Source organism: Micromonospora sp. NPDC049900 (assembly GCF_044461025.1).
In the GTDB taxonomy this organism is placed as follows: domain Bacteria; phylum Actinomycetota; class Actinomycetes; order Mycobacteriales; family Micromonosporaceae; genus Micromonospora.
The window spans coordinates 668,246-779,936 of the sequence record NZ_JBITKM010000001.1; the positions used below are offsets into that span (position 1 = coordinate 668,246).

A 111,691-nucleotide genomic window follows, 5' to 3' on the forward strand; every position below is an offset into this window, starting at 1 on the left:
GCACGTCGAGATCGGCAAGATCCGGGAGGGTGCCGCCACGCTGCACCGCTGGCTCGCCTCGGTCTGACCCGGCGTACCTCCGCGTCCGGTCGGGCGGGTGGCGGTGCGGCGACGTCCCGCCCGACCGGACGCGCGGCGATCAGGGCGCGGGGAGCGGCGACGACCTGCTCAGGCGCGGGTGAGCGCCGCGTCCGGAGCGGGCTCGACGGGGGGTTCGGGCGGGTCTTCGAGCAGTCGGGTACGGCGGCGCTCGGCCACCACGTCGCGGATGCGGCGCTGCATCTGCCGCCTCATCCGGATCCGTTCGTTGCTACTGATCACGCTGTCTCCTCCCCCGAAGCCTGCGCGCCGGGCATACCCGGTATGTGAATAGTAAGACGTACGGGAAAGCGAATTGGTTGCACAAGATCACGAAGTGTTTGCCGGGCACCCCGGCTGAACTCCACTACGGTTGCTCCCATGACTCAGAGCAACCGCCGCGAACCAGGACGGGAGCGGCACCGCGGCGCCGTCACACTGCGCCGCCAGGCGATCACCACCAGCACAGCGGACCAGGGTCTGCTGGACTCGCGGACCCGCGCGGACTGGAAGACCAAGGACGCTTGGCGGGCGCTACGGATACTCTCCGAATTCGTCGAAGGCTTCGACACCCTCGCCGACCTGCCGCCCGCGGTCAGCGTCTTCGGTAGCGCCCGGAGCAAACCGGACAGCCCGGAGTGCCAGCTCGCCGAGGCGCTCGGCGCGGCCCTGGCGCGCGCCGGCTACGCGGTGATCACCGGCGGTGGACCCGGCGTGATGGAGGCGGCCAACCGGGGCGCCAGCGAGGCCGGGGGACACTCCGTCGGCCTCGGCATCGAACTCCCCTTCGAGCAGGGCATCAACGAGTGGGTCGACCTGGCCATCGACTTCCGCTACTTCTTCGCCCGCAAGACCATGTTCGTCAAGTACGCCCAGGCGTTCGTCGTGCTGCCGGGCGGCTTCGGCACCATGGACGAGTTGTTCGAGGCGCTCACCCTGGTGCAGACCGGCAAGGTGACCCGGTTCCCGGTGGTGCTGATGGGCACCGAGTACTGGCAGGGGCTGCTCGACTGGCTGCGCGACACGATGGCCGCCGAGGGCAAGATCGGACCGGTCGACCTGGAGTTGATCTGCGTCACCGACGACGTCGCCGCGGCGGTCCGGCACATCGTGGAGGCCGAGGCCGCGCTCAACACCGAGCAGGAGGCGGTACGCGCGGACGCGGTGGCCCGGACCGCGGCGGACCAGCAGGCGGCGGCCGAGTCGGCGGAGCAGGCCGAGCAGGCGGAGCGCTGAGGTGGCCGCGATCTGCGTGTTCTGCGCCTCGTCCCGCACCCTCGACCAACGCTGGCTCGACCTGGCCGCGGCCACCGGCGCGGAACTCGCCCGACGAGGGCACACGCTGGTCAGCGGCGGTGGTTGCGTCGGCATGATGGGCGCGCTCGTCGAGGGGGCCCGCGCGGCCGGCGGCCGGACCGTCGGGATCATCCCGCAGGTGCTGGTCGACCTGGAGGTCGCCGACGTGGCCTCGGACGAACTGGTGATCACCGACTCGATGGCCAGTCGCAAGGTCCTCATGGTCGAGAAGTCGGACGCGTTCCTCACGCTGCCCGGCGGGTTGGGCACCCTCGACGAACTCTTCGAGGTCTGGACCACCGCCACCCTGGCCCTGCACCGCAAGCCGACCGTGGTGGTGGACACCGACGGCTTCTACACCCCGCTGCTGGACTGGTTGCGCGCGGTCACCGACCAGAACTTCCTCAAGCCCGCCGGCTTCGACCTCGTGCAGGTCGCCGACACCGTCCCCACCGCCCTCGACGTCATCGAGGCGGCCCTCACCTGATCGCCGCCGCTCGCCCGCGCTGCGGACGGTGTGCGTCGAGACGCCGGTGTGCGCCGGTCCCCGGCGGGTGTGGCGCGTCGGGGAGTGTCGCAGGGCCGTGATGGGATGGCGGGATGCAGGCGTACCGGTTGGTGCGTCGGTCCGCCGGGCCGACCCAGGGCACAGCTCCGCCCGCCGGGCCGTCGGAGAGCACGGTTCGGCACGCTGGCCTGCCTGAGGACGCGGATCAGGCCGAGGTCGTCGCGCACACCGACGGGCCGATGCTCGTCCTCGGTGGACCGGGCACCGGGAAGACCCGCACCCTCGCCGAGGCGGTGGCCGCCCGGGTCGAGGAGGGGGTCGACCCGGAGCGGGTCCTGGTGCTCACCTTCAGCCGCCGGGGCGCCGCCGACCTGCGGCACCGGATCGAGGCGCGGATCGCCGCGAACGGCCGACGGGTGGTGCGTGAGCCGCTGGTGCGTACCTTCCCGGGGTACGCGTTCGGGCTGTTGCGGCGGGCCGCCGCCGAGCGGGGCGAGCCGTCGCCACGGCTGCTCACCGGTCCCGAACAGGATCTGATCATCCGCGAGTTGCTGGACGTGGTCGGCGAGGAGCCCGGCGACGAACCGGTCGGCTGGCCGGAGGAGCTGCGGCCGGCACTACGTACCCGCGCGTTCGCCGCCCAGCTCCGTGACCTGCTGATGCGCGCGGCGGAGCGGGGCGTCGGCCCGGTCGAGCTGGCCCGGCTCGGCGAGCGGCTGGGCCGCGCCGACTGGCCGGCCGCGGCCCGCTTCCTGCGCGAGTACGTCGCGGTGCTGGCGCTGCGGGACGTCGCCAACCGGGGCTCGGTCGCGTACGACCCGGCGGAGCTGGTCCGGGCGGCCACCGGCCTGCTGCGCGACGACGCCGAGGTGCTGGCGTCCGAGCGACGTCGCCTGGCGTACGTCTACGTCGACGAGCTGGCCGACACCGATCCCGCCCAGCTCGACCTGCTGGACACGGTCGCCGGGGGAGGTACGCCGCTGGTCGCCTTCGCCGACCCGGACTCCTCCACGTACGCCTTCCGGGGTGCCGACCCGGGTGGCGTGACGACGTTCCCGCACCGGTTCCGCACCGCCTCCGGCGCGCCGGCCGCGCAGGTGCTGCTCACCACCAGCTACCGCGCGGGGGAGCGGCTGCTCGCCGCTGTGTCCCGGCTCGGTCGGCGGCTGCGTGGACCGGCGGCACACCGGCGGCTGCATCCGTTGCCCGACACACCACCGGGCACCGTCGAGGTCCGCACCTTCCGCTCGGCCACCAGCGAGGCGGCCTGGCTGGCGCACGCGCTGCGGGAGGCGCACCTGCTCGACGGCGTGCCCTGGGCCCGGATGGCGGTGCTGGTCCGCTCGACCGGTCGGCAACTGCCCGGGTTGCGTCGGGCGTTGCACGCCGCCGGCGTACCCACCGTGGTGCACGGTGAGGACCTGCCGTTGCACCTGCAACCGGCGGTCGCGCCGTTGCTGCTGCTGTTGCGCTGCGCGTTGGAGCCGGAGCGGCTGGACGAGGAAGCCGCCGTCGCGCTGCTGCACTCCCCGCTCGGCGGTGCCGACCCGCTGGCGGAGCGGCGGCTGCGGCAGGGCCTGCGCGCGCTCGCGCTGGCCGGCGGTGACCGGCGGCCCTCCGGTGAACTGATCGTCGAGGCGCTGCGCGACCCGGCCGAGCTGGCCGGGGTGGAGCGGCGCTGGGCCGAGCCGGCGCAGACGGTGGCCGGGCTGCTGGCCGTGGCCCGCGAGACGGCCGGTCGGCCGGGCGCAGGCGTCGAGGACGTGCTCTGGGCGGTCTGGCAGGCCAGCGGACTGGCCGAGCTGTGGTCCGCCGCGCTGGCCCGGGGCCCGGCCGTGGCCGGGGAGGGGGACCTGGCCCGACGGCGTCGGGCCGAGGCAGCCGACCGGGACCTGGACGCGGTGCTGGTGCTCTTCGACGCCGCCGCCCGGTTCACCGACCGGTTGCCGGGTGCACGGACCGAGGTCTTCCTCGACCACGTGCTCGGCCAGGAGCTACCCGCCGACACGCTCGCCTCCTCCGCCGACCGGGGCGACGCCGTACGGCTGCTCACCGCCCACGCCGCCAAGGGCCTGGAATGGGATCTGGTCGCCGTCGCCGGGGTGCAGGAGGGCGTCTGGCCGGACCTGCGGTTGCGCGGCAGCCTGCTGGGCTCGGAACGGCTGGTCGACGTGATGACCGGTCGGGCGGACGGTGCCGGTGAGGTCGCCACGCTGGTCGGGCAGACCTCCGCGCTGCTCGACGAGGAACGGCGGCTGTTCCACGTCGCGGTGACCCGGGCCCGACGGCGACTGCTGGTCAGCGCGGTCGCGTCGGCCGCCGTCGGCGGCGACGACCACGAGGAGCAGCCCAGCCGGTTCCTCTACGAACTCGGTCCCGCCCACCCACCGGGCCCGGAGGTCGACGACCGCGACGACGCGCAGGGCAGAGACGACGCGCAGAGCAATGACGATGCGCAGAGCAATGACGAGGCGCAGGGCCGGGGCGACGGTGCCGGGGCGCGGGCGTTGCCGCTGAGTCGGCCGCCCCGGGCGTTGACCCTGCCGGCGCTGGTGGCGGAGCTGCGTACCGCGGTGGCCGACCCGGCGGCGACGACCGCCCGGCGGCACGCGGCGGCGACCGAACTGGCCCGACTGGCCGCCGCGGGGGTCGCGGGCGCGCACCCGGACGACTGGTGGGGGCTGCGCCCGCTCTCCGACGACCGGCCCCTGGTGGACGAGGGGGAGCCGGTCCGGGTCACCCCGTCGGCGATGGAGAGCGCGCTGCGGTGCAGCCTGCGCTGGCTGCTGGAACGGCACGGCGGAAGCCCACCGGCCAGTGCCGCCCAGGGCGTCGGCAACCTGGTGCACGCGGCGGCGATGCTCGCCGAGGACGCCAGCGCCGACCGGGGCGCGCTGCTGGACTACGTGGCCGCCCGGTTCGACGCGATCGAGCTGGCCGCGCGGTGGATGGTCGGGCCGGAACGGACCCGCGCCGAGGCGATGGTGGACAAGCTGCTGCGCTGGCTGGCGGCCAATCCGCGTCGGCTGCTCGCCATCGAGCACGAGTTCGCGGTCCGCCTGGACGATCCGCACCGGCCGATCGAGCTGGTCGGACGGGTGGACCGGCTGGAGGTCGACGAGGACGGCCGGCTGGTGGTGGTGGACCTCAAGACCGGCAAGTCCACCGCCGTGACCGAGCGGGACCTGGCCGAGCATCCGCAGCTCGGCGCGTACCAGGCGGCGGTGGAGGCGGGGGCGTTCGCCGAGTACGGCGACGAGCCCGGCGGTGCGGCCCTGGTGCAGCTCGGTACCGGCGCGCGGGACGCCCGGGAGCAGGCCCAGGCCGCCTCGACCGACGGGCCCGAGGCCGGCTGGGCGACAGCGCTGGTCCGGCGGACCGCCGATACGATGGCCGCCGCCACCTTCGCCGCGGTCGCCAACTCGAAGTGCCGGGTCTGCCCGGTACGGACCAGTTGCCCGGTCTCCGGGCAGGGACGTCAGGTGGTCGAGCCACCGACCGTCCGGCGACCGGAGCACCAGGAGTGAGCGTGTCAGCTCCGAAGAGGGCCGCATGACCCAGCCCGCACTGTTCAACCCCGCGGCACCGGCACCCCGGGCGGCGGCCGTCGGTCCCCGGTACACGCCGCTGGAGCTGGCCAAGCTGCTCAAGCTTCCGGCACCGACCCGGGAACAGGCGGCGATCATCGCAGCCCCGGTGGAGCCGCTGCTGGTGGTCGCGGGCGCCGGTTCGGGCAAGACCGAGACGATGGCCGCCCGGGTGGTCTGGTTGGTGGCCAACTCGTACGTCCGGCCCGAGCAGGTGCTCGGTCTCACCTTCACCCGCAAGGCCGCCGGTGAGCTGGCGCACCGGGTGCGTACCCGGCTCGACCAGTTGGTGCGCCGGCTGGGGCGGCGCGGACGGGACCCGCTCGACGACCCGTTCGCGGGCGAACCGACGGTGGCCACCTACCACTCGTACGCCGGACGGATCGTCACCGAGCACGGCCTGCGGGCCGGGTACGAGCCCTCCACCCGGCTGCTGACCGAGGCGTCCCGTTGGCAGCTCGTGGACCTGATCGTGCGCAACTACGACGGGGACATGTCCGAGGTCGACCGGATGCCCAGCACGGTCACCGACGCGGTGCTGGCGCTCTCCGGCGAACTGGACGAACACCTGGTCGACCCGGACGCGCTCGCCGCCTGGACCGGCCGGTTCTTCGCCGAGGTGCAGTCCCTCCCCGGACGCGTCTACGCCGACGTGCGCAAGGCGCTCGCGCTCCAGCAGACCCGTCTGAAGCTGCTGCCGCTGGTGCGCGCGTACGCCCGGCGCAAGGACGACTTCGAGGCGATGGACTTCGCCGACCAGCTCGCCCGGGCCGCCCGGGTGGCCCGGGACCATCCCGGCGTCGGCGAGATCGAGCGTGGGCGCTACCGGGTGGTGCTGCTCGACGAGTACCAGGACACCAGTCACGCCCAGGTGGTGCTGCTCGGCGCGTTGTTCGGCGGTGGGCACCCGGTGACCGCCGTGGGTGACCCCTGCCAGTCCATCTACGGCTGGCGCGGGGCCAGCGCCGGCACCCTGGACCGCTTTCCGACCGAGTTCGCCCGCACCGACGGGGAGCCGGCCCAGGTGCTCGGGCTGACCACGAGCTGGCGGAACCGGCCGGAGATCCTCGCCGTGGCGAACGCGCTGTCCACCCCGTTGCGGGCAGCCGGTGCGCAGGTGCCGGAGCTGCACGCCGCGCTCAGCGTCCGCGACCCGATCCCGCACCGCAGCGCACGCGGTGTCGCCGCCGGCACGGTGCACTGCGCGTTGCTCCCGACGTACGCCGACGAGGCCGACTGGATCGCCGACAGCGTGCTGGCCGCCTGGCGGGGTGCGGCCCGGATGCCGGGGGCGCTGCCCGAGCAGATCCCGGTGACCCTGCGCCCGACCACGGCGGTGCTGGTCCGGCTGCGCAGCCAGATCCCGGCGATCGCGGCGGCGTTGCGGGAGCGCGGCCTGCCGGTCGAGGTGGTGGGGCTGGGCGGGCTGCTGGACACCCCGGAGATCCGCGACGTGGTGTGCACGCTGCGGGTGCTGGCCGACCCGACCGACGGTGCCGCCCTGTTGCGCCTGCTGACCGGTGCCCGGTGGCGGATCGGGCCACGGGACCTGGTCGCACTGCACCGCCGGGCCAAGGCCATCGCGGCGGCCCGTCGCCAGCTCGCCGACGACGGGACGGCCGAGATCACACCGGACCGCCTCGACGAGGCGACGCTGGTCGAGGCGCTGGCCGACCTCGGCCCCGCGCAGGCGTACTCGGCCGAGGGCTATCTGCGGCTGCGCGCGTACGCCCGGGAGCTGGGTCTGCTGCGCTACCGGCTGGACCAGTCGCTGCCGGAGCTGATCGCGGACGTGGAGCGGACCACCGGCCTGGACGTGGAGGTGGCGGTGCGGGCCGGTGGCGAGGGCGCCGGTGACGCCGGCCTGGCCCGCAGTCACCTGGACGCGTTGGGCGACGTCGCGGCGCGGTTCAGCGGGGAGACACCGGGGGCCACGCTCGCCGGGTTCCTGGCCTACCTGGCCGCCGCCGAGGACGAGGAGCGCGGCCTGGCGCCGGGCGAGGTGGAGGTGGTCGAGGGGGCGGTGCAGATCCTCACCGCACACGCGGCCAAGGGGCTGGAGTGGGACGTCGTCTCGGTGGCCGGGCTGAGCCGGGGGGTTTGGCCGGGGCCGGTCCGCAGCTCCGACCACTGGCTGGGCGGGCTGGGGGTGCTGCCGTTCCCGTTGCGCGGCGACGCCGACGGGCTGCCCGACCTGGCCCTGGCCGATCTGGACGACCAGCGGGGCGTGGCCCGGGCGATGGAGGACTTCACAGACGCCTGGCGGGCGCACGACGAGCGGGAGGAGCGCCGGCTGGCGTACGTCGCGGTGACCCGCCCGCGTCGTCTGCTGCTCTGTTCCGGGCACTGGTGGGGTGAGGGCACCAAACGTCCGCGCGGCCCGTCCGGGCTGCTGCGCGAGGTGCACGACGCCTGCCTGGACGCCGGGGCCGGTCACCTGGTCGACGAGTGGGCGCCCGAGCCGTCGCCGGATGCCGTTAACCCGACCACCGAGGTGGTGGTCCGCGCCGAGTGGCCGGCCGACCCGCTGGGCGTACGCCGCTCCACGCTGACCGAGGCGGCGGCGCTGGTCCGACGTCACCTGACCGACGACGCTCCGGACGCCCCGGACGACGGGCCTCCGGATCCGGAGGTGGCCCGGTGGCGGCGGGAGGCCGATCTGCTGCTCGCCGAGCGGGCGGAGCTGACCCGACTGTCCGGCCCGGTCGAGGTGACGCTGCCCGAGCACCTCTCGGTCACCCAACTGGTCGCGTTGCGTCGGGATCCGGCGACACTGGCCCGGTCGCTGCGCCGGCCGTTGCCGACCGCACCGAACCCGTACGCCCGTCGGGGCACCGCCTTCCACGCCTGGCTGGAGCAGCGCTTCGGCGCGGACCGGCTGCTCGACACCGACGAGTTGCCCGGTGCGGCGGACGCCGACGCCGCACCCGACGAGGCGCTGGCCGAGCTGCAACGGCGGTTCCTGAGCAGCGAGTGGGCGGACCGTACGCCGGTCGAGGTGGAGGTGCCGTTCGCCACGGTGATCGGCGGCGTGGTGGTACGCGGCCGGATGGACGCCGTGTTCCGTCGTCCCGGCGACCGCTTCGACGTGGTGGACTGGAAGACCGGTGCCCAGCCCATGGGCGCGGGGGCCGAGGTGGCCTCGGTGCAACTGGCGGTCTACCGGTTGGCCTGGGCCGAGCTGGCCGGTGTTCCGGTCGACCGGGTGGGCGCGGCATTCCACTACGTGCGGGACGGGGTGACCGTCCGTCCGGCGGACCTGCTCGACGTCGACGGACTGACCGCCCTGATCACGTCGCTACCGGAAATCGGGCAGGACGGGTAGCGCGGGCCCGAATTCGTGGTACTGTGCCCGCGTTGCAGTTTTGGTTCCAGCTCTGTTTGCGCCTGGCGGATTGTGGCCCCAGGCGCTCTTTGTTATGTCCGGACCTCTCCGGGCGGGGCGACCAGCAGCGACAGAAGTTCCGGGAACCGCCCGGAGCTCTCCACTCTTTCGAACTCGCAGCAGGTGCGGGTTCGACGTTCCGTCAAGGAGACGAAACAAGCATGGCTATTGGCACCGTCAAGTGGTTCAACGCTGACAAGGGCTTCGGCTTCATCACCCCGGACGGCGGCGGCGCCGACGTCTTCGCCCACTTCTCGGCCATCCAGAGCTCCGGCTACCGCAGCCTGGACGAGAACCAGCGTGTCGAGTTCGAGGTCGTTCAGGGCCAGAAGGGCCCGCAGGCGGAGAACATCCGCCCGCTCTGATCTACCGGGTTCGCCCGCGACGGCCGGGCCGCCTCCGCCACCCACTGGGACCGGAGGCGGTCCGGCCGTCCGCATCTCGGACGGCCGGTTTGGTGGAACCCTGAGTCGGTAATCAGCCGTCCTACCGTCGGGTGGGCGACTGTCACCACCACCCGGCTGGGGAACGCTGGGTGCGGGGGGATGAGCCGGGGGGATCGGCTCAGCTCGGGGAGGAACGACCATGGTGGGTTCGGCGGCGGTGCGGGAACTACTCCTGGTGGTCGCGGTGGCGGCTGTCGGGCTGCTGCTGGCCACGGCGGTGGCGTTCGCTCCCTGGCCTGTCACGCCGGGCGGGGCTGCCCCGTCCGGCCTGGTCGACCTGCACGGACCGGCCGCCACCGCGCGGCCGGGCAGCGCCGCCGGGTGACGCCGGCTGCGCCCGGTGAAAGGAAGGGCACCTTCCTAACGCCTCGGGTATAGCAGGGGTCCCCGGCTAACAGCTCCCGGTCACCACGACCCTTACCCACCTCCCCGGCTCGATGGAGGCGTTAGGGTCGGTTCCGTGCCGACGCGCAGAGCGAGAATCCCAGCCGCGAAGTACCCCGTCGAGCGGTTCACCCTCGACAACGGGCTACGGGTGGTCCTGACTCCCGACCGCAGTGCCCCGGTGATCGGCGTGGCGGTGGTCTACGACGTGGGCATACGGTCCGAGCCCGAGGGCCGTACCGGCTTCGCGCACCTCTTCGAGCACCTGATGTTCCAGGGCTCGGAGAACCTGGAGAAGCTCGCCCACTTCCGGCACGTCCAGGGGGCCGGCGGCACCTTCAACGGCTCCACCCATCTGGACTACACCGACTACTACGAGACGCTGCCGAGCAACGCCCTGGAACGGGCGCTGTTCCTGGAGGCCGACCGGATGCGCGGCCCTCGGCTGACCGAGGAGAACCTGCGCAACCAGGTGGACGTGGTCAAGGAAGAGATCCGGGTCAACGTGCTCAACCGGCCGTACGGCGGGTTCCCCTGGTTGACCCTGCCGCCGGTCATGTTCGACACCTTCCCGAACGCGCACGACGGGTACGGGTCCTTCGACGACCTGGAGTCCGCCACCGTCGCCGACGCGGCCGACTTCTTCCGGCGCTACTACGCCAGCGGCAACGCCGTGCTCGCGGTCAGCGGCGACATCGACACCGCCGAGGCCGTCGAGCTGATCGAACGGCACTTCGGCGACGTACCGGCCCGCCCGGCGCCGGACCGGCCGGACTTCGCCGAGCCGGAGCCGACCGCGGAGCGGCGCACCGCGTACGACGACAAGCTGGCCCCGCTGCCGGCGGTGGCCTCCGGCTGGCGGGTGCCCGACCCGATCGGGAACTTCGCCGACTACCTGCCCTTCGTGGTGCTGGCCGAGGTGCTCACCGACGGCGACGCCTCGCGGCTGGTCGAGCGGCTGGTGCACCGCGACCGCACGGTCACCAGCATCGGGGGTTACCTGGGCTTCATGGGTGATCCGTTCGACGTCCGCGACCCGACCGCCATGCTGATCCAGTCCCATCTGCCACCCGGCGGCGACGTCGACAAGGTGCTGCGCACCGTCGACGAGGAGTTGGACCGGGTCGCCACGGACGGACTCACCGAGGGTGAGCTGGCCCGTACCCAGGCTCGGATGGCCACCCACCTGCTGCGCGACACCGACGCGGTGCTGGCCCGCGCGTTGCGGATGGCGGTGCTGGAGCAGCAGCGCGGCGAGCCCGGCCTGCTCGGCGAGCTGCCCCGGCTGGTCGGTGAGGTCACCGACGAGCAGGTCCGCGCCGCCGCGGCCACCCTGCGGCCGGAGCGCCGCGCGTCCGTCGAGGTGATCGCGAAAGGTGGCCGCTCATGAGTACCCCCACGCGAACGCTTCCGCCGCTCGGCCCGACCCGCCGGCTCAAGCTGCCCCGGCAGGCCGAACGCACGCTCGACAACGGGCTCACCGTGATCGTGGTACGCCGACCGGCGGTGCCGCTGGTGGAACTGCGTCTGTGGATGCCGTTCGTCCGTGCCCACCTGGCGCGGGGGCACCTGCTGGCGCAGACCCTGCTCTCCGGCACCGAGACGATGAGCAGCGTGCAGATCGCCGCCGAACTCCAGCGGATCGGCGGCGGGCTCTCCGCCGGGCTCGACCCGGACCGGCTGATGCTCTCCGGCACCGCGCTGGCCACCGGGCTGGACCGGATGCTGGAGATCCTGGCCGACGTGGTCACCGGTGCCAACTACCCGGCCGGGTGGGTCGGCGTCGAGCGGGATCGGCTGGTCGACGGGATCCAGGTGGCCCGGAGCCAGCCCGCCCATCTGGCCCGGACCGCGCTGTTGCGGCGGATCTTCGGCCGACACCCGTACGCGGTCCAGACGCCGGAGCCCGAGCAGGTCCGGGCGGTCCGTCCGGCCGCCCTGCGTACGCTGCACGCCCAGCGGGTCCGACCCGCCGGCGCGGTGCTGGTGCTGGTCGGTGACGTACACCCGGAGCGGGCGCTGGACGCCGCCGAGAAGACGCTCTCCGGTTGGCAGGGGGGTGAGCACGCGGCCGAGGTGCCGCCGGTCCCGCCGCTGGAAACCGGCCCGCTGCTGCTGGTCGACCGGCCCGGTTCGGTGCAGTCGTCGATGCGGATGGCGTTGCCGGCGGTGCCGCGCACCCATCCGGACCACGCCGCGCTGCAACTGGCCAACCTGATCTTCGGCGGCTACTTCTCCTCGCGCTGGGTGGAGAACATCCGCGAGGACAAGGGCTACACGTACGGCCCGCACTCGATGGTCGAGCACTCGGTGGGTGGTTCGGTGCTGCTGGCCGCCGCCGAGGTGGCCACCGAGGTGACCGCACCGGCGCTGCTGGAGACCACGTACGAGTTGGGCCGGCTGGCCACCGTGCCGCCGAGCCAGGAGGAACTGGACCAGGCCCGGCAGTACGCCCTCGGCACGCTCCAGCTCGGCATCGCCACCCAGGCGGGCCTGGCGTCGTTCGTCAGCGCGTACGCCGGGAGCGGGTTGCGGCTGGACTTCCTGTCCGAGCATGCGGCCCGGCTGGCGAAGGCGAGCGTCGACGACGTCACCGAGGCGGCGGCCCGCTACCTCGCCCCGTCCCGCGCGGTCACCGTCGTGCTCGGAGACGCCGAGCGGATCGCGCCCTCGCTGTCCACGCTGACCCCGGTCCAGACCACACCGGCGACACCGTGAGCGGCCCCAGCGGTAGCAGCCAGTCGGACGGCTGGGGACAGCCGGTCGACTGGGTGCTACAGGGGGAGGCGGCCCCGCCGTTGGCCCGCGCCACGTTGGACCGGGCGGCGCATCGGCGTACCGATCCGCAGTGGCTGGCGGCGGCCTGGTCGGGCGCCCGGGTGCTCGTGCTCGACGTCGAGGCCGGCGGTCGGGCGCTGGTGCGGACCGACACCCCCGTGCCGGAGCTGGTCCTGGAGTCGGCGGACGACCTGCCGTCGACGCTGGCCGACGACGCGGTGTTCCTCGGGGTGGAGCCGGACGGCGTGCCGGTCTTCTGCGTGCACACCGCGCTGACGGTGCGTCCGGACACCCGGTCGGCGCATCTGCGGGGTGTCGGGCACCTGCTCAGCGACCGGGACGCGGGACTGTTCACCACGGCGCTGGCGCTGACCAACTGGCACCTGCGGCACCTCTACCATCCGGTCACCGGCGCGCCGACCCGCACCGACGAGGCGGGATGGTCCCGGGTCGACGAGTCCGGTGAACGGGTGTGGCCGCGTACCGACCCGGCCATGATCGTGCTGGTGCACGACGGTGTCGACGGTGTCGACGGGCGCTGCCTGCTGGGCAACAACGCCGCCTGGCCCAGCCCGGAGGGGCAGCGCCGGTTCTCCTGCCTGGCCGGGTACGTCGAGCCGGGAGAGTCGGCCGAGGCCACCGTGCTGCGGGAGGTACGCGAGGAGGTCGGCGTGCCGGTCCGCGAGATCACGTACGCGGGCAGCCAGGCGTGGCCGTTCCCCGGCTCGCTGATGCTCGGCTTCCTGGCCACCGCCGACCCGGAGCACCCGGTCCGGCCCGATCCGGCCGAGATCGCGCAGGCCCGTTGGTTCACCCGGCAGGAGATCGGTGCCGCGCTCGCCGGTCGGCACGTGGATGCCGGCGGCGACCGCCTGCTGCTGCCCCCGCCGTCGTCGATCGCGCTCTTCCTGATCCATCGCTGGTTCGACGGGCACTGCTGAGATGTAAGGAAGGGTCCCCTGCTATCGCCCAGGCGATAGCAGGGGACCCTTCCTTACATTCACGCCGAGCACTGCGCCCGGTGCGGCGCGGGTCTGCGTGCGGGGGAGTGCGGCCCCGACCCGTGGCCGTCGTTGCCGCGGCGGCCACGGGCCGGGGACACGGGCCGTCGTGGTCGGCTGGGTGAGGAACACGGCGGGGGAGCCGGTCGACCACGACGGACGTGGGAGGTCAGGTGCCGGGCGGTCCCGGGCGGGACCGCCGGCGCCTCGGATCGTCGAGCGGCAGCACCTTGACCCGTTGCCTGCCGGAGCGTACGGCGCCGACGGTGGCGATGGCCCGGGCGAGGTGCAGGGCGGCGTCGCGGTCCTCGGCGTGCACGACCTGGCGACGCGGCTCGGGCCGGGTGGTCTCGTCCCGCAGCCGACGACCGCCGACCCAGGCGGCCGTGATGTCGGTGTCGGCGACGGCGCGAATGTCGGTGCGAACGATCAGGAACCGCATGTGGGTCTCCGATGTGCCGCGACGGGCGGAACCGTGGAAGTTCCATGTCACTACCCGGCCATCGTACGCCCGGTCGGCGTCTCAGCAAGTGAAACTCGGCGATTGTTTCCAGCCCCGTCCGATCATCCGATGCCTGCTCACCGGGGTGGTCGGCGCGGACGACGACGGGGCCGCCGGTGACGTACCGGCGGCCCCGCGAGACGTGCCTGGACTAGTTCAGGTCGAACTGCCCGTTCTTCGTGCCGGAGATGAAGCCCAGCCATCCGGCCCGGTTGAACAGCAGGACCGGGCCACCCCGGTCCTTGCTGTCGCGCAGCGCCACCGCGGCGGGACCGGTGCCCAGCGGTGCGACCTCCACGCAGTTGGAGGTCTGGCTGCGCGTGCTGGTACGCCAGGGCGCGTGCGCGAGCTGGGCGAGGACGGACGGCGTGGTGCGGATGTCGTTCATGGTTGTGCTCCTGACGTGGACCGATGGATCGGGTGGGGACGCACGTGTCGGGCGCGGCCCCTCCTCGGTCACCGCTCCGTCAGGCTCCCGGAGGAACCACGGCGCTGGGCCGGCGCCGTTGCCGATCCATTGACCACAGTGGACTGTGCTCCCGTACCGGTCAGCCGTTCCGACGCCTTGACCAGCCAGGAGTGGGTGTCCGTTGCGGAAAGTGCCGCCGTACGTAGCCACTCGAACACCACTTTATAGTGATTTAGGGTGATTACGTCGGTCGACATGACGTCGGTGAAGCCACCTTCGATGGCGAGCGTCTCCGGATCGAGTGGATCGGCGAACCGATAGACCGAGAACGCGGTCGGCGGCAGGTACCACTGCCCGATCGGCGTCTCCCTGGGCAGCACGTGCAGCGTGACGTTGGGGAGCATGGCCAGCTCGCAGAGCTGGGCCAACTGCTCCAGGAGCACGTCGGGCGGCCCGGCCCGGTGCCCGAGCGCCGCCTCTTCCAGCACCGCCGTGTACCGGGGCGCGTCGTGCTCCCGGGTGAGCAGTCGCTGCCGGGCCTGCCGGGCCCTGACCTGCGTTTCGGTCTCCTCCTCGGTCTCCGGGTCGCCCGCCTCCCGGCCGACCTGGTAGGCCGAGGAGAGCCGGACGCGGGCGTACCCCGGCGTCTGCAACAACCCCGGCACCAGCACCGGGTTGTACTCGGAGATCTCGACGCAGCCCGCCTCCAGCTCGGCGAAGCCGCGTTGCTGCTGCGTCATCGCCGGATAGTTCTTGAGCCAGCCGCGCATGTCGCCGGCCTCCTCGGTGATGCCGAGCAGTTCCGCCCGACGTGCCTCGTCGGCGCGGTAGAGGTCGAGCAGGTCCCGGACGTCCTGCGGGTCGGGCCGGCTGCGGCCGTTCTCCAGCCGGGACAATTTCGACGCGGAGGCCCAGCCGACACGCTCGATGACCTGGTCGCCGGTGAGCCCGGCGGCTTCGCGCAACTGGCGCAGTTCGCGGCCGAGCCGCTGCCGACGCAGGATCGGACTGGGTGCGGCAGGAGGCACGGTGTCCTCTTTTCCGTCGACCGCCGCAGACGCGACGGTAACTGTATGAAATTCGCCCCCCACGGCCAGTATGGACGTCGCGACCGGCGCCGGAGGTACCGGCGGGGGCGTGTCATGAGAAATACGGACACCCGACACACCGGAACGAGACCGCCGTCATCTGCGTCCCCGCCCCGGACGGGTTTCCGACCGCGCCCGAGTCGCGCCACCCCCGGAGGGATCAATGCGAACCGTCCTGAGTCGCCCGGACTTCCGCCTGCTGTTCGGCGGACTGTTGGCCAGCATGAGCGCGGAGTCGATCCTGCTGCTGGCACTCGCCATCTGGGTGAAGGACCTGACCGGATCGGACGGCCTCGCCGGTGCCACCATCTTCGTCATCCTCGCGCCGAGGACCCTCGCGCCGCTGGTCGGCTGGTTCGTCGACCGGTACCCCCGGAAGCCCTTCTTCGTGGTCACCAACCTCGCCATGGCGGTGCTGCTCACCCCGCTGTTCGCGGTCCGGGACGCGGGCGACATGTGGATCATCTATGCGGTGGCCGCGCTCTACGGCCTGTCGAACCTCACCGTCGGCGCGGTGCTCAGTCGGCTGATCCAGGAGCTGGTCCCGTCCGACCTGCTCGGTGAGGCCAACGCCGCGTTGCAGACCGTGCGGCAGGGTATGCGGCTGGTCGGTCCGCTGGCCGGCGCCGGCCTGTACGCGGTGCTCGGCGGCTGGGTGCTGGCCGCGGTCGGGATGGCCGGCTTCCTGGTCGCCGCCGCCGTGGTCGGCACGCTCCGGGTGGCCGAGTCCTCCGCCGCGTCGGCCGATCGGCCCGCGGTCCGTCCGGCCGACGGCGTCACCCGGGTACGGCGTCTGTCGTCCGAGCTGGTCGCCGGGCTGCGGCACCTCGCCGGTGAGCCGGCGTTGCGGCGGGCACTGGTCGGCTACGGTCTCGGCTCGCTGGTGATGGGCTTCACCGAGTCGCTGATCTTCGCGTACGTCGACTCGGGGCTCGGTCGGGACGCCGCGTTCGTCGGCGTGCTGGTCACCGTGCAGGGCGTCGGCGGGCTGGTCGGCGGTCTGTGCTCCGCAGCCGTGCTGCGTCGACTCGGTGAGCTGGGCACCCTCGCCGCCGGAGTGGCGTTCTTCGGCCCGGCGGCACTGGCGCTGGCGTACCCGAACCTGTGGCTCGGCTTCACCGCGGTGCTGCTGGCCGGCCTCTCCCTGCCGCTGACCCTGGTCGGTCTGCACACGCTGATCCAGCGGCGGACCCCGCCGGAGCTGATCGGCCGGGTCGCGGCGGCCTCGGAGGCGGTGGTCCGGTGCCCGCAGGCGGTCTCCGTCGGAGTGGGCGCACTGATCGTCGGGGTGCTCGACTACCGGGTGGTCTTCGTGGCGATCGGTCTGGCCACCCTGCTCGCGGGCGGCTACCTGTGGCGCGGGCGCCGGCTGAGCCCGCCCGCCGGACCGGCGGCGCATCCCCGGGTGCCGGCACCGCGCCCGGCCGCCGAGGACCGGGACCCGGCCCCGGTCGGGACGCTGACCGGCCAAGGCGGTCGCTGACCACGACGCGGCGGCCGGTCCCCGATCCGACCGGCCGCCGCGGTACGTCCGTGGTCAGACGGTGATGCTCGCCAGGTGCTGCTTGACCTGGTTGATCGACGGGTTCGTCAGCGCGCTGTCGTCGGCGAAGCGCAGGGTCGGCACGGTCTGGTTGCCACCGTTGACCCCCATCACGAACTCCGCCGCCGCCGGATCCTGCTCGATGTCGACCACCCGGTAGGCGATCCCCTCCCGGTCGAGCTGCGACTTCAGCCGGTGGCAGTAGCCGCACCAGGGAGTGGAGTACATGGTCAGCATGGTGAGATCCTCCAACGTCATGCGCGCCTGCTCGCGCAGATCAGCACAGGCTAACCGCTGCAACGTCCGACCGAGCTGCGACAATTCCCCGCTGTGGTGGTTAACTCCGGGTCCGAACGCGTGCTGACCGGGCTCGACCCGGAACAACGCTCGGCCGTGACCGCCGTGGCCGGCCCGGTCTGCGTACTCGCCGGGGCGGGCACCGGCAAGACCCGCGCGGTCACCTCGCGGATCGCGCACCGGGCGTTGACCGGGGAGATCTCCGCCCGGCACGTGCTCGCCGTCACCTTCACCGCCCGCGCCGCCGCCGAGCTGCGCCACCGGCTCGCCGCGCTCGGGGTGGCCGGTGTCCAGGCCCGGACGTTCCACGCGGCCGCACTGCGCCAGGTGCGCTACTTCGCGCCCCGGCTGCTGGCCGGGCGGGCCATGCCCGAGCTGCTGGACAGCAAGGTGCGCCTGGTCACCCTCGCCGCGGCCCGGGCCGGCCTGCGGACCGACCGGACCGCCGCGAGGGACCTCGCCGGTGAGATCGAGTGGGCCAAGTCCTCGCTGGTCGAGCCGGGGGAGTACGTGGTGGCGGCGGCCAAGGCGCTGCGCGAGACGCCGCACGAACCGGCCAAGGTCGCCGAGGTCTTCGCCGCGTACGAGAAGCTCAAGCGCACCGGTGGGGTGATCGACTTCGAGGACGTGCTCCGCGCCGCGGTCTGGGGGATCGAGGAGCACCCGGACGTCGCCGAGCAGGTGCGCAACCAGTACCGACATCTGGTCGTCGACGAGTACCAGGACGTCAACCCGTTGCAGCAGCGGCTGCTGGACGCCTGGCTCGGCGGCCGGGACGACGTGACCGTGGTCGGCGACGCCAGCCAGACGATCTACTCGTTCACCGGGGCGACGTCGTCGTACCTGGTCGACTTCCCGCGTCGCTACCGGGGCGCCACGGTGGTCCGGCTGGTCCGTGACTACCGGTCCACCCCGCAGGTGGTGGGGCTGGCCAACGCGGTCATCTCGCAGGCTCGGGGCACCGAGGCGCGGCTGCGCCTGGAACTGGTGGGCCAGCGTCCGCCCGGCCCGGAGCCGGAGCGGCGGATCTTCACCGACGAGCCGGCCGAGGCCGCCGCGGTCGCCGCCCGCTGCCGTGCGCTGGTCGACGCCGGCACCCCGGCACGCGAGATCGCCGTGCTGTTCCGCACCAACGCGCAGTCCGAGGCGTACGAGAAGGCGCTGGCCGAGGTGGGCGTGCCGTACCTGGTCCAGGGGGCCGAGCGGTTCTTCGAACGGGCCGAGGTGCGGCAGGCGATGGTGGCGCTGCGCGCGGCCACCCGGTCGATACCCGGCGAGACACCGCTGCCGGTGGCGGTGGTCGAGGCGCTCGCCGCCGTCGGGTGGGCCCCCGACGCGCCCCCGCCCGGTGGGGCCGCCCGCGAGCGGTGGGAGGCGCTGGCCGCGCTGGTCCAGCTCGCCGAGGAGTACGCGGCCACGCCCGATCTGATGCCGCTGGGGGTGGCCGCCACGGTCGAGCGCCCGGTCACCCTCGCCGACTTCGCCGACGAACTGGCCCGACGGGCGGCCCAGCAGCACGTACCCACGGTGGACGGGGTGACCCTGGCCTCGCTGCACTCCGCGAAGGGCCTGGAGTGGGACGCGGTCTTCCTGGTCGGGCTCGCCGAGGGCACGTTGCCCACCACGTACGCGCGCACCACCGAGCAGGTCGAGGAGGAGCGCCGGCTGCTGTACGTCGGTATCACCCGGGCCCGCCAGTGGCTCTGGCTGTCGTACGCCTCGGCGCGTTCCCCAGGCGGGCGGGCCCGGCGGCCGTGCCGCTTCCTGCCCCAACTGGCCCCGGGCGGGACCGAGCGGGCGACCGCGGGCGGACCGGCGCGTGGCCCGCAGCGGCGGGCGGCCACCCGGATCGTCTCCTGCCGGATCTGCGGCACCACCCTGTTCGCCGGGCCGGACCGCAAGCTGGGGCGCTGCGCCACCTGCCCGTCCGACATCGACGACGAGCTGCACGAGCGGCTGCGTGAGTGGCGTTCCCGGGTGGCCGGGGCCCAGCGGGTCCCCGCCTATGTGGTCTTCACCGACGCGACGCTCGTCGCGCTCGCCGAGCGGCGGCCGGCCCGGTCCGAGGAACTGGTCGCGATCGCCGGCATCGGCCCGCGCAAACTCGGCCTGTACGGCGAGGCCGTGCTGGCGCTGGTCGGGGGCGCGGCGGTCGACGAGATCTGCCCTCAGAAAAGTTTCTGAATCTGACCGTTAATTCGTTTGCCCTCGCCCCACCGACCGTCATAGCCTCAGGGCACACCTCGCGAGGGGGCCCTGTTCGGGCTGCTCACGGGGCATCTGTTCCGAGTCGATCGTCGAGTGATGGTGAGGAGGTGGCACCGATGGAGAGCTACGTCAACCAGCGTCCGACGGCGCTGCCCGTTGCCGTCGCTCCGCTGTCGGCTGCCCTGATCTCCGTCGTTTCGGCGACGGACGTTCGGGCGACCGTCGTCGCCACCCGACCGTGGGCTCCGCAGGCGCACCGGGTCGAGGTTCAGGCCGAGCTGATCCTCGCACCGAAGCCGACCGGGATCCAGGGGACCAGTGGCTTCACGGGCAAGGGCGTCGATGGCGCCACCAAGCGGATGGACGTCCGCGGTGTTCCACCTCGAGGTAGACCGGTCTGACCAACAGACCACCGGCTCACCTCGAGGCCGCGGAACCCGCACACCGGGATCCGCGGCCTCAGTTTTTTTGCACCGCCGAAGTACGTCGGAACAGCGATCCACGAGATCGAAGTGTGAGAGAGAGGTGACCGGGCGATGAGTCTGGCGTTGGCCCCGCTCGACCTGAGCGTCGAGATGGAGGCGAACCTGCCCTGCCGGAAGTTCGACCCCGACCTGTGGTTCTCCGACTCGCCCACCGAGCTGGAACTGGCCAAGTCGCTCTGCGGGGACTGCCCGCTGCGCGTCGAGTGCCTGGCCGGTGCGGTCGAGCGGGCCGAGCCCTGGGGCGTCTGGGGCGGCGAGATCTTCGAGCGTGGCGCGGTCGTCCCGCGCAAGCGGCCCCGTGGTCGCCCGCGCAAGGAGGACATCGCCCGCGACGCCGCCCTGCGGGTCGAGGCCGAGGCGCGACTGGCCGCCGACGGGCTCGCCCCGTCGCGCAACGCGGTCCGGCTGGCTGCCTGACATGTTCCCGAACCGGACCAACCCCGCCGGCCGCATGCCGGCCGAGAGAGAGCTGACCACGATGTTGTACCTGCCGAACGGAACCACCGACATGTACCTACTCCACGAAGCGCTGTCGAAGGTGCGAATGTTGCGGCCTCAGGCCGGTCGCACCACCACGAGCACTGAGGCAACCCGATCCGCCCGTACCGTCGCCATGACCGGCCGTGCCCGGTCGGCTCGCGAGTTGGGCGTCCTGTAGGACCGACACCGCAAACGGCGGGGGGGGGGCCCCGGGGGCCCCCCCCCCCCCCCGGGGGGGGGGGGGCGGGGGGGCCCCCCCCCGGGGGCGGGGCATTCCCCCACCCCCCCCCCCCCTCCCGGCCCCCTGCCCGGCCGGGCCCGGGGGGGCGGGGGGGGGGGCGGCCCCTCCCCCCCCCCCCCCCCCCGGGGGGGGGGGCCCCCGCCCCCCCCCCCCGCCGTCGTCGTCTCGTGGGCCGCTGGCTCAGCCGACCGGGGCGAAGCCGGGCAGCCAGCGCTCCAGGATGCCCCGGTAGGGCGCCTTGGCCTCCAACTGGCAGAGCACCCCGATCGAGCCGAGCGTCACCCGGTGGATGAGCAGGTACGACGGCGGCAGGTTGAGGTGTCGGCTGAACTGGTAGGCGGGGGAGCGCGGGTTGGCCAGTCGGGTCGCCTCGGCACGCAGCCAGGCCCGGGAGAACCGGAACTCCTCGGCGGCGATCGGTTCCAGCATCGGCCGCAGGAACTCCAGCAGCGCGCTCGCGTCGATCGGGTCGTCGGTGCTGAGGAAGCCCTCCGAGCGTAGGCCGGCCTCCACGCCGTCGGCGTCGCCCCGCAGCGCCAGTGCGGCGATGCGACCGATCGGCTCCGGCGTACCCTCCGGCATCCGGGCCACCGCACCGAAGTCGATCACCCCGAGCCGGCCGTCCGGCAACAGCCGGAAGTTGCCCGGGTGCGGGTCGGCGTGCAGCAGCCCGGCCCGCGCCGGTGCGGACAGGTGCAGCGTGGCCATCAGCAGACCGGCCCGGTCACGTTGCTCCTCGCTGCCCTCCCGGATGATGTCGGACAGCGGCGTGCCCTCCACCCACTCGGTGACCAGCACCCGGGGCGAGGCGGAGAAGACCGAGGGGACGTAGATCTCCGGATCGTCCTCGTACGCGGCGGCGAAGGCACGCTGCGACTCCGCCTCCAACTCGTAGTCCAACTCCTCGGTGATGCGTTCGCGCAGCTCGGCGAGGAGCGGCTTGACGTCCAGCCCGGGCTGGATGGCCCGGAACATGGCGCTCAGCCGGGAGAGCTGCTTGAGGTCGGCGAGCAGGGCGTCACCGGCACCCGGATACTGGATCTTGACGGCCGCGTCCCGGCCGGTGCCGTCCGGCATCCGCCACACGGCCCGGTGCACCTGCCCGATGCTGGCCGCGGCGGCGGGGGAGTCGTCGAAGGTGACGAAGCGCTCACGCCAGGCCGGACCCAACTGCTCGGCGAGGACCTTGTGCACGCTGGCGGCGGGCAGCGGCGGCGCGGCCTCCTGGAGCTTGGTCAGGGCCTGCCGGTACGGCGCGGCGACCTCCTCGGGCAGGGCCGCCTCGAAGACCGACAACGCCTGGCCGAACTTCATCGCACCGCCCTTGAGCTGGCCCAGGACGCTGAAGAGCTGCTCGGCGGTGCGTTGCTGGATCTCGGCGGAGATCACGTCGGAGGCGAGCCCGGTGACACGCTTTCCCATGCCGAGGACGGTCCGCCCGGCGAAGCCGAGCGGCAGTGCGGCGAGCTTGGCGGTGCGGGACACGGCCCGGCGCGGGATGTCGGTCACGAGGTCATTGTTACCGACTCGGCGGGCCCGCTGCTGCTCTGCGCCCGGGCTGGCGTTCATCTTCGGGGTACGCGCCGCACCGACAGCGGGGGTGTGGTGGCCAGTGTCGGCGGCGGACGACGCCCGCCGGACCGATCTCCACCGCACCGCCGAGCGTCTCCGGCGCCCCGCCGTCGAGCTGCGCCAGCGCCTCGGCGACCGCGTAGGCGGTCGCTGCCAGGAGCGTGCCGGTGGCACACGCTGCGGCGACAGGCGTGTGGGCGATCTGGGCGGCGAGGGCCGGCCAGTCCGGGTCCCGGTCGGCCCGATGCAGGTCGAGGCAGCGCAGGCAGGGGCCGGTCGGCGGCCGGACCAGCGGCCCGATGACCGGGACGCCCTCCCGCACGTCGACGAGCAGGTGCGGTTGTCGGCGCTGGGCGTGGACGGCGGCCATCAGGGCGGCCGGTCGGTCGAGGCCGAGCTGGATGACCAGGTCGGGCCGGGTCCGACGCAGTGCGTCGGTGGCGGTGCCGGGTGCGGCGCGCGCCACGGTCGCCCGTACGGCCGCGTCCAGCGGGTGCCCGAGGTCACCGGCGGCGATGCCGCTGCCGACCAGGTCGACGGGGCGTACCGGGCCGGTGAGGTCGGGTTGGACGTGCCCGACGCCGGCCTGCGCCAGGGCCAGGGCGACGGCGGCACCGAGCGGCCCGGGGCCGGTGACCGCCACCCGGGCGGCCAGGCGACGGCGGAGCACCTGCGCGGGCGTGCCGGGCAGGCGGGCGGCGGCCAGGGCCAGCGCACCGGCCTCCGCGGCGAGCCGGCTCCGGCGGGGCTCGGCGAGATCCCGGGGCACCAGCGTGTGCGCCGGCACCACCAGGCCGGCCGCACGCAGCGCGTCGAGCAGGGCGCGGGCGTGCTCGGGACGGCCACCCGTGCCGACCAGCACCTGCCGTTCGCTGCGCGTGCCGTCGAGCAGGTCGAGCAGCCGCACCGCCCCGGGGTCGGCGAACTCGACCAGGACGGCACGCTCCGGCGTCAGCCCGAGCTGGAGCGTGTGCCGGTCACGCCAGAGCCGGTTGAGGCCGGGCAGCAGGGTGGGGCGGGGCGACGGCGGGTGGTCCGTGATCGGCGGCATGGATACGAACAGTGACCGATTCCCTGCTGTCCGTCGATCGTTGTCCACAGGTGGCCACTCGTAGATCCAGGGCTGTCCACAGGATTCGGCGAGTTTTCCACAACTCGCCGGTAACCCTGTCGGTGGCCCGACAGTGAGCGGAACGCCGCGAGGGGGTGGCCGGGCGGCCACCCCCTCGCGCGGACGCGTACGTCAGACCTTCGCCTTGCCCAGGATGCGGTTCACTGTTGTGCCACACACCGGACACTTGCCCTTGGCCATGTTCATGCCGGTCTTCGAGACCTCGACGCGGCCCTCGAAATCCCGCTTCTCCTTGCACTTGACGCAGTAACCGTTGTAGGTCTGGGCCTGGTCGGCCACGGTGTGCCTCCTCGTCTCGTCCGCCGGGTCGATGCCGGTCCGGCGGTTCTCCCGGCGGCGGTCGCCTAAGACGTCCGACACCGGGTCTTCTCCGTGGTCATCCACATGACCACCGGTTGGCGGACCCTACCCAGGTGCGGGCGGTTCCATGTCAGGTGCGCGTTGCCACTGTGAGCAAGGCGACGTCGAGAGTGTGCACGCCGAATTGGGTCAGATCAGTCCTTTCGGCGGGGACACGCCGACCGGAGGTCGCTAAATCCGCTGGTAGGGCCCGCGTGACCGAAGATCGGGACCCGACTGGCGGGGCCGGACGATGATCACTTACGGTGGAGCGTGTCGGTGCTGTGACACCTCACCGGCCATCACGAAGGGTGATCGTGACGCCTCACGGGGCTCCGGCAAGAATTTTTTCGGGACTCCTGGCGACCAATCCCCATTTTCCGGGCGCGTGTCGGGGGGTTGACCCTTGCGGACCCCTGGTCACAACGCATTAGCTTGCCAACGTGACAGCAAACCGAGGCTGCGCGGTCCACTGATGGCGGGGGCGCGGAAGCCTGTCGTCGAAGTGCGGCGCAGCCAGCGTCGGCGACGTACGGTGTCCGCCTACCGCGACGGTGAGCGGGTCGTCGTCCTCATCCCCGACCAGTTCTCCCGGGCCGAGGAGAGCGAGTGGGTCGACCGGATGCTCGCCCGGCTCGCCGCCCGCGAGGGTCGCCTGACCCGCTCGGACGCCGAGCTGCTGGAGCGGGCCGGCCGGCTGATCAAGCTGTACCTGACCGAGTACGGCGACCAGGCGGTGCCGGCCAGCGTCCGGTGGGTGAGCAACCAGAACGGCCGGTGGGGCTCCTGCACCCCGGCGGACCGCTCCATCCGGCTCTCCCACCGGCTCCAGGAGATGCCGGAGTGGGTGATCGACTACGTGCTGCTGCACGAACTGGTCCACCTCATCGTGCCCAGCCACAACGCGCAGTTCTGGGCGCTGGTCGGCCGATACCCGAAGACCGAACGGGCCCGGGGCTACCTGGAGGGTGTCGCGGCGGTGGGCGGCACGCCCTGAGCGGTGCTCCGCCCGGCGGTAGGGTCGGAGGATGGCTCGACGTGTGGTGGTGGCGCTGCTCGCCCCGGTCACCTGGACGCCGCCCGGCATCGACCCGGCGCAGTGGCGGCGCGCGCTCGCCGAGGACGTGGTCGACCTGCTCGCCATGCTCAACGAGGTGGACACGGCGGTGGCGGCCACCGCGGCGGACCGCCGGCTGGCCGACGAGGTGATCTGGCCCGGCACCACCGTGTACGAGGTGTCCGAACCGACCCCCAACGCCGTTTTCGCCGCCCTCGCCGCCTCGGGCGACGGCTACGAGCAGGCGGCGGTGGTCGCCGGGGACGCACCCGACCTGCCCGGACTCACCGTCGGCAAGCTCCTGCGTCCGCTGACCAGCCGACCGGTGGCGCTGGCCCCGGTCGAGGGCGGTGTGCCGGGACTGCTCGGCGCGGCGGTCCGGCTGCCCGTACCCTCCTGGCTGCCGGTGCTGGACCTGGACAGCGCCGTGCCCGCAGCCGTGCGCGCGGCGGCGCCCGAGCCGGGCGACCTCGCGGTCACCCCGTCCTGGCACCGGCTACGCGGCCCCGCCGACCTGGCCCGCCTCGATCTGGCGCTGGACGGCTGGGAGAACACCCGCGCCCTGCTCACCGGCGCCGACCGGTCCGGCTGACCGGAGAGGATCGACGCGCACCCGGCCCACGACGTCCGCCCGCCTCAGCCGACCGGGCCGGTCCGGCTGACGCCGGACCGGCGGGTGCGTGGGCGGGTTCAGGAGCGGCGGTCGTCGCCGTCGGTGTCGTCGGGACGCTCCGGGCCCTTGCCTTTGCCCTCGGCCTCGCCCGGGATCTTCTCCTCCGGGCCGCCCGGTGCGGAGAAGTCGAAGTTCTCCAGCTCGGTCATCAGGTCCACGTCGGCCATGGCGAAGGCCACCGGGTCGGCGAAGTCGTCGTCGGAGGGCAGCAGGTCGGGGTGACCCCAGAGGGCGTCCCGTCCGGCGATGCCGCGGTGCTCGGTGAGCGCCGCCCAGAGCGCGGCGGCCTCGCGCAGCCGACGAGGACGCAGCTCCAGCCCGACCAGGGCGGCGAACGTCTGCTCGGCCGGTCCACCGGCCGCCCGGCGGCGACGGAACGCCTCGCCGAGCGCGACCACGTTCGGCAGCCGACCGTCGGCGGCACCGTCCACCACGTGGCAGACCCAGCCCTCGACCAGGGCGAGCGCGGTCTCCAGGCGAGCCAGCGACGCCTTCTGCGCCGGGCTGTCCTCCGGCGTGAAGATGCCCTCCAGGGCGATCGCCTGCATCGACTCCGGGTCGGTCGGGTCGACCCGGCCCATCGCCTCCTCGATCGCCTCCCGGTTGACCCGGATCCCGGCCGCGTACGTCTCGACGGCGGTCAGCACGTGCCCGCGCAGCCACGGCACATGCTCGAAGAGGCGCTGGTGGGCCGCCTCGCGCAGTGCGACGTAGAGGCGTACCTCGTCCTCGGGCAGCTCCAGGCCCTCGCCGTAGCCCCGGATGTTGGCCGGGATCAGCGCGGCGGTCCCGGCCGGGCCGAGTGGCAGGCCGATGTCACCGGCGGAGAGCACCTCCGCGGCCAGCGACCCGAGCGCCTGGCCGAGTTGACCGCCGAACAGGGCGCCGCCGAGCGTGGCCACCATCGACTGCATCGGGCCGAGCTGGGCGCGCGCCTCGGGCGGCACCAGGTCGCCCATCGCGCCGACCATCCGGCTGGCCACCGGGTCGCACAGCTTCCGCCAGACGTCCAGCGTCTTGAAGATCCACTCGTTGCGGTTCCAGGCCACCGTGGTCTTGATGCCGGAGGGCAGCGCCGAGGCCGGTTCCAACCAGAGGTCGGCGATGCGCAGGGCTTCCTCTACCGCATTGCGCTCGTACGGCGAGACCGCCGGGTCGCCCGCCGCCGCGAGCTGACTGGCCGCCACCTGACGGGCCAGATCCCAGTTGACCGGCCCGCTGCCCGGCGCGGAGAGCAGGTGCTGCAACTGCGACATGAACTGCTGCATCTGCGCGGGGTCGTTGGGGTCGGGCGGCTGCCCACCCGGGAGCGCGAAACCGAACGGAATATCAGGCACGAGCTCTACGGTACGCGCGCCGTGCCCCAGGTCGCCGTCACCGCGGTTGCGCTGAGGGCGAAGTCCCGTCGTGCCGCCCGGAGGCCGGGAACCGGCTCGGTACGCTCTGCCGCATGAGACGACGTGGCGTGACCGTCCTCCTCGGTGCTCTGCTCACCGCTCTGCTCAGCATCGGGGTGCTCGGCGCGCCCGTTCCCTATGTCGTGCTCGGTCCCGGTCCGACCGTGGACACGCTCGGGCAGGAGGACGGCAAGGAGGTGATCCAGGTCACCGGTGGTGAGACCTCCACCTCCGCGGGGCAACTGCGGCTGACCACGGTGGGTGTGCAGCCCACCGTGAAGTTGCGCTCGGCCATCCAGGGCTGGCTCTCCGACGACCAGGCGGTGGTGCCGCGCGAGCTGGTCTACCCGCCCGGCGAGACCCGCGAGGAGGTCGAGCAGCGCAACGCCGAGGACTTCCAGGTCTCGCAGACCAGCGCGGAGACCGCCGCGCTGCGGGAGTTGGGGTACGAGGTGCAGGTCGTGGTCAAGACCGTCGCCGAGGACGGCCCGGCCGCCGGGGTGCTGCGCCCCGGTGACGTGGTGACCTCGGTCGACGGGGAGCCGGTGCCGCTGGCCGGCCGGCTGACCGAGCTGGTCCGGGCGAAGCCGGCCGGCACCGCGCTGCGCATCGGCTACACCCGCGACGGTGCCGCGCGTACCGACACCATCACCACCCAGGAGTCGGACGGTCGCCCGCGCATCGGCGTCGAGATCGAGCAGCAGCAGCCGCACCCGTTCACGCTCTCCTTCGACCTCCAGGACATCGGCGGGCCGAGCGCCGGGCTGATGTTCGCCCTGGGGATCATCGACAAGCTGACCCCGGAGGACCTGACCGGTGGCCGGGTCATCGCGGGCACCGGCACCATCGACGACGCGGGCGAGGTCGGGCCGATCGGTGGCATCCCGCAGAAGCTGGTCGGCGCGAAGCGGGCCGGCGCCACGGTGTTCCTGGTGCCGGCGGCCAACTGCGCCGAGGCGGTGTCCAACCGGCAGCCGGAGCTGCCGCTGGTCCGGGTGGGTTCGCTCGACGAGGCGCTCACCGCGTTGGAGACGCTGCGTTCCGGGGGCGAGCCGACGCTCTGCTGACCGCCGGGGGCGACTCGGCATCCGGCCCGCACCACGCCCGCTGACCTGGGACTGCTGCCGGTGGGTGCGACCGCGGGCCGGCCCGGTGCCGGCTGCGCGGCGCGACCTTGCCACAACGCATTCAGGAACACCCCGTACTCTGGGTGCCTGGTCGGAGCCGATCATAACGAGCGTGCGGAGCCAACAGTGGTCATGCGTAGCAGCAGCCCCCTGCCGAGGATGAGCCGACGCGGACGCGTCACGATCGGGGTGTTGATCGGGGTGTTCGTCCTGTTCACCCTGCTCGGCTGGGGGGTGCAGGCCTGGACCGACTGGCTGTGGTTCTCCGAGGTCGACTACACCTCCGTCTTCCGTGGCGTGATCGTCACCCGGTTGCTGTTGTTCCTGGCCGCCGCTGTCGCGATGGGCCTGATCGTCGGCGGCAACCTCTGGCTGGCGCAGCGGTTGCGGCCCCGGATGCGTCCGCACTCGCCGGAGCAGGCGACGCTGGAGCGCTACCGGATGCTGCTCGGCCCCCGGCTCGGGCTCTGGATCGCCGCCGCCGCCGTGGTGGTGGGTCTCTTCGCCGGCCTGTCCGCGCAGAGCCGCTGGAACCAGTGGCTGCTCTTCCTGCACGGCGGTGACTTCGGCGTACAGGACCCGGAGTTCGGCGTGGACGTCGGCTTCTACGTCTTCCAGTTGCCGTTCTGGCGGTTCCTGCTCGGGCTGGGTTTCACCGCGGTGGTGCTGGCGCTGATCGGATCGCTGGCCGTGCACTACCTCTTCGGCGGGGTACGCCTACAGGGCGTCGGCGACCGGATGAGCGGTGCGGCACGGGCCCACCTGAGCTCGCTGGTCGCGGTCTTCGTGCTGCTCAAGGCCGTTGCGTACGTGCTGGACCGGCGGTCGATGCTGCTGGAGTACAACGACGGCGTGGGCGTCTACGGCGCCGGGTACGCCGACATCAATGCGTTGCTGCCGGCCAAGGAGATCCTCGCCTACATCTCCGTGGTGGTGGCGATCGCGATCATCGTGTTCTCCAACGCCTGGATGCGGAACCTGGTCTGGCCGGGCATCTCGCTGGCGCTGCTCGGCGTCTCGGCGGTGGCGATCGGCGGCATCTACCCCTGGGCGGTGCAGACCTTCGAGGTCAAGCCGAGCGCCCGGGACAAGGAGGCGCCGTACATCCAGCGCAGCATCGACGCCACCCGCGCCTCGTACGGGCTGAACATCGCGGAGAACTCGGCGTACTCGGCGAGCAACCTGACCCCGACGGAGAGCCTGGCCACCGACACCGCGGTGGTGCCGAACGCCCGACTGCTCGACCCGCAGTTGGTCAGCGAGACCTACACCCAGCTCCAGCAGGTCCGTGGTTTCTACGACTTCGGCCCCAAGCTCGACATCGACCGGTACACGGTCGACGGCCGGACCCAGGACTACGTGGTCGGCGTACGTGAGATCAACTACGGCGAGCTGACCGCCCAGCAGAGCAACTGGATCAACCGCCACACCGTCTACACCCACGGGTACGGCGTGGTGGCCGCCCCCGCCAACCGGGTCGTCTGCGGTGGCCAGCCGTTCTTCGTCTCGGGCTTCCTCGGCGAGCGGTCGCAGGAGTCCTGCTCCTCGCCGACCGACCTGATCCCGGCCAGCCAGCCCCGGATCTACTACGGCGAGCGGATGCAGGACGGTGACTACGCCATCGTCGGCAAGCCGAGCGAGGACGCCAACCCGGCGGAGTTCGACCGTCCGGCGGGCGAGAGCGGCGAGGGCCGCGAGTCGTACTACACCTACACCGGCGAGGGCGGCGTCGATGTCGGGTCGTTCTCCCGGCGGCTGCTCTACGCCATCAAGGAGCAGGAGCCGAACTTCCTGCTCTCCGAGGCGGTCAACGACAACTCCAAGCTTCTCTACGTGCGCAACCCCCGGGACCGGGTGGAGAAGGTCGCGCCGTTCCTGACGCTCGACGGCGACCCGTACCCCGCCGTGGTGGACGGCCGGGTGCAGTGGATCGTGGACGGCTACACCACCTCGGCCACCTACCCGTACGCCGAGCGGGTCAACCTCCAGCAGGAGACCACCGACGAGCTGACCGGCCGGGGCACCATCCAGTTGGCCCGGGAGAACGTCAACTACATCCGCAACTCGGTCAAGGCGACCGTGGACGCGTACGACGGCACGGTCACGCTCTACGAGTTCGACGAGAACGACCCGGTGCTCAAGGCGTGGAACAAGGCCTTCGGCGGTGACCTGATCAAGCCGCGCGAGGAGATCCCGCAGGCGCTGGCCGACCACTTCCGCTACCCGGCCGACCTGTTCAAGGTGCAGCGCAACCTGCTGACCCGGTTCCACGTCACGAACCCCGGCGACTTTTACTCCGGCCAGGACTTCTGGCAGGTGCCGAACGTGCCGGACGCGCCGGACAGCGGGGTCAAGCAGCCGCCGTACTACCTCTACACGCAGATGCCCGGGCAGGAGGAGCCGACCTTCCAGCTCACCAGCGCGGTCACCCCGAACGGCCGGCAGAACCTGGCCGCGTTGATCTCGGCGTCGTACCAGGACGGGCGGCCCAGGTTGCAGGTGCTGGAGCTGCCCGACCAGACCCGGGTCTCCGGCCCGGTGCAGGTGCACCAGCAGATGACCAACAACGCCAACATCCGGCAGCAGTTGAACCTGCTCTCCTCGAACCAGGCACAGGTGCAGTACGGCAACCTGCTCTCGCTGCCGTTCGGCAACGGCATGCTCTACGTCGAGCCGGTCTACGTGAAGAGCAACCAGACCGACGCGTACCCGCTGTTGCAGAAGGTGCTGCTCTCGTACGGCGACGGCGGTTCGTTCGTGGTGCTGGCCGACAACCCGGCCGACGGCATCAAGCAGCTCGTGGAGCAGGGCAAGCGGGCGGCGGCCGGCAACCCGCCGCCGGCCACGGAGGAGCCGCCCGCAGGCGAGGAGCCACCGGGCGGCGAGGAGCCGACGCCTTCGCCGACGTCGACCGAGGCGCCGCCGCTCACCGGGGACCTGGGGGCCGCCGCCGACCGGGTACGTGCGGCGATCACCGAGGTGCGTGACGCGCAGGCGTCCGGTGACTTCGAGCGGTACGGCCGGGCGCTCAAGACGCTGGACGAGGCGCTGACCGCGTTCCAGCAGGCACAGCAGGCAGCCGGGACGAACGGTCCGGCACCGACCGGCAGTCCGTCGCCGACCGGCTGACGGAGCACGTTCCGACAGGGCCCGTGGACCGGCGATCCGTCGCCGCCCACGGGCCCTTCGGTGTCCGGGCCCACCGGTCGTCCACGGCGTTCTGTGAGTCGTTTTGCGGCGGGACGGGGTGGTGCGCTACGGTGGATCTACCGACGCGGGGTGGAGCAGCTCGGTAGCTCGCTGGGCTCATAACCCAGAGGTCGCAGGTTCAAATCCTGTCCCCGCTACTGCACGAGAAAGGCCCCGGACATCCGGGGCCTTTCTCGTTGTCCGGAGTGCGGTGCCCCCTCCCACGGCTGCCGGGAACACCTTGTTCGGGTACCTGTGGGGTGGTCGGTGGGGCTCGTGACGGATGGGGTAGGGTTGTCACATACCGACGCGGGGTGGAGCAGCTCGGTAGCTCGCTGGGCTCATAACCCAGAGGTCGCAGGTTCAAATCCTGTCCCCGCTACTGCACGACGAAGGCCCCGGACATCCGGGGCCTTCGTCGTTTCCGTCGACATCGCGACCGGTGGCCCATCTCGCCAGCGCGTTCGGCGGTCAGGGGTTGCGGGCCTCGGCGAGGATGGGGCCATGTCTTCAATCGGCAAGTGGTGGGGGCGGCTCGGCACGCTCCTGGGAACGGTGGTGCTGGCGGTGTTCGTGCCGGTCGCCGCGTGGGCCTCGACCGGCACCGGGGAACTGGTCGTGGAGGCCGCCCGGCGACGCGGGCGCGGTGGTGGCGTCTTCGGCTTCCTGGGCCTGCTCTGCTGCCTGGCGGTGGTGGCCGTGGTGGTCCTGCTGCTGGTCCGGCTCACCCGTAACCGGCGGCGCTGAGGGGGTTCCGCAGCGCCGCCCGCGCGCTGCGGTCCCGACACGGTGGCGCGCTCGGCGCGTGGTCTACTTGTCCGCGTGGAACTTCTGCACTCGGGCAAAGTGAGGGACGTCTACTCGGACGGTGACGACCTGATCCTGGTCGCCTCGGACCGCGTCTCCGTCTACGACGTGGTGCTGCCGACGCCGATCCCGGACAAGGGCAAGCTGCTCACCGCGTTGTCACTCTGGTGGTTCGAGCAGCTCGCCGACCTGGTGCCGCACCACGTCATCTCCGCCACCGACGTGCCGGCGGAGTTCGCCGGGCGGGCGATCCGGTGTCGCCGCTTGCGGATGGTCCCGGTGGAGTGCGTCGCCCGTGGGTTCCTCACCGGCGGCGGCCTCAAGGAGTACCAGAGCACCGGTGCGGTGTCCGGCGTCGTGCTGCCGCGTGGCCTGGGTGAGGCGTCCATCCTGCCCGAGCCGATCTTCACCCCGTCGACCAAGGCGCCGATGGGGGAGCACGACGAGCCGATGACCTTCGCCGAGGTGGTCGACGAGGTCGGCGCGGAGACCGCCGAGCGGCTGCGGAAGCTGACCATCGACGTCTACTGCCGGGGTGCCGAGCTGGCCGCCGAGCGGGGCATCCTGGTCGCCGACACCAAGATCGAGCTGGGCTGGGCGGCGGACGGCACCCTGGTCCTGGCCGACGAGGTGCTCACTCCGGACTCGTCCCGCTTCTGGCCGGCCGAGTCGTACCAGCCGGGCCGTACGCAGTTCTCCTACGACAAACAGTACGTGCGGGACTGGGCGGCCGGCAGCGGGTGGGACAAGAGCGAACCGGCGCCCGAGGTGCCGGACGAGGTGGTCGAGGCCACCCGGGCCCGCTACGTGGACGTCTACGAGAAGATCACCGGCAACCGCTGGGAGTGATCCCGGGATTCTGGCGTCACTCGCTGCGGTGCCGGCCGATGTGCTGCTCGGTGGGGGCGGTCGCGGAGGTGATCCGGACCGTGGTGCCGGCCGGGCCGGTCGTGACGTCCATCGCGTCGGTCAGCTCGCGGGCCAGCCAGAGTCCCCAGCCTCCGGCGGTCTCCGGCGCCGGCCGGCTGCGGTCGTCGAGGCGTTGCACGCTGATCCCCTGGCCGTGGTCGGAGACCTCGCACATCACCAGGTCGGCCTCCGTCCAGAGGCGTAGCCAGCCCTGCCCTCCGCCGTGCCGGACCGCGTTGGTGATCAGCTCGTTGACCGCGAGCACGAAGTCGTCCAGGCGGTCGTCGCGCAGCCCCGCGGCGCGCACACAGGAGGTGACCGAGTGTCGCAACTCGGTCACCTGGGCCTGGTCGAAGGCGTCAGCGATCAGGAGGGTGTGTTCGATGGGCACCACCGTACGCGGTGTGCGGGGTTCTGCGTTCGTCATGGCCCCGTCCCGACAGGAGATCGCAGAGCTTTACGCGGCTTTTTCCACCGTACGTCAGGGTTCGTAGCGCCGCATCGCCGAGGACCCCCCGAACGGGCTGTGGCATGGTGACGGGCGTGTCCGCCCCCGGTGGTTTCGAACTCCCCCTCTGGCGGGCCGTCGCGGTCTTCCGGGTGGCCTCGCTGGCGTACGTCTGCGTCGTCGTGCTGCGCGACGCGGACCGCTACGCCCACCCGCTGCTCGCCGGTGTGCTGGTGCTGGTGATGGCGGCCTGGACCGCCGTCACCGCGATCGGCTACGCCACTCCGGCCCGGCGCGGCTGGCCGCTGCTGCTGGCCGATCTCGGCGTCGTGGTGGCGATCCTCCTGGCCACCCCGTGGGTGATGGGCCGCGCCGCACTGGACGCGGGCCTGCCGACCATGGCGGTGGCCTGGTTGAGCGGTCCGGTGCTGGCCTGGGCGGTCTGCGGCGGACGGCGACGCGGGGCGCTGGCCGCCGTGGTCGTCGGCGCCACCGACCTGGCCACCCGGGGAATGGCCACCCCGACCGCGATCAACGGCGCGATCCTGATGCTGCTCGCCGGAGTGGTCGTCGGGCACGTCGCCCGGCTCACCGTGACCGCCGGGGAGCGGTTGCAGCGGGCGGTCGAGATCGAGGCCGCCAACCGGGAACGGGAACGGCTGGCCCGGGACATCCACGACTCGGTGCTCCAGGTGCTCGCCCTGGTGCAGCGGCGCGGCGAACGGCTCGACGGCGAGGCCGGCGAACTGGCCCGCCTCGCCGGTGAGCAGGAGGCGGCGTTGCGGATGCTGATCTCCGGCACCGGTCCGTTGTCCGGCGACGACGTGGACGCACCGGTGGACCTGAACGCCCTGCTCGGCCGGTACGCCTCGGGCAGCGTGTCGCTGTCCGCGCCGGCCACCCCGGTGCCGCTGCCACCGGCGGTGGCCCGCGAACTGGCCGCCGCGACCGGGGCCGCGCTCGACAACGTCGCCCGACACGGCGGCGGACGCGCCTGGGTGCTGGTCGAGGACGAGGGGACGGCGGTGACCGTGTCGATCCGCGACGAGGGGGCCGGTTTCGCCCCGGAACGACTGGCCGAGGCCGCCGCCCAGGGTCGGCTCGGCGTGACCCACGCGATCCAGGGACGACTCGCCGACCTCGGCGGGACCGCCCGGATCAGCTCCACCCCGGGCGCCGGCACCGAGGTCGAGCTCACCGTGCCGAGGAGGGGATCGTGAACGGCGTACGCGTGATGGTGGTCGACGACCACCCGATGTGGCGGGAAGGGGTGGCCCGCGATCTCACCGAGGCCGGCCACGAGGTGGTGGCCAGTTGCGGCGAGGGCCGACAGGCGGTCCGGGTCATCGGCGCGGCCCGTCCCGACCTGGTGGTGCTCGACCTGCAACTGCCGGACATCTCCGGGGTGCAGGTGATCCGGGGACTGCGGGCGGAACGGCCCGACGTGCGGGTGCTGATGCTCTCGGCCAGCGGCGAGCAGCAGGGGGTGCTGGACGCGGTGAAGGCCGGCGCCACCGGTTACCTGCTGAAGTCCGCCGGGCTGGCGGAGTTCCTGGACGCGGTCCGGCGGACCGCCGCCGGAGAGCCGGTCTTCACGCCCGGCCTGGCCGGGCTGGTGCTGGGCGAGTACCGCCGGTTGGCCGCCGTACGGGAACAGGCCCCGGACGGTACGCAGGACAGCGCACCCCGGCTCACCGAACGGGAGACCGAGGTGCTGCGCCTGGTGGCCAAGGGGATGTCCTACAAGCAGATCGCCGAGCGGCTCGGACTGTCCCACCGGACGGTGCAGAACCACGTGCAGAACACGCTCGGCAAGCTGCAACTGCACAACCGGGTGGAGCTCACCCGGTACGCGATCGAGCGCGGCCTGGACGAGTGACGCCGTGAGCGGGACTCAGACCGAGTGCGGCGGTCGGGTCTCGTGTACGGCCAACTCCTCGGCGCTGGCCCCGCCACCGGCCGCTCCCGCGTCGTACGCGATGGAGTCGGTCTCCTGGTCGGTGTGCGTGCCCTCGTCCGGTTCGACGAGTCGGCCCACGGTGGCGTCGGCGACGGTGCCCAGCCGGTCGTGGTCGTAGAGCGACACCGGGGAGTTCGGGTCGGAGGTCGGGCCCGGGTCGATCACGTCGGCGTCGAGCTGCGCCTGTGCCGCCTGCTCCCGACTGTCCGCCTCGGCCGCGATGTCCGGGTCGACCGGACCGGCCAGCGGATCGTCGACCGGCAGCTCGAACTGCTCCCGGCCGAGCTTGTAGTCCAGCGACTCGCCGTCGAGCTGCTCCTCGGCGGTGGTGCCGAACTCGTCCACGGCCACCGGGGTCCGGTCACCGGGCAACTGGGCCGGCGCCGGGCCGTCCGCCTCCCGACCGGTCAGCACGTCGTCACCGGCCGTCGAGTCGTCGTCGGCGGTGTCCGGCAGGCCGTCGGCCTCAGGGTCGGACAGGGGGGTCGGGTACTCGTCGTCGCGCATGACTGACCACTACCCGTTGCCCTCCGGCCGTAACCGGTCCCGCCCGCGCCGTTGCGGCAGCCGCCGCTGGTGGGCCACCGCCGCGACCGTGCCGGCGGCGGCCAGGCCGACCGCGGCGGTCATCCGGACGAGCTGTCGGCGTCGCCCGTGCCAGCCGCCCTCCGGCAGCGCCTCGGCGTCCGGCCGGAACACGTTCCCGGTGCCCTCGGGGCGGGGCGCGGGCCCGAACTGGGTGCGCTGCACGTACCAGCCGAGGAGGCGCTCGGCGGCGGCCGGGGCGAGTCGCCAGGGCAGGCCGATCAACCGGGCGGCCCCACCCGCGTACGCCTCGCGGCGCGGCCTGCGCAGCAGCCGGACGATCGTCTCGGCGACCACCTCCGGCGGGTAGACCGGCGGTGGGGGTGTCAGCTCCCGGCCGCTGTGGTTGGCGGCGTGCCGGAAGAACGGTGTGTCGATGGTGGCCGGAAGCACGGTGCAGACCGAGATCGCACCGCGCCCGGTGAGCCGCAGCTCCTGGCGGACCGTGTCGGCCAGCCCTCGGATGCCGTGTTTGGCGGCGTTGTACGGCGACTGGTACGGCATCGCCACCTCGGCCAGGATCGAGGCGTTGTTGACCACCACACCGCCGCCGGCGGCCGACAGGTGGGGCAGCGCGGCCCGGATGCCGTTGGCGCTGCCGAGCAGGCTCACGTCCAGCACCCGGCGGAACTCCGCCTCCGGGATCTCGTCGAAGAGTCCGACCGCCCCGACCGCCGCGTTGTTGATCCAGGCGTCGATCCGGCCGAACTCGCTCGCCGCCACGTACGCCAGCCGGCGCACCGCGTCCGGGTCGGTGACGTCGGTCGGCACCACCAGCGCCCGACCGCCCAGCTCACGACAGTGCCCGGCGACCCGTTCCAGGGCCGGTGCGGGGCGGGCGGCCAGCACCACGGCACAGCCACGACGGGCCAGCGCGTAGGCGGTCGCCGCACCGATGCCGCTGGAACCGCCGGTGATCACCACGACCGCGTCGGCGAGCTTTCGGGCGAGGGGCATTCCTCATCGGTACCCCCTGGTGTCCGGGTCATGCGCGCCGGACAGCGCCGGATCTGCCATGTTTCGGCTCGTCGGAGCCCGGTTAATGGGACGCTCTGACCTGAGACCACCGCCCCATCCGCATGGAGGTGACCCATGCGCGTCGGCCTCGTCTGCGCCCACGCCGCTTCGCCGCCGTCCGGCGACGGTACCGTCGTCGGCACCTACCAGCACATCGCACGGGTCGCCGCCGAACTGGCGGGGAGAGGTCACGACGTACGGGTCTACACCCGACGGGACGATCCGGAGGCGGTCGAGAGCGACCTCGTCGACGGCTACCGGGTGGAGCGTGCGCCGGTCGGCCCGATCACCCCGATCCCCACCGCCGAGCTGGTGCCGTACGTGCCGGCGTTCGGCCAGTGGCTGGCCGACCGATGGTCCGGCGACTGGACCCCGGACGTGGTGCACGGGCACTACTGGGTCGGTGGACTGGCCGCCGCGCAGGCGGTCCGGGAGACCGACATCCCGGTGGTGCAGACGTTCCACTCCCTCGGCATGGAGCAACTCCGCCACCTCGGTTCGCAGTACGACGGGCCGGGCACCCGCATCCCGCTGGAACGGGCACTGACCCGGGCGGTGGACATGGCGGTGGCCCAGTGCAACGACGAGGTGGACGAGCTGACCCGGATGGGTCTGCAACGCAGCTCGGTGGCGATGGTCCCGACCGGAGTGGACATCGACCGGTTCCACCCGGACGGCGAGGCGGCCCCCCGGGAGCAGCGGTCCCGGATCCTCTCCGTCGGCGGGCTCTCCCGAGGCCACGGGCAGGACGACCTGATCCGCGCGATGCGTCTGGTCGGCGACGCGGAACTGGTGATCGCCGGTGGTCCGCCCGCGGAGGGGCTGGCCCGGCACGCCGAGGCCCGCCGGCTGCGGGAACTGGCCGAGCGGATCGGGGTGGGGGAGCAGGTGCACCTGGTGGGCGCCGTGCCGCACGAGCAGATGGCCACCTGGTACCGCTCGGCCGACGTGGTCGCCTGCACACCGCGCTACTCCTCGGCGGGGCGGGTGTCGCTGGAGGCGATGGCCTGCGGGGTTCCGGTGGTCGGCTACGCCATGGGCGGTATCGCCGACGCGGTGGTGGACGAGGTGACCGGCAAGCTGGTGCCGCCGGGTGACGTCCGGACCCTGGGGATGACGTTGCGCCGCCTGCTCACCGACAACGCGGGCCGGTTCGCCTACGGGCACGCCGCGGTGGACCGGGTCCGGTGCAGCTACACCTGGGAGCGAACAGCCTCCGCCCTGGAACGGCTCTACGAGCGGGTGGTCGGTCGGCGTAAGCCCGTCGAGGCGGCCTGAGACAGCCCGGAGGCGGCCGGGGAGAGTTGGTCGGCCGGATGCGCGACCGGGCCGACCGTGTCGCCCCGTCGCGGCCCGCTGGGCTGCGGTCCGATCAGCGGCTTGCCGGCGACGACCGCCCGCGAGGTCTCCTGGGCGACGGCGTGGTGGTGCTGGGGCTCGGCGTACCGGGTCAGGCCGATCACCGAGGCGAGGGTGACCAGGAAGCCGACCGCCGCGAGCCACTCCCGGCCGGGCCAGATCTTGTCGTTGAGCAGCAGCAACCCGACGATCGCGGCGGGCACCGCCCCGGCGGCGTCCATCGCGGCGACCGCCGCCGTGGTGGAGCCGCGCTGCATGGCCAGGCCGAGCAGCAACTGACCGACCACGGAGTGACCGACCAGCACGTAGAGCAGCGGGTCGGCGAGGAACGCGTCCCAGGTCGGTGCGGAGGCCAGCGGGCGGGCGGCCACCGCGGCGGCGGAGAAGGCCAGCCCGGCCAGCGATCCGAGCGCCACCGAGCCGGGGGCTCCGCGCAACCGGACCGCGAAGAAGCCGAGCACCGCGATCACGCCGAGCGTCACCAGCAAGGCGATCATGCCGGCGGTGCCGAGCGGCTTGGACTGCGCCGGCCGGGCGGAGAGCACCAGCGCGGTGATCCCGGCGAAGAGCAGGAGCAGCAGCACCACCTCGGCGACCGGCAGCCGCCATTTCAGCACCAGCACACCGAGGATCGCGGTGACCCCGAGCCCGGCCGCCACGCTCGCCTGCACCAGGAACAACGGCAGGTCCCGGCGGGCCAGGAAGGCGAGCACGAAACCACCCACCTGGCAGACCAGACCGACCAGGTAGGCGCGGTGTCCGGCCAGGCGCAGCAGCAGACCGGGATCGAAGGTGTGCTGCACCGTGGTGCGGGCCGCGGCGACCGACTGCAACAGGTTGGCAACGCCGTACGCGACGATCATCGCCGCGAGGAAACACCAACCCGAGGTAGCCACCTGGCGAGGATAGAGGTAACCCGACGTCAGTGCGCGGCGGGCCGACCGAGCCTGTCGAGGATGTCGGGGTGCAGTGCCCCGTTGCTGGCCACCGCGCTGTTGTCGCCTCCGGCGGGGGCCGGTCTACCGGCCAGATCGGTGAACGCGCCACCCGCCTCGGTGACGATGGGTACCAATGCGGCCACGTCCCAGAGCGACAACTCGGGTTCGACCATGACGTCCAGTGCGCCCTCGGCCAGCAGCATGTAACCGTAGAAGTCGCCGTAGGCGCGACTGCGCCAGGTGTCGCGCATCAGTTGGAGCATCGGCTCCAGCCGACCGGCCTCCTCCCAGCCGCCGAGCGAGGAGTAGCAGAAGCTCGCGTCGGCCAGCTCCGTCACGGCGGAGACCCGGATCGGCTCGCCCGAGGCGGCGTCCGGGCCCGCGTACGCCCCGGTGTCCTTCGCCGCCCACCAGCGGCGGCCCAGGGCCGGTGCGGAGACCAGCCCGGCGACCGGCCGGCCGTCCTCCAGCAGCGCGATCAGGGTGGCCCAGACGGGCACTCCCCGGACGAAGTTCTTGGTGCCGTCGATCGGGTCCACCACCCACTGCCGGGTGCCGGCGGCCGGCGACGCGCCGTACTCCTCGCCGAGCAGCCCGTCGTCCGGCCGGTGCTCGGTCAGCAGCGCGCGGATCGCGCGCTCCACGGCGGTGTCCGCGTCGGAGACGGGGGTGAGGTCGGGCTTCGCCTCCACCCGCAGGTCGAGCGCGCGGAACCGGGCCGCCGAGATGGCGTCGGCGGCGTCGGCGAGCCGGTGGGCGAGAGCGAGGTCGTCGGCGTACCCGGTCATGTCGGACACCGTAGCGACGCCGGGCGCGGCCGGTCCCGCCGGGCCGCCGTGGGCCCCGGCGCGGCTCAGGGATGCCCGCGCGGCTCGGTCTCGCCGCGCGGCTCCAGGTCACCGGCCCGGGAGGCCAGCAACCGGCGGTACGAGGCCAACCGGCGGGAATCCGCCCGCCCCTGCGCCACCCAGGCGTCCAGCGCGCAGTCGGCCTCGTCGGCGGTGTGCGGACAGTTGGCCGAGCAGTCGACGGTCGCCTCGACCAGGTCGGGGAAGCCGTGCAGCAGGCTCTCGGCCGAGACGTGCGCCAGCCCGAAGCTGCGGACGCCGGGGGTGTCCACGATCCAGCCCGGGTCCTCCGCGCCGCCCGGCAAGGCGGGCAGCCGCAACGCCACCGCGCTGGTCGAGGTGTGTCGCCCCCGGCCGATCGCGCTGACCACGCCGACGGCCCGGTCGGCCTCCGGGACCAGCCGGTTGACCAGCGTCGACTTGCCGACCCCGGAGTGCCCTACGAGCACCGACACCCGGCCGGCGAGCAGGCCGCGCAGCGCGTCCAGCGGCGAGTCCGGCCGGATCAGCACGTACCGCAGTTCCAGCTCGGTGTAGTAGTCGAGCACCGCCTCGGGGCCGGCCAGGTCGGCCTTGGTCAGGCAGAGCAGCGGTTCGATGTCCGCGTCGTACGCGGCAACCAGGCAGCGGTCGATGAACCCGGTACGCGGCGGCGGGTCGGCCAGCGCGCTGACGATCACGAGCTGGTCGGCGTTGGCGACGACCACCCGTTCCAGCCGACCCTCGGCGGTGCTGGCGTCGTCCTCGGCGGTCCGCCGCAGCACGGAGTGGCGGGGCGCGATCCGGACGATACGGGCCAGCGCCCCGTCCGCGCCGGAGACGTCCCCGACCAGGGCCACCCGATCACCGACCACCACCGACTTGCGGCCCAGCTCGCGGGCGCGCATCGCGGTGACGGTGGGGTCGTCGGGCCCGTCCCCGGTCAGCACGCAGGTGTAGCGCCCCCGGTCCACCGCGATGACGAAACCGTCCCGGGCGTCGGCGTGTCGGGGGCGGGTACGGGTGCGTGGACGCGAGGACTTCCCGGGTCGGACCCGGACGTCGTCCTCGTCGTACTCGCGTCGCCTGGTCGCCAGGTCCGCCCCTCCGTCGTCGGTCAGCTCTTGCCGGTCACCATCGCCGACCATAGTGCCGGAAACTCGGGCATGGTCTTCGAGGTGCACGCCACGTCGTTCAACTCGACGCCGGGAACGGCCAGACCGGCGATCGCCCCGGCGTGCGCCATCCGGTGGTCGTCGTAGGTGTGGAACACCCCGCCCCGCAGCGGCCGGGGGCGGATCTCCAGGCCGTCGGCCGCCTCCGTGACGTCGGCGCCCAGCGCGGTGAACTCCCGGGCCAGCGCGGCCAGCCGGTCGGTCTCGTGCCCCCGGATGTGCTCGACACCGGTGAACACCGACGGGGAGTCGGCGAGCATCGCCAGCGCGGTCAGGGCCGGGGTCAGCTCGCTGACGTCGGAGAGGTCGGCGCGCAGCCCGTGCACCGTCCCGGTGCCGCGCACGGTGAGCCCGTCGGTGGTGAGCGCGACCTCCGCGCCCATCTGCTGCAACAACGAGCGGAGCCGGTCCACCGGCTGCACGCTGCTGCCCGGCCAGCCCTGTAGCGTCACCTCGCCGCCGGTGACCAGCGCGGCGGCGAAGAACGGCACCGCGCCGGAGAGGTCGGGCTCGATCTGCCAGCCGCGCCCGGTCAGCGGGCCCGGCTCGACCACCCAGACGTCCGCCGTGCTGTCGTCCACCGCCGCCCCGGCCGAGCGCAGCATCTGCACGGTCATCCGCAGGTGGGGCGCGGAGGGCACCGGCGGGCCGACGTGGCGTACCACCAGGCCCCGGTCGAAGCGCGGGGCCGCCAGCAGCAGGCCGGAGACGAGTTGGCTGGAGGCGGAGGCGTCGATGACGACCTCGCCGCCGGTCACCCGGCCGGTGCCCAGGACCGCCAGCGGCAGGCTGCCCGGACCGGTGGTGTCGATGCGGACGCCGAGCGAGCGCAGCGCCTCGATCAGCGGACCCAGCGGCCGGGTGCGGGCGTGCGGGTCGCCGTCGAAGGTGACCCGTCCGTCGGCCAGCCCGGCGACCGGCGGTACGAACCGCATGATCGTGCCGGCCAGGCCGACGTCGACGTGGGCCGGACCGGCCAACGGGTGCGGCCGGACCAGCCAGCGCTCGTCGTCGGCGATCGACACGTGCGCGCCCATCGCCCGCAGCCCACCGGCCATCAACTCGGTGTCCCGGGCGCGCAGCGGCGCGGCCAGGGTCGAGGGGCCGGTGGCCAGCGCGCTGAGCACCAGGGCACGGTTGGTCATCGACTTGGACCCGGGCAGGCGCAGCGACGCCGACACCGGATCGCTGGCCGTCGGGGCGGTCCACGGCTGTAGCGGCCGGGTCGCGGTCAGGTTCCCCACGGTTCCATTCTGCCGTGTGCCGGGCGTCGGCGGACCGCACCGGTTCCCACTCCCGATGATCGGGACAGCCGGGTGGGCCGGTGGCGCGCTAGCGTGTCCGGCATGTGTGGGAGGTACGCCACGACCCGGAGCTCCGGTGACCTGAGCGGGCTGTTCGAGTCCGCCGACGAGACCGGCGGCGCCCTGGCGGTCGACTACAACGTGGCACCCACCGACCCGGTGCCGTTGGTGCGGATCACCTCCGAGGGGCACCGGGCGCTCTGTCTGGCCCGCTGGGGCCTGGTGCCGCCGTGGTCCCGCTCACCCGCCGGCGCCGCGCGCATGATCAACGCGCGGGCCGAGACGGTCGCGACCAGCCGGGCGTACGCGCCGTCCTTCGCCCGCCGCCGCGCCCTGGTCCCGGCCGACGGCTGGTACGAGTGGGTCCGTCGGGCGGACGGCACGAAGCAGGCGTTCTATCTGACCCCGCGCGACGGGTCGGTGCTCGCCTTCGCCGGCATCTGGTCGGTCTGGGGCGGGCCCGATCACCCGCTGCTGACCTGCAGCGTGGTGACCACCAGCGCGTTGGGTGAGCTGGCCGAGGTGCACGACCGGATGCCGTTGCTGCTGCCGCCGGAGCGCTGGGCGACCTGGCTGGGCGGGGGAGGCGAGCCGGCGGAGCTGCTCGTCCCGCCGGCACCGGAGTGGCTGGCCGGGCTGGAGGTACGTCCGGTGGGTCCGGCGGTCGGTGACGTCCGCAACGACGGTCCCCGGTTGACCGCCCGGGTGCCTCTCGCGGCCCCGTCCGGGCCGGAAGACGCGACCCTGTTCTGATTGCGCCCCGCATATTGTCGGGAGTGATTTGCCGCAGTTGCGGGTGAAAGGTGGAGGGCTCTTTCTGCCAACTTCCCGGCAGACTCTTGTCCCCGCGTCGCTAAATGCGATAGAACACAGCGCCGGTGGTGGGTGTCGTTCACGTCGGGTGAACGATGCTCATCGATATCGCTGGTCCCACGGGGGAGGTGGGTGGATGACACGGGCGCGTATGCCCCGTCCGCACGAGGTGGCCGCCGCACGGCGTGATCCACGACTGTTGAGAGCGCTGCGTGAGCGGCGACAGGACGAAGCCTGGCGTACCCGGGGGACATGCCAGAACGTCGACCCGGAGACGTTCTTTCCGGCGCCGAACGAGCCGGCCGACGCGGCGGTGGCACTCTGCAATAGCTGCGACGTGCAGGGTTCCTGTCTGGCCTGGGCGCTGGAGGTGGGCGACTGCCACGGCGTGTGGGGTGGCACCACACCCCGCGAGCGGCGGGCGATGCTGGTGGCCTGGCGTGACGAGGTCCAACCGGACCCGGACGCGGCCAGCGAGGCCGGTCCGCCGGTCCGCGACCGGCTGCTCACGCTGGTGCCGTTGAGCTGATCGGAGACGCCGGTCCGGGGCCGGACGGAACGTCGTCGACGTGGTCGTCCCGCCCCGGTGCCGGCATTCGCGCCATCTCACGCAGCACTGCGACTGCGGCCGACGCGACATCTCCACGGCCCGTGCAGTCGGCGGCGTGGACGGCGATGCGGGCCGCCGCCGGCCGGGCCGTCGGCGGCCCGCAGAATGGTGCCGTGCCGCACGACGACCTGATCGAGACCCCGCACGGCCCGGCGCGGGTGGACACCGACCACCCGACCGGCCCGTGCGGCGCGCTGCTGCTGCTCGGGCACGGGGCGGGCGGCGGGGTCGACGCCCCCGATCTGCTCGCGCTGCGCGACGCGGCGGTGGACGCCGGGCTGGTCGTGGTCCGGGTGACGCAGCCCTACCGGGTGGCCGGTCGGCGTGCCCCGGCCCCGGCCGGACAGCTCGACACCGCGTGGACCGCCGTGTCGACCGTGCTCCGCGCGCGTCACCCGGGCTTACCGGTGCTGGTGGGGGGTCGCTCCAGTGGCGCGCGGGTGGCCTGCCGGACGGCGCGCGGCGTGGGCGCGGTCGGGGTGGTCGCGCTGGCCTTTCCGCTGCATCCGCCCGGCCGCCCGGAGCGCAGCCGGGCCGCCGAGTTGGCCACCGGCGTGCCGACGCTGGTGGTCAACGGCGACCGGGACCCGTTCGGGGTGCCCGAGCCGGGGCCGGACGTCCGCGTGGTGATCCGGCCGGGCCAGCGTCACGACCTGCGTGGCGACCCGCCCGGGACGGCGGCGCTGGTGATCGACTGGATGCGCGAGCACGGCTGGGTGCGGTCCTGATCGTCTGCCGTCCGGTCGACTCCGAGGCGGCAGTCGACGGCGCCTGCCGGGTCCGCGCCGTTTCCGGGGGCCGCGCCGGGTCGTTGCATCCGATGGTGTCGCCCGCCCGTTGCGGGTGGTGACACCGGGCTCCCAGGCCCTTCCTGGTCCCAGCCGTGTGATCCGCGCGGCCGGGACCAGGATCGGGAGTCGGATCCGGAATGCCCTGGCCTGCGGTGGGTGTTGAACCCCTCGGATGACCACTGTGCGAGGGGGTGACCGGTGCCGACCGAGATCCGGAACCGGGAACGCGACGAGCGGGACGCGCGGCAGCTACGGAAGTTGCTGGCGGGCCCGGACTGGCCGGCGACGGTGTCACCGGCCGAGGTGGCGACGGGCACACCCGTCGGAACCGAATCTTCCGGCAGGTCCGTGCGCGTATCCTCGGCGGGGAAGCATCCGACCCGAGGGGATGTGCGGTTGACCACCGAGAAGACGGACGAGCGCAGGGCCCGGTTCGAGCGGGACGCGATGCCATTCGTCGATCAGCTGTACGCGGCCGGCCTGCGAATGACGCGTAACCCGGCGGATGCCGAGGACCTGGTCCAGGAGACCTATCTGAAGGCGTATGCGGCCTTCCACCAGTTCGAACAGGGCACGAACCTGAAGGCCTGGCTGTACCGGATCCTGACCAACACCTACATCAACTCCTACCGGAAGCGGCAGCGGCAGCCGGTCCAGGCGCCCACCGACGAGATCACCGACTGGCAGCTCGCCGAGGCCGAGTCGCACACCTCCAGCGGGTTGCGCTCCGCCGAGACGGAGGCGCTCGACCGGTTGCCTGACAGCGACGTCAAGGAGGCCCTCCAGCAGTTGCCGGAGGAGTTCCGGCTGGCGGTGTACCTGACCGACGTCGAGGGGTTCTCCTACAAGGAGGTCGCCGACATCATGGGTACGCCGATCGGCACCGTGATGTCGCGGTTGCACCGGGGTCGTCGTAATCTGCGCAAGCTGCTTGAGGGCTACGCCGCGGAGCGCGGCTTCTCCGCCGCGCCGTCGTCGGCCCGGAGTTCCGCTGCCACCGGCCGGGAGGTGTGACGTGAGCTGTGGAGACCCGCACGAGACGGACTGCCGCGAGGTCCTCGCCGAGGTCTACCTCTACCTCGATCTTGAGTGCGCCCAGGAACGGCGTTCCCGGATCCGTCACCACCTCGACGAGTGCGGGCCCTGCCTGCGCGAGTACGGCATCGAGCAGGAGGTGAAGGCGCTGGTGGCCCGGTGCTGCGGCAACGAGTCCGCGCCGGACGAACTGCGCGAGCGGCTACGGGTACGGCTCAGCGAGATCGTGGTGTTCGAGAGCACCGAGTCCCGCGAACTGGCCGACTGAACCGGTCGACGCGCCGGAGACGACGACGCCGGTGGCCCGCAGGGGCCACCGGCGTCTCGCTGTCCGGTCCGGCGGGACCGGAGCGTCGTCGTCAGGAGTTGGGGCGCTTGCCGTGGTTGGCGGCGCTCTTCTTCCGGGCCTTCTTCTTGCGGGCCTTCTTCGCCATACTGACCTCCTCGTGATGATCGCCTGCGCACGACCTCGACTCCGGGGCACGCGACCGGCCCGCCGGAGCCGGGGTCCGACCCGTTGATGCTAGTGCGGTCGGCGTCGGCGCATCCTCGCCGGGGGCTGCTGCTCGCCGCCCGGAGGCGACCGTCACATGATTGGATGTGGCGCAGGCAGTCGCGAGAGAAGGGGCCGGGAGATGGCCGAGGAGATCCGCGCCGAGATGGTGGCGAACGTCTGGAAGGTCGTCGCGTCGACCGGTGACACCGTGTCCGAGGGGGACACCCTGGTGATCCTGGAGTCGATGAAGATGGAGATCCCGGTGATCGCCGAGTCCGACGGCGTCGTCGAGCAGCTCGCGGTCAACGAGGGCGACGTGGTGCAGGACGGTGACCTGATCGCGGTGATCGGTTGACCGGCGTCCTGGTCCGACCGGCCGAGCCGGCCGACTTCACCGCCGTGGCCCGGCTGACCGTCGCGGCGTACGAGGCCGACGGCCAGCTCAAGGGCGAACACGGCTACGCCGAGGTGCTGGCCGACGTCAGCGGTCGGGCGGCGCACGGCCGGATCCTGGTCGCCGTCGACTCGGCCACCGGTCAGGTGCTCGGCACGGTCACCTTCGTCCTGCCCGGCAGCCGGTACGCCGAGATGTGTCGGCCGGACGAGGCGGAGTTCCGGATGCTGGCGGTCGATCCGGCCGCCCAGGGGCGTGGTGTCGGTGCCGCCCTGGTCGAGGCGTGCGTGGCGGAGGCGACCGGGCGGGGCTGCACCGCGCTGGCCATCTGCGTACGCGCCGGCCACGCCGAGTCGGCACACCGGCTCTACCGGCGGCGGGGCTTCGTCCGCGTACCGGCGCAGGACTGGTCGCCGTTGCCCGGTGTCGACCTGCTCGCGCTGCGCCTGCCGCTGGCTCCGACCGGCTGAGCGGTCACGCCCCGACGGCTGTCGGCGGCCGGGCGGTCACGTCTGGGCGGGTGCGGTCGGCAGCGCGATCGCGGCCAGCAGCTCGTAGGCGACCTCCAACGCCACCCGCTTGCGCTCGACGTCGGTGATGTCCGGCGTACGGACGGCGAACCAACTGCTGTGCACGGCGAACAGGGCCAGCACGGCGCGTAGCTGGGCACCGGCGCTGTCGTCGCCCCGGCAGAGCACGGAGGACAGCCGGAACATCCGCTCGCGCATCTCCCGCCCGGCGGAGAGGTTCTTCAGGGCGGTCTGGTTCTGTTCGAAGAACCGCATCACCGAGGGCTGCTCGCCGCCGAACATCGCGTCGGCGTACCGCTCGATCAGCGCCCGGCGGGTGGCGAGCGTGTCCGGTTGGGCCTCGCCCCAGGAGATCAGCGAGTCCATCCGGCCCAGCCGGTCCTCGACCACGCTGGTGACGATCTCGTCCTTGCTCTTGAAGTGGTAGTAGAGGGCGGCCTTGGTGACGCCGAGTCGTTCGGCGACCTCGCGCAGCGAGGTCCCCTCATAACCCTGCTCGGTGAAGAGTTCCAGCGCGACGGCCTTGATCCGTTCCCGGGTGCCGCCTGTGCTCTGGCTCACCTGCACCACCTAATCCAGTTGACCGGTATCTGCTGTCCAACTTACCGTCCGGCTAGTAAGGTAGCTAGCCGGTCGGCAAGTAAGTGCGCCACATTCTCGGGGGGAGAGCTTACCTATGGCCCCACAACAGCAGGTCGCCGCGCGACCCAACATCCGACTCGTCCTGTTCGGGCTGATGATCGCCATGATGCTGGCGATGCTCGACAATATGATCGTCAGCACCGCGCTACCCCGCATCGTCGGCGAGTTCGGTGGGCTCAACCACTTCACCTGGGTGGTGACCGCGTACGTGCTGGGCACCACCGTCTCGACCCCGATCTGGGGCAAGCTCGGCGACCTGTACGGCCGCAAGAACGTCTTCCTCACCGCCGTGGTGATCTTCCTGGTCGGCTCCGCGCTCTGCGGCATGTCCGGCTCGGCGATGCTCGGCGGGCCCGACGACGGGATGGTCCAGCTCATCGCCTTCCGCGCGGTGCAGGGCCTCGGCGCCGGTGGCCTGATGGTCGGCGTGATGGCGATCATCGGCGACCTGGTCCCGCCCCGCGAGCGCGGCCGGTACCAGGGCATGATCGCCGGGATCATGGCCATCGCCATGGTGGCCGGTCCGCTGGTCGGCGGTTTCATCACCGACCACCTCTCCTGGCGTTGGGCGTTCTACGTCAACCTGCCGCTCGGCGGTGTGGCGCTGGTGCTGCTGATCGCCACCCTGCGTCTGCCCCGGTACCGCACCGAGCACCGGATCGACTGGCTCGGCGCCGCGCTGCTGTCGGTCGGCATCACCGCGATCGTGCTGATCACCACGTGGGGCGGCAACGAGTACGCCTGGCGCTCCCCGCAGATCCTCGGCCTCGCCGCCCTGGCGCTCGCCGCGCTGGTGGCCTTCGGGTTCGTCGAGCGGTACGCCCCCGAGCCGATCCTGCCGCTCGGCCTGTTCGCCAACCGGAACTTCGCCCTGATCTCCACGATCGGCTTCCTGCTCGGCTTCGCGATGTTCGGCGCGATGAACTTCCTGCCGCTCTATCAGCAGACCGTGCAGGGCGCCTCGGCCACCAACTCGGGCCTGCTCCTGCTGCCGCTGATGTTCGGCATGCTGGTGGTCTCGCTGCTCGTCGGCCGGGCCATCACCCGGACCGGTCGCTACCGGATCTATCCGATCGCCGGCGGCGCGGTGATGGCCGTCGGGCTCGCCCTGCTGAGCCTGTTGGACGTGCACACCAGCAAGGTCCAGTCGTCGCTCTACATGATCGTGCTCGGTGTCGGCATGGGCTTCCTGATGCAGACGTCGATGCTGATCGCGCAGAACAGCGTGGAGCAGAAGGACCTCGGCGCGGCCAGCGGCGCGGCCACCTTCTTCCGCTCCATCGGCGGCTCGTTCGGCATCTCGCTGTTCGGCGCGATCTTCGCCAACCGGCTGGCCGGCACCGCCGCCGGTGGCGCCTTCAGCGGCGGCGGTGAGGCCGGGGCGGCGATGAACATCGACCAGCTCCGGGAACTGCCGGCACAGGCCCGCGAGGCGGTGCTCGGTGGGCTGGCCGACGCGATCTCGCACGTGTTCCTGTGGGCGGTGCTCTTCGCCGTGCTGGTGCCGGTGCTGGCCTGGTTCATCCGGGAGATCCCACTGCGCACCAGCAACGAACCGACCGGCACCCCGGAGGAACAGGCCGAGACCGCTCTCGCCCGCAACCCGGCGTAAGGATCGGTGAAAGGAGGGGTCCCCTGCTAACGCCTCGTGCATAGCAGGGGACCCCTCCTTGCATCCGTGAGCGAGGTGCGACGGATCAGGGTGGGCCCGGCAGGCGGGTGCGGAACGGGCGCAGCAGCCGGCTCAGCAGGACGCGGAGCGCAGAGCGGTGCCGACCGCCGGGTGCGCCGGCCAGGGAACGCGCCAGGGCCACGCTGTCCGGGTCGAGATCCGGGGTGGTCAACGCCAGGTGAGCCACGGAGGCGGCCATCGGCACCGGGCCCTCCCGGGTCGCCTCGGCCACGGTGGCCAGCCGGGCGGCGACCAGCCCGGCCACGTCGGGGCGGACCGACGGGTCCACCCAGGCGGCGGTGACCAGCGCGAACAGGGCCGCCTCGGTGACCTCCTCGGTGTCGGTCAGCTCGGTGAGCACCCGTCGTCGCGTCGAGGTGGCCCACGCCTCGTCGGTGCGGTGGTGCAACAGGCCGAGGCAGGCCCACACCTGCACGCAGCGCACCCAGAGCGCGGGGTCCTGCCCGGCGAGCACCCGGCCCAGCGCGGTCGGCGGTGCCTCAGGTGGGTGGGCCAGTAGGCCGAGCAGGTCCGGCAGGTCGAGCGTGGCCAGCCCGACCGCGGAGTCGTACGCGGCCGGGGGGTGCGGCCAGGCGGGGTGGGCGAGGTGTTGCAGCCGGCGGGCCGCGTCCGCCGAGGGCGGTGCCGGTGTCTCGCCCGCCTCCTCCGCAGGCGGACGGGAGCCGACCGGTGTCACCTGTCCCAACCAGGGGCGGCCCCGGCAGCACTCGGCGAGGTCGCCGTGCTCGTGGGAGTCGTCCGGATGGTCGCGGACGAAGTCGGCCAACGCGACCAGGTGGCGTACGTCGCCGTCGCGCTGGAACCGCAGCCGGTGGGCGGTGTGCACCGCGCAGTCGAAGGACGGGTTGCGGGTCAACGCCCGCTCGATCCAGACCAGCGCCTCGTCCAGCCGGCCGTGGTCGGCCAGCGTGCCGGCGATGTCGGCGTACACGGCGAGGTCGTCCGGGTCGTGGTCGACGGCACGGCGCAGCGCGGCGAGCGCCTCCCGGGTGCGCCCGGCGCTGCGCAGCGCGTACCCGAGCCAGACCTCGCCGATCTTGGACGGTGTGGCCCGTACGCCCCGGGTGGCCCAGCGGACCGCGAGCGGCACCTCGCCGACCCGCCGGGCCAGCGCGGAGGCCGTGCCGAGCAGCAGCCCGTGTTCGGGGTGGACGGTGACCGCGTTGCGGGCCAGCGTCAGATAGGCCGCCAGGGCGGCCCGGTCGGACGCGGGCACCGGGTCGGGTGCGGCGGCGCAGACCTGCATCAGGACCCGGGCCGCCTGGTCCGGGCCGAGGCGTTCGGCCAGTTCGGGCGAGGTGACCCAGGGCACGCCGGCCCAGTCCGCGCCCGGCGCGTGCGCGGTGGCGGCGACCAGCAGGTCGAGCCCCTCGGCGGGGCGGCCGGCGGCGGCGAGCAGGTGTGCCCGCGCGACGACCGCGCCGATGAAGGTGTGATGTTGCAGGGGGAAGAGTTCCACCGCGTCGTCACCGCCGACGGCGGCCAGCCGGGCGAGGGTCTCGTGGACCTCGGGCAGCGTCGGCGCCCGGGCCAGCGCGGCCGCGACATGGTCAGCGGCGTGTGCCAGGTCGCCGGAGTCCAGGGCCCGCCGGGCCAGGGCCAGTTCCTCGGTCGCCGGCAACGCCCGATCGTCGGTTCCCTCGGCCACGTCGTCCTCTCGGTGGTAGGTACGGGTTGCGCGGTGAGGTCGGGTCAGCGTAGGTGACAACACCCAGTTTTGGTGATCCACTGCGCAGTGCTGCGCGTTCGGTTGCCCATACGTGAATAAACCTGCAAGACTGAGCATCAAACGCGCGGGAACCGCGCAGGGGAGGAGTTCGCGTGACGCGCCCAGGTAGCGGCATGGCCGCCGACATCGACGAGCAGCCGGCCGGTTACGAGCGGCTGCTCTCCGACGAGTACGCGGCACCGATCGCCCGGGTCGCCGCCGCCGTCGCCGAGCGCCGCCCACGGCACGTGGTGTTCACCGCGCGCGGCACCTCCGACCACGCCGCGCTCTACGGGGCGTACCTCGCCGAGATCCGTCTCGGCCTGCCGGCCGGGCTCGCCTCGCCCAGCGCCGTCACCCTCTTCGGCGCCCGACCGGACCTCTCCGACGCCCTGGTCGTCGGCGTCAGCCAGAGCGGCGGCTCGCCCGACCTGACCGCGGTGCTCCGGGCCGCCCGGGACTCCGGCGCCCTCACCCTCGCGGTCACCAACGCGCCGGACTCCCCGCTGGCCCGGACCGCCGAACTCTCCGTCGACATCGCCGCCGGGCACGAGCGGGCGGTGGCGGCGACCAAGACGTACACGGCGGAACTGCTCGCCCTGCTGATGCTGGTCGAGGGGATCCGGTCCGGCGACGGCAGGCTGCCGGACGACGAGCGCCGGGCGCTGGCCGCGCTGCCGGAACTGGCCGCCCGCACCCTCGCCGACCAGACCGCCACCCAGCTCGCGCCCCGCTACCGCTTCGCCGGGCAACTGGTCACCACCGGCCGGGGGTACGCGTACCCGACGGCCCGGGAGGCCGCACTCAAGCTGATGGAGACGTCGTACCTGCCGGCGTTGTCCTTCTCCGGCGCCGACCTGCTGCACGGCCCGCTCGCCATGACCGACCCGGACGTGCCGGTGCTCGCCGTGGTCGGCTCCGGGCCGGGCGGGCAGGCGATGCGCGAGGTGCTGCCCCGGCTCGGCGAGCGCCGCGCCGACGTGGTCGTGGTCGGTTCCGCCGAGGTCGAGGGGGCGACCCGGCTCGGCGTGCCCGAGGTCGACGAGCGCCTCGCCCCGCTGCTGGACATCCTGCCGCTGCAACGGCTGGCGCTGGCCCTCGCGCTGACCCGGGGCGAGGACCCGGACGCGCCCCGGGGCCTGAAGAAGGTCACCGCGACGATGTGACCCTCGACGTGGCACGCTGGTCGGCGTGTCAACGCTGCGCGATCTCGCCGAGGAGCACACCCGTCTGCGTCCGACGGACATCGACCACCTGCACCGCATCGCCGGTGACTGGCAGTTGCTGTCCGACCTGTCCTTCGCCGACCTGCTGCTCTGGGTCCCGGTCGACGGCGAGGGGAGCTTCCTCTGCGTGGCCCAGGTCCGCCCCACCACCGCGCCCACCGCCTACCAGGACGACCAGGTGGGGCGCATCGTCGGCGGCCCGGAGGTGGCGCACCTGGAGGTGGCCTACGAGCAGGGGCGGATCTGGCGGGAGGGCGATCCGGTCTGGTACGGCGACGTGCCCGCCCGGCACGAGGCGATCCCGGTCCGCCTGCGCGCCGCCGACGGGGAGTCCGGCGAGGTGATCGCCGTGGTGGGCCGGGACACCAACCTGTCCACCGCCCGGACCCCCAGCCAGTTGGAGCTGAACTACCTCACCACCGCCGACGACCTGGCGCAGATGATCGCCGACGGCACGTTCCCGCCGCCCCGGCACCCCGGCGAGACCACCTCGGCGCCCCGGGTCGGCGACGGCCTGGTCCGGCTGGACGCCGGGGGCAAGGTCACCTACGCCAGCCCGAACGCACAGTCGGCGTACCGCCGGTTGGGCTACGCCTCCCACCTGGTGGGCGAGGATCTCGCGGCGCTGCACCGCCGGCTGGCCAACGACCCGCTGGAGGGGACCGAGGCCGGCAACGGCATCCTCGCCGCGCTGCGTGGCGAGGCGCCACCCCGGCGCGAGATCGACGCGCGCGGCGCGACCATGCTCACCCGGGCCCTACCGCTGATGCCCGCCGGTGTGCCGATCGGCGCGCTGGTGCTGGTCCGGGACATCACCGAGGTACGCCGCCGGGACCGGGCGCTGATCACCAAGGACGCCACCATCCGGGAGATCCACCACCGGGTGAAGAACAACCTCCAGACCGTCGCGGCGCTGCTGCGTCTCCAGGCCCGCCGGGTCGGCATGCCGGAGGCGCGGGTCGCCCTGGAGGAGTCGGTACGCCGGGTCGCCTCGATCGCGCTGGTGCACGAGACGCTCTCCATGTCCAGTGACGAGGCGGTCGAGTTCGACGGGATCGTCGACCGGGTGGCCAGCGCGGCGACCGAGGTGGCGGCGACCGAGGTGAGCGTCGGGATGCGCCGCACGGGCAGCTTCGGCGTCCTGCCGGCCGAGATCGCCACCTCGCTGGTGATGGTGCTCAACGAACTGCTGCTCAACGCCGTCGAGCACGGCTTTCCGCCGGCCGGTGAGACCGAGGACGAGGAGGAGGCCGCGGTCGAGCCGGAACCGCCGGGCCAGCCAGGCGTCGACGCGCCCGAGGTGGTGGTGTCGGCGCACCGGGCCCGCAAGATGCTGCACGTCACCGTCGCCGACAACGGTCGCGGGTTGCCGGACGACTTCGACGCCTCCGGTGGCCGCAAACTCGGCCTACAGATCGTCCGGGCGCTGGTCACCGGCGAACTCCGGGGCAGCATCGAGCTGCGGCCCGGCGCCGAGGGCGGCACCGAGGCGGTCCTGAGCGTTCCGCTGGCCCGCAGCGCCCCCGAACGCCCCGGCGCCTGAGCGTCCCGGGCGTCGGCGTCGGGCCCGTCAGCGGCCGTCGGCGGTGAGCAGGGCGACGGTGAGGCCGGAGCGGGGCCGGACCCGGGTGACGGTGTAGCCGCTCCGCAGCGCGTCGCCCTTGGCCCCGGGCACGGCGGCCAGCGGGTCGTCGGGGCGTCCGGCGACCACCAGCCAGACCCGGTCCGTCCCGGCCAGGCACTCCGTCGGTCGGTCGCACTCCTCGGCCCACAGGTCGCCCCGGCGCTGCGGGTCGGTCACCGCCAGCACGTCCCGGGGCGTCCGCTCGGCGAGGTGGTAGCGCAGCCCCAGGTCGAGGAAGAGCCAACTCTCCCGGGGCGAGTAGACGATCGCGTCGTCCGGGCGCGCCCCGTCGGCCACGATCCGCGCCGCGCCCGCGTAGTCGACCGTGGCGCTGCGTGGCCACTCGTGGGTACGCCGCAGGGCGGCCTGGTCCGGCAGGCCGAGCAGCCCGGCCAGGAGCACCACGGCGAGCGCACCGGGCAGCCGGACCGTACGCAGTGCCGCCCCGGCCAGCAGGCAGCCGAACGGCACCACGAAGACCAGGTAGCGGGGGACCCAGAGCGGGACCACGGATCCGGCGAGGAAGAGCAGCAGCACGGGCAGCAGCACGCAACTGGCCGGCAGCAGGGCCCGCCGACCGGCCCGGACCGTACCGAGGGCGGCGAGACCGACCAGGAGCCCGCCGACCACCCCGCTCTGCACCACCCCGCCGGGCAGCGCCGCCAGGTCGCCGGGCCGGGCGGCGTCCACCCAGTCCAGTTGCCGGGCCCGCTGTCCCCGGGCGCGCGCCACCAGCGGGGTGACCGCCGCGAACACCGGCACCAACGCGGCGACCCATCCCCAGAGCACCCGTCGCCGGAACCGCCGCCGCCCCTCGCCGGCCCCGATGCCGCCTCCGGCCGTGGGGCTGGGGTCCGGGGCCGGTGGCCGGTCCGGTGCCGCCGAGTCGGCCGTGCCCGGCGCTGCGGTGCCCGGGGCCGCCCGCCGGTCCGAGGGCTCCGGACCGGTGGGCGGTGCGGTGGTGCCCGGTGAGGCGGTGCGGGGTGCGGCGGTGAGCACGGCGACGGCGTGTGCGGCGAGCAGGGTGAGCGCGACCAGGTGGGTGAGCCCGAGGGCGGCGGTCGTCACGGCGTACCCGACCCAGCGGCGTGGACCGGGGCGGTGCAGCGCGTCGACGAACAGCAGCGTGCTCAGTACGGCGAGGGCGGTCGCTAGCGCGTACGGGCGGGCCTCCTGCCCGTAGCGGGAGGTGCTGGGCAGGACCGCGAACAGCAGCCCGGCGAGGGTGCCGACGCGGGCGTCCCAGAGTCGCCGGCCGAGCGCGGCGGTCAGCCCGGCGGCGACGGCCATGGCGAGTGCGGACGGCAGGCGCAGCGCGGCCACCGAGTCGTCGGCCACCGTGGTCCAGGCGTGCACGAGCAGGTAGTAGGGCGCGGCGGCGGCGTCGATCGTGCCGGTCAGCCGGAGCAGGTCGGTGGCCGGGCGGGTGGCGGCGCTCCAGGTCGCCAGCTCGTCCCGCCACGGCTGGGCGGAGTCCAGCCCGGCCAGCGTCACCAGCAGGGTCAGGCCCGCCGGGAGGAGCCACACCGGCAGCGCGCGCAGGCGTACGCCGCTGAGCCGGACGCCGTTTCCGGCGGCCGGTACCGACCTACCGGACAAATCACCCACATTGTGAGCCTGCCACATGATCGCGCTCCGAGTGGCGGCAGCGACCGCCCGTGATGTGGGATGCAGCACGCAGTCATTGGCCCGCCCATACCCCGTGTGGCAACATGACGTTCATGACTGCCGCCGTCGTGCGCCGCTTCGTGGCTCGTCGCCACGTCGATTACGGCCGCGTGCGCAGCGCCATCTGTCCGGCCCACTGACGACGCCCGACCACCCTGCCTCGGGCACCCTGGCGCGCCGGCCGTTCCTGACATCGCCGTCCCCGGCCCCCTTCCGGGAGCCGACCGCGTCCGCGTACCCCAGCCGAGGCACTGCAGACAACGGAGGACGCCGCGATGGCGGTCAGCGAGATTCCGGCCCGACCCGGGGACCCCACGGCGCGCCCCGCGCGGGCTCCCCGCCGCCCCCGCGGCGAGGGCCAGTGGGCGCTCGGATACCGCGAGCCGCTCAACCCCAACGAGCGCAGCAAGAAGGACGACAACCCGCTCAACGTGCGGGAGCGGATCGAGAACATCTACGCACACGGGGGCTTCGCCTCGATCGACCCGGCGGACCTGCGTGGCCGGTTCCGCTGGTGGGGCCTCTACACCCAGCGCAAGGCGGGCATCGACGGCGGACGTACCGCCGTGCTGGAACCGCACGAGCTGGAGGACGAGTACTTCATGCTCCGGGTGCGGGTGGACGGCGGCCAGCTCGACCTGGCCCAGTTGCGCACCATCGCGGAGATCTCCCGGGAGTTCGCCCGCGACACCGCCGACATCACCGACCGGCAGAACATCCAGTACCACTGGATCCGGGTCGAGGACATGCCCGAGATCTGGCGTCGGCTGGAGGCCGTCGGCCTGCAGACCACCGAGGCGTGCGGCGACTGCCCCCGCATCGTGTTGGGCAGCCCGGTGGCGGGCGTCGCCGCCGACGAGCGGATCGACGCCACCCCGGCGATCGACGAGATCGTCCGGCGGTACGTCGGCGACCCGGCGTACTCCAACCTGCCCCGTAAGTTCAAGTCGTCGATCTCGTGGCTGGTGGACACCCCGTACCAGGCCAACGACATCGCCTTCCTCGGCGTCGACCACCCCGAGCACGGCCCCGGCTTCGACCTCTGGGTCGGCGGCGGGCTCTCCACCAACCCGATGCTGGCCCAGCGGCTCGGCGTCTGGGTGCCGCTGAACGAGGTCCCGGACGTCTGGGTCGGTGTGGTCGGCATCTTCCGCGACTACGGGTACCGCCGACTGCGCCACCGCGCCCGGTTGAAGTTCCTGGTGGCCGACTGGGGCGTGACCAAGTTCCGCGAGGTGCTGGAGAAGGAGTACCTCGGCCGGACGCTGCTCGACGGCCCGGCCCCGGAACTGCCGGAGCGGCCGGTCGACCACATCGGCGTGCACGCCCAGCGGGACGGCCGCAACTACGTCGGCGCCACCCCGGTGGTCGGGCGGGTCTCCGGCACCCAGCTCGCCCAGCTCGCCGACGTCGTCGAGGCGCACGGCAGCGGCCGGATCAGCCTCACCCCGTACCAGAAGCTGCTGGTCCTCGACGTTCCGACGGAGCGGACCGACTCGCTGGTCACCGAGCTGCGCGGGATCGGCCTGGAAGCCCAGCCGTCGAGCTGGCGGCGCGGCACGATGGCCTGCACCGGCATCGAGTACTGCAAGCTCGCCATCGTCGAGACCAAGGCGCGCGGCGAGGAGCTGGTGGCCCGCCTGGAGCAGCGGCTGCGCGACTTCGACACGGACATCTCCATCCACATCAACGGCTGCCCGAACGCCTGCGCCCGCACCCAGGTCGCCGACATCGGGCTCAAGGGACAACTGGTGACCGGCCCGGACGGCAAGCAGGTCGAGGGCTACCAGGTGCACCTCGGCGGCGGGCTGGGCATGGCCGAGGGCCAGACCGCCGGGTTCGGGCGCAAGCTGCGCGGTCTCAAGACGACCGCCGACGAGCTACCCGAGTACGTCGAACGGCTGGCCCGGCGGTACCTGGACGGCCGGACCGAGAACGAGACCTTCGCCAACTGGGTCATCCGGGCCGACGAGGAACTACTGCGATGAGCGAGGTGACGCGATGAGCAGCGAGACCCGTGCCGCGCCGTTGTACTGCCCCTACTGCGGTGAGGAGGACCTGCGGCCGAGCGAGACCGGGCACGGCGCCTGGGAGTGCCACGGCTGTGCCCGGGTGTTCACGGTCCGCTTCACCGGCCTGCTCTCCCAGGGGGTGCGGCGATGAGCGCGCTGATCTCCGCCGCCGGTCTGGGACTGGTGGACACCGCACCCGCTCCGGTCGCCGCTCCGGCCGACCCGACCCGACGCAGCCCCGAGCAGTTGCGGGAACTGGCCGACCGGGCCGGCCGGGAGCTGGAGGGCGCGCCCGCGCTGGAGATCGCCCGGTGGGCCGCGGAGACCTTCGGTGACCGGTTCTGCGTGACCAGCTCGATGGCGGACGCGGTCCTCGCCCACCTCGTCTCCCGGGTGGCACCCGGGGTGGACGTGGTCTTCCTCGACACCGGCCTGCACTTCCCGGAGACCCTCGCCGTCCGCGACGAGGTCGCCCGTACCCTGCCGGTGAACGTCCGGTCGATCCGGCCCCGACTCACCGTCGGACAGCAGGACGGCGAGTACGGGCCGCGGTTGTTCAACCGGTCACCGGACGAGTGCTGCCGGTTGCGCAAGGTGGAGCCGCTGGAGCGGGCACTGGCCAGCTACGAGGCATGGGCCGCCGGACTGCGTCGTGACGAGTCGCCGACCCGGGCCAACACGCCGGTGGTGGCGTTCGACCCCCGCCGGGGCCGGGTGAAGGTCAACCCGATCGCGGCCTGGAGCCAGGCGGACGTCGACGCGTACGTCGCGCGGTGGAAGGTGCCGGTCAACGAGCTGTTCCGGCGCGGCTACGGATCGATCGGCTGCTGGCCGTGCACCCGCCGGACCTCGGCGGGGGAGGACCCGCGCGCCGGCCGCTGGGCCATGTTCGAGAAGACCGAGTGCGGACTGCACCTCTGACCGAGGCGGCGGGAACCGACGGCGGGTCCCGCCCCGACCCATCAGGGCCGGGGCGGGACCCGCTTCTCCTGGTCGCCCACGGCAGCCGCGACCCCCGCGCCGCCGAGGCCATCCGGGCGCTGGCGCGGGCGGTCTCCGCCGCCCGGCCCGGCACACCGGTGTTGCCGAGCTGGCTGGACCACACCGAGCCCGGCCCGACCGAGGCGCTGCGGGGACTGGCCGCCGCCGGGCACTCCCGAGCGGTCCTGGTGCCGCTGTTGCTGACCGCCGCGTACCACCGGCGGGTGGACATCCCGGCGGCGGTGGCGGCTGCCCGGGAGTCCGGTCCGCCGATCGCGGTGACGGTCACCGACGTGCTCGGTCCGGTCGGCCACCGGGTGGACCGGGGACTGCTGACCGCGCTCGGGCGGCGACTGGACGAGGCGGAACCGGGCCGGTTCGACGCGGTGGTGCTGGCGGCGGCGGGCACCCGGGACGCGTCCGCCCGTGCCTCGGTCGGCCGGGTGGCCCGGGAACTCGGCGTCACCCTGGGCACTCCGGCCCGGGTCTCGTACGCCTCGGCGGCACCCCCGGCCGTCGGCGCGGCGGTGGCCCGGTTGCGGGGCCGGGGCGCGCGGCGGGTCGCCGTGGCCGCGTACTTCCTGGCGCCCGGCCTGTTCCACGACGCGGTGGCGGTGGCGGCCCGGGAGGCCGGCGCGGTGGCGGTGGCGGCACCGCTGACCGACGCGCCGGAGTTGGTGGAGCTGGTGTGGGACCGGGTGAACGTCGCCCGTCGGTAAGGAAGGGCACCCTACTAACGCCTGGTGTATAGGAAGGGTCCCTTCCTTACATACGTCTGGGCAGCAGAACGCCCCGGCGGGCTGAGCCCTGCCGGGGCGTGTCGCTTCGGTGCGGTAGTGGTCAGGCGGAGTGAGCGCGCAGCACCCGGAGGCCACCGCGACGCTTGACGGCGCGCCGCTCCTCCTCGCTCATTCCGCCCCAGACGCCAGCGTCCTGACCGGACTCCAGCGCCCACTGCAGGCACTGGTCGGTCACGGAGCAGCGCCTGCAGACGGCCTTGGCCTGCTCGACCTGCAGGAGAGCCGGACCGGACGTCCCGATCGGGAAGAACAGTTCCGGGTCCTCGTCGCGGCAGACAGCATGGTGACGCCAGTCCATGGCGGCAACACTCCTCATTCTGGATGGGTGGCAGATGTTGCTTGTTCGTGCTTTTCCTATATGCATACGCATTGCCGATGGTGACGTTTCGCGTTCGTCTATTCGGCAGTGCGTGAGCAGGCTGTTGGCCCGGGGGACCTGCTGGAACAGCTCAACCTGTCGAGCATATCCAGGCAATGTCCCGGTAACTCAAGTTCGCTTGTGAATACTTTCACGAACTCTGGCGATGTCAAGGGTGGCGCTCGGAAAAACTCCGGGCGGTGAGCAAGCCCACAACCCATTTGTCCGGGTTCAAGGGGGTGCCGGTCACCCGGCGTACCACAGTCAAGAATCAATATAGTACAGTCCCGCGCACATTGCCGACATTTCCGGCATGAGTCCCGGGTGTCGCAGCCGTCGCGTGTCGGGGCGCGCCGACCTCTCGGCCCGGGGGATGCCGGAGACCTAACAGATTACTCTGAGTGCGGCCGGAACGGAGGCGAATCCAACTTTTTCTCGTTCGCCAAGATAGTCGCCGTCGAGCTGGAACGCCTGCGGACGGCTCGCCACCAGCGTGAACTCGGCAACATCGTGCCGACGAAGAACTTGACGACCTTGCGGATCCGGCGTGGCGGACAGGAACTGTCTCACTGTCCGTGTCGTGCTGGCGACGCCTAGCTGGCGAAGGGCCATCACGTCGAGACCCAGATCGAAGGACGCCTCCGGGTTCGGGTTGGCCTCGCGGTCGCCGACGAACGTCCACGGAGCGGTGTTCTGGACGATCACGGTCGCCAGATCGGCCTCGGTGGTCTCGCCCGGCTGCTCCAACCGGATCGCCGGGTTGCGCCGTTCGGCACCGAACAGGAACTGCGCGGTGAAGGCCCGGAAGTAGAGCCCCGGCGAGGAGACCCGGCCCCGTCGACGAGCCTCCTCGACCCGGTGGATGACCGCCGCGTCGAGCCCGAAACCGGCGCAGAAGGTGAAGTAGCGGTCGTCGGCCCGGCCGAGGCCGATGGTCCGGTGCCGGCCCAGCCGCAGCCCCTCCAGGAGCATGCTGGCCGCCTCGGGCCACTCCCTGGGCAGGCCCAGCGCCCGCGCGAAGACGTTCGTCGAGCCGCCCGGCACGGTGGCCAGGGCGGGCAGCCGCTCGGCGGTCGGCGCCGCACCACCGGCGCTGGTCGCCGTCATCAGCCCGTTGACCACCTCGTTGACCGTGCCGTCACCACCGAGGGTGACCACGACGTCGACGCCCTCCACCGCGGCCTCGCGGGCCAGCGCGGTGGCGTGACCACGACGCCGGGTGTAGCGCACGGAGAGATCCACCTCGCTGCGCAGCGCTCGGACGAGCACATCCCGCGCACGCTCGCTGGTAGTGGTGGCCTTCGGATTGACCAGCAGGACGGCCCGCATGGGCGGCACTGTACCCCGGACCGCCACGGGTATCGTGACCGCGTGGCAATCGACTCCGACCCGACCCCGGTGACCCTCCGGTGGGCGGTCTTCCTCCTGCGGGGTCAGGCGGTCGCCGTCGGGCTGATCGCGGCCTGGTTGGTCGTCGCCGACTTCACCGCCGCCACCACCGATCTGGTGTCGGCACTGCTGGTGACGGCCTTCGCCATCGGCGCGGCGATCGCGCTCTGGGCGCTGGGTAGCGCGTTGCTGCGCCGCCGGGCCGGTGCCCGCGCACCCGCCATCGTGCTGCAACTCATGCTGCTGCCGATCGGCTGGTTCATGATCCAGGGCGGGCTGGGCTGGCTCGGCGTACCGCTGATCGCGCTCGGGCTCGGCGTCACCTGGCTGCTGGTGAGTCCGCCCACCACCCGGGCCCTGGGCTTCGAGTGAGCGTCGCTCACCAGCCGGAGGCGCGGCGGGTGAGCAACGAGATGGTGGCCCGGCCGTCGGCCGCCCCGGCCGAGGCCGAGGTGGTCAACGCGGTGAGCACCTTCCAGGCGAACGACGACTCCGCCGGGAGCCGGGCGCCCGGCACGGTCGGCACCGTCACCTCGACGGTCAACGCGTCCTCGGTGACCGCGAAGCGGCAGTCCAGCTCCGCGCCGCGGGGCGCGATGGCGAGCAGCATGGCGCAGGCCTCGTCGACGGCGATGCGCAGGTCCTCGATCTCGTCGAGGGCGAACTGGAGACGCGCGGCGAGGCCGGCGGTGGCGGTGCGCAGGACGCTCAGATAGCCGCCTTCGGCGGGCACGGTGAGGTGCACCACGTCGTCGTCGGTGGTCGGTTGTCCGGTCAGTTGAGTCACGGCTCATCCCCCCGGTCGGGGACTCTACCCGCTCAGGCGGCGGGGCGACGGAGGGCCGTCAGTGCGGCGGACGGCGAGCCGGGCGGCCCGGTGTGAACCGGTGCGCCCGGGATGGAAACGCGTCGGCGACCGGCCCGCCCCGAGGGGCAGGGCCGGCCGCCGACGCGCAGGCGTGGACGGGCCACGTCACGCCTGCTTGGTCTCCCAGAAGATCTTCGAGATCTCGTCGATCTTCTGTAGCAGCTCGTCGGCCTTGGACGGGTCGGTGGCGCCCTTGGCGCCCGCCGCACCGGCCAGCTTGGTGGCCTCGTTGAAGAGCTGGTGCAGGTGCGGGTACTTCTCGAAGTGCGGCGGCTTGAAGTAGTCGGTCCACAGCACCCACAGGTGGTGCTTGACCAGCTCGGCCCGCTGCTCCTTGATCAGGATGGCCCGGGTGCGGAACTCCGGATCGGTGTTGGCCTGGTACTTCTCGCAGATCATTTTCACCGACTCGGCCTCGATCCGAGCCTGCGCGGGGTCGTAGACGCCGCAGGGCAGGTCGCAGTGCGCGCTCGCGGTCACCCGGGGCGCAAGGATGCGTGGAAGTCGCATCGGGATCCTCCATGGGAAGTTTGCGATGATCCATGACGACATTACTCCTGGACGTGGTCCCCGAGGCCGCAGGAGGTGAAACCACATGCCGGTGCCCGGCCTCCGGAGGCCGCTCGCGGCCGTACTCGTGACCGGTCCGTCGATGGCGCCGACCCTGCGGCACGGCGACGCGGTGCTGGTCCGGCCGGGTGGTCGCGCCATCCGGGCCGGAGACGTGGTGGTCGCGGTCTTCCGCAGTCGCCCCGATCTGCTCGTGGTCAAACGCGCCGTCTGCCCCGCCGACGGCGGTTGGTGGCTGTACGGTGACAACGAGTTGGTCACCGACGACTCGCGGGCGTACGGGGTGGCCGACGTCCTCGGTCGGGTGGTGCTCCGCTACTGGCCCCGCCCCGGCCGGTTGCCGCCCCAGCCGTTATGACCCTGCGCACCTCCGGCTCCCGGTGGCGTGACTATGCTCGGAAAGTGCCTGGGTGACCCCCCGCACCTCGTGCCGCCGCTCGCTCGCCTCACCGTGCGCCCCGACCGGCCGGCCCAGCTGCTTAAACGACACTGGAGTCACCATGCCTTCGTCCACCGTGGACCCCGCTGATCCCGTCTTCCAACTGCACCGGGGCGGCAAGATGGCCGTCCTCTCGACCGTCCCGCTGACCAGCCGCGAAGACCTCTCCCTCGCGTACACGCCGGGTGTGGCCCGGGTGTGCGAGGCGATCGCCGCCGATCCGTCGCTCACCCACGAGTACACCTGGACGTCGAACACCGTCGCGGTGGTCACCGACGGCTCGGCCGTACTCGGACTGGGCAACATCGGTCCGCGCGCCGCGCTTCCGGTGATGGAGGGCAAGGCGGTGCTGTTCAAGCAGTTCGGCGGTGTCGACGCGGTGCCGGTCTGCCTGGACACGCAGGACGTCGACGAGATCGTGGCGACGGTCAAGGCGCTCGCGCCGTCGTTCGGTGGGATCAACCTGGAGGACATCAGCGCGCCGCGCTGCTTCGAGGTGGAACGCCGCCTCGACGAGGCGCTGGACATCCCGGTGTTCCACGACGACCAGCACGGCACCGCGATCGTGGTGCTGGCCGCACTGCGCAACGCCGCGACCCTGCTCGACCGCAAGCTCGGCGACCTGCGGGTGGCGGTCAGCGGTGCGGGTGCGGCCGGTGTGGCGGTGACCAAGATGCTGGTGGCCGGGGGAGTGGACCCGCAGCGGGTGGTGGTCTGCGACTCCCGGGGCATCGTCTCCCGCCAGCGCGACGGGCTGACCGGCACCAAGGCCGAGCTGGCCGAGCTGACCAACGCCGACGGTCGGCAGGGCGACATCACCGAGGCGTTGCGCGACGCCGACGTGCTGATCGGCGTCTCCGGCGGCCAGATCCCGGAGGCGGCGGTGGCCGGGATGGCGCCCGGCGGGATCGTGTTCGCGCTGGCCAACCCCACTCCCGAGGTGCACCCGGACGTCGCCGCGCGGCACGTCGCGGTGGTCGCCACCGGCCGCAGCGACTACCCCAACCAGATCAACAACGTGCTGGCCTTCCCGGGCGTGTTCCGGGGTGCGCTCCGGGCCCGGGCCACCCGGGTCACCGAGTCGATGAAGGTGGCCGCCGCCGACGCCATCGCCGCCGTGGTGGCCGATGCGCTCACGCCGGACGCGATCGTGCCCTCGCCGCTCGACCCGCGGGTCGCCCCGGCGGTGGCCGAAGCGGTCGCCGAAGCCGCCCGCCGCGACGGCGTCGCCCGCGCCTGACGTGCAAGGAAGGGTCCCCTCCTAACGCCTCGTGCCGAGGAAGGGACCCTTCTTAACGGCCGCTCAGCTTGTTACGGTGCGGATCATGCGTGCCGCCTTCGCCTCCCGTTTCGACGATGCCGATCCGCTCGCCGCGCTCACCGTCGGTGAGCAGCCCGAGCCGAGCCTGCCCGACGACGACTGGGTGACCGTGCGCGTCACGGCCAGTTCGCTCAACCACCACGACATCTGGTCGCTGCGCGGCGTCGGGCTGCGGGCCGAGCAGTTGCCGATGATCCTCGGCTGCGACGCCGTGGGCGTCGACCCGGAGGGCAACGAGGTGGTCGTCTATCCGGTGGTGCCCACTCCCGGTGACCCGCGCGGGATGTCCATCCTCTCCGAGCACTTCCCGGGCACGCTGGCCGAGCGGGTGGCCGTACCCCGCTGGAACCTGCTGCCGCTGCCGGCGGGCCTGTCGGCGCCGGATGCGGCGTGCCTGCCGACCGCCTGGCTGACCGCGTGGCGGATGCTGACCACCAAGGGCCGGGTCGACGAGGCCGAGGCGGTGCTGGTCCAGGGCGCCGGCGGCGGCGTGGCCACCGCCGCCGTGGTGCTGGCCACCGCGATGGGCAAGCGGGTGTACGCGACCAGTCGCGACGCCGCCAAGCGGGAGCGGGTCACCGGGCTGGGCGCGACGGCCGTCCAGACCGGTGCCCGGCTGCCCGAGCGGGTCGACGTGGTGATCGAGACGGTCGGCGCGGCCACCTTCGACCACTCCCTGAAGTCGGCCGCGCCCGGCGCGCGGATCGTGGTCTCCGGAGCGACCGCCGGGCACGAGCCGGCAGTCAACCTGCGTCGGGTCTTCGCGATGCAGTTGGAGATCCTGGGCACCTCGATGGGTACCCCGGCCGACCTGGCCGATCTGCTGGCGTTCTGCGCCGAGCGGGAGGTCCGCCCGGTGGTGGACAGCGTGGTGCCGTTCAGCCGGGTCGAGGAGGCGTTCGCCCGCCTGCACTCCGGGCAGGCGTTCGGCAAGATCGTCCTCGACCACACGAGCTGACGCGGCGGCGTTAGGGCGTACGGCGTTAGGCGTTAGGCGTTAGGAAGGGTCCCCTGCTATACGCGAGGCGTTAGCAGGGGACCCTTCCTTTCACCTCATCCGGACGACGGCGAGTGTTAGAGGTTGTCGTCGAGGGTGGCGATGTCGTCGCGGGCGGCGGCGGTGGGGATGCGCTCCTTGGCCTCGGCGTCGCCGTAGAGCGTCCAGCGCAGGAACTCGGCGGTGGTGTTCGCCACCACGCCCAGCGACGTCCCGTTCCTCAGCAGCGCCCGCCCGTGGTCGCCCTCGGGCAGGCTGAGCATCGCCTTCGGCCAGGGCACCTGGTCGTAGACCGCCTTGCCGGCGGTGTACTGCACCACCTCGTCGGCCTCGCCGTGCACGAACAGTTGCGGCGCGGCGGCACCGGCGAACGCGGTGCCCACGCCGAGCGCGGTGCCGGCGAAGACGATCCCGGCGGCGAGCCGCTCGTCCCGGCCGGCGGTGAACAGCCCGATGGTGGTCACCCCGCCCGCCGAGTGCCCGGCGGCGGCCACCCGGTCGGTGGCCAGCCGGCCCCGCAGCACGTCGTCGTCGCGGGTGTCGAGCGCGAGCACCTCGGTCAGCGCGTACGAGACGTCGGCGGGCTGGTTGAGCACGTCGAGCACGTTGTTCTCGCCACCGGCCTTCGAGGTGTTCGGGAACGTCGGCGCGGCCACCACGAAACCGGCGGCCACCCACCGGGTGAGCAGTGCCTGGTAGTCGGCGGGGCGACCGCCGAGGCCGTGGCTGAACATGACCACCGGGAACCGCCCCTCGGCGGCGTCCGCCGACGTCTGCGGCTTCCCACCGGCCCGACCGGCCGCCGGGTACCAGACGGTCACCGGCAGCGGCCGGTTGCCGTCGCGGTTGAGCTTGAGCTGCCGTACGCCGACGGCGAAGGTCTGCTTCGGCGCGCTGCCGGCGGGGATGGCCGGAGCCGACGTGATCCCGGCCGGGGCGGAGGCGGTCGCCGAGGGGGCGGGCGCGTCGGCCCGCTCGTCCGGGTCACGGTCGGTGGAGCAGCCGACCAGCGTGCCGACGGTCAGCGTGCTGGCGAGCAGGAGTGAGAGGGCGCGGCGCGACATGACTCCGATTCTGCCTCGCCCGGCGACCGGTCCGGCCGGCGCCGCACATCCTGCGCCCGGGTCCGCACCGAGCGTGCGCAGTCGGCACGGATGGGCAGGTCAGCCCGCCGGTCGGGTCTCGAAGCTGGTGACGCCGGCCAGCAGCGCCCGGCCGGGCAGCCGCCGTCCGGCCTCCTGGTCGCCGTAGAGCGTCCAGCGCAGGAAGTCGGTGGTGGTGCCGAGGACCTGGGCGAAACCGGGCCGGCCGGGGACCAGGTACTCGCCGTGGCCCTGCCCGAGCAGGCTGAGGAAGGAGGCGGGTCCGGGGGTACGGCGGTACGCGGCCCGGCCCACGCTCAGCGGCACCACCGCGTCGGCGGTGCCGTGCACGAAGAGGATCGGGGCGCTCGGACCGGCGAAGCTGCCCGCCATCCCGCCACCGGCGATCACGATGCCCGCCCGCAGCCGGGCCGGGTGCCCGGCGGTGAACATGCCGGCGGTGGTGAAACCGCCCGCCGAGTGCCCGGCCGCCGCCACCCGCTGCACGTCGAGGTGACCGGCGAGCGGGTCGCCGGAGCGGCCGTCGAGCCGGACCAGGTGCCGGATCACCCGCCACCCGTCGGCCGGCTGGTGGCGGACGTCGGCCCGGGAGAACCGCTTCGCCCCGCGCCGGGTGTGCGGGTACGTCGGGGCGGCCACCACGAATCCGGCGGCGGCCCAGCGGGCGGTCAGCCCGGAGTGCAACTCGGGCAGGCTGGCCAGACCGTGGCTGTAGATCACCACCGGGAACCGCCCCTCGGCGACCCGGCTGCCCTGCGTCGGATACCAGAGGGTGACCGGCAGTGGACGCTCCGAGGCCGGGTCGACGGTGAGCGTGCGCACACCCACCGCGTACGGCACGTCCGGGGCCAGCCGCCCGCCGAGTGCCTGGCCGGACTGCTCGCCGCTCGTCGCGCAACCGGCCGTCAGCACCATCAGCAGCACCGACACCAGCGCGGTGAACCCCCGTGCGATTCCCACGACCTCACGGTAGGACCCCGGGTCACCCGTCCGGGTCCGGTTGACCGGTGCGGTACGCCACCCGTTCGGACGGCGTGCACGGACCGTGCGACTGGACCGCTTTCGCTAAGGTCACGGCATGACTGAGAACTACACCGATCCGAGCGGCAACACCGAGGCGTTCCGTGCCTTCGCCGGCACCCCCGACGCCCCCGCCGAGACGGCGTCCCGCAACGGCCTGATCATCGGTGCCGCCGTGGTCGCCGTGGTGCTGGTCGCGCTCGCGAGCTGGCTCGCCTTCGCCTGATCGGTACGTCACCGGTCGGCCGCCCGATCAGGCGCTGGCTGCTACCACCGCGCGTGCCTCCCGGGCGATCTCGCGTTCCTCGTCCGTGCCGACCACGCAGACCGCGACCTCCGCGCCGTCCGGTGAGACGAACCGGTCACCCTGGCCCGCGTTGCGCTCCGGGTCGACGGTGATGCCGAGCCGTTCCAGCCCGGCCAGCGCCGCCGCGCGTACCGGGGCCGCGTGCTCGCCGACCCCGGCGGTGAAGGTGACCGCGTCCACCCGACCGAGCAGCGCGTAGTACGCCCCCACGTAGCCGGTGATCCGCCGGCAGTAGACGTCGAAGGCGAGCGTCGCCGCCTCGTCCCCGGCCGCCCGCCGGGACAGCACCTCCCGCATGTCGTTGACGCCGGAGAGCCCGAGCAGTCCGCTGCGGTGGTTGAGCAGGTCGTCGATCTCGTCCACGCCCAGTCCGCCCTCGCGGCGCAGGTGGAACACCACGGTCGGGTCCAGGTCGCCGCTGCGGGTGCCCATCACCAGCCCCTCCAGCGGGGACATCCCCATCGAGGTGGCCACGCTGCGCCCGTGCTCGACGGCGCACGCGCTGGCGCCGTTGCCCAGGTGCAGGGTGATCGTGTTGACCTCCGCGTACGGGCGGTCCAGCAGTTCGGCGGTGCGCCGGGAGACGTACGAGTGCGAGGTGCCGTGGAAGCCGTACCGGCGGACGCCGTACCGCTGCGCGACCTCCCGGTCGATCGCGTACGTGGCGGCGGAGTCGGGCAGCGTGTGGTGGAACGCGGTGTCGAAGACGGCGACCTGCGGCACCTCGGGCAGGACGGCGCGCGCCTCGGCGATGCCGGCGAGGTTGGCCGGATTGTGCAGCGGCGCCAACGGCACCAGCTCGGTGATGGCGGCCAGCACCTCGTCGTCCACCAGCGTCGGGGCGGTGAACCGCCGACCGCCGTGCACCACCCGGTGCCCGACCGCGGTGAGCCCGGTCAGGTCCAGCCCGGCCAGGATCCGCCGGACCGCCCCGGCGTGGTCGGGCGCGTCGCCCCCGGCCTCACCGATCCGCTCGACGGTGCCCTTGTCGAGCACGCGGTCACCGTCGTACAGCCGGTACTTGACCGAGGACGACCCGCAGTTCAACACCAGGATCTTGTCGCTCATCAGGCACCTCCGGGTGGGGGAGCGTCGGTGCGGGCGGCGGCCTGGATGGCGGTGATCGCCACGGTGTTGACGATGTCCGGCACGGTGGCCCCTCGGGACAGGTCGTTGACCGGCCGGCGCAGGCCCTGCATCACCGGCCCGACCGCCACCGCCCCGGCGGAGCGCTGCACCGCCTTGTACGTGTTGTTGCCGGTGTTCAGGTCCGGGAAGATGAAGACCGTCGCCCGGCCGGCGACCGCACTGCCGGGCAGTTTCGTCGCCGCCACCGCCGGGTCGATCGCCGCGTCGTACTGGATGGGACCCTCGACGGCCAGGTCGGGCCGGCGCTCGCGGACCAGCGCGGTGGCCGCCGCGACCTTCTCCACGTCGGCTCCGGCGCCGGAACTGCCGGTCGAGTACGACAGCATCGCCACCCGGGGTTCGATGCCGAACCGGGCCGCGGTGTCGGCCGAGGAGATCGCGATGTCGGCGAGCTGGGCGGCGTCCGGGTCACGGTTGACCGCACAATCGCCGTAGACCAGCACCCGGTCGGCGAGCAGCATGAAGAAGACGCTGGAGGCGACGGAGACGTCCGGCAGGTTCTTCACGATCTCGAACGCGGGGCGGATGGTGGCGGCGGTGGTGTGGGTGGCGCCGGAGACCATGCCGTCGGCGTGCCCGGCCCAGACCATCATGGTGCCGAAGTAGTTCGGCTGGGCCACCACGTCGTACGCCAGCTCGACGGTGACGCCCCGGTGGGCGCGCAGCTTCGCGTACGCCTCGGCGAACTCGTCGCGGCGGTCGCTGGTCGCCGGGTCGACGATGTGGGCACCGGTGATGTCGACGCCGAGTTCCCGGGTCCGTCGGGCCACGTCGTCGGGGCGACCGAGCAGGGTGAGGTCGGCCACGCCCCGGTGCAGCAGGATCTCGGTGGCCCGCAGGATCCGTTCGTCGGTGCCCTCGGGCAGCACCAGGTGGCGGCGCTGGGCCCGGGCCCGGTCGATCAGGTCGTACTCGAACATCAGCGGGGTGACCCGCTCCGAACGGGTGACCGCGAGCCGACGCGCCAGCTCGTCGGTGTCCACGTTGGCCTCGAAGGCACCGAGGGCGGCCTCCACCTTGCGGGTGTTGGCCGCGCTGGGTCGTCCCTCGATCCGGCTGGACGCGGCGACCGTGTCGTAGCTGTCGCTGGTGACGCTGAGCACCGCCAGGCCGGTGTTCAGCCCGTCGAAGAGGCGCAGGGCACGCGGGTCGGGCTGTTCGCCGAGGGTGAGCACCAGCCCGGAGATCGAGACCTGACCGGAGACGTGTGCGGCACCGGCGGCCACCAGCAGGTCGTCCCGGTCGCCCGGGGTGATCACCAGGCAGCCGTCGGTCAGGTGCTCCACCAGCGTCGGCACGTGGGCCGCGCCGACCACGTAGTCGAGCACGTCCCGACCGAGCGCCGCCTCGTCGCCGGTGAGCAGCGTCGCACCGAGGGCGGCGGCCACCTCGGCGACCGTCGGCGCGGACACGGTCGGTACCTCCGGGATGGCGTACGCCGGCACCGGCAGGTCGGGCAGGTCCATCGGCTCGGGCACCCGGTTGGCGATGACCGCGAGCACCGTCGCGCCGAGGTCGACCAGATCGTGGTACGCGCCCCGGGCCGCCGCCGCGATCGTCGCCGGTGACTGACCCTGGCCGTCCACGACCGGCACCACCACGCTGCCGAACTCGGTGGCGAGCCGGGCGTTGAAGGCGAGTTCCCGGGGCGTGCTGCCGTCACCGGAGTCGGCGAAGTCGCTCCCCACCACCACGACGGCCGGGCACTGCCGCTCGACCGCTCGGTAGCGCTGCACCACCCGGGAGATCAGTTCTTCCCGCCGTCCGTCCGATACCAGGGCGGTGGCCTCGGCATATGTGGCTCCGGCCAGGTCGGACGGGTTAACCTGCACGCGATAGCGCTCGCTGAGCAGGGCGAGGATGTGGTCGGGCCGGTTCGACGGCACCAGGGGCCGGAACACGCCGATCCGTTCGACCTGTCGGGACAGCAGCTCGGCGAGACCCAGTGCGATGGCGGATTTTCCGCCGCCGGATCCCACGCTGGTGAGGTAGACGCTGCGAGCCATGCGGCCCAACCTACTCGGTCCGGTTGGTTGTCCTCCGACAACCATCTAGGGGTGGTTCGGCCTGTTTTCGCATGTCAGATGGGACACTTGGGCGAGAAGGTGAAAGCTATTCACGTTTAGACTCGCGCAGGTGGAGGGACCAACACAGATCATTCCTGTCGCCCCGGAACCATCCCCCGTCTTCGTCGATCCGAGTGGCCGCCGCGGGCGGTGGCTACGGCGGACCGCGTACGCCCTCGGCCTGTCCGGGGTGGCGTACACCATGATGGTCGGCATCAGCTTCGCCGGCGGGCCGGTCCGCCCCGAGACGATCATCCCGTTCGTCGAGCCCGCCGAGACCTGGGAAGCGCCGCCCGTCTCGCCGACACCCTCGCCCGCCCGGTCGACCTCGCCGACGCCGTCGCCGACCCAGGTCACGCCGCAGCGTCCGGTGCCCCTTCCCTCCACGCCCGGCACCGGCGCGACCTCGACCAGTCCCGCTCCCCGCCCGTCGGGCACGACACCGACCAGCGCCCGTCCCAGCGGGACGCCGACGGCCAGCCCGTCCCGGAGCACGCCGCCCCGCAGCACCCCGCCACCCAGCACCCCGCCCCCGAGCACCCCGACCCCCACGACAACGCCGTCGCCGGACCCGAACGACACGAGTGAGGCGACCGCTCCCTGATGAGCCACCCGTACCCGCCCGGCCGACCGGCACCCGCGCCCCCCACCCGTACCCCCGACCGGCCCCGGCAGCACGCCCGGCCCCGTCCGGCCACCCGGGCCCGGCGGTTCATCCCCCGTCCGAGCTGGACGGTCTACGCCATGGTCTTCGTGCTGCTCGGCGGCATCCTCTTCGTCCAGGCGTACGCCAACGGCTCGTTCATCCCGGACTACCGGGCGGAGAACATCTTCGGCAGCGGCCAGGACGACGTCCCCGACGAGATCCTCGAAGGCGGGCCGATCGTCAACACCACCGCCGACCGGCCGCAGTCCTACCGACTGCCGGCCCGGACCGTCGCGCTCACCTTCGACGACGGCCCCGACCCGATCTGGACCCCGGCCGTGCTGGAGGTGCTGGAGAAGCACCAGGTGCCCGGCACCTTCTTCGTCCTCGGCAACCAGGTGGTCCGCAGCCCCGACCTGGTCCGTGAGCTGGCCGACAAGGGGCACGAACTCGGCGTGCACACCTTCACCCACCCGCACCTCACCCAGATCCCCGGGTGGCAGCGGCGGATGGAGTACACCCAGACCCAACTCGTCATCGCCGGTGCCACCGGCCAGCGGACCAACCTGCTGCGGTTCCCGTACTCGTCGCGGGCGGACGCCTTCGTCGACCAGGACTGGCCGCTGCTGCAACAGGCCGGCGAACTCGGCTACCTCAGCGTCGTCAACGACCTGGACAGCCGGGACTGGGAGCGGCAGGGCCCGGAGGGGATGATCGAGCGGACCGTGCCGGAGGGCTACTCGGGCGCGATCACGCTCTGGCACGACTCCGGCGGTGACCGCTCGCAGACCGTCGAGGCGCTGGACCGGTACATCCCGTTGATGAAGGACCGGGGCTACACCTTCACCACGATCAGTGGCGGGTTGAACCGGGCACTGGCCGAGGCCGGTGCCACCGGCACCACGGCCGGGCCGACCGAGGCGACGTTCAGCGAGCGTTGGCGCGGTCAGATGCTGATCATGGCGGTACGCGCCGCCGACGGCACCTTCGTCCTCTTCGGTGTGCTCTTTCTACTGGTCGGGACGCTCACCATCGGGCGGACCGTGTTGCTGTTCGTGCTGGCGCGACGGCACGCCCGCAAACGACGCCGGAAGGGCTTCGCCTGGGGACCGCCGGTCACCGAACCGGTGTCGGTGATCGTGCCCGCGTACAACGAGAAGGAGGGCATCGCCGAGGCGGTCCGCTCGCTCGCCACCGGCGACCATCCCGGCGGCATCGAGGTGGTGGTGGTCGACGACGGGTCGACCGACGGCACCGCCGACATCGCCGCCGGGCTCGGCCTGCCGAACGTGCGGGTGGTCCGCAAACCCAACGGCGGGAAGCCGAGCGCGCTGAACACCGGCGTCGCGCTGGCCCGGCACGACCTGATCGTGATGGTCGACGGCGACACCGTCTTCGAGCCCGACGCGGTCCGTCGCCTGGTCCAGCCGTTCGGCGACCCGCAGGTGGGCGCGGTGGCCGGCAACGTCAAGGTCGGCAACCGGCGCAGCATGATCGCCAAGTGGCAGCACATCGAGTACGTGATCGGCTTCAACCTGGACCGCCGGCTCTACGAGACGCTGCGCTGCATGCCGACCATCCCCGGCGCGATCGGCGCGTTCCGTCGCGAGGCGCTGGAGTACGCCGGTGGGATGACCGACGAGACGCTGGCCGAGGACACCGACATCACCATGGCTCTGGGCCGCGCTGGCTGGAAGGTGGTGTACGAGGAGAGCGCCCGCGCCTGGACCGAGGCGCCGGCCACCTTCGGGCAGTTGTGGAAGCAGCGGTACCGGTGGAGCTACGGCACCATGCAGGCGATGTGGAAGCACCGCCGCTCGGTGCTCGACAAGGGCGCGTCCGGCCGGTTCAGTCGTCGTTGCCTGGCGTTCCTGACGCTGTTCGGGGTGCTGCTCCCGTTGACCGCCCCGGTGATCGACCTGCTCGCCATCTACGGCCTGATCTTCCTGAACCGCACCGAGACGGCGCTGGCCTGGGCCGCCATGCTGGGACTGCAGTTCCTGACCGCGATCGTGGCGTTCCGCCTCGACAAGGAGAAGCTCGGCGTCCTCTGGGTGCTGCCGTTGCAGCAGTTCGTCTACCGCCAACTGATGTATCTGGTGCTGCTCCAGTCGGTGGTCACCGCGCTGACCGGCGGGCGGTTGGGCTGGCAGAAGCTCAAGCGCACCGGACTCACACCGGGCGGCCCGGCGGGTCCGCCACCGCCGGTGCCCGTACCGGCCGCCGCCACCGCCCGGCGGGTACGCCCCTGACCGAAGGGTGCGTCAGTCGGCGCGTCGGGCCAGGCCGAGGGCGTACTCCGGCCACCAGACGCCGCTCTCCGGCTCGCCGGGACGGCAGGCACCGTCGGACTCGCCCGGGTACTTCACCCACAGCAGGGCGTCCACCCGGTCCAGGCCGGTGTCGGTGGTGGGGTCCGCGCCGAGCGCGCGGCCCGGCGGGTTGCACCAGCTCGGCGCGGACCGGACGGTCTCGCCCGGGTACGCGCCCCGGCCGTTGCGGCTGGTGTCGATGACGAACGTGGTGGTGCCGCCGAGGGCGTCGGAGATCTCGTGGCCGTAGCCGACGTTCTGCGGCGTGCCGACGAAGTTGGCCACGTTGAGCGCGAAGCCGTCGGCCTCGGCGACCCCGGCCCGGCGCAGTGCCGCCGCCAGCCGGGCGCCGTCGGTGATCCAGCCGGGGTGCCCGGCGTCCAGATAGATCCGGGCGCTGCCGGTGCTGCCCAGCACCTGCACCGCGTCCCGTAGCAGATCCAGCCGCTCGTCGACGTCGTCCACGCAGCGGTCCACGGCGTCCGGCACCCCGCCCGGCTCCAGCACGATCGTGACCGGGCGGCCCTGCACCCCGGCGGCCACCCGCCGGATCCAGTCCTGGTACGCCCCGGCCGACTCGGCGCCGCCCTGACCCTGCCGTCCGCAGTCGCGTTGCGGCAGGTGGTGCGTGACCAGCACCGGCGTCTGACCGGAGCGGCTGGCACCGGCGAGGAACTCCGAGACCTCCTCGGTGACCGTGGTGGAGTCGCCGACCAGCCACCGGGCGGTCGGGCGGGTGCTGATCCGGCGCAGGGTGGCGGCGTCCTCGGCCCGGCCCTCCTGCGTCCACTCGGTGACCTGCCAGGACGCCGCACCGCGCGGGTCGACGTAGAAGACCGGCGGCAGCGGTGGTGACGAGCGGTCGGCGCTGACGGTCTCCGTCGGCGGACGCTCGGGTGCCTCGTCGCCGCACCCGGTCAGCAGGAGGGTCAGCGCGATCCCCGCCACCAGGGCAGGGCGGCGGGAGCTGCGGGGCATGGCCGCCACCATACCCGCCGTCGGGGCCGGTCCGGACCTGGCCTACCAGGGCTTTTCGTCGGCACCGGCGTCTGGCCGGTCCGGCCGCGCGGCGGGTCGGTGGCGGTCCGGGGCCTACTCGTCGTCGGGGTCGTCGAGCCGGGCGAGCCAGGTGGCGAAGCGCTCGATCGGAGTCTCGAACTCCGGGTTGAGGTCGACGAAGTCCCGCAGCCGCTCGCCGAGCCACTCCAGGGTGACGTTCTCGTCGCCCCGGCGCTGGACCAGCTCCTCGATGCCACGGTCGGTGAAGTACATCAGGTCTCCTCGGACATGCTCACCGGGGCGGGCCACCGTCTCCGGTGGCCCGCCCCGGTGTTCGCGGTCGGTGCGGTCAGGGGCGGGGCAGCGCGGCCTCGATGAGCGCGTTCTGCTCCACCTCGTGCATCTTCGCCGAGCCGACCGCCGGAGCGGCGGCGGCCGGGCGGGAGATGCGACGCAGGCGGACCCCGTCGAGGTGCTCCAGCAGGTTGAGCGCGACGAACGACCAGGAGCCCTGGTTGGCCGGCTCCTCCTGCACCCAGGCGAAGTCCTCCGCGTTCGGGTACTGGGCGAGCGCGGCGCGGATCTCCTCCACCGGCATCGGGTAGAGCTGCTCCAGCCGGATCAGCGCGGTGTCGGTGACGCCGCGCTCCTGCCGGGCCTGGAACAGGTCGTAGTAGACCTTGCCCGAGCAGAGCAGCACCCGCTTGACCTGCTCCGGAGCCGGCGCGGCCTGGTCACCCAGCACCGGCGAGAAGGTGCCGGAGGTGAAGTCCTCGACCGGGGAGACACAGAGCTTGTGCCGCAGCAGGGACTTCGGCGTGAACACGACCAGCGGCTTGCGCTTCGGCGACAGGGCCTGGCGACGCAGCAGGTGGAAGTAGTTCGCCGGGGTGGTCGGGATCGCCACCCGCATGTTGTCCTCGGCGCAGAGCTGGAGGAACCGCTCGGGACGGCCGGAGGTGTGGTCCGGACCCTGTCCCTCGTGGCCGTGCGGCAGCAGCAGGGTGACCGCGGAGCGCTGGCCCCACTTCACCTCACCGGAGGAGATGAACTCGTCGATCACCGACTGGGCGCCGTTGACGAAGTCGCCGAACTGGGCCTCCCAGCAGACCAGCGCTTCCAGGTTCTCCACCGAGTAGCCGTACTCGAAGCCCATCGCGGCGTACTCGGAGAGCAGCGAGTCGTGCACGAACAGGCGGGACCGCTCGCCGTCGCCGGTCAGCGACTTCAACGGCAGGTAGTCGTCACCGGTCTCGGCGTCCACGATCGAGGCGTGCCGCTGCACGAAGGTGCCGCGTCGGGAGTCCTGCCCGGCGAGCCGGACGGTGACCCCGTCGTGCAGCAGCGCCCCGAAGGCGATGATCTCGCCGAAGCCCCAGTCGATGTTGCCCTCGACGGACATCCGGGCCCGCCGGTCGAGCAACTGCTGGATCCGCTTGTGCGGGGTGAAGCCGTCCGGCAGGTTGACGTGCGCCTCGCCGATGGCCTTGATCACCGACGCCTCGGTCGCGGTCTCCACCTGCGGCTCCGGCTCGTCCTGCCGGGCCGGGCGACTGACCTGGCGGGGGGCGCTGGCCGCGTCGCGGGTGGCCTTGAAGACCCGCTCCAACTGCGCCTGGTAGTCGCGCAGCAGCTCCTCGGCGTCCTCCACGGTGATGTCACCCCGCCCGATCAGCTCCTCGGTGTAGAGCTTGCGGACCGAGCGCTTCGAGTCGATGATCCTGTACATCTGGGGGTTGGACATCGAGGGGTCGTCGCCCTCGTTGTGCCCGCGCCGCCGGTAGCAGACCAGGTCGATCACGACGTCCTTGTTGAACGTCTGCCGGTACTCGAAGGCCAGCCGGGCGACCCGGACCACGGCCTCCGGGTCGTCCCCGTTGACGTGGAAGATCGGCGCCTGGATCATCCGGGCCACGTCGGTGCTGTAGAGGCTGGACCGGGAGTACTCCGGGGCGGTGGTGAAACCGACCTGGTTGTTGACCACCACGTGCACGGTGCCGCCGGTGCGGTAGCCGCGCAACTGGGAGAGGTTGAGCGTCTCGGCCACCACACCCTGACCGGCGAAGGCGGCGTCGCCGTGCACCGCCAGCGGCAGCACGGTGTAGCCCTCCAGCTTGAGGTCGATGCGGTCCTGCTTGGCGCGGACGATGCCCTCCAGCACCGGGTCGACCGCCTCCAGGTGCGACGGGTTCGCCACCACCGAGACCTTGACCGAGTGGTCGCCGTCCGGGGTGGTGAACTTGCCGTTCTGGCCCAGGTGGTACTTCACGTCACCGGAACCCTGGGTGGAGCGCGGGTCGAGGTGCCCCTCGAACTCCGAAAAGATCTTCTCGTACGGCTTGCCGACGATGTTGGCCAGCACGTTGAGGCGACCCCGGTGGGCCATGCCGATCACGACCTCGTCCAGGTCGTTCTCGGCGGACGCCTCCAGCACCTCGCCGAGCAGCGGGATCAGCGACTCGCCGCCCTCCAGCGAGAAGCGCTTCTGGCCGACGTACTTGGTCTGTAGGAACGTCTCGAACGCCTCGGCCGCGTTGAGCCGGTTCAGCACGTGCTTCTGCTCGTCGGCCGGCGGCTTCTCGTACTTGCGCTCGACCCGCTCCTGGATCCAGCGGCGCTCGGCCGGGTCCTGGATGTGCATGTACTCGATGCCGACGCGGCGGCAGTACGAGTCGCGCAGCACACCGAGGATCTCCCGCAGCCGCATCCGCTGCCGGCCGGCGAAGCCGTTCACCGGGAAGGTGCGGTCCAGGTCCCACAGGGTCAGCCCGTGCTGGAGGACGTCCAGGTCGGGGTGCTTGCGGATCTTGAACTCCAGCGGGTCGGTGTCGGCCATCAGGTGGCCCCGGACCCGGTAGGAGTGGATCAGCTCGTGTACCCGCGCGGTCTTGTTGATCTGCCCCTCGCTGTCGACCGCGACGTCGCGCATCCAGCGCACCGGCTCGTACGGGATGCGCAGCGAGGTGAAGATCTGGTCGTAGTAGCCGTGCTCGCCGAGCAGCAGCTCGTGCATGACCTTGAGGAACTCGCCGGACTGCGCGCCCTGGATGATCCGGTGGTCGTACGTGCTGGTCAGCGTGATGACCTTGCTGACCGCCAGCTCGGCCAGGGTGGCCTCGCTCATGCCCTGGTAGGGCGCCGGGTACTCCATCGCGCCGACACCGATGATCGCGCTCTGGCCCTGCATCAGACGCGGCATCGAGTGCACGGTGCCGATGCCGCCGGGGTTGGTCAGCGAGATGGTGGTGCCGGAGTAGTCGTCCATGGTCAGTTCGTTGCGGCGGGCGCGCCGGACGACGTCCTCGTACGCCTGCCAGAACTGCCGGAAGTCCATCTGCTCGCAGCCCTTGATGGACGGCACCACCAGGGTCCGGCTGCCGTCGGGCTTGGCCAGGTCGATGGCGATGCCCAGGTTGACGTGCTCGGGGCGGACCATCGCCGGCTTGCCGTCGACCTCGGCGAAGGAGTTGTTCATCTCCGGGTGCGCGACCATCGCCCGGACCAGCGCGTAGCCGACCAGGTGGGTGAAGCTGACCTTGCCACCACGCCCCCGGGCGAGATGGTTGTTGATCACGATGCGGTTGTCCACCAGCAGCTTGGCCGGGACCGCGCGCACGCTCGTCGCGGTCGGCACGGCCAGCGAGGCGTCCATGTTCTGCACGATCCGGGCGGCCACGCCGCGCAACGGCGTGGTCTGCGGCCCGGTGGCGGTCGGGGCGGACTTCGCCGGGGCGGACTTGGTCGTGGTCGCCTTGGCCGGCTCGGCCTTGGCGGCCGGCTTGGCCTTCGCCGGAGCCGGGGACCTGGTCGCCGCCGGCTCGGCCTTGGCGGCGGGGGCGGCCTTGGCGCTCGGCTCGGCCTTGGCCGGGGTCTTCGGGGCGGACGGGGTGGTGGTCGCCGAACCGTCACCGTCGGCGGAGCGGGCCTTGCCGGCACCGGGCCGGTAGTCGGCGAAGAAGTCGTGCCAGGCCGGGTCGACGCTGCTGGGATCGGCGAGGTAGCGCTGGTACATCTCCTCGACGATCCACTCGTTCGGGCCGAAACCCGCCAGTGGGTTCTCCTGCGAAGTCTGCTGGGTCGACACGGCCGGTAATCGCCTCTTTCACGCGGGTTTGGTGTGTCACGCGGTGTCCGTCCGCGCCAGGACGAGCGCACACAGGACGGATCCAAGGCTACGCCGTACGGATCGCCGAGGCATTTCCACCTCCACCCCGTGGTCCGATTCACAGAAGATGCCAGAAGTTCCGTAAGCCCAGCGTGTTGCCCTGCTAGCTGCTATGACACGGGCCCGGTCCGACCGGCTCGCCGCCGATCGGACCGGGCCCGGCCCGGACGCTTCCGCGCCTACCGGATCAGGAGATGTCGCGACGCCGCGTAATCAGGATGCCGACCACGCAGCTCGCCACGGCGTAGCCGATCAGCACCACCGCGCCGACCCACCAGGAGGGCAGCATCTCGTTCTCACCTGGGGTGATCATGATCTGGGAGGCCGCCGCCGGCCAGATCACCTGCCACTTGATCACGGCCATGTTGTCCAGCAGGTTCGCCAGCAGGAGGAACAGCAGACCGACAACTTGTGTACCAATTAGGTAAAGCACCGAGGCGGTGATCACCGCGCCGAGCTGGTTGGTGATCAGAGTGCCGATGCCCACGCCCAGCACGGTCCAGATGGCGTACGCCATCAGGTTGAGCAGCAGGGCCCGCTGGACCTCCCACTCGCCGAGCATCGTGCCGTGGTCGTTGAGGGTCAGGAACGCCGCTCCGGCCACGAGGTCGATCACGGTGGTCACCAGCCAGAACGCGAAGCCCAGCAGGCTGGCCGCGATGAGCTTGCTGACGATCACCGCGGTCCGTCGCGGGGTGGCCAGGAAGGTGGTGGTCGCCGTCTGGTGGAAGAACTCGTTGGTGACCATCAGGATGCCGATCAGCATCACGAACATCAGGCCGAGGTACTGACCCGAGGTGTAGATGTTCGCCGCCTGGGCCGGTGCGGAGGCGGCGTCGCCGGTGTAACCGAACTCCTCCCCGCCGCCGCTGAGCGTCTCGTTGGCCAGCCAGGCGTTGAACGGGAAGGCCATGGCGATCGACAGGATCGCCGCGAGGGCCAGCCACCACCAGGTGCTGGTGGTGCGGATCTTGAGCAGTTCGGCGCGGACCAGGTTGCTCATCGGATGCCCGCCTTTCCGGCCGTCAGCTCCAGGAACACGCGTTCCAGGTCAGGTCGTTCGGTGCTCAGCTCGTGCAGCTCGACCCCGGCGGTCAGCGCCGCCCGGCCCACCGTCGGGGCGTCCACCCCGGCGATCAGCAGCGCGCCCTGTTCGTCGACCTGCACGGTGGCCGGTCCACCGGCCAGCGCCGCGGTCAGCGCGTCCGCCTGCGGGGTGCGGACCCGGACCCGGGCGCCCTGCGCCATCGACCCGATCACCTGCTCGACCGGTCCCTGCCGGACGAGCTGCCCGGCCGCGATGATCACCACGTCGTCGGCGAGCAACTGCATCTCCGACAGCAGGTGACTGGAGACCAGCACGGTGCGGCCCTCGGCGGCCAGGCCCTTGAGGAATCCGCGCATCCAGCGGATGCCCTCCGGGTCCAGGCCGTTGGCCGGCTCGTCGAGGATGAGCACCCGGGGGTCGCCGACCATCGCCGCGGCGATGCCGAGGCGCTGCTTCATGCCCAGTGAGTAACCCTTGAACTTGCGCTTCGCCGCCGGGGTCAGGCCGACCATGGCGAGCGCCTCCTCGGCCCGCTGCCGGGGCAACCCGGCCGCCGCGCAGATCACTCGCAGGTGGTTGATTCCGGTACGTCCCTTGTGCGCGCTGGACGCCTCCAGTACCGCGCCGACGTGCCGCAGCGGGTCGACCAGGTCCGGGTACCGGCGGCCACCGATGGTGGCGGTGCCGGCACTCGGGGTGACCAGATTCAGCAGCATCCGCAGCGTGGTGGTCTTGCCGGCGCCGTTCGGACCGAGGAAGCCGGTGACCCGGCCCGGCTCGACCGTGAACGACAGATTGTTGACCGCCAGCATGTTGCGGTACTGCTTGGTCAGGCCGGAGACCACGATCTGCGCGTCGTTGGTGGGGCGTGACTGCCCGTCGGACATCATTCTCCTCCCGTGGCGCCGAGGTGCGCCGTTGCACAGCGTGACGGTAGTGGTCAAGCAAATCAATCGGGCGCGTTCCGGAGATCGTGCTCCGTCCCAGGCAGGAGCTGCCTCATCCCCAGGTACGACCCGATCGACGGTCGTCCTACACCGCGATCCAGGTAGCGCGGGCGTGGGCCAGCAGATCACCCTCCGGGGCGAACAGACTGGTGTGCACCAGCGCCTTGCGTCCCTGCGTGGCGATCACCACACCGGTGACCACGCACTCGGTGCCCGGCTCCGGCAGCGCCTCGACCCGGGTGGCGATCCGCCCGAGCAGGTACGGCCGGTCGGCGCCGAGCACCGTCCAGCCGCCCGGGCAGTCCAGCGCGGCCCAGACCGTCGCCACCTCCACCCGCTCCGGCACCCGCCACGGCGCGGCGGTCCGGCCCTCCGGCTGCGGTCCGGGGAAGATCCGCAGGCCGTCGGCGCGCTCCGGACCGCAGACGAAACAGCCGGGGAACGGGTGACCGACCAGACCCGGGTACGCCGCCGAGGCGGACCGGGCGGTCGCCGGATCCACCGGTGGCGCCACGACGTCGAACGGCTCGGCGGCACCGAGCTGCGCGACCACCTCGCCGGTCGGGTCGTACACCCGGCCCTCGGTCAGCGTCAGCGGCACGTCCAGCGGCGGCGGTCGACGCAGAGTCACCTCCACCGGGCCGGACCCGCCGTACGCGGAGGCGAAGACGCCGGCACTCCACCCGCCGTTGCCGGAGTCGGGCGGCCCGTTGTAGCGCGCCTCGATGATCATCGGACTCCTCCCGCCGCCCTGCGGCCCCGTCGCCGGGCACACCGCCGGAAGCCTCGCACGATCCCCGCGCCGGGCCGGGCGGCGGGGCAGCCACCGGTCGCCCACCGGCGTTCACCGGATCGACACCGGTCGCCACCGGAGCCGGCAACCCACCGGGGGCTACACAGAGGGCATGGCTGTCCGTCTCCTGCTGCGGTCGATGTGCCGGGTGCTCGCGCTGCGGGAGCTGACCGTCACGGTGGAGATCGCCACGCCGCTGTACCCGACCCCGTCCACCGACCGTCGATCGCTCGCCCGGGTCGCCGAATCGGCGGTGCATCTCGTACCGTCGGCGGCGGTGTCGCCGGCCGCGCCGGTGCCGATCCGGCCGCTGCGGACGCCACCGCAGCGCGTGGTCGCACCCGCGCCCACCGGGCCGACCGGACCCGAGTTGCCGCTGGTCGCCTGAGTCGTCCGCTCACAGGGTTTTTTCAGTGACCGCCCAGCATGGGCGCAGCGACTGCACGGATGATGGGCGGCATGGCGGCTACCCAGACCGAGGCCCGACTGCTCGTCGTCGAGGACGATCCCAACATCCTCGAACTGCTCTCCGCGAGCCTGCGGTTCGCGGGCTTCGACGTGGCCACCGCCACCAGTGGCAGCGCCGCGCTCAGCGCGGCCCGGGACCACCGGCCCGACCTCGTGGTGCTCGACGTGATGCTGCCGGACCTGGACGGCTTCGAGGTGATCCGGATGATGCGGGAGAGCGGCACCCGGACGCCGGTGGTCTTCCTCACCGCCCGGGACGCCACCGACGACAAGATCCGGGGACTGACCCTCGGCGGCGACGACTACGTCACCAAGCCGTTCAGCCTGGAGGAGTTGACCGCCCGGATCCGGGCGGTGCTGCGCCGCACCAGCACCGGCGAGCAGGCGCCCGCCCGCCTCACCTTCGCCGACCTGGAGCTGGACGAGGAGACCCACGAGGTCTACCGGGCCGGTCAGCGGGTCCAGCTCTCGCCGACCGAGTTCAAGCTGCTGCGCTACCTGATGCTCAACGCCAACCGGGTGCTCTCCAAGGCGCAGATCCTCGACCACGTGTGGAACTACGACTTCCGGGGCGACGACAACATCGTCGAGTCCTACATCTCCTACCTGCGGCGCAAGGTCGACACCACCGAGCCCCGGCTCATCCACACCCTGCGGGGGGTCGGGTACGTGCTCCGCAAGCCGGCGGCGTGAACCCGGTCCAGCAGGGCAAGACCCGACTCCGCTCGGTACCGCTGCGGGTCAAGCTCGTCGCGGCCGTACTCGCGTTGGTCGCGGCCGCGCTGCTGGTGATCGCCTCGCTGACCACGATCTTCCTCCGCAGCTATCTGGTCGGGCAGATCGACACACAGTTGCGAGGCTCGGGCCAGACGCTCGGTCCGCTGGTCCCCCTGATGAAGTCCGGCCGGGTGGGGGCGATGCTGCCCAGCGACTACTTCGTGGTGCTGGCGAACCCGGAACTCGGGCTCACCCGTCCGTACTACGACGACAACACCTTCGGTCCGCAGCAGTTGCCGCGCGTCCCCGACGACGTGCAGGGTTTCGCCGAGCGGGTGGGGGAGCCCCGGACCGTGACGTCGTGGGACGGGCACACCCGGTGGCGGATGTACTACGTCGAGGTGTCCGACGGCGAGGTGTTGGCGATCGGGCAGCACCTCACCGAGGTCGAGGCGGCGGTCAAGCGACTCATCCTGATCGACATGCTGGTGGGTGGGGCGGTGCTGATCCTGCTCGCCTCGGTCGGCGCGGCCATCGTCCGGACCAGTCTGAAACCGTTGGTGGAGATCGAACGTACCGCCGCCGCGATCGCCGGGGGCGACCTCAGCCGCCGGGTGCCCGACCCCGAGTACGGGCAACCCTGTCCCACCTCGGAGCTGGGTCGGTTGTCCCGCGCGTTGAACGCGATGCTCAGCCAGATCGAGATGGCCTTCACCGCCCGCGCGGCGTCCGAGTTCGCGGCCCGCTCCGCCGAGTCCGCCGCGCGGGAGGCGGCGGAGGCGGCCCGTTCCTCGGAGGCGCGGTCCCGCCGCTCGGAGGAACGGATGCGGCAGTTCGTCGCGGACGCCTCGCACGAGCTGCGGACCCCGCTGACCACCATCCGGGGCTTCGCCGAGCTGTACCGGCAGGGTGCGGCCCGCGCCCCCGAACAGACCTCCGACCTGTTGCGCCGGATCGAGGACGAGGCGTCCCGGATGGGCCTGCTGGTGGAGGACCTGCTGCTGCTGGCCCGGCTGGACCAGGAACGGCCGCTGTCCCTCGCCCCGGTGGAGCTGCCGGTGCTGGCCACGGACGCGTTGGAGGCGGCTCGGGCGACGGCGCCGGACCGGCGGATCGAGCTGGAGATCGAGCCGGGCTCCGGGCCGCTCGTGGTGCGCGGCGACGACGCCCGGCTGCGGCAGGTGATCGGCAACCTGATGACGAACGCGGTGCGGCACACCCCGCCGGAGGCGTCGGTGACGCTGCGGCTGCGCGCCGAACCCGGCGAGCTGGCGGTGATCGAGGTCGCCGACACCGGGCCGGGGCTCACCGGCGAGCAGGCGGAACGGGTCTTCGAACGGTTCTACCGGGCGGACGCCTCGCGGACCCGGCGGACCGGGACGTACACCGGCACCGGGCTCGGGCTGGCCATCGTCGCCGCGCTGGTGTCGGTGCACCAGGGCACCGTGGAGGTGACCGACACGCCGGGTGGCGGTGCCACCTTCCGGGTCCGGCTGCCGCTGGCGCCCACCGCGGACATCGATGACGAATGATTTTCAGCGAACGCTCAGGCCCGACTAAGGCGGAACGCAGTGCAATGGGTAAAGGTAGAGGCATGAGCGAGTACGAGTCCGACCCTCGCCGGCCGGCACCGACCGACGCCGAGCCGTCGCACCCCGAGCTGTCCCGTGCCGAGTACGCGCGGACCGACTCTGACGTTCCGGCGTCCGGCGGCGGTGCCGACCGGACCGCCGAGGCACCGACCGTCCCGGTCCGGGCGGTCGACGCGCCGGGCACCCGTGGGCAGGACAACGAGCCCACGATGACCGGCCTGCCCACCGCCGGCTCGGCTCCGCCGGCCTCCGGTCGCCCCACCTGGTCGCCGTCGAGCGGGCAACCGCACCAGCCCGGCCAGCCGGTGTCCGCCCAGCCCGGCTACGGCACCCCGTCCGGGTACGCCGCGCAGTCCGGCTACGGCGGCCAGTCCGGTTACGGCACGCAGTCCGGCTACGCCAGCCAGTCCGGGCAGTCCGGGTACGGCAACCAGCCGGGGCAGTCCGGGTACGGCAACCAGTCCGGTCAGTCCGGCTACGGCCAGTCCGGTGCCGGTTACTCCGGCGCGTCCTGGTACCCGAACCAGTCGAGCTGGAGCGGTGGCACCCAGAGCGGCGCCTCCGGGCATCCGGGCTACCCCGGTCAGCCGGGGACGCCCGGCGGCTACCCGGGGCAGCCCACGCCGTGGGGACCGACTCCGCCGCAGGCGTCCAAGCCGGGCCGGGTCGCCAAGTTCATCGGCGCCGGGGTGGCGGTGTTCGCACTGATGCTCGGTAGCGGTGCGGCGGGCGGCGCGCTCGCGTTGGCGCTCGGGGGCGGTGGCGGCGTGACCCATACCTTCTCCGCCGCGCCGGTGATCGACGGTGCCGACCTGCCGCGCATCGCCGCGTCCGTGCAGGACAGCGTGGTCTCGATCAGCACCGGCAGCGGCGAGGGCTCCGGCGTGGTGCTCAGCGCCGACGGCTTCGTCCTGACCAACAACCACGTGATCGCCAACGGCGGCGACAACGTCCGGGTGATCTTCGCCAACGGCACCACGGCGCGGGCCGAGATCGTCGGCACCGACCCGAAGACCGACCTGGCGGTGCTGAAGGCGGGCGGGGTCAACGACCTCCAGGCCGCCAAGTTCGGCGACAGCGACGCCATGCAGGTCGGCGACACGGTGCTCGCGCTGGGCAGCCCGCTGGGCCTCCAGGGCTCGGTGACGGCCGGCATCCTCAGCGCCCGGGACCGCACCATCCAGGCCGGCAGCGGCCAACCCGGCCAGTCGGCCAGCTCGATCTCCGGGCTGTTGCAGACCGACGCGCCGATCAACCCCGGCAACTCCGGCGGTGCGTTGGTCAACACCCGGGGTGAGGTGATCGGCATCAACACCGCCATCGCCACCGCCGGGCAGGGCAGTTCCGGCAACATCGGCGTCGGCTTCGCGATCCCCAGCAACAAGGCCAAGGACGTCACGGACAAGCTGCGACGCGGCGAGAAGATCAGCCACCCGTCGCTCGGGGTGAGCGTGAACGCCGCGCCCGGCGGCGGCGCGATGGTCGGCTCCCTGCTTCCGGGCGGTGCCGCCGAGCGAGCCGGCCTGCAACAGGGCGACGTGATCATCCGCTTCGGCGACAAGCAGATCAACGACTCCACCGACCTGGTCGGGGCCGTGCAGGCGGGCAAGGTCGGTGACCAGGTCGAGGTGGCCTACGTACGTAACGGCGCCGAGGCGACGGTGACCGTGACGCTCGCCGAGGCGTCCTAGTTCCAGACCTGCTTCCTCCCTCCGGGGCGGCGGGTGGCGCGGCCAAGGGGGTTGGTCGCGGCACCCGCCGTCCCTCTTTTGCGTCCCGGCACGGGTCACCCGCATCGGGTGACCCGTGCTCACCCCGTGCGCGGGCAACCTCGGCGGTGCGAGTGCAGGTCAGGCGGACGGGGGGAGCCATGACCACGGCAGCGACGGGCCGGACCGACGACCGGGTCCAACGGGACGTGCTGGACGAACTCGACTGGGATCCGCAGGTACGCGGGACCGACCTCGGGGTGACCGTGCGCGACGGGGTGGTGACGCTGACCGGTGTGGTGGACGGCGCGGCCCACCGGTGGGCGGCGGTCGGCGCGGCCCGCCGGGTACGCGGTGTACGCGCGGTCGCCGACGAGATCGAGGTGCACCCCGCCGGCCCCGACGGGATCACCGACGGCGAGCTGGCGATCGCTGCCGCCCGGGCCCTGGAGTGGAACAGCTTCGTGCCGGCCGAACGACTGGACGTGACCGTCGCCGCCGGTTGGCTGATGCTGCGCGGCGAGGTCGAGTTCGGGTGGCAGCGGCGTACCGCCGAGCGGGAACTGCGCCGGCTACGGGGCGTACGCGGGGTGACGAACCTGGTCGAGGTGCGGCCCGCCGCCCCGCCCGACACCGACCGGGTACGCCGGGACGTGCAACGTGCCCTGCTGCGCGGTATCGGCACGGAACGGGTGACCGTGCAGGTCAGCGGCGACACGGTGACCCTGACCGGGGTGGTGCGGTCCTGGTGGGAACGCGACCAGGCGGAACGGATGGCCTGGTCGGCCGAGGGTGTGTCGGCGGTACGCGACGAACTGCTCGTGGGCGGCTGAGCTGCGATGCCGTGTCTCGTTTGTCGGCGGCGGCACCGGGAAACCGCTTCGATCCCCGCCCGCCGTACCGGGGATCGGGGCCAGCACAGACGGACGGGGAGGGCTCGTGGCCGACAGAATTCCCGGGGAGCGCCGACTACGGATCGCGATGGTGGTGCCACCCTGGCTGTCCGTGCCCCCGCCCGGCTACGGCGGGTTGGAGCAGGTGGTGGCGGGCCTGGTGGACGCCCTGGTCGACCGGGGCCATGCGGTGACCCTGATGGGCGCCGGCGCGGCGCACGGCACTGCGGGCGACTTCCTCGCCACCCTCGACGAGTTGCAGTACGACCGGCTCGGCGAGTCGCTGCCCGAACTGGCCCACCTGGCCCGGGTGAACCATCTGGTCAGCCCGGCCGACTTCGACGTCGTGCACGACCACACCACGATCGGTCCGCTGGTCGCCGGTCGCCGCGCGGTGCCCACCGTGGCGACCGTGCACGGCAACCCGGTGGGCGAGTACGGCACCGTGCTCAGCGACACCGACCAGGGCGTCGGACTGGTCGCCATCTCGCACGCCCAGCGGCGACTGAACCCGCGACTGCCGTGGATCGGCACGGTGCACAACGCGATGGAGGTCGGCGGCTTCCCGCGCAAGACCGCACCCGGTGACGGTCCGGTGCTGTGGCTCGCCCGGTTCAGCCCGGACAAGGGGCCGGACCTGGCCATCCGGGCCTGCCGGGAGGCGGGACTGCCGCTGGTGCTGGCCGGCAAGTGCAGCGAACCGGTCGAGCAGCGCTACTTCGACGAGGTGGTCCGACCGCTGCTGGGCCCGGACGTCCGGGTGGTCCGCGACGCCGACCGCGAGGCCGCGCTGCGGCTGCTGGTCGAGGCGTCCTGCCTGATCATGCCGATCCAGTGGGAGGAGCCCTTCGGCATCGTGATGCTGGAGGCGATGGCCACCGGTACGCCGGTGGTGGCGCTGCGCCGGGGCGCGGTGCCGGAACTGGTCCGGCCCGGCGTGACCGGGTTGGTCTGCGAAGGCCCGGAGGAGTTGCCGGCAGCACTGCGCGAGGCACCTCGCCTCGATCCGGCGGACTGCGTGGCGCACGTGGCCCGGACCTTCTCGGTGGAGCGGATGGCGGCCGGCTACGAGGAGGTCTACCGCCGGTTCCTGACGGCGGCCACCCCGCGCACCGCGATCCGCGAACCGGTCCGGGTCACCCCGGCCTAGAACCGCACGGCCTAGACCTGCGCGGCACCGAGCGCGGTGATCGCCGCGTCGAGTTGCCGGGCGTACGCCGGGCTCAGTCCCTCTTCGCGCAGCCGGGTGGCCACCTTCTCGCGGAGCCGGGCCACCTCGGGCCCCAGTTCGCCGTCGCCCTGGGCCACCGCCCGGGTGAGGTTGCGCAGCTCGTTGCGCAGGTCGAGGGCGACGTCGTCGCGGATCCCGCCGTCGGCGAGGCCGGAGCCGATCACCCGGTCGAGCCGGTTCGCGGCCTCGACCAGGGTGTCCGGCCGACTCGGACGGGTGGGCGCGGCGCTGGTCGGCGGCGGCGCGGCCGAGGTGATCGGCGGTGCCACGGGCGGTTGTGCGCTGGGGGTGTCGTCCGGCCCGGTCGCCCCGGCCGACGCGCTCGGCTGTGCGGTGGGCAGCGCGGTGGGCGACTCGTCCTGCTGCGGCAGCAACGCCGGGACCAGCAGCGCCGCCCCGATCACCAGGATCGCCGCCGGCACCAGGACCGCCGGTCGCAGCAGGCGTCGTGGACGCCCGGTGGCGTCGTCGTCACCGGGGGAGCGGACTCCCGGTTGGTGGCCGCTCGGCGAGTGCGCGCCCGGGGCCGTCGTCGGAGCGCCGACCGGTCCGCCGGTGCCGGAAGCGGCCGGTACGCCGGTGGCGGGCACGATCGTGCCGACGGCGGCGGTGGCGCGGGCAGAGGTCAGCGCGGGAAGCGTGACGGTGGGGGCGAGCATGGTGGTGGCCTGTGGGTCGGCCGGGAGCATCTGGTCGCGCAGCACGGTGGCCACCTGGCGGGCGGTGGGCCGGTCGGCCGGCTCGCGGGACAGGCAGCGCAGGCAGACCTGGGCCACCATCGGGGGCAGGCCCGGCACACCGTCCAGGGTGGGCGGTGCCCCCTCGGCCAGCGCGAGGCTGAGTTCGTCCCAGGTGTCGGCCGGGTACGGCACCCGGCCGGTGAGCATCTCGTGGAGCAGCACCCCGAGCGAGTAGACGTCGGTGGCGGGCTGGGTCGGCGCGCCGTCCAGCCGTTCCGGGGCCACGTACGCCGGGGTGCCGAAGGTGGCGCCGTCCTCGTCGTCGTCGGGGGCGCCGATGCGGGTGGCGATGCCGAAGTCCAGCACCTTCGCGCCGACCTGGGTCATCATCACGTTGGCGGTGGTGACGTCCCGGTGCACGATGCCGAGCCGGTGCGCGGCGGCGAGCGCGTCGGCGACCTGCGCGCCGATCTCCACCGCCTCGGGCCACGGCAGCGGCCCCTCGGTGAGCCGGAACTCCAACTCCTCGCCGGTGAGCAGCTCCATCACCACGAACGACGTGATCGAGCCGTCCGGCGAGACGGTCTCGCCGTAGTCGTGCACCGACGTCACGTGTGGGTGCACGAGCGCGGCGGCGGCACGGGCCTCCTCGCGCACCATGTCGCGGAACCGGGCGTCGGCGGCCAGCGACGGGGCCAGCACCTTGAGTGCGACCATGCGGTCGAGCACCTCGTCGTGGGCCCGCCAGATCACCGACATGCCACCGGCACCGATCTGGTCGATCAGCCGGTAACGGGTGGCCAGCAACCGGCCGGGCTGCAGTGCTGGCTTCACGGATCGCACCTGCCCTCATAGGTGGGAGCGGTATCAGGTTGCGCGAATGTTGCCGCCCTGTCAACGGTCCGCCGGGCTGCCCGTACCGGATCCGGCACGGTGGGTAGCAGGGGGTGCCGGCCGCGCCGGGGTGAACGCAGTGCGGCACGGACGTGCCAGGATGAACGACATGGCTCGGGGACCGGTGGCGTTCGTGCTCGGGGGCGGTGGCGTCCTCGGCGCGGTCGAGGTGGGGATGCTGCGTGCCCTGTTCCGCGCCGGGATCCGTCCGGACATGGTCCTCGGCACGTCGATCGGGGCGGTGAACGGCGCCCTCGTGGCCGCCGACCCGACCGAGGCGGTGACCGACCGACTCGTCCGCCTCTGGGCGTCCCCCGAGGCCAGCGAGGTGTACGGCGACTCGGTGGCCCGGCAACTGCGGCGCTTCGCGGCGCGTACCCACCTGCACTCGCCCCGGCCGCTGCGCAAGCTGCTGGAGAGCGAGCTGGGGGCGGAGACCACCTTCGCCGACCTCCAGGTGCCGTTCCGCTGCTGTGCCGCCAACATCGAGCGGGCCGCCGAGCACTGGTTCGTCAGCGGCGCGGTGGTGCCCGCCGTGCTCGCCTCCGCGTCGGTGCCGGGGCTGCTGCCACCGGCCCGGATCGGCGACCAGCACTACGTCGACGGCGGCATCGTCAACTCGATCCCGATCGGGGAGGCGGTGGTGGCCGGCGCGGGCCGCATCTTCGTCCTCCAGGTGGGACGGATCGAACGGGCGCTGGCACCGCCCCGGCGGCCCTGGGAGATCGCCCAGGTGGCCTTCGAGATCGCCCGCCGACACCGGTTCGCCCGGGAGATGGCCGCCCTGCCCGAGGGGGTGGAGGTGCACGTGCTGCCGACCGGCGGGCTGGAACCGCGCGACGACACCCCGTGGGCGTACCGGGACATGGCGGCGGTGGGGCGGCGGATCAGCCGCGCGTACTCGGCCTCCCGGCACTATCTGGCGAATCTGGAGCGTTGATGCCGCTACCGCACCGGTGGGTCCGCCGTCTGCTACTGGCGCCGGGCGTGGTGTTGCTGGTGTTCCTGCTGGTGACCACCGTGCCGGTGTGGGCGCTGCTGGCCCTGGCCGTGTCCCCCTTCGTGCCGGGGCGGCTGCGCCCACTGCGGGTGCTCTGGATCGGCTTCTGCTACCTCGTCTGGGACGCGGCGGCGCTGCTCTGCCTGTTCGGGCTCTGGGTGGCCTCCGGCTTCGGCTGGCGGGTCGGCTCGCCGGCCTTCCAGCGGGCCCACTACGTGCTGGCGGGCTGGTTCCTGCGGGTGCTGTTCTGGCAGGCGAACTGGACGCTGCGGCTGACCATCGACGTGGTCGGCACCGACCCGGACACCGCGTTGCCCGGTCGCCCCGAGCTGGTGGTCTGTCGGCACGCCGGTCCGGGTGACTCGTTCATCCTCATCCACGCGTTGGTGAACTGGTTCCAGCGGGAGCCGCGCATCGTCCTCAAGGACGCCCTCCAGTGGGACCCGGCGATCGACGTGCTGCTCAACCGGCTGCCGAGCCGGTTCATCGCGCCGGGCCGCGACGGTCGGGGCTCGCTCACCGAGCAGATCGGGCACCTCGCCGTCGGCCTGGACGACAACGACGCCTTCGTGATCTTCCCCGAGGGCGGCAACTTCACCCCGAAGCGGCGGCTGCGGGCGATCGCCCGGCTGCGGGACCGGGGTCACGAGCGGATGGCGGTCAAGGCCGAGGCGATGCAGCACGTGCTCGCCCCGCAGCCCGGCGGCCTGCTGGCGGCGCTGGACGCGGCACCGGACGCCGGGGTCATCTTCGTGGCGCACACCGGGCTGGACCGGATGCTCACCGTCGCCGACGTGTGGCGCGAGCTGCCGATGGACAAGCGGCTGGTGATGCGCTTCTGGTCGGTGCCGCCGGAGGAGATCCCGGTCGGCCGGCAGGAACGCATCGACTGGCTGTACGAGTGGTGGAGTCGGATAGACGAGTGGATCGCGGCCAATCGCGACGACGCCGCGTAGGGTTCCGGGATGGACCAGATCAGCGTGGTGACGACGGTGGTGGACGCGCGGTCGGTCGCCGATCTGCTGGCCGCCGCCGCGGTGGCCGGTCGACTGGCGGCCTGTGCCCAGATCGGCGGTCAGGTGGAGAGCACCTACTGGTGGCGTTCCGGGGTGGAGACGAGCACCGAGTGGTCGGTGCAGTTCAAGACCGCACCGGACCGGGTCGACGCGCTGGTGGAGCAGATCCGCGCCAACCATCCGTACGAGGTGCCGGAGATCCTGGTCAGCCGGGTGGACTGCGGCGACCCGGCGTACGCGACCTGGGTGTTCGAGCACACCCGAGCCTGAGTACGCGCACTCTGGTGCCGATGGGGGTCGCCCGTCAAGGATGATCCCGTGGACAACGGCTACCCCTGCCCGGCCTGCGGCGCACCGGCGACTCTGAGCTCCGGCTGCACCGGTTGCGGTCGCCCGCCGCACGCCGCCGCCGCCGAGGTGATCCGGCTCGACCGGGAGATCGTCGTGCTCGGCGGCGAGGTGCACCGGGCACGTCAGGCGTACGAGGGGTTGACCGGTCGGCTGTCGGCGGTCCGTCGGCGTCGGGCCGAACTGGCCGCTGCCGTACGCGCTGAGTTCCCGGCCGGTCCGGTGGCGGTTCGGCCGGGCGTACCGGTCGCCGCAGCGGCCCCGACCGCGTCGGCGCCGTGGATCGCACCCCGGGCGTCGATCCCTGGTGGCGCGGTCCCCGGCGGCCCGATCCTGCCGGGACAGGTGCCCGGTGGACCGATGCCCGGCGGGCCGGTGCCCGATGGACAGGTGCCCGGACCCGGGTGGACGCCGATGCCGGCCGCGAACGACACCGGGCCGGGCGGCGCGGAGACCTCCACGAAGACGGTGCAGAACCTGCTCTTCATCCTCGGCGGACTGCTGCTCGGCACGGCCGCGACCGTGTTCACCGCCGTCGCCTGGGCGTCGGTCGGCGTGCCCGGCCGGGCGTTGATCCTGCTGGCGATCACTGCGCTGATGCTCACCGTGCCGTTCGTCGCCCGCTGGCGCAGGCTGCACAGCACCGCCGAGACGTTCGCCGCCGTCGGCCTGCTGCTGGTGGTGCTCGACGGGTACGCCGCCTGGACGGTGGACCTGCTCGGGGTGTCCGGCTGGCCGGGCAGCCGGTTCGCGGGACTGGTCGCGCTGGTCACGACCGGGGTGTCCGTCGGGTACGCCCTGATCAGCCGACTCACCGTGCCGTGGTTCGCGGCGCTGCTCGCCGCGCAGCCGGTGGCGCCGCTGCTGGCCGCCGAGGCCCGACCGGGAGCGGCCGGGTGGGCGGTGGCCTTCGTCGCGGTGGCACTGATCGACCTGGCCGTGATCGTCGCGCTGCGGCGCCGCGGGGTCGTCGTGGGCGAGGGGGCCACGACGACCTCGGGGCCGAGTCTCGCCGGTCAGGTGGCGGCCTGGGCCGGGTACGCCGTGGCGCTGCTGATCGCCGCCGGGTTCGCCCTGGCGCCGCTGCTGGTCGGCGAGGCGGGCGGCATCACGGTGCTGGCCGGTGGACCGATGCTGCTGGTGGCGCTGAGCCTGCTCGGGGCGGCGCTGCTGGCCGGCGGGCCGACCGGCCGGGCGCTGGCCGGCGCGTTCCTGGTGCCGGTGCTGGCCGCCGCGGTGCTCCGGCCCGCCTCCGAGGTGCAACCGTCGGTGTGGCTGCTGGCGGCGGGCCTGGTCGCGGTGGCGCTGGTCGGTGCGGTGCGGCTGCTGCCGGTGTCCTGGCGGCCCGGCCCCCGGGCGGGCACGATGCTGGTGGTCGGCGGGGTGGGGTTGCTGGTCACGCTGACGACCCTGGTGATGGCCGTGTTCGCGGTGGGCAGGTCGGTGCCGGCGTGGCGGGGGGCCGCGCCGGGCGAGACCTTCGACGGGGGCTGGCAGCTCACCGTTGCGGTCGCCCTGATCGCGGTGGCGGTGGGGTGGCTGGCACCTCGGGCGGCCCGGCCTGCGGTCGCGGCGGTCGGCGTCGGCCTGGCCGCGCTGGCCGTACCACTCGCCTGGGCCGCGCCCTGGCCGGCGCTGGTCCTGCTCGACCTGCCGGTGGGGGCGGCGCTGGTGCTGGCCGCAGTGGTCCGTCCGGCGATGCGGGGCACGGTGTCGGCCGCCGCCGCACTGACCGGTGTCGCGTTGCTCGGGCACGGTCTGCTGGTGGGGCTGGCCGCACCGGCCGGAGCGGGCGCGGCCTGCGCGGTGATCCTGGTCGTCGGCGTCGGTGCGGCCGTCCTGGGCCGCCGTGGCGGTGTGGTGCAGCGCGTGGTCGGCGGCCTCGGTGCCGCCCTGGCGGTGCTGGTGGTGCCGGCCGGCGCGGCGATCGCGCTGATCGGTGCCGGCGCGTCGCCGTGGTGGCAGGCGCGGGCGGCCCTGGCCGCCCTCGTGCTGCCGGTGGTCGCGCTGCTCCTGGTCCGTCGACTCTGGCCGGACCTGCACCCGTACGCCTCGGCCGGCCTCGCCGTGGCGGCCGTGTCGACCGGCCTCGCACCGCTGACGGTTCCGGGCGACGAGCGGCTGACCGTGTACGCGGCGGTCGCGGCGCTGCTGCTCGCGGTCTCCGTGGTCCGGTCCCGCCCGCCGGTTCCGGCGCTGGTGGCCGGGGTGGGACTGGCCGTGGTGGCGGTGCTGGCGGCGCTCCCGGTGACGGTGGGCGCGCTGGTCACCCCGTACGGTCCGCCGCCCGTCCCGTGGTCCGGCGTGCCGTCGACGGTGGCCGCCCCGGGCGCGTTGCCGGTCGGCGTGGCGCTGACCGTGCTGGCCCTGGCGGCGGCGCTGGCGACCTGGCCGGCTCACCGGGCCGGTCGGGGCCGGACGGTCGCGGTGCTGTTGCCGTTCGTGGCCGCTGCCGGGCCGGTGCTGCTGGTGGCCGCCGCCGCACCCTGGCCGCTGGTGCCGGCGACGGCGCTGCTCGGCGGTGTGGCCGCATTGCTGGTCACCGCGCTCCGCGGCCGGTCCGGCGCGTTGCTCGGTGCCGGCCTGCCGGTCGGTCTGGTGCTGACCGGTGCCGGGCTGCTCAACCTTCAGGCCGTCCGGCCTGGCACGCTGGCCGGTCTGGGTCTGCTCGTGGTGGCGGCGACGGTGGTCGGGGTGGCCGCCCGGGCGCGCGCGGTACGCCTGGTGGGCTGGCTGGTCGCGGTCGCGGCGGCGACCGGTCTCGCGATCACCGCCCCGCTGGCCGCCGGGCTGCCGCTGCGGGTGGCGGCGTTCGCGGTGCTCGGTGTGGCGGCGCTGGTCCTCGCCCTGGCCGTCGCGCTGTCGGCGGTCCGGGTGGTGCTGGACGTCACCGCGCAGGCGGTGGCACTGGTCGCGGTGCTGCTCACCGTCGGCTCCGGCCGGTACGCCGCGACGATCTGCGTGCTCTGGGGTGTGGCGGTCGGCGTACGGCTGCTGCGCCGGGGCGAGTCGACCGGGCGACGGTGGGTCTTCGCCGCCGTGGCCGGTGGCAGCGAACTGTTCGCCGTCTGGCTGTTGCTGCGCTCCGGCGAGGTGACGGTGGTGGAGGCGTACACGGTGCCGGCGGCGGTGCTGGCGTTCGTCTTCGGTGCGGTGGCGATGCGTACCCGACCGAGGTTGCGGAGCTGGCTCGCCCTCGGCCCGGGCCTGGTCGCCCTGCTGCTGCCCAGCCTGGCCGTCCTGCGGTTCGACGACGACGACCAGCCGTGGCGTCGGCTGCTGCTCGGGGGCGCCGCGCTGGCCGTCACGCTGCTCGGGGCGGTCCGCCGCTGGCAGGCGCCGGTGGTGCTCGGTGGGTTGACGCTCGCCTGGCTCGCCCTGCACGAGGCGGGACGAAGCTGGGACCTGCTGCCCCGGTGGGTCTTCCTGGCCGTCGCCGGGTTGGCGCTGATCGGCCTCGCCGCCACCTACGAACGCCGTCGCCGTGACCTGGGTCGCCTCCGCGACGCCATGGGCCGGATGAGCTGAACGGTGGCGCAGCCGCTGGTCGCGCCGCCGTCGGACGGCACGGGTAGGGTCCTTGCCATGGCTGACGTGCTCACCGCCGAGGCGGTGCGAAACGAGCTGGGTGGGCTGGTGGACTGGTCGGGAGACCCCGCCGGGATCACCCGCACGGTGGAGCTGGCCAGCTTCCCGGCGGCCGTCACGGTCGTCGACCGGGTCGCCGTGGTGGCGGAGGAGCTGGATCATCACCCGGACATCGACATCCGATGGCGGACGCTGACGTTCCGCTGTGTCACCCATTCGGCCGGTGGCGTCACCCTGCGCGACGTCGAGCTGGCCCGGCGGATCGACGAGATCGTGGGGGCGGCCCGATGAGGTTCGAGATCAGCAAGGTCCTGGACGCGATCGAGGGGCGGGTCTGCACCGATCCGCAGCTCGTCCGCGCGGTGATCGACCTCGCCGAGGTCATCCGCTACCAGGATCTGGACGGCGGTCGACCGGCCAGCACGCTGCGCCTCGGCATGGTCATCGACGCGCTGGCGCGCAGCCTGGAGGAGGACACCGTCCCGGTCTACGCGGTGGTGCACCGGGGGGTGCTCTCCGACGCCGACCTGACCTCCAACGAGCGGATGGTGGTCCGCCGCTGGGCCGACGACGGCCTGGTCGAGGTGCTGGACAATCCGGGTGACCGGATGCTTGAGGTGGCCGACCTGCTCGGCCTGCCGGTGCTCAGCCGGGTCCGCTTCGACGGACTGCGCGGGCGCTTCCCCTGGCTGGTCGACCAGCCAGGCCGGGCGCTCGCCCCGGTGCCCGGTGCCGGTGGGCCGGTCTTCATCGCCCACGTCGGTGGCGGTCACACCCCGGTCAGCGGCCCGCCGTCCCCGGCCGGTGCGCAGTTGCTCGCCCGCCAGTGGCGCTGCCCCGAGTCGGGCTGCACCCTCTTCGGTGGGGCCGGTGGCGGAGGTGCCTTCGCCGACCTGGCCCGGATCGACCGCGCGCCGACCGGGCAGCCGCCACCGTCGCTGCGCGGCGGCGTACCCACCTGCCCCCGGCACGGCACCCGACTCCGCGACGACGGCCCCCGACCGCGCAGTGAGGTCCTCGCGGTACGCGTCGGTGGCCTGATCCGGCGTCGCTTCGTGCTCACCGAGGAGCAGCCGGTCACCATCGGCCGCGCCCCGGAGGGCGCCCACGCGATCATGCTGGGTCAGTGGCTCAACGACGAGGCCCGTCGCTGGATCAGTCGCAGCCACCTGCGGCTGGAGTTGCGGGGCGGCGACCTCGTCGCCACCGACGTGAGCACCAACGGCTCCGGCATCCGGCCCGGCGGCTCGATGGCCGAGTCGGACCGCCTGCCGCTGGCCCCGCAGCAGTCCCGCGTCCTCGGCGGCGGGGACATGGTGGAGCTGTACCCGGGCGTGCAGATCGGCCGACCGAGCGAACTGCCCTCGGGCGCACCGTACAACCCCGACTCGGTGATGTCCGAGGCACCGACCATGGCGATGCGCCTGCCCCGCTGACCCGGACGACGGCGGGCGTCGGGACACGGTCCCGACGCCCGCCCTCTGTTCCCGGCCCGCCACCGCGCGAGCGGGCCGTCGGTTTCCGCTGCGCGTGCCGGGTCGGCGTCCGCGCGCGGTGGTCAGCCGGCCAGTACGGCCGCCAACTGGGCCACCGCGTGGTCGATCTCCTCGGCGGTGATCACCAGCGGTGGGGCGAGCCGGATGGTCGAGCCGTGGGTGTCCTTGGCCAGGACGCCGCGCTCCATCAGCCGCTCGCACGCCTCCCGGCCGCTCATCAGCGCCGGGTCGATGTCCAGTCCGGCCCACAGCCCCCGGCCGCGTACCGCGACCAGGCCCTTGCCGACCAGTGCCCGCAGACCGGCGTGCAGCCGCTCGCCCAACTCGGTCGAACGCCGCTGGAACTCGCCGGTGGCCAGCAGCCGGACCACCTCGGTGGCGACCGCGCAGGCCAGCGGGTTGCCGCCGAAGGTGGAGCCGTGCTGGCCGGGCTTGAGCACCCCGAGCACGGCCGCGTCGGCGGCCACCGCCGAGACCGGCACGATGCCGCCGCCGAGCGCCTTGCCCAGCAGGTACACGTCCGGCACCACACCCTCCTGCTCGCAGGCGAAGGTGGCCCCGGTCCGGCCCAGGCCGGACTGGATCTCGTCGGCGACGAACAGCATCCTGCGCTCGTCGCAGAGCCGCCGGACGCCGGCCAGGTAACCCTCCGGCGGCACCACTACGCCCTGCTCGCCCTGGATCGGCTCCAGCAGCACCGCCACGGTGTGCTCGTCGACCGCCTCGGCCAGCGCGGCCAGGTCGCCGTAGGGGACGATCGTGAAGCCCGGCGTGTACGGCCCGAAGTCGGCCCGCGCGTCCTCGTCGGTGGAGAAGCTGACGATGGTGGTGGTCCGGCCGTGGAAGTTGCCGTCCGCGACCACGATGGTGGCCTGCCCGTCCGGCACCCCCTTGACCTGGTACCCCCACTTGCGGGCGACCTTGATGCCGGTCTCCACCGCCTCGGCACCGGTGTTCATCGGCAGCACGAGTTCCTTGCCGCACAGCGCCGCGAGTTCCCGGCAGAAGTCGGCGAACTGGTCGTGCACGAACGCCCGGCTGGTCAGCGTCAGCCGGTCGAGTTGGGCGTGCGCGGCGGCGATCAGCGTCGGGTGCCGGTGGCCGAAGTTCAGCGCCGAGTAGCCGGCGAGACAGTCGAGGTACCGCCGACCGTCCACGTCGGTGACCCAGGCACCCTCGGCGGAGGAGATCACCACCGGCAACGGGTGGTAGTTGTGCGCGGTGTGACGCTCGGCGTCCCGCACCGCGGCCGGAGTCCGCAGCATGTCCTCGATCACTGGCTCGCCTTTCCGAGTCGCAACGTGCAGCACTTCGGGCCACCGCCGGCCTTACGCAGCTCGGACAGGTCGACGCCGATGGTCTGGTAGCCCCGGTCCCGCAGCTTCGCGGCCAGGCCGGTGGCCTGCTCCGGCAGCACCACGTGCCGACCGTCGCTGACCGCGTTCAGGCCGAGCACCTCGGCGTCGGCCATGGTGGCGTGCACCGCGTCCGGGAACAACCGGCGCAGCACGGCCTGGCTGCCGGGCGAGAACGCCTCCGGCAGGTACGCCACGGTCCGCTCGTCGAGCACGGTGAGCGCGGTGTCCAGGTGGTAGAAGCGCGGGTCGACGAGCTGCATGGTGACCACCGGGTGGCCGAAGACCTCCTGCAACTGGGCGTGCGAGGCGTGCGCGGTGCGGAAGCCGGTGCCGGCGAGCAGGTGGTCACCGACCAGCAGGACGTCGCCCTCGCCCTCGTTGACGTGCTTCGGGTCGTACACGTCGAATCCGGCGGCCTCGAACCAGGACCGGTACGCGGGCGCCTCGTCGGCGCGCTGCGGGTCGCGGAACTGCACGGCCATCGCCCGGTCGCCGATCACGGTGCCCCCGTTGGCGGCGAAGACCATGTCGGGCAGGCCCGGCAGCGGGGTGATCTCCTCGACGACGTGACCCAGGTCGCGGTACACCTGCCGCAGCCGCTCCCACTGCCGGATGGCACGGTCGGTGTCGACCGGGGCGGTCGGGTCCATCCACGGGTTGATCGCATAGTCGACGGCGAAGTACGTCGGCCGGCACATCAGGAAGCGCTGGCTGGTGGCGTCCATCGTCATTGTCCTGCTCCCAGGGCTCGGGCGCGCCCTGGCCACCGTCGGCCCACGGGCTGGCGCCGTTGCTCAACGTTATGCGCCCCGAAGCCGCAGAATCCACCGCCAAGCCTTGCTTGATGTAGCCGATCATTGCGTCTCAGGTGCTGGTGGCGGTGAATCGTTGCGTTCACCTGGTTGTGCCACCGTGCGGAAGGCCCTCGTATCGCTCACCGTGAGTGGTCGTCGCGGTCCGGCATCGGCTGGGAGGTGTCCGGACACGCGTCGGGGGCGGCGAACCGCCGCCCCCGACGAGGGTGTGTGCGCCCGGCTGGTGAACCACCAGAACTGGTCGGGCTCGGCCGGTAACTCGCCGGCCGGGCGCCGGTGAACCACCGGCGGGCCGGAATGTGCCCCCTAGATGCGGTCGACAAACTGTGAGTCAAGCCACTCGCGGAACCGGGCCACGGTGTCGCCGTCGGTGGTCGGCCAGTCGTACTGGCCGGTCATCGCCAGGATGCCGAGCACCACCGCGCCGAGGCCGATGGCGATGCCGAGCAGCGCGTCGGCCTTACCGGCGATGTGCCGCCGCCGGGTGGCGATCAGGCCCAGCACGGCGAGGACCGCGCCGATGGCGCCGACCGCGATGCCGTACCCGGCGAGGGTTCCGGTGAGGACGAAGAGGATGCCGCCGACGCCGACGATCAGTCCGAGGGTGGCCAGCAGGCTGGCCCGGGGGCGCGGACCGGCCGGTGCGGGCGGGGTGTCGGCGACGGGTGCCGTGTCCCGGTCGGCCACCGTGTCCCGGTCGGCGGTGGTGTCCCGCGCGACCACGGTGTCCCGGTCGGCCACCCGGTCCCGCGCGACCACAGCGGCCCGGCCATCCACGGTGTCCCGAGTGCCCACGGTGCCGCGATCGGTGGTGACGTTCCGGTCGGTGGTGGGATCGGTGCGCACGTCCGGGTCGGTGGCGGTGACCGGGGCCAGAGCCGGTGCGGTGGAGCGGGCGCGGCGGGAGCCGTCCACGCCGGAACGGGCGGTCGCGGCCCGTGCCTCGGCGGCCCGCTCGGCGGCGGGAGAGTCGGTCGTCCGACCGGTACCGGCCTTGGCGGCGGTCGCACCGGCGGCGGTCGCGCCGACGGCAGCCGTGCCGACGGCGGTCGCTCCAGCGGCGCTGTCCCGGTCGGCGGCGCGCGCCGGAGCCGTGCGGTCCCGGTCGACGGCGGCGGCGTCCGCGTCGGCGACAGCGCGCTCGCCGGATACGGCAGCAGGCTCACCGGCTACGGCGGCGGTGCGGTCCCGGTCGGTGCCGCGTCCGGTGCGGGCGCGGAGCTGGTCGACGGCGCGTTCGGCGGCGGCACGGTACCGGCCGGCGGCGCGTTCGGCGGTGCTGTGGCCGTCGTCGGCGGCGGTGTGGTCGGTGGTCGCCGCCGCACCCCGGTAGGTGGTGCCGTCGTCGGTGCGCTCGGCGACGGTGGGGCGCTCGGCGGGACGGGCCTCGGTGGCTACCGCGCCGGTGCCGTCGGCCTCGTCGCCGGAGGCGGGGGGCGGGGCGGGCTCCTCCCGGCGGGACAACGAAGGAAATCTCATGGGTTCACCTCCAGGTCATGCGTGGCAGGCGCCGCGACCCCGCTCATCGCCCGTCACGCGTCAACGACCCGGAGATACCCATCCCGCACTTTCCCGACACCCGTGCGGCATCGAGGCGAATAGATCTTGAGGTGGTCGGCTCAGCGGCGGGGGCGGGTGAGCGGTGCCAGCATGCTGCTGAGCAGGGCCATCCGCCGGGGGCGGGAGATCAGGACGGGACGGCTGCGTACGCATCGGACGAGGACGTCCACCGCGCGGTCCACCGTCATCATCATCGGCCGCACCGGGCCCTTGGCCATCTTGGTGTCGACGAACCCGAACCGCACGGTGGTCACGCTCACGCCCTGTCCGCGCAGCGCCGCCGAGAGCCCCATCAGGTACGACGACAGCCCCGCCTTCGAGCCCGCGTACCCGGGTGCGTCGCCGGAGACCAGCCGGTCGGCCATGCTGGACAGCCCGATGACGTGCCCGTCCCCGGCGGCCACCATCCTCGGTACGACGGTGGCGACCGTGCGGGCCGCCCCGATCAGGTTGACCTCCAGGGTGCGGGTCTGCGCCTCCAGGTCGGCCAGGTCGACGGGCTCACCGACGCCGGCGGCGTACACGCAGAGGTCCACGCCGTCCAACTCGTCGATCGCCTTGGCGAGCACCTCGGGGTAGTCCGGTGCGGTCACGTCGGCGGTGTGGTGGGCGTACGTGGGGACGTTGATGCCGTTGTCGCGGCGGGACACCCCGGCGACCCGCCAGCCGTCGGCGAGCAGCCGTCGGGTGAACGCCAGCCCGATCCCGTCGCTGTTGCCGATCACCACTGCGCAGCGCATTCGTTCCGCCATGCCCCACCGTCCTCATCGCACCGATGGTGCCCGCCCGACCGGCGGCCCGAGGCGCAATTGAACCAGAGTTTTCTGAGTACTCCCTACCAATCAGTAGGAGCCCCCGAACGGCTGTCGGCGGACGCTTCGGGGCGGGGCCGCCGCGCTGCGGACGGCGGCCCGGCGGGGTGCGGCGCGGACCAGCACGAGACCGGCACGCTGGACGAAAATCGACCGGCGGGTGACGGCGTTGCCCTGGATGTCGAGCTGGTACCCGTCCAGCCAGACCCAGCCGTCGTAGGTGGTCCAGTCCAGCTCGCGGATCACCCGGAACATGATCGACCGGCGGAACTGCACGCTGGCCCGCCGGGTCACCCGCAGCAGGTCACCGGCCCGCAGCTCATCACCTCGCGCCCGGCTGTCCCGAGCGCGGTCCGCCGGGGTGCGGTCCGCCGGGGTGCGGTCCGCCGGGGTGCGGGCGGCCGGGGTGCGGACGGTGGGGGCGCGGACCGCCGCGCGCTCGGCTGAGGGGCGGTCGGCGGGGCGGGGGCGGGTCACAGCCAGCCCAGGAAGCGGTGGTGCAGGGTGCCGGCGGTCGCCCAAGACATGTCCTGGCTGGCGGCCACCAGGCAGGAGCCCAGATAGAGCCGCAGGGAGACGGGCGCCTGGTCGTACTCGGCGCGCAGTTCGATGCGGCGGCGGGCGCAGGGCCAGGGCCGGTCGCACCCGGCGCACATCCAGGTGGGCAGCACCGGGCCGTGGCGGGTCACCGTCGGCCATCCGGGGCGTACGCCGTCGTGCCGGTGGTGGTCGTGGAGGGTACGCGCATCGTGGTCCTCTCCGCGCGGTGATCGTCGTGGCAAGAACTGCTCCGTTGCCTTTTTCACGTCAATTCATGACGGCATTTCATTCGGCCCCGGACAGCCTCCACAATCCGTCCCGCCGCCCATCTTGCGCAATCTTCCGCACCGCCCTAATCTTTTTCGGTAATTGCGCGCGACGAATGGAAATGGATCGCGTGCGCCCGGAAACATCACGTGTTGCAGGAGGGAAAGCGGTGATGTTGCATGCTGGATGAAACAAGCGGCTCCACGGTGCCCCGGCGGCAGCTCGGACGCCTCTTCACCGAGTTGCGGGAGAACGCCCAGGTCACTCTCGACGAGGCGGCACGGGCGCTGGACTGCTCACGACAGAAGATCTGGCGGATCGAGAAGGGTCTGGTGCCGGTCCGGCTGGTGGACGCCCGCGCGATGTGCGACCTCTATCGGGTGCCGACGGAGATGGCGGCGATCGTCGCCGGGCTCGCGAAGGAGACCCGGGCCAAGGGCTGGTGGCACTCCTATGGTGACGTGGTCCCGTCCTGGTTCTCGCTCTACGTCGGCCTGGAATCGTCCGCCACCCTGTTGCGGCAATACGACGCGGAGTTGATTCCCGGTCTGCTGCAAACCCGTGCCTATGCAAGCGAACTCTTCCGCCGCAAGAACCCGACGATGACCCCGGAGGAGCGGGAGAAGCTGGTGGCGGTACGCCTGCAACGGCAGAGCATCCTGGTCCGCCGACTGCCCGTCGCGCCCACCCTCAAGGTGGTGCTCAGCGAGGCGGTGTTGCGCCGCACCATTCCCGACCGGCAGGCGATGGTCGAGCAACTCCGCCACCTGATCGAGGTCGCCGCGTTGCCGAACGTCTCGGTGCGGGTCCTGCCGCTGGCCGCTGGCCCGCCGCTGGCCAGCGAGACCGGCACCTTCGTCGTGCTGGGCTTCCCGCAGGGGCTCGGCCGGGCCTCCACCGAGCCGACCACCGTCTACCTGGAGAACATCACCGGCGCGCTCTATCTCGACCGACCGGCCGAGGTGGCCGCCTTCGCCCACGTCTGGAACGACCTGGAGACACTCGCCTCCGATGAGGCAGAATCAGAGAAAATGATCAACATGATCATCGAGGAGCATCATGACTGATCTGGCCGGGGCCGTCTGGCGCAAGAGCACCCGCAGCGGCGGGAGCGGAGGAAACTGCGTCGAGGTGGCCGACAACCTGCCCGGCGTGGTGGCCGTCCGCGACAGCAAGGACCCGTCCGGCCCGGTGCTCACCGTTTCGCCGGATGCCTGGACGGCGTTCGTGCGGCAGGTGCGGCACCGCTCACACTGACCGCGACGGCGGGCTGACTACGCTTGGTGTCGTGCCAGAGGGACATACGATCCATCGCCTGGCGGCCCGGCACGCCGAGCTGTTCGCCGGGGACAAGGTGCTCGCCGCCAGCCCCCAGGGCCGGTTCGCCGAGGGTGCGGCGCTGCTCTCCGGAAGTGTGCTGGAGGCCACCGAGGCGTACGGCAAGCACCTGCTGCACCACTACGCCGGTGAGCGGACCCTGCACGTACACCTCGGCCTCTACGGCAAGGTGACCGACGGTGACGGGGAGCCGCCGGAGCCGGTGGGTCAGATCCGGCTGCGGCTGGTCAGCGACCGGCACTGGCTCGACCTGCGCGGGCCGACCGCCTGTGAGCTGCTCACCCCGCCCGAGGTGGCGGCGCTGCGGGCCCGCCTCGGCCCCGATCCGCTGCGTGCCGACGCCGACCCGGAGCGCGCGTACGACCGCATCCGACGCAGCGCGACGCCGCTGGCCTCGCTGCTGCTGGACCAGTCGGTGGTGGCCGGCACCGGTCTGATCTTCGTGATGGAGGTGTTGTTCCGTGCCGGGCTGCCGCCGAGGTTGCCCGGCCGCGCACTGACCCGTCCCGCCTGGGACGCCATCTGGGCCGATCTGGTCGAGTTGATGACGCTCGCCGTCGGCGTCGGCCGCATCGACACCGTTCGCGCCGTGCACCTGCCCGAGGCGATGGGCCGTCCGGCCCGCGTCGACCGGCACGGCGGCGAGGTGTACGTCTATCGCCGTGCCGCCCAGCCCTGCCACGTCTGCGGCACCGCCGTCAGCCGTGGCACCCTCGGCGCCCGCAACCTCTACTGGTGCTCGACGTGCCAGACCGAAGGAAGGGCCCCCTGCTAACGCCTCGCGTATAGCAGGGGACCCTTCCTCACATCCGGCGACGGTGCTCGCGCCCGTCGATCCGGGGCGCTACTACTGCTTGCGCCAGTTCTGGTCGGCGTAGCCCTTGTCGGTGAAGATGATGAGCGGCTTGTCCGGGTCGGCCAGGATGACGTCGAGGACCTTGCCGTTCAGCTTGCTGACGATGCGGCCCTTGGAGTTCATCTGCCAGTGCTGGGCGGGGTTGCCGCTACAGGTGGCCGCCTGCACCACCGTGTTGTCCTCGGAACCACCCCAGGCGATGTCCATGCACAGACCACGGGCCCGGATGGTGCCGTCGCTGCGGAAGGTCCACCACTGCGCCGGATCCTCGGTGCAGGTGCGCAGCTTGAGCTGCATACCGTCACCCCCGCTGCCGGCACTGACGCAGCGCTTGGTGTGCACGTTGAGGATCTGCACCGCGTCGGCCGGGCGCGTCGGCTTCGGGTCGGGGGCCGGTGGTGGTGGCGGTGCGCCCGCGTTCGCCCCCGCAGTACTGGGGCTGCTCGGGCTCGGGCTGCCGGAGGGGCTGGCGTCCGGACTCGGGCTCGGGGACCCGGACGGCGACGGGGTGGGTGAGGGGGAGGGGCTGGTCGGCAGGTTCGCCGTCAGCCGGCTGTCGAGCGCGTAGACGTCGGTGAAGGTCTTCACCGACCGCAGGAACGTCTCGGTCTGCCGGTCGATGGTGCCACCGTTCTGCCGTACCGCCGTGGTGCCGTTGCGGTACGCGGCGAGCGCCAACTGGAGCGGGTCCCCCTTCAGGCCGGACAACTCGCGGACCAGGCTGCACAGGGCGTAGCCCATGGTGGGGACGGCGACCTCCGGCTCCCAGACCGAACGACCCTTCGGCCCGTACGCCTGCCACATGTCCGGCCGGAACTGCGCGACGCCGCGTTGACCGGCCGAACCGAGCCGGTTCGCGTCGAACCCGGACTGCGCCATGATGTGGGCGGCGACCAGTGGTGGCGTCACCTCCTGGCAGAGCGAACCCGCCCGGACGATGTGCTGCACGTACTCGGCGGGAACCCCCTTCGCCTCGGCGGCCGGTGCCGTCCGGTCAGCCTCACCGGGCCCACCGAACTGCCGCAGCTTGCTGTAGTACCCGGCGTAGGCGCTGACCCGGTCGACGTAGGTCGTGGCCGTGTCGGGCACCCCGCGCACCTGGGCGACCGAGTTCAGCCCCACGTGGAAGGCGGCCACCGCGAGACGCCACTGGTCACCGGCGGCACCCGCCAGCCGGAGATGGCCGGTGAGGTCGCACATCTGGTGGGCGAGCGCCAGGATGTTCGCCGACATGTCGGAGCGTCGGGCGTCCGGCCACGGCTTCCACGCCTGCCACTTGTCGTCTTCGAGGCCGGCGATGCCCTGACCGCCGGAGACGGTCCGCGCCGCCCGGTCGTCCAGGCCCGATTCGGCCATCAACTGTCCGGCGAGCCTCGCCGGAGTCAGCGTCGGACAGGACCCGGCGGCGGCGATGAGCACGGTCATCTGCTTGTCGGTGACCGCGTCGCCGACCAGCACGTCGTCCCGGGCCGAGGCGACGTTGAGGCCGACGGCGGTGGCGGCGGCGAGGACTGCCAGCGCGGCCAGGACGAACGCCACGAACCGGCGTGGCATTCGCTCCAGCTTGAGCTTCTTGAGGATGAGGTCGCGTGTCACAGGTAGGCCATCCCTTTCGGCGTGGCGACACCTGTGGCGACGGATCCGGATCTCGCCACGTTCACGACCTCGCCGACAAATTTCGGGTACGGAGCACGGCCCGGTGTCGGTGTGGCCGCGCGTGGACGGCCGAACTCTAGTCGAGGAGCCAGCGGACGATCTCGATGTGCTCGGCGAAGACCGTGTCCCCGGCGATGCTCCACGCCATCGTGTGGCCGATCGTCCAGTCGCGTACCCGGCTCCGGTCCAGGCCCAGCTCGGCGCTGAGCCGGTCGAGTCGGCGGCGCACCGCCGCGCGGGAGTGGCCCAGCTCGGGGCCGCGCACCATCGGCACCACCGAGAACTCCCGCTCGCCGACGAGCGGCTTCGGGTCGATCGCCAGCCACGGCTCGCGGGTGGACCGCAGCACATTGGACGCGTGCAGATCCTGGTTGACCAGCACCTGCTCGCCCTGGCCGGCGGCCAGCCCGGTGAGCAGGTCGAGGGCGAGGTCCACGAACCGCCGCTCGTACGGCCTACCGGCCCGTTCCCAGGCCGCAGGCAACCGGACCGTCCAGCCCCGCACCGCCTCGGCCAACGACAGGAACGGCCCGTCAGCGGGCCGCCAGAGGCGGGGGAGCAGCGTCACCACCGCGTCCAACGCGTCGTCCAGCGGGAGGACGCGCAACGGCGTACCGGGGTCGCAGCGCTCGATCAGCAGTGCCCGACGGTCGGGGTCGTGGGCGAGCAGCCGGGCCGCGCCGTCGCCGTCCCAGTGGTGCAGCGCAGCCGCCTCGTGCTCGCTCTCCGAGTCGGGGAACTGCACCTTCAGCACCGCGCGGGTGCCGTCGACCCGATCGGCCGGCACCACCAACGAGGTCGTGCCGGACCCGAAGGGCGGCCCGACCCGCAGCGACCAGTGCCGGGCACAGGTGTCCAGCAACTCCGGCAGCCCGGCCAACCACTGCGCGCCACCCGGCATGGCGCGCAACCAGGTCAACTCGTCGGGGATCCGCACCGCACCCGTCACCGCAGGCGGCGGATGTCGCCGTAGGCGCGGTAGAAGCCGCCCCGACCGGACTCGCGGACCTCGGTGACCAGGTAGCGGGCGCCCGGCTGGCGGATGCCCTTGGGGAACTGGACCGACCAGTTCCGGTGGTAGCCGTCGGAGAGCACGTGCACCCGCAACCGGCCGCCCTGCTCGACGCACTCGACGATCACCCCGTCGCCGGAGTCGCCGACCACCTCGACCTGGGTGACCGCGGCCGGCTCGGGTAGCCGGGCCGGAGCCTTCACGTCGACCACGTCCGGCACGCTGCCCGCCTCGGCCGCCCGGATCGCCGGCTCACTGGCGTCGATGCAGGCCAGGTGGCCGCTGGTGGTCACCACGTAGAGGCGCTGGTCGTGGTACTGCATCGAGTACGCCGAGCCGCAGCCGGTGCCGAGCTTCCACAAGCGGGTGCCGTCCTCGGCGAAGCAGTAGATCGAGGACTGGCTGTCACCGGCGAAGACGTACCGGCCGTCGGAGGCGGTGGCGCAGGAGAAGACCGGCGCGTCGGCGCGGTAGGTGCGGGCGTACCGGCCGTCCTTGCCGATGCGGACCACCTCGCGGGTCGCGGTGCCGGCGAACACCGCGTCGCGCTCCTGCCAGCCGAACAGCACCGAGCCGGTGCGGGTGTGCCACAGCTCCTGCCCGGTACGCCAGTCGTAGCCGCTCACCCCGGTCGAGTCGCCGTGGTAGACGGCGTCGCTGTCGCAGCGCACCATCCAGGCCGACCGCCCGCGCCCGCCCCGCCGCCAGAGGAACTCGTCCTCGTGGTCGACGGCGGCGATCCCGCCGTTGGCGTCGGAGACACCGAGCACACCGTCGTGGATGTCCAGCCAGTAGATGTCGATGTCGGGCGCGATCGTGTACGCCACCCGGGGGATCTTGCCGGAGAGGTCGTAGACGTTGCCGTCGTCGCAGCCGGCATAGATCCAGGCGTCGTCGGCGACGATGGACTTCACCCCGTCGGGCAGCCGGACCTGGTCCAGCACCCGGGCGTCGTGGTCGAGAGTGGTGATGACGCCACGCTCGTTGCCGACCGTGCAGGTGCGCCCGTCGATGAAGATGCCGAACGCGGGAGCGCCGGAGTCGTACCGCCACAGCACCGGCGCGGTGCGGGCGGTCGAGCGGGTGCTGACGATCTGCCGACGCGACACCGAACGCTTCTGCCGGACGCCCGGCACCGCCGGGGCGTACCCCTTGCGGACCTTCTCGCCGATCTTCTTGGCGGCGGCGGCCCGCGCCCGCGCGTTGTCCGGGTAGCCGGAGGTCTTGACCTGACCCTGGTCGCCGATCCGGCCGTAACGCACGGTCAGCGTGGCGTCGTCGACCACCACCTCGTAGAACTTGTGGGCTGCACCGTCCGTCTCGGACAGTTCGAGGTAGGTCGTCTCCTGCGACATGCGGGTCCTCCGAGGGGTCGGCACCGCCCCTGTCTGGGGCGGCGCGCACACGCTAACCCGCGCCACCGACAGGGATCCGAGCAGACCTCAGCGCGGGTCGAGCGCGTCGACCGCCTTGCGGGCGGCGACCAGCACCGGGTCCCAGACCGGGGCGTACGGCGGGGCGTAGCCGAGATCGAGCGCGGTCATGTCGTCCACCGTCATCCGGTTCCACAGCGCCACGGCCAACGTGTCGATCCGCTTCGCCGCCTCGGTCCAGCCGACGATCTGGGCGCCGAGCAACCGCCCGCTGGGGCGTTCGGCGATCAGCTTGACCGTCATCGGGCGGGCGCCCGGGTAGTAGCCGGCGCGGTTGGTCGACTCGGCGATCACCGAGACGAACTCGAAGCCGGCCGCCAGCGCGTCGCGCTCCCGCAGCCCGGTCCGCCCCACCTCCAGGTCGCAGACCTTCGCCACGGCCGTGCCTATCACCCCGGCGAAGGTGGCGTACCCGCCGCCGATGTTGATGCCGGCCACCCGACCCTGCTTGTTCGCGTGCGTGCCGAGCGGCACGTGCACCGGCATGCCACTGACCCGGTGCAGGGTCTCCACACAGTCCCCGGCGGCCCACACCCCGGGCACCTCGGCCACCCGCATCCGCCGGTCCACCCGGATCCCGCCGGTCGGCCCGAGCGGCATCCCGGCCGCCTCGGCGAGCGCGGTGTTGGGGCGTACGCCCAGGCCGAGCACCACCACGTCGGTCGGGATCGCGCCGTCGTCGGTGACCACCTCGCTGACCCGGCCGTCGCGGACGCCGAGCGCCTCGACGCTGACGCCGGTGCGGATGTCCACACCCAGACCCCGCATCGCCTCGGTGACCAGCGTGGCCATGTCCGGGTCCACGGTCGACATCGGCTGCTCGTCCCGCTCCACCAGCGTCACCGACAGCCCGCGCCGGACCAGCGCCTCGGCCATCTCCACCCCGATGTAGCCGCCGCCGACCACCACCGCGCGCTGCGGCCTCGGATCCGACTCCAGCCACCTGCGCAGGGCCGCCCCGTCGTCGAGCGTCTGCACCCCGAAGACCCCGAGTGCGTCGGTACGCGCCCAGTCCGGCTTGGTCGGCACCGCGCCGGTGGCGTACATCAGCGTGTCGAAGCCCTCCCGGACCTCGCCGCCGCCCTCCAGATCGCGGGCGACCACCTCGCGGCGGTCCAGGTCGATCTCGGTGACCTCGTGCCGGAGCCGGACGTCGATGTCGTACTTCTCCCGGTGGGTCGCCGGGTCCCGGGCCACGAGCTGCTGCGCGTCGCCGACCAGCCCGCTGATCCAGTACGGGATGCCGCACGCCGAGTACGAGGTGTAGTGCCCACGCTCGAACGCGACGATCTCCAGGTCGTCCCGGCCACGGCGGCGCCGCGCCTGGGCGGCAGCCGCCATGCCGGCGGCGTCCCCGCCGACGACGATCAACCGTTCCGCCACGGCCAACCTCCTGTCACGCCGGGATCTCGCCCCGGGTCTGTCGCGCCACGTCCGCCACCACATCCTCCAGCCGACCGGTCCGCGCGAACACCGCACGCTGCCGCGCCGCGCCGGTGCCGTGCTCCCGCAGCCGGTCCAGCAGCTCGGTCACCTCGGCGAGGTCACCGTGCCGGTCCAACGCCGGGCCGAGCCGCCCGACGAGCTGGTTGAGCACGTCCCACGCCGGGCGCAGCTCACCGGTGGCCAGGTCCACCGCCTCGCCCTCCAGACCGTCGTGCGCGGCCCGCCAGTGCGCGCCGACCAGCAGGTGGTGGTCGGCGGGCAGCGGCGGCCGTCCGGCGGCGATGTCGTCCAGCGCGGTCGCCACCAGCGCGCGGACCAGGCCGGCGACCAGGACCGCGTCGTCCACCGTCGGGCAGACGTCGCCGATGCGCAGCTCGACCGTCGGATACTTGGCCGACAGTCGGGCGTACCAGTAGAGCATCCCCTCGTCGAGCATCACCCCGCTGCCGATCAGCTGGTCGATCAGCCGTCGGTAGTGGTGGTGGGAGGTCAGGAACGGGGTGGGCGCCACCGACGGCCAGCGTTCCCACTCGATCGAGCGCCAGCTCGCGTACCCGGTGTCCTCGCCCCGGGAGAACGGGGAGTTCGTGGTGACCGCGTGCAGGATCGGCAGCCACGGCCGGACGTGGTTGAGCACCTGCACCCCGGTGTCCGGGTCCGGCACCCCGACGTGCACGTGCATGCCGTTGTTGCCCGGCCCCGGCACCAGCAGCCGGTAGCGCTCGATCATCCGGTCGAAGCGGGGCTTGTCGACCACCGGCGGCACCGGCCCGTCGATCGGCCCGGTGCCGATGGCGAGCAGGTGGGCGCCGGCCCGCTCGGCGGCCTCGGCGAGCGAGGCGCGCAGCAGGGCGAGCGAGTGCCGGATCGAGGCGAGCTCCAACCCTGGTGGACTGCCGATCTCGATCTGGCTGG

The 111,691-nt window shown here is 72.8% G+C and carries 105 protein-coding genes and 2 tRNA genes (2 of these 107 cut by a window edge); 61 read left to right on the top strand and 46 right to left on the bottom strand.

The window, feature by feature from the left end; genetic code table 11:
• Positions 1 to 67 carry the end of a succinyl-diaminopimelate desuccinylase gene (dapE, locus tag ACIBMZ_RS03120; RefSeq protein WP_396690495.1) on the top strand. 1,007 nt of this gene lie to the left of the window's left edge, so only the last 67 of its 1,074 coding nucleotides appear in the window; its start codon lies beyond the left edge, outside the window; the stop codon is at positions 65 to 67.
• Positions 68 to 168: 101 nt separating this feature from the next.
• Here the strand turns inward: dapE and ACIBMZ_RS03125 are convergent, their stop codons facing one another.
• The gene (locus ACIBMZ_RS03125) at positions 169 to 321 is read right to left on the bottom strand and encodes a hypothetical protein (RefSeq protein WP_396690497.1); all 153 of its coding nucleotides are present in this window, start codon (positions 319 to 321) and stop codon (positions 169 to 171) included.
• Between the two features lie 138 nt (positions 322 to 459).
• Here ACIBMZ_RS03125 and ACIBMZ_RS03130 point away from each other — a divergent pair, with 138 nt between their 5' ends.
• The 9 genes from ACIBMZ_RS03130 to nudC all read left to right on the top strand — a co-directional run bounded on the left by ACIBMZ_RS03130 (position 460) and on the right by nudC (position 13,403).
• Positions 460 to 1,314, top strand: a complete 855-nt coding sequence (locus ACIBMZ_RS03130; RefSeq protein WP_350692630.1) for a TIGR00730 family Rossman fold protein — start codon at positions 460 to 462, stop codon at positions 1,312 to 1,314.
• A gap of 1 nt (position 1,315) precedes the next feature.
• Positions 1,316 to 1,861, top strand: a complete 546-nt coding sequence (locus tag ACIBMZ_RS03135; protein WP_396690499.1) for a TIGR00730 family Rossman fold protein — start codon at positions 1,316 to 1,318, stop codon at positions 1,859 to 1,861.
• 113 nt (positions 1,862 to 1,974) lie between these two features.
• Positions 1,975 to 5,409, top strand: a complete 3,435-nt coding sequence (locus ACIBMZ_RS03140) for an ATP-dependent helicase (protein WP_396690501.1) — start codon at positions 1,975 to 1,977, stop codon at positions 5,407 to 5,409.
• 25 nt (positions 5,410 to 5,434) lie between these two features.
• Complete coding sequence (locus tag ACIBMZ_RS03145) at positions 5,435 to 8,794, top strand: ATP-dependent helicase (protein ID WP_396690503.1); 3,360 nt, start codon at positions 5,435 to 5,437, stop codon at positions 8,792 to 8,794.
• 221 nt (positions 8,795 to 9,015) lie between these two features.
• Positions 9,016 to 9,219, top strand: a complete 204-nt coding sequence (locus ACIBMZ_RS03150) for a cold-shock protein (protein ID WP_013735772.1) — start codon at positions 9,016 to 9,018, stop codon at positions 9,217 to 9,219.
• 220 nt (positions 9,220 to 9,439) lie between these two features.
• Entirely contained in the window at positions 9,440 to 9,625 is a 186-nt protein-coding gene (locus ACIBMZ_RS03155) for a hypothetical protein (RefSeq protein WP_396690505.1), read from the top strand.
• Between the two features lie 135 nt (positions 9,626 to 9,760).
• Positions 9,761 to 11,074 carry a M16 family metallopeptidase gene (locus tag ACIBMZ_RS03160; protein ID WP_396690507.1) on the top strand — a complete coding sequence of 438 codons (1,314 nt, stop codon included), beginning with the start codon at positions 9,761 to 9,763 and terminating at the stop codon, positions 11,072 to 11,074.
• The gene (locus ACIBMZ_RS03165; RefSeq protein ID WP_396690509.1) at positions 11,071 to 12,402 is read left to right on the top strand and encodes a M16 family metallopeptidase; all 1,332 of its coding nucleotides are present in this window, start codon (positions 11,071 to 11,073) and stop codon (positions 12,400 to 12,402) included. Before ACIBMZ_RS03160 ends, ACIBMZ_RS03165 begins: the two co-directional genes overlap by 4 nt.
• A gap of 53 nt (positions 12,403 to 12,455) precedes the next feature.
• Complete coding sequence (gene nudC / locus ACIBMZ_RS03170) at positions 12,456 to 13,403, top strand: NAD(+) diphosphatase (RefSeq protein WP_396690989.1); 948 nt, start codon at positions 12,456 to 12,458, stop codon at positions 13,401 to 13,403.
• Positions 13,404 to 13,632: 229 nt separating this feature from the next.
• Here nudC and ACIBMZ_RS03175 read toward each other — a convergent pair whose 3' ends face one another.
• The 3 genes from ACIBMZ_RS03175 to ACIBMZ_RS03185 form a co-directional block, all read right to left on the bottom strand.
• Positions 13,633 to 13,905, bottom strand: a complete 273-nt coding sequence (locus ACIBMZ_RS03175) for a hypothetical protein (RefSeq protein WP_396690511.1) — start codon at positions 13,903 to 13,905, stop codon at positions 13,633 to 13,635.
• A 211-nt stretch (positions 13,906 to 14,116) separates the two neighbouring features.
• Positions 14,117 to 14,353 carry a DUF397 domain-containing protein gene (locus ACIBMZ_RS03180; RefSeq protein ID WP_396690512.1) on the bottom strand — a complete coding sequence of 79 codons (237 nt, stop codon included), beginning with the start codon at positions 14,351 to 14,353 and terminating at the stop codon, positions 14,117 to 14,119.
• A 68-nt stretch (positions 14,354 to 14,421) separates the two neighbouring features.
• Positions 14,422 to 15,402: a helix-turn-helix domain-containing protein gene (locus ACIBMZ_RS03185; protein ID WP_396690514.1), complete on the bottom strand. Its 981-nt coding sequence runs from the start codon at positions 15,400 to 15,402 to the stop codon at positions 14,422 to 14,424.
• Between the two features lie 223 nt (positions 15,403 to 15,625).
• Here ACIBMZ_RS03185 and ACIBMZ_RS03190 point away from each other — a divergent pair, with 223 nt between their 5' ends.
• Entirely contained in the window at positions 15,626 to 16,945 is a 1,320-nt protein-coding gene (locus tag ACIBMZ_RS03190) for an MFS transporter (RefSeq protein WP_396690516.1), read from the top strand.
• 54 nt (positions 16,946 to 16,999) lie between these two features.
• Here ACIBMZ_RS03190 and ACIBMZ_RS03195 read toward each other — a convergent pair whose 3' ends face one another.
• Positions 17,000 to 17,242, bottom strand: a complete 243-nt coding sequence (locus ACIBMZ_RS03195; RefSeq protein WP_396690991.1) for a mycoredoxin — start codon at positions 17,240 to 17,242, stop codon at positions 17,000 to 17,002.
• Between the two features lie 93 nt (positions 17,243 to 17,335).
• On the opposite strand from ACIBMZ_RS03195, the gene ACIBMZ_RS03200 reads away from it, so the two are divergent.
• The 3 genes from ACIBMZ_RS03200 (at position 17,336) to ACIBMZ_RS03210 (ending at position 20,412) form a co-directional block, all read left to right on the top strand.
• Positions 17,336 to 19,486 (top strand): ATP-dependent DNA helicase UvrD2, encoded by a 2,151-nt coding sequence (locus ACIBMZ_RS03200; protein WP_396690517.1) that lies wholly within the window; start codon positions 17,336 to 17,338, stop codon positions 19,484 to 19,486.
• A gap of 140 nt (positions 19,487 to 19,626) precedes the next feature.
• On the top strand, positions 19,627 to 19,911 hold the full coding sequence (locus tag ACIBMZ_RS03205) for a hypothetical protein (RefSeq protein ID WP_396690519.1): 285 nt from the start codon (positions 19,627 to 19,629) through the stop codon (positions 19,909 to 19,911).
• Positions 19,912 to 20,046: 135 nt separating this feature from the next.
• Positions 20,047 to 20,412: a WhiB family transcriptional regulator gene (locus ACIBMZ_RS03210; RefSeq protein ID WP_350692611.1), complete on the top strand. Its 366-nt coding sequence runs from the start codon at positions 20,047 to 20,049 to the stop codon at positions 20,410 to 20,412.
• A gap of 484 nt (positions 20,413 to 20,896) precedes the next feature.
• On the opposite strand, the gene ACIBMZ_RS03215 is transcribed toward ACIBMZ_RS03210, so the two are convergent.
• The 3 genes from ACIBMZ_RS03215 to ACIBMZ_RS03225 form a co-directional block, all read right to left on the bottom strand.
• The gene (locus ACIBMZ_RS03215; RefSeq protein ID WP_396690521.1) at positions 20,897 to 22,225 is read right to left on the bottom strand and encodes an ABC1 kinase family protein; all 1,329 of its coding nucleotides are present in this window, start codon (positions 22,223 to 22,225) and stop codon (positions 20,897 to 20,899) included.
• Between the two features lie 10 nt (positions 22,226 to 22,235).
• Positions 22,236 to 23,339, bottom strand: a complete 1,104-nt coding sequence (locus tag ACIBMZ_RS03220) for a TOMM precursor leader peptide-binding protein (RefSeq protein ID WP_396690523.1) — start codon at positions 23,337 to 23,339, stop codon at positions 22,236 to 22,238.
• Between the two features lie 192 nt (positions 23,340 to 23,531).
• Positions 23,532 to 23,699, bottom strand: coding sequence for a DUF5679 domain-containing protein (locus ACIBMZ_RS03225; RefSeq protein ID WP_012014940.1), 168 nt, complete (start codon positions 23,697 to 23,699; stop codon positions 23,532 to 23,534).
• 535 nt (positions 23,700 to 24,234) lie between these two features.
• Between ACIBMZ_RS03225 and ACIBMZ_RS03230 the strand changes: the two genes are divergently transcribed.
• Together ACIBMZ_RS03230 and ACIBMZ_RS03235 are read left to right on the top strand one after the other, a co-directional pair.
• Positions 24,235 to 24,756, top strand: a complete 522-nt coding sequence (locus ACIBMZ_RS03230; RefSeq protein WP_396690525.1) for a M48 family metallopeptidase — start codon at positions 24,235 to 24,237, stop codon at positions 24,754 to 24,756.
• Positions 24,757 to 24,787: 31 nt separating this feature from the next.
• Positions 24,788 to 25,408: a hypothetical protein gene (locus ACIBMZ_RS03235; RefSeq protein ID WP_396690527.1), complete on the top strand. Its 621-nt coding sequence runs from the start codon at positions 24,788 to 24,790 to the stop codon at positions 25,406 to 25,408.
• A 98-nt stretch (positions 25,409 to 25,506) separates the two neighbouring features.
• On the opposite strand, the gene ACIBMZ_RS03240 is transcribed toward ACIBMZ_RS03235, so the two are convergent.
• Entirely contained in the window at positions 25,507 to 26,826 is a 1,320-nt protein-coding gene (locus ACIBMZ_RS03240) for a zinc-dependent metalloprotease (protein WP_396690529.1), read from the bottom strand.
• A 113-nt stretch (positions 26,827 to 26,939) separates the two neighbouring features.
• Here ACIBMZ_RS03240 and ACIBMZ_RS03245 point away from each other — a divergent pair, with 113 nt between their 5' ends.
• The 6 genes from ACIBMZ_RS03245 (at position 26,940) to ACIBMZ_RS03270 (ending at position 32,858) form a co-directional block, all read left to right on the top strand.
• Positions 26,940 to 27,953 (top strand): PDZ domain-containing protein, encoded by a 1,014-nt coding sequence (locus tag ACIBMZ_RS03245; protein ID WP_396690531.1) that lies wholly within the window; start codon positions 26,940 to 26,942, stop codon positions 27,951 to 27,953.
• 192 nt (positions 27,954 to 28,145) lie between these two features.
• The gene (locus tag ACIBMZ_RS03250) at positions 28,146 to 31,142 is read left to right on the top strand and encodes a UPF0182 family protein (protein WP_396690532.1); all 2,997 of its coding nucleotides are present in this window, start codon (positions 28,146 to 28,148) and stop codon (positions 31,140 to 31,142) included.
• A gap of 144 nt (positions 31,143 to 31,286) precedes the next feature.
• Positions 31,287 to 31,360 (top strand) — tRNA-Met (locus tag ACIBMZ_RS03255).
• 150 nt (positions 31,361 to 31,510) lie between these two features.
• Positions 31,511 to 31,584: transfer RNA gene (locus tag ACIBMZ_RS03260), tRNA-Met, on the top strand.
• 122 nt (positions 31,585 to 31,706) lie between these two features.
• The gene (locus ACIBMZ_RS03265; protein WP_396690534.1) at positions 31,707 to 31,949 is read left to right on the top strand and encodes a hypothetical protein; all 243 of its coding nucleotides are present in this window, start codon (positions 31,707 to 31,709) and stop codon (positions 31,947 to 31,949) included.
• A 75-nt stretch (positions 31,950 to 32,024) separates the two neighbouring features.
• Positions 32,025 to 32,858, top strand: a complete 834-nt coding sequence (locus tag ACIBMZ_RS03270; RefSeq protein WP_396690535.1) for a phosphoribosylaminoimidazolesuccinocarboxamide synthase — start codon at positions 32,025 to 32,027, stop codon at positions 32,856 to 32,858.
• 16 nt (positions 32,859 to 32,874) lie between these two features.
• Here ACIBMZ_RS03270 and ACIBMZ_RS03275 read toward each other — a convergent pair whose 3' ends face one another.
• The gene (locus tag ACIBMZ_RS03275) at positions 32,875 to 33,345 is read right to left on the bottom strand and encodes an ATP-binding protein (protein WP_396690537.1); all 471 of its coding nucleotides are present in this window, start codon (positions 33,343 to 33,345) and stop codon (positions 32,875 to 32,877) included.
• A gap of 116 nt (positions 33,346 to 33,461) precedes the next feature.
• On the opposite strand from ACIBMZ_RS03275, the gene macS reads away from it, so the two are divergent.
• Both macS and ACIBMZ_RS03285 read left to right on the top strand, forming a co-directional pair.
• Positions 33,462 to 34,586, top strand: coding sequence for a MacS family sensor histidine kinase (gene macS, locus ACIBMZ_RS03280; RefSeq protein ID WP_396690539.1), 1,125 nt, complete (start codon positions 33,462 to 33,464; stop codon positions 34,584 to 34,586).
• A gap of 14 nt (positions 34,587 to 34,600) precedes the next feature.
• Positions 34,601 to 35,245, top strand: coding sequence for a response regulator (locus ACIBMZ_RS03285; RefSeq protein WP_396690993.1), 645 nt, complete (start codon positions 34,601 to 34,603; stop codon positions 35,243 to 35,245).
• Between the two features lie 15 nt (positions 35,246 to 35,260).
• On the opposite strand, the gene ACIBMZ_RS03290 is transcribed toward ACIBMZ_RS03285, so the two are convergent.
• Both ACIBMZ_RS03290 and ACIBMZ_RS03295 read right to left on the bottom strand, forming a co-directional pair.
• Positions 35,261 to 35,833 carry a DUF5709 domain-containing protein gene (locus ACIBMZ_RS03290; protein WP_350692591.1) on the bottom strand — a complete coding sequence of 191 codons (573 nt, stop codon included), beginning with the start codon at positions 35,831 to 35,833 and terminating at the stop codon, positions 35,261 to 35,263.
• A gap of 9 nt (positions 35,834 to 35,842) precedes the next feature.
• The gene (locus ACIBMZ_RS03295) at positions 35,843 to 36,868 is read right to left on the bottom strand and encodes an SDR family oxidoreductase (protein WP_396690541.1); all 1,026 of its coding nucleotides are present in this window, start codon (positions 36,866 to 36,868) and stop codon (positions 35,843 to 35,845) included.
• Positions 36,869 to 37,003: 135 nt separating this feature from the next.
• Between ACIBMZ_RS03295 and ACIBMZ_RS03300 the strand changes: the two genes are divergently transcribed.
• A complete protein-coding gene (locus tag ACIBMZ_RS03300) occupies positions 37,004 to 38,206 on the top strand; it encodes a glycosyltransferase (protein WP_396690544.1) in 1,203 nt (400 codons plus the stop codon).
• Here the strand turns inward: ACIBMZ_RS03300 and ACIBMZ_RS03305 are convergent.
• From ACIBMZ_RS03305 to aroA, 4 genes are all read right to left on the bottom strand, one after another.
• Positions 38,161 to 39,150, bottom strand: a complete 990-nt coding sequence (locus ACIBMZ_RS03305) for a hypothetical protein (RefSeq protein ID WP_396690994.1) — start codon at positions 39,148 to 39,150, stop codon at positions 38,161 to 38,163. The two genes, ACIBMZ_RS03300 and ACIBMZ_RS03305, sit on opposite strands and share 46 nt — an antisense overlap.
• A 59-nt stretch (positions 39,151 to 39,209) precedes the next feature.
• Positions 39,210 to 40,013 carry a histidinol-phosphatase gene (gene hisN / locus ACIBMZ_RS03310; protein WP_396690546.1) on the bottom strand — a complete coding sequence of 268 codons (804 nt, stop codon included), beginning with the start codon at positions 40,011 to 40,013 and terminating at the stop codon, positions 39,210 to 39,212.
• Between the two features lie 65 nt (positions 40,014 to 40,078).
• Positions 40,079 to 41,200, bottom strand: coding sequence for a ribosome small subunit-dependent GTPase A (gene rsgA, locus ACIBMZ_RS03315; protein WP_396690548.1), 1,122 nt, complete (start codon positions 41,198 to 41,200; stop codon positions 40,079 to 40,081).
• Positions 41,170 to 42,471, bottom strand: a complete 1,302-nt coding sequence (aroA, locus tag ACIBMZ_RS03320; RefSeq protein ID WP_396690550.1) for a 3-phosphoshikimate 1-carboxyvinyltransferase — start codon at positions 42,469 to 42,471, stop codon at positions 41,170 to 41,172. Before aroA ends, rsgA begins: the two co-directional genes overlap by 31 nt.
• Before the next feature lie 102 nt (positions 42,472 to 42,573).
• On the opposite strand from aroA, the gene ACIBMZ_RS03325 reads away from it, so the two are divergent.
• The 5 genes from ACIBMZ_RS03325 to rsrA all read left to right on the top strand — a co-directional run bounded on the left by ACIBMZ_RS03325 (position 42,574) and on the right by rsrA (position 46,048).
• The gene (locus ACIBMZ_RS03325) at positions 42,574 to 43,284 is read left to right on the top strand and encodes an SOS response-associated peptidase (RefSeq protein ID WP_396690551.1); all 711 of its coding nucleotides are present in this window, start codon (positions 42,574 to 42,576) and stop codon (positions 43,282 to 43,284) included.
• Positions 43,285 to 43,480: 196 nt separating this feature from the next.
• Positions 43,481 to 43,873: a WhiB family transcriptional regulator gene (locus ACIBMZ_RS03330; RefSeq protein WP_396690552.1), complete on the top strand. Its 393-nt coding sequence runs from the start codon at positions 43,481 to 43,483 to the stop codon at positions 43,871 to 43,873.
• 146 nt (positions 43,874 to 44,019) lie between these two features.
• Positions 44,020 to 44,682, top strand: a complete 663-nt coding sequence (locus ACIBMZ_RS03335) for an alpha/beta family hydrolase (RefSeq protein ID WP_396690996.1) — start codon at positions 44,020 to 44,022, stop codon at positions 44,680 to 44,682.
• A gap of 261 nt (positions 44,683 to 44,943) precedes the next feature.
• The gene (locus ACIBMZ_RS03340) at positions 44,944 to 45,759 is read left to right on the top strand and encodes a sigma-70 family RNA polymerase sigma factor (RefSeq protein ID WP_396690554.1); all 816 of its coding nucleotides are present in this window, start codon (positions 44,944 to 44,946) and stop codon (positions 45,757 to 45,759) included.
• A gap of 1 nt (position 45,760) precedes the next feature.
• Positions 45,761 to 46,048: a mycothiol system anti-sigma-R factor gene (rsrA, locus tag ACIBMZ_RS03345; RefSeq protein WP_131054331.1), complete on the top strand. Its 288-nt coding sequence runs from the start codon at positions 45,761 to 45,763 to the stop codon at positions 46,046 to 46,048.
• 91 nt (positions 46,049 to 46,139) lie between these two features.
• Here rsrA and ACIBMZ_RS03350 read toward each other — a convergent pair whose 3' ends face one another.
• On the bottom strand, positions 46,140 to 46,214 hold the full coding sequence (locus tag ACIBMZ_RS03350) for a 50S ribosomal protein bL37 (protein ID WP_370461611.1): 75 nt from the start codon (positions 46,212 to 46,214) through the stop codon (positions 46,140 to 46,142).
• A 201-nt stretch (positions 46,215 to 46,415) separates the two neighbouring features.
• On the opposite strand from ACIBMZ_RS03350, the gene ACIBMZ_RS03355 reads away from it, so the two are divergent.
• Both ACIBMZ_RS03355 and ACIBMZ_RS03360 read left to right on the top strand, forming a co-directional pair.
• The gene (locus ACIBMZ_RS03355) at positions 46,416 to 46,631 is read left to right on the top strand and encodes a biotin/lipoyl-binding carrier protein (RefSeq protein ID WP_396690557.1); all 216 of its coding nucleotides are present in this window, start codon (positions 46,416 to 46,418) and stop codon (positions 46,629 to 46,631) included.
• Positions 46,628 to 47,140: a GNAT family N-acetyltransferase gene (locus ACIBMZ_RS03360; protein ID WP_396690559.1), complete on the top strand. Its 513-nt coding sequence runs from the start codon at positions 46,628 to 46,630 to the stop codon at positions 47,138 to 47,140. The genes ACIBMZ_RS03355 and ACIBMZ_RS03360 overlap by 4 nt, the downstream gene beginning before the upstream one ends.
• A 36-nt stretch (positions 47,141 to 47,176) precedes the next feature.
• Here the strand turns inward: ACIBMZ_RS03360 and ACIBMZ_RS03365 are convergent, their stop codons facing one another.
• Entirely contained in the window at positions 47,177 to 47,761 is a 585-nt protein-coding gene (locus ACIBMZ_RS03365) for a TetR/AcrR family transcriptional regulator (protein WP_396690561.1), read from the bottom strand.
• Positions 47,762 to 47,876: 115 nt separating this feature from the next.
• On the opposite strand from ACIBMZ_RS03365, the gene ACIBMZ_RS03370 reads away from it, so the two are divergent.
• Positions 47,877 to 49,454: an MDR family MFS transporter gene (locus ACIBMZ_RS03370; RefSeq protein WP_396690563.1), complete on the top strand. Its 1,578-nt coding sequence runs from the start codon at positions 47,877 to 47,879 to the stop codon at positions 49,452 to 49,454.
• Positions 49,455 to 49,539: 85 nt separating this feature from the next.
• Here the strand turns inward: ACIBMZ_RS03370 and ACIBMZ_RS03375 are convergent, their stop codons facing one another.
• Positions 49,540 to 51,183, bottom strand: coding sequence for a tetratricopeptide repeat protein (locus ACIBMZ_RS03375; protein WP_396690564.1), 1,644 nt, complete (start codon positions 51,181 to 51,183; stop codon positions 49,540 to 49,542).
• A gap of 194 nt (positions 51,184 to 51,377) precedes the next feature.
• Between ACIBMZ_RS03375 and ACIBMZ_RS03380 the strand changes: the two genes are divergently transcribed.
• The gene (locus tag ACIBMZ_RS03380) at positions 51,378 to 52,409 is read left to right on the top strand and encodes an SIS domain-containing protein (protein ID WP_396690999.1); all 1,032 of its coding nucleotides are present in this window, start codon (positions 51,378 to 51,380) and stop codon (positions 52,407 to 52,409) included.
• Between the two features lie 25 nt (positions 52,410 to 52,434).
• Positions 52,435 to 54,012 (top strand): histidine kinase N-terminal domain-containing protein, encoded by a 1,578-nt coding sequence (locus tag ACIBMZ_RS03385; RefSeq protein WP_396690566.1) that lies wholly within the window; start codon positions 52,435 to 52,437, stop codon positions 54,010 to 54,012.
• 27 nt (positions 54,013 to 54,039) lie between these two features.
• Here the strand turns inward: ACIBMZ_RS03385 and ACIBMZ_RS03390 are convergent, their stop codons facing one another.
• Positions 54,040 to 55,701 carry a glycosyltransferase family 39 protein gene (locus tag ACIBMZ_RS03390; RefSeq protein ID WP_396690568.1) on the bottom strand — a complete coding sequence of 554 codons (1,662 nt, stop codon included), beginning with the start codon at positions 55,699 to 55,701 and terminating at the stop codon, positions 54,040 to 54,042.
• 335 nt (positions 55,702 to 56,036) lie between these two features.
• Between ACIBMZ_RS03390 and ACIBMZ_RS03395 the strand changes: the two genes are divergently transcribed.
• The 4 genes from ACIBMZ_RS03395 to ACIBMZ_RS03410 are packed head-to-tail and all read left to right on the top strand — an operon-like array spanning position 56,037 to position 59,473.
• Complete coding sequence (locus ACIBMZ_RS03395) at positions 56,037 to 57,749, top strand: nitrite/sulfite reductase (RefSeq protein WP_396690569.1); 1,713 nt, start codon at positions 56,037 to 56,039, stop codon at positions 57,747 to 57,749.
• Positions 57,750 to 57,762: 13 nt separating this feature from the next.
• Positions 57,763 to 57,924, top strand: coding sequence for a hypothetical protein (locus ACIBMZ_RS03400; RefSeq protein WP_396690571.1), 162 nt, complete (start codon positions 57,763 to 57,765; stop codon positions 57,922 to 57,924).
• Positions 57,921 to 58,694: a phosphoadenylyl-sulfate reductase gene (locus ACIBMZ_RS03405; RefSeq protein ID WP_396690573.1), complete on the top strand. Its 774-nt coding sequence runs from the start codon at positions 57,921 to 57,923 to the stop codon at positions 58,692 to 58,694. Before ACIBMZ_RS03400 ends, ACIBMZ_RS03405 begins: the two co-directional genes overlap by 4 nt.
• Positions 58,691 to 59,473, top strand: a complete 783-nt coding sequence (locus tag ACIBMZ_RS03410; protein ID WP_396691001.1) for a sirohydrochlorin chelatase — start codon at positions 58,691 to 58,693, stop codon at positions 59,471 to 59,473. The genes ACIBMZ_RS03405 and ACIBMZ_RS03410 overlap by 4 nt, the downstream gene beginning before the upstream one ends.
• Before the next feature lie 121 nt (positions 59,474 to 59,594).
• Here the strand turns inward: ACIBMZ_RS03410 and ACIBMZ_RS03415 are convergent, their stop codons facing one another.
• Entirely contained in the window at positions 59,595 to 59,852 is a 258-nt protein-coding gene (locus ACIBMZ_RS03415) for a WhiB family transcriptional regulator (protein ID WP_007072794.1), read from the bottom strand.
• Between the two features lie 444 nt (positions 59,853 to 60,296).
• Positions 60,297 to 61,241: a diacylglycerol/lipid kinase family protein gene (locus tag ACIBMZ_RS03420; protein ID WP_396690576.1), complete on the bottom strand. Its 945-nt coding sequence runs from the start codon at positions 61,239 to 61,241 to the stop codon at positions 60,297 to 60,299.
• A gap of 42 nt (positions 61,242 to 61,283) precedes the next feature.
• Between ACIBMZ_RS03420 and ACIBMZ_RS03425 the strand changes: the two genes are divergently transcribed.
• A complete protein-coding gene (locus ACIBMZ_RS03425) occupies positions 61,284 to 61,673 on the top strand; it encodes a hypothetical protein (protein ID WP_396690578.1) in 390 nt (129 codons plus the stop codon).
• A gap of 7 nt (positions 61,674 to 61,680) precedes the next feature.
• Here the strand turns inward: ACIBMZ_RS03425 and ACIBMZ_RS03430 are convergent, their stop codons facing one another.
• Complete coding sequence (locus ACIBMZ_RS03430) at positions 61,681 to 62,088, bottom strand: anti-sigma regulatory factor (RefSeq protein ID WP_396690580.1); 408 nt, start codon at positions 62,086 to 62,088, stop codon at positions 61,681 to 61,683.
• A gap of 186 nt (positions 62,089 to 62,274) precedes the next feature.
• A complete protein-coding gene (gene sodN, locus ACIBMZ_RS03435) occupies positions 62,275 to 62,679 on the bottom strand; it encodes a superoxide dismutase, Ni (RefSeq protein ID WP_131055291.1) in 405 nt (134 codons plus the stop codon).
• 85 nt (positions 62,680 to 62,764) lie between these two features.
• Between sodN and ACIBMZ_RS03440 the strand changes: the two genes are divergently transcribed.
• The 3 genes from ACIBMZ_RS03440 (at position 62,765) to ACIBMZ_RS03450 (ending at position 65,457) form a co-directional block, all read left to right on the top strand.
• The gene (locus ACIBMZ_RS03440; RefSeq protein ID WP_396690582.1) at positions 62,765 to 63,097 is read left to right on the top strand and encodes a S26 family signal peptidase; all 333 of its coding nucleotides are present in this window, start codon (positions 62,765 to 62,767) and stop codon (positions 63,095 to 63,097) included.
• A gap of 142 nt (positions 63,098 to 63,239) precedes the next feature.
• Positions 63,240 to 64,418 (top strand): NADP-dependent malic enzyme, encoded by a 1,179-nt coding sequence (locus tag ACIBMZ_RS03445; protein ID WP_396690584.1) that lies wholly within the window; start codon positions 63,240 to 63,242, stop codon positions 64,416 to 64,418.
• Positions 64,419 to 64,494: 76 nt separating this feature from the next.
• Positions 64,495 to 65,457, top strand: a complete 963-nt coding sequence (locus ACIBMZ_RS03450) for a zinc-binding dehydrogenase (RefSeq protein WP_396690586.1) — start codon at positions 64,495 to 64,497, stop codon at positions 65,455 to 65,457.
• A 116-nt stretch (positions 65,458 to 65,573) separates the two neighbouring features.
• Here the strand turns inward: ACIBMZ_RS03450 and ACIBMZ_RS03455 are convergent, their stop codons facing one another.
• Positions 65,574 to 66,560 (bottom strand): alpha/beta hydrolase family protein, encoded by a 987-nt coding sequence (locus ACIBMZ_RS03455; RefSeq protein ID WP_396690588.1) that lies wholly within the window; start codon positions 66,558 to 66,560, stop codon positions 65,574 to 65,576.
• 99 nt (positions 66,561 to 66,659) lie between these two features.
• On the bottom strand, positions 66,660 to 67,559 hold the full coding sequence (locus ACIBMZ_RS03460; RefSeq protein WP_396690590.1) for an alpha/beta hydrolase family protein: 900 nt from the start codon (positions 67,557 to 67,559) through the stop codon (positions 66,660 to 66,662).
• A 118-nt stretch (positions 67,560 to 67,677) separates the two neighbouring features.
• Here ACIBMZ_RS03460 and ACIBMZ_RS03465 point away from each other — a divergent pair, with 118 nt between their 5' ends.
• Positions 67,678 to 67,845, top strand: coding sequence for a hypothetical protein (locus ACIBMZ_RS03465; RefSeq protein WP_162854353.1), 168 nt, complete (start codon positions 67,678 to 67,680; stop codon positions 67,843 to 67,845).
• Positions 67,846 to 67,872: 27 nt separating this feature from the next.
• On the opposite strand, the gene ACIBMZ_RS03470 is transcribed toward ACIBMZ_RS03465, so the two are convergent.
• Both ACIBMZ_RS03470 and pta read right to left on the bottom strand, forming a co-directional pair.
• Complete coding sequence (locus ACIBMZ_RS03470) at positions 67,873 to 68,994, bottom strand: acetate/propionate family kinase (protein WP_396690592.1); 1,122 nt, start codon at positions 68,992 to 68,994, stop codon at positions 67,873 to 67,875.
• Entirely contained in the window at positions 68,994 to 71,081 is a 2,088-nt protein-coding gene (gene pta / locus ACIBMZ_RS03475; RefSeq protein ID WP_396690594.1) for a phosphate acetyltransferase, read from the bottom strand. The genes ACIBMZ_RS03470 and pta overlap by 1 nt, the downstream gene beginning before the upstream one ends.
• 130 nt (positions 71,082 to 71,211) lie before the next feature.
• Here pta and ACIBMZ_RS03480 point away from each other — a divergent pair, with 130 nt between their 5' ends.
• Both ACIBMZ_RS03480 and ACIBMZ_RS03485 read left to right on the top strand, forming a co-directional pair.
• Positions 71,212 to 71,745: a hypothetical protein gene (locus ACIBMZ_RS03480; protein WP_396690596.1), complete on the top strand. Its 534-nt coding sequence runs from the start codon at positions 71,212 to 71,214 to the stop codon at positions 71,743 to 71,745.
• Complete coding sequence (locus ACIBMZ_RS03485) at positions 71,745 to 74,039, top strand: bifunctional polysaccharide deacetylase/glycosyltransferase family 2 protein (RefSeq protein WP_396690598.1); 2,295 nt, start codon at positions 71,745 to 71,747, stop codon at positions 74,037 to 74,039. The genes ACIBMZ_RS03480 and ACIBMZ_RS03485 overlap by 1 nt, the downstream gene beginning before the upstream one ends.
• A 12-nt stretch (positions 74,040 to 74,051) precedes the next feature.
• Here ACIBMZ_RS03485 and ACIBMZ_RS03490 read toward each other — a convergent pair whose 3' ends face one another.
• From ACIBMZ_RS03490 to ACIBMZ_RS03515, 6 genes are all read right to left on the bottom strand, one after another.
• Positions 74,052 to 75,077 (bottom strand): glycoside hydrolase family 6 protein, encoded by a 1,026-nt coding sequence (locus ACIBMZ_RS03490; protein WP_396690600.1) that lies wholly within the window; start codon positions 75,075 to 75,077, stop codon positions 74,052 to 74,054.
• A gap of 114 nt (positions 75,078 to 75,191) precedes the next feature.
• A complete protein-coding gene (locus ACIBMZ_RS03495) occupies positions 75,192 to 75,371 on the bottom strand; it encodes a DUF6104 family protein (RefSeq protein ID WP_396690601.1) in 180 nt (59 codons plus the stop codon).
• Positions 75,372 to 75,447: 76 nt separating this feature from the next.
• Positions 75,448 to 79,182: a multifunctional oxoglutarate decarboxylase/oxoglutarate dehydrogenase thiamine pyrophosphate-binding subunit/dihydrolipoyllysine-residue succinyltransferase subunit gene (locus ACIBMZ_RS03500; RefSeq protein ID WP_396690603.1), complete on the bottom strand. Its 3,735-nt coding sequence runs from the start codon at positions 79,180 to 79,182 to the stop codon at positions 75,448 to 75,450.
• 268 nt (positions 79,183 to 79,450) lie between these two features.
• Positions 79,451 to 80,266 (bottom strand): ABC transporter permease, encoded by an 816-nt coding sequence (locus ACIBMZ_RS03505; protein ID WP_396690604.1) that lies wholly within the window; start codon positions 80,264 to 80,266, stop codon positions 79,451 to 79,453.
• A complete protein-coding gene (locus ACIBMZ_RS03510) occupies positions 80,263 to 81,198 on the bottom strand; it encodes an ABC transporter ATP-binding protein (RefSeq protein ID WP_396690606.1) in 936 nt (311 codons plus the stop codon). The genes ACIBMZ_RS03505 and ACIBMZ_RS03510 overlap by 4 nt, the downstream gene beginning before the upstream one ends.
• 145 nt (positions 81,199 to 81,343) lie before the next feature.
• A complete protein-coding gene (locus tag ACIBMZ_RS03515; RefSeq protein ID WP_396690608.1) occupies positions 81,344 to 81,991 on the bottom strand; it encodes a hypothetical protein in 648 nt (215 codons plus the stop codon).
• 172 nt (positions 81,992 to 82,163) lie between these two features.
• On the opposite strand from ACIBMZ_RS03515, the gene ACIBMZ_RS03520 reads away from it, so the two are divergent.
• From ACIBMZ_RS03520 to ACIBMZ_RS03545, 6 genes are all read left to right on the top strand, one after another.
• The gene (locus ACIBMZ_RS03520; protein WP_396690610.1) at positions 82,164 to 82,439 is read left to right on the top strand and encodes a hypothetical protein; all 276 of its coding nucleotides are present in this window, start codon (positions 82,164 to 82,166) and stop codon (positions 82,437 to 82,439) included.
• A gap of 71 nt (positions 82,440 to 82,510) precedes the next feature.
• Positions 82,511 to 83,212, top strand: a complete 702-nt coding sequence (locus tag ACIBMZ_RS03525; protein WP_396690611.1) for a response regulator transcription factor — start codon at positions 82,511 to 82,513, stop codon at positions 83,210 to 83,212.
• Positions 83,209 to 84,768 (top strand): ATP-binding protein, encoded by a 1,560-nt coding sequence (locus ACIBMZ_RS03530; protein WP_396690613.1) that lies wholly within the window; start codon positions 83,209 to 83,211, stop codon positions 84,766 to 84,768. Before ACIBMZ_RS03525 ends, ACIBMZ_RS03530 begins: the two co-directional genes overlap by 4 nt.
• 62 nt (positions 84,769 to 84,830) lie before the next feature.
• On the top strand, positions 84,831 to 86,519 hold the full coding sequence (locus ACIBMZ_RS03535; protein ID WP_396690615.1) for a trypsin-like peptidase domain-containing protein: 1,689 nt from the start codon (positions 84,831 to 84,833) through the stop codon (positions 86,517 to 86,519).
• A gap of 179 nt (positions 86,520 to 86,698) precedes the next feature.
• Entirely contained in the window at positions 86,699 to 87,370 is a 672-nt protein-coding gene (locus ACIBMZ_RS03540) for a BON domain-containing protein (protein ID WP_396690617.1), read from the top strand.
• A 73-nt stretch (positions 87,371 to 87,443) separates the two neighbouring features.
• Positions 87,444 to 88,580 (top strand): glycosyltransferase family 4 protein, encoded by a 1,137-nt coding sequence (locus ACIBMZ_RS03545; protein WP_396691003.1) that lies wholly within the window; start codon positions 87,444 to 87,446, stop codon positions 88,578 to 88,580.
• An 11-nt stretch (positions 88,581 to 88,591) separates the two neighbouring features.
• Here ACIBMZ_RS03545 and ACIBMZ_RS03550 read toward each other — a convergent pair whose 3' ends face one another.
• Positions 88,592 to 90,175: a protein kinase gene (locus ACIBMZ_RS03550; protein WP_396690619.1), complete on the bottom strand. Its 1,584-nt coding sequence runs from the start codon at positions 90,173 to 90,175 to the stop codon at positions 88,592 to 88,594.
• Positions 90,176 to 90,344: 169 nt separating this feature from the next.
• Between ACIBMZ_RS03550 and ACIBMZ_RS03555 the strand changes: the two genes are divergently transcribed.
• The 6 genes from ACIBMZ_RS03555 to ACIBMZ_RS03580 are packed head-to-tail and all read left to right on the top strand — an operon-like array spanning position 90,345 to position 97,623.
• On the top strand, positions 90,345 to 91,175 hold the full coding sequence (locus ACIBMZ_RS03555) for a patatin-like phospholipase family protein (protein ID WP_396690621.1): 831 nt from the start codon (positions 90,345 to 90,347) through the stop codon (positions 91,173 to 91,175).
• Positions 91,175 to 92,191 carry a 1-acyl-sn-glycerol-3-phosphate acyltransferase gene (locus ACIBMZ_RS03560; RefSeq protein ID WP_396690623.1) on the top strand — a complete coding sequence of 339 codons (1,017 nt, stop codon included), beginning with the start codon at positions 91,175 to 91,177 and terminating at the stop codon, positions 92,189 to 92,191. Before ACIBMZ_RS03555 ends, ACIBMZ_RS03560 begins: the two co-directional genes overlap by 1 nt.
• A gap of 9 nt (positions 92,192 to 92,200) precedes the next feature.
• Positions 92,201 to 92,521: a divalent-cation tolerance protein CutA gene (cutA, locus tag ACIBMZ_RS03565; RefSeq protein WP_396690625.1), complete on the top strand. Its 321-nt coding sequence runs from the start codon at positions 92,201 to 92,203 to the stop codon at positions 92,519 to 92,521.
• A gap of 48 nt (positions 92,522 to 92,569) precedes the next feature.
• Positions 92,570 to 96,127 carry an SCO7613 C-terminal domain-containing membrane protein gene (locus ACIBMZ_RS03570; RefSeq protein ID WP_396690627.1) on the top strand — a complete coding sequence of 1,186 codons (3,558 nt, stop codon included), beginning with the start codon at positions 92,570 to 92,572 and terminating at the stop codon, positions 96,125 to 96,127.
• Positions 96,128 to 96,184: 57 nt separating this feature from the next.
• Positions 96,185 to 96,478, top strand: coding sequence for a 4a-hydroxytetrahydrobiopterin dehydratase (locus ACIBMZ_RS03575; protein ID WP_396690628.1), 294 nt, complete (start codon positions 96,185 to 96,187; stop codon positions 96,476 to 96,478).
• Positions 96,475 to 97,623, top strand: coding sequence for an FHA domain-containing protein (locus tag ACIBMZ_RS03580; RefSeq protein WP_396690630.1), 1,149 nt, complete (start codon positions 96,475 to 96,477; stop codon positions 97,621 to 97,623). The genes ACIBMZ_RS03575 and ACIBMZ_RS03580 overlap by 4 nt, the downstream gene beginning before the upstream one ends.
• Before the next feature lie 122 nt (positions 97,624 to 97,745).
• Here ACIBMZ_RS03580 and rocD read toward each other — a convergent pair whose 3' ends face one another.
• The 6 genes from rocD to ACIBMZ_RS03610 all read right to left on the bottom strand — a co-directional run bounded on the left by rocD (position 97,746) and on the right by ACIBMZ_RS03610 (position 103,010).
• On the bottom strand, positions 97,746 to 98,960 hold the full coding sequence (gene rocD, locus ACIBMZ_RS03585; RefSeq protein ID WP_396690632.1) for an ornithine--oxo-acid transaminase: 1,215 nt from the start codon (positions 98,958 to 98,960) through the stop codon (positions 97,746 to 97,748).
• On the bottom strand, positions 98,957 to 99,766 hold the full coding sequence (ddaH, locus tag ACIBMZ_RS03590) for a dimethylargininase (protein ID WP_396691005.1): 810 nt from the start codon (positions 99,764 to 99,766) through the stop codon (positions 98,957 to 98,959). The genes rocD and ddaH overlap by 4 nt, the downstream gene beginning before the upstream one ends.
• Positions 99,767 to 100,162: 396 nt before the next feature.
• Positions 100,163 to 101,335 (bottom strand): hypothetical protein, encoded by a 1,173-nt coding sequence (locus tag ACIBMZ_RS03595; RefSeq protein ID WP_396690634.1) that lies wholly within the window; start codon positions 101,333 to 101,335, stop codon positions 100,163 to 100,165.
• Positions 101,336 to 101,475: 140 nt separating this feature from the next.
• Positions 101,476 to 102,168, bottom strand: a complete 693-nt coding sequence (locus ACIBMZ_RS03600; protein WP_396690636.1) for an SDR family NAD(P)-dependent oxidoreductase — start codon at positions 102,166 to 102,168, stop codon at positions 101,476 to 101,478.
• Positions 102,169 to 102,258: 90 nt separating this feature from the next.
• Complete coding sequence (locus tag ACIBMZ_RS03605) at positions 102,259 to 102,546, bottom strand: hypothetical protein (protein WP_396691006.1); 288 nt, start codon at positions 102,544 to 102,546, stop codon at positions 102,259 to 102,261.
• 155 nt (positions 102,547 to 102,701) lie between these two features.
• Entirely contained in the window at positions 102,702 to 103,010 is a 309-nt protein-coding gene (locus ACIBMZ_RS03610; protein WP_396690638.1) for a hypothetical protein, read from the bottom strand.
• 204 nt (positions 103,011 to 103,214) lie between these two features.
• On the opposite strand from ACIBMZ_RS03610, the gene ACIBMZ_RS03615 reads away from it, so the two are divergent.
• The 3 genes from ACIBMZ_RS03615 to ACIBMZ_RS03625 are packed head-to-tail and all read left to right on the top strand — an operon-like array spanning position 103,215 to position 105,148.
• Positions 103,215 to 104,102: a helix-turn-helix domain-containing protein gene (locus ACIBMZ_RS03615; RefSeq protein ID WP_396690640.1), complete on the top strand. Its 888-nt coding sequence runs from the start codon at positions 103,215 to 103,217 to the stop codon at positions 104,100 to 104,102.
• Positions 104,095 to 104,292 (top strand): DUF397 domain-containing protein, encoded by a 198-nt coding sequence (locus ACIBMZ_RS03620; RefSeq protein ID WP_396690642.1) that lies wholly within the window; start codon positions 104,095 to 104,097, stop codon positions 104,290 to 104,292. The genes ACIBMZ_RS03615 and ACIBMZ_RS03620 overlap by 8 nt, the downstream gene beginning before the upstream one ends.
• 31 nt (positions 104,293 to 104,323) lie before the next feature.
• Positions 104,324 to 105,148 (top strand): Fpg/Nei family DNA glycosylase, encoded by an 825-nt coding sequence (locus ACIBMZ_RS03625; protein ID WP_396690644.1) that lies wholly within the window; start codon positions 104,324 to 104,326, stop codon positions 105,146 to 105,148.
• A 72-nt stretch (positions 105,149 to 105,220) separates the two neighbouring features.
• On the opposite strand, the gene ACIBMZ_RS03630 is transcribed toward ACIBMZ_RS03625, so the two are convergent.
• The 5 genes from ACIBMZ_RS03630 to ACIBMZ_RS03650 all read right to left on the bottom strand — a co-directional run.
• The gene (locus ACIBMZ_RS03630; protein WP_396690646.1) at positions 105,221 to 106,825 is read right to left on the bottom strand and encodes a ricin-type beta-trefoil lectin domain protein; all 1,605 of its coding nucleotides are present in this window, start codon (positions 106,823 to 106,825) and stop codon (positions 105,221 to 105,223) included.
• 136 nt (positions 106,826 to 106,961) lie between these two features.
• Positions 106,962 to 107,822: an aminoglycoside phosphotransferase family protein gene (locus tag ACIBMZ_RS03635; RefSeq protein ID WP_396690648.1), complete on the bottom strand. Its 861-nt coding sequence runs from the start codon at positions 107,820 to 107,822 to the stop codon at positions 106,962 to 106,964.
• An 8-nt stretch (positions 107,823 to 107,830) separates the two neighbouring features.
• Positions 107,831 to 109,252, bottom strand: coding sequence for a WGR domain-containing protein (locus ACIBMZ_RS03640; protein ID WP_396690650.1), 1,422 nt, complete (start codon positions 109,250 to 109,252; stop codon positions 107,831 to 107,833).
• Positions 109,253 to 109,339: 87 nt separating this feature from the next.
• A complete protein-coding gene (locus tag ACIBMZ_RS03645) occupies positions 109,340 to 110,713 on the bottom strand; it encodes an FAD-dependent oxidoreductase (protein WP_396690652.1) in 1,374 nt (457 codons plus the stop codon).
• A 13-nt stretch (positions 110,714 to 110,726) separates the two neighbouring features.
• Positions 110,727 to 111,691, bottom strand: the 3' portion of a protein-coding gene (locus ACIBMZ_RS03650) for a glutamate--cysteine ligase (RefSeq protein WP_396690654.1). Its footprint extends 190 nt past the window's final position; only the last 965 of its 1,155 coding nucleotides appear in the window; its start codon lies beyond the right edge, outside the window; it ends in the stop codon at positions 110,727 to 110,729.

What these genes read in the sequence shown, in the direction of transcription:
- ACIBMZ_RS03130 (WP_350692630.1), top strand. Translation starts at nt 460, where the DNA reads ATGACTCAGAGCAACCGCCGCGAACCAGGACGGGAGCGGCACCGCGGC.
- ACIBMZ_RS03140 (WP_396690501.1), top strand. Translation starts at nt 1,975, where the DNA reads ATGCAGGCGTACCGGTTGGTGCGTCGGTCCGCCGGGCCGACCCAGGGC.
- ACIBMZ_RS03145 (WP_396690503.1), top strand. Translation starts at nt 5,435, where the DNA reads ATGACCCAGCCCGCACTGTTCAACCCCGCGGCACCGGCACCCCGGGCG.
- ACIBMZ_RS03150 (WP_013735772.1), top strand. Translation starts at nt 9,016, where the DNA reads ATGGCTATTGGCACCGTCAAGTGGTTCAACGCTGACAAGGGCTTCGGC.
- ACIBMZ_RS03155 (WP_396690505.1), top strand. Translation starts at nt 9,440, where the DNA reads ATGGTGGGTTCGGCGGCGGTGCGGGAACTACTCCTGGTGGTCGCGGTG.
- ACIBMZ_RS03165 (WP_396690509.1), top strand. Translation starts at nt 11,071, where the DNA reads ATGAGTACCCCCACGCGAACGCTTCCGCCGCTCGGCCCGACCCGCCGG.
- ACIBMZ_RS03175 (WP_396690511.1), bottom strand. Translation starts at nt 13,905, where the DNA reads ATGCGGTTCCTGATCGTTCGCACCGACATTCGCGCCGTCGCCGACACC.
- ACIBMZ_RS03180 (WP_396690512.1), bottom strand. Translation starts at nt 14,353, where the DNA reads ATGAACGACATCCGCACCACGCCGTCCGTCCTCGCCCAGCTCGCGCAC.
- ACIBMZ_RS03190 (WP_396690516.1), top strand. Translation starts at nt 15,626, where the DNA reads ATGCGAACCGTCCTGAGTCGCCCGGACTTCCGCCTGCTGTTCGGCGGA.
- ACIBMZ_RS03195 (WP_396690991.1), bottom strand. Translation starts at nt 17,242, where the DNA reads ATGCTGACCATGTACTCCACTCCCTGGTGCGGCTACTGCCACCGGCTG.
- ACIBMZ_RS03205 (WP_396690519.1), top strand. Translation starts at nt 19,627, where the DNA reads ATGGAGAGCTACGTCAACCAGCGTCCGACGGCGCTGCCCGTTGCCGTC.
- ACIBMZ_RS03210 (WP_350692611.1), top strand. Translation starts at nt 20,047, where the DNA reads ATGAGTCTGGCGTTGGCCCCGCTCGACCTGAGCGTCGAGATGGAGGCG.
- ACIBMZ_RS03220 (WP_396690523.1), bottom strand. Translation starts at nt 23,339, where the DNA reads ATGCCGCCGATCACGGACCACCCGCCGTCGCCCCGCCCCACCCTGCTG.
- ACIBMZ_RS03230 (WP_396690525.1), top strand. Translation starts at nt 24,235, where the DNA reads ATGGCGGGGGCGCGGAAGCCTGTCGTCGAAGTGCGGCGCAGCCAGCGT.
- ACIBMZ_RS03235 (WP_396690527.1), top strand. Translation starts at nt 24,788, where the DNA reads ATGGCTCGACGTGTGGTGGTGGCGCTGCTCGCCCCGGTCACCTGGACG.
- ACIBMZ_RS03245 (WP_396690531.1), top strand. Translation starts at nt 26,940, where the DNA reads ATGAGACGACGTGGCGTGACCGTCCTCCTCGGTGCTCTGCTCACCGCT.
- ACIBMZ_RS03250 (WP_396690532.1), top strand. Translation starts at nt 28,146, where the DNA reads ATGCGTAGCAGCAGCCCCCTGCCGAGGATGAGCCGACGCGGACGCGTC.
- ACIBMZ_RS03265 (WP_396690534.1), top strand. Translation starts at nt 31,707, where the DNA reads ATGTCTTCAATCGGCAAGTGGTGGGGGCGGCTCGGCACGCTCCTGGGA.
- ACIBMZ_RS03275 (WP_396690537.1), bottom strand. Translation starts at nt 33,345, where the DNA reads ATGACGAACGCAGAACCCCGCACACCGCGTACGGTGGTGCCCATCGAA.
- ACIBMZ_RS03285 (WP_396690993.1), top strand. Translation starts at nt 34,601, where the DNA reads ATGGTGGTCGACGACCACCCGATGTGGCGGGAAGGGGTGGCCCGCGAT.
- ACIBMZ_RS03290 (WP_350692591.1), bottom strand. Translation starts at nt 35,833, where the DNA reads ATGCGCGACGACGAGTACCCGACCCCCCTGTCCGACCCTGAGGCCGAC.
- ACIBMZ_RS03295 (WP_396690541.1), bottom strand. Translation starts at nt 36,868, where the DNA reads ATGCCCCTCGCCCGAAAGCTCGCCGACGCGGTCGTGGTGATCACCGGC.
- ACIBMZ_RS03300 (WP_396690544.1), top strand. Translation starts at nt 37,004, where the DNA reads ATGCGCGTCGGCCTCGTCTGCGCCCACGCCGCTTCGCCGCCGTCCGGC.
- ACIBMZ_RS03305 (WP_396690994.1), bottom strand. Translation starts at nt 39,150, where the DNA reads ATGATCGTCGCGTACGGCGTTGCCAACCTGTTGCAGTCGGTCGCCGCG.
- hisN (WP_396690546.1), bottom strand. Translation starts at nt 40,013, where the DNA reads ATGACCGGGTACGCCGACGACCTCGCTCTCGCCCACCGGCTCGCCGAC.
- rsgA (WP_396690548.1), bottom strand. Translation starts at nt 41,200, where the DNA reads ATGGTCGGCGATGGTGACCGGCAAGAGCTGACCGACGACGGAGGGGCG.
- ACIBMZ_RS03325 (WP_396690551.1), top strand. Translation starts at nt 42,574, where the DNA reads ATGTGTGGGAGGTACGCCACGACCCGGAGCTCCGGTGACCTGAGCGGG.
- ACIBMZ_RS03330 (WP_396690552.1), top strand. Translation starts at nt 43,481, where the DNA reads ATGACACGGGCGCGTATGCCCCGTCCGCACGAGGTGGCCGCCGCACGG.
- ACIBMZ_RS03335 (WP_396690996.1), top strand. Translation starts at nt 44,020, where the DNA reads ATGCGGGCCGCCGCCGGCCGGGCCGTCGGCGGCCCGCAGAATGGTGCC.
- ACIBMZ_RS03355 (WP_396690557.1), top strand. Translation starts at nt 46,416, where the DNA reads ATGGCCGAGGAGATCCGCGCCGAGATGGTGGCGAACGTCTGGAAGGTC.
- ACIBMZ_RS03370 (WP_396690563.1), top strand. Translation starts at nt 47,877, where the DNA reads ATGGCCCCACAACAGCAGGTCGCCGCGCGACCCAACATCCGACTCGTC.
- ACIBMZ_RS03380 (WP_396690999.1), top strand. Translation starts at nt 51,378, where the DNA reads ATGGCCGCCGACATCGACGAGCAGCCGGCCGGTTACGAGCGGCTGCTC.
- ACIBMZ_RS03395 (WP_396690569.1), top strand. Translation starts at nt 56,037, where the DNA reads ATGGCGGTCAGCGAGATTCCGGCCCGACCCGGGGACCCCACGGCGCGC.
- ACIBMZ_RS03400 (WP_396690571.1), top strand. Translation starts at nt 57,763, where the DNA reads ATGAGCAGCGAGACCCGTGCCGCGCCGTTGTACTGCCCCTACTGCGGT.
- ACIBMZ_RS03405 (WP_396690573.1), top strand. Translation starts at nt 57,921, where the DNA reads ATGAGCGCGCTGATCTCCGCCGCCGGTCTGGGACTGGTGGACACCGCA.
- ACIBMZ_RS03415 (WP_007072794.1), bottom strand. Translation starts at nt 59,852, where the DNA reads ATGGACTGGCGTCACCATGCTGTCTGCCGCGACGAGGACCCGGAACTG.
- ACIBMZ_RS03420 (WP_396690576.1), bottom strand. Translation starts at nt 61,241, where the DNA reads ATGCGGGCCGTCCTGCTGGTCAATCCGAAGGCCACCACTACCAGCGAG.
- sodN (WP_131055291.1), bottom strand. Translation starts at nt 62,679, where the DNA reads ATGCGACTTCCACGCATCCTTGCGCCCCGGGTGACCGCGAGCGCGCAC.
- ACIBMZ_RS03440 (WP_396690582.1), top strand. Translation starts at nt 62,765, where the DNA reads ATGCCGGTGCCCGGCCTCCGGAGGCCGCTCGCGGCCGTACTCGTGACC.
- ACIBMZ_RS03445 (WP_396690584.1), top strand. Translation starts at nt 63,240, where the DNA reads ATGCCTTCGTCCACCGTGGACCCCGCTGATCCCGTCTTCCAACTGCAC.
- ACIBMZ_RS03455 (WP_396690588.1), bottom strand. Translation starts at nt 66,560, where the DNA reads ATGTCGCGCCGCGCCCTCTCACTCCTGCTCGCCAGCACGCTGACCGTC.
- ACIBMZ_RS03465 (WP_162854353.1), top strand. Translation starts at nt 67,678, where the DNA reads ATGACTGAGAACTACACCGATCCGAGCGGCAACACCGAGGCGTTCCGT.
- ACIBMZ_RS03470 (WP_396690592.1), bottom strand. Translation starts at nt 68,994, where the DNA reads ATGAGCGACAAGATCCTGGTGTTGAACTGCGGGTCGTCCTCGGTCAAG.
- pta (WP_396690594.1), bottom strand. Translation starts at nt 71,081, where the DNA reads ATGGCTCGCAGCGTCTACCTCACCAGCGTGGGATCCGGCGGCGGAAAA.
- ACIBMZ_RS03485 (WP_396690598.1), top strand. Translation starts at nt 71,745, where the DNA reads ATGAGCCACCCGTACCCGCCCGGCCGACCGGCACCCGCGCCCCCCACC.
- ACIBMZ_RS03490 (WP_396690600.1), bottom strand. Translation starts at nt 75,077, where the DNA reads ATGCCCCGCAGCTCCCGCCGCCCTGCCCTGGTGGCGGGGATCGCGCTG.
- ACIBMZ_RS03495 (WP_396690601.1), bottom strand. Translation starts at nt 75,371, where the DNA reads ATGTACTTCACCGACCGTGGCATCGAGGAGCTGGTCCAGCGCCGGGGC.
- ACIBMZ_RS03505 (WP_396690604.1), bottom strand. Translation starts at nt 80,266, where the DNA reads ATGAGCAACCTGGTCCGCGCCGAACTGCTCAAGATCCGCACCACCAGC.
- ACIBMZ_RS03510 (WP_396690606.1), bottom strand. Translation starts at nt 81,198, where the DNA reads ATGTCCGACGGGCAGTCACGCCCCACCAACGACGCGCAGATCGTGGTC.
- ACIBMZ_RS03515 (WP_396690608.1), bottom strand. Translation starts at nt 81,991, where the DNA reads ATGATCATCGAGGCGCGCTACAACGGGCCGCCCGACTCCGGCAACGGC.
- ACIBMZ_RS03520 (WP_396690610.1), top strand. Translation starts at nt 82,164, where the DNA reads ATGGCTGTCCGTCTCCTGCTGCGGTCGATGTGCCGGGTGCTCGCGCTG.
- ACIBMZ_RS03525 (WP_396690611.1), top strand. Translation starts at nt 82,511, where the DNA reads ATGGCGGCTACCCAGACCGAGGCCCGACTGCTCGTCGTCGAGGACGAT.
- ACIBMZ_RS03535 (WP_396690615.1), top strand. Translation starts at nt 84,831, where the DNA reads ATGAGCGAGTACGAGTCCGACCCTCGCCGGCCGGCACCGACCGACGCC.
- ACIBMZ_RS03540 (WP_396690617.1), top strand. Translation starts at nt 86,699, where the DNA reads ATGACCACGGCAGCGACGGGCCGGACCGACGACCGGGTCCAACGGGAC.
- ACIBMZ_RS03555 (WP_396690621.1), top strand. Translation starts at nt 90,345, where the DNA reads ATGGCTCGGGGACCGGTGGCGTTCGTGCTCGGGGGCGGTGGCGTCCTC.
- ACIBMZ_RS03560 (WP_396690623.1), top strand. Translation starts at nt 91,175, where the DNA reads ATGCCGCTACCGCACCGGTGGGTCCGCCGTCTGCTACTGGCGCCGGGC.
- cutA (WP_396690625.1), top strand. Translation starts at nt 92,201, where the DNA reads ATGGACCAGATCAGCGTGGTGACGACGGTGGTGGACGCGCGGTCGGTC.
- ACIBMZ_RS03575 (WP_396690628.1), top strand. Translation starts at nt 96,185, where the DNA reads ATGGCTGACGTGCTCACCGCCGAGGCGGTGCGAAACGAGCTGGGTGGG.
- ACIBMZ_RS03580 (WP_396690630.1), top strand. Translation starts at nt 96,475, where the DNA reads ATGAGGTTCGAGATCAGCAAGGTCCTGGACGCGATCGAGGGGCGGGTC.
- ddaH (WP_396691005.1), bottom strand. Translation starts at nt 99,766, where the DNA reads ATGGACGCCACCAGCCAGCGCTTCCTGATGTGCCGGCCGACGTACTTC.
- ACIBMZ_RS03595 (WP_396690634.1), bottom strand. Translation starts at nt 101,335, where the DNA reads ATGAGATTTCCTTCGTTGTCCCGCCGGGAGGAGCCCGCCCCGCCCCCC.
- ACIBMZ_RS03600 (WP_396690636.1), bottom strand. Translation starts at nt 102,168, where the DNA reads ATGGCGGAACGAATGCGCTGCGCAGTGGTGATCGGCAACAGCGACGGG.
- ACIBMZ_RS03615 (WP_396690640.1), top strand. Translation starts at nt 103,215, where the DNA reads ATGCTGGATGAAACAAGCGGCTCCACGGTGCCCCGGCGGCAGCTCGGA.
- ACIBMZ_RS03620 (WP_396690642.1), top strand. Translation starts at nt 104,095, where the DNA reads ATGACTGATCTGGCCGGGGCCGTCTGGCGCAAGAGCACCCGCAGCGGC.
- ACIBMZ_RS03640 (WP_396690650.1), bottom strand. Translation starts at nt 109,252, where the DNA reads ATGTCGCAGGAGACGACCTACCTCGAACTGTCCGAGACGGACGGTGCA.